Here is an 83,102-nt window from a genome sequence, read left to right as displayed (position 1 = left end):
AAACAAAGCACGATAACGCATCATGGCAACCGCACTGTCACAGAAATTATCGTGTCTCGTTCCAGGGGTGCAGTCCAGTATCCTACTGGTTGAGACGTTACGATGCTGCCCGGAACGGGGGCGACATGAGACGCCGAGATTTGCTGATATTGGGCGGCGCCGTTGCCGCTTGGCCGCGCGCTGGCCGCGCGCAACAAGGCGCGACGCCGGTGATCGGATATTTGAGCACCCGCTCGTCCGAGGCAGAGGCGCCCATCCACACGCCGTTCTTACAGTCTTTGGAGACATCGGGTTTCGTGGTCGGGCGAAACGTCGCGATAGAGTATCGCTTCGCAGATGGGCAAGAGGCTCGCTTGCCGGCGCTTGTAGCTGAACTCTTGCGTTTGCCGGTCACCTTATTGACCGCATTTGGTCGGCCAACGGCACTGGCGGCAAAGGCGGCAACCGCGACGGTTCCTATCGTCTTCGCCAGTGGATTGGACCCAGTTGCGGATGGCCTCGTAGCCAGCTTTAACCGGCCCGGTGGCAATGCCACTGGCGTGAGCCTGTTCACGACTCAACTTGGCCCAAAGCGGTTGGCGCTCTTGCGCGAGCTCCAGCCGAAACCCGGCACGATAGCCTTCGTCGTCGATCCGAAGAATGGAGCGACGCCGTTTCAGATCAAGGAGATGCAAACGGCAGCGCAGACCGTCGGGCAACCGCTGCTCATCGCTGAGGCTGGCACCGAGGATCAAGTCGACAAAATGTTTGCAACTCTCGCGGAACGTAACATCGTCGCGGTTCTCTTTGCTGCGTCACAGTACTTTCAAGTTATCACTAATCGACTTGTGACGCTCGCGGCGCGCTACCGCATTCCCGCACTTTACGAATGGCGTGAATTCGTCACGGCCGGTGGTCTGGTGAGTTACAGTACAGATCGCACCGAGTTTGCGCGGCTGGCAGGAGGATATGTTGGGCGCATTCTCAAGGGCGAGAAGCCGGGGGAGTTGCCGGTCGTGCAGTCGACGCGTTTCGAGTTAGTCATCAATCTCAAGACCGCCAAGGCAATCGGGCTTGACGTGCCAGCATCTATCCTGTCGCGCGCCGACGAAGTGATCGAGTAAGCGGTGCAGTGTCCGGTAGTGGCACGAAGCTGACATGACGGCAGCGTCGCGAAAGGTCCGCTGTAGAGGGAATAGCGGACATTGCGAGCGATCCGCGGGCGATCGTCTGCCGCGCGCAAGCTAGCGCAATCGCGTCGGACAAGGCTGGCCGGATAAGCCAAAGGGCGTTTTGCGGAATGGGGGGATGATGGATCTGTGCCGGTGATTTGCCCGACGTGTCAAAAGGTTTTCGCGGCCATGCCGGCGACCGCGGGCTGCTTTCGGGCGGCCTCGGCGTCATGCTGCGCCGAAAATTCAGCAGCGACTGCAAGAGGTTCCTTTCTTTGCATGGGGTTATTTTCGCGGTTTTTGTTTCCCGCCGTCTACTTCAGCACGATCCACGCTGGCGCATGATCGCTGGCGCCTTCCTCGCCGCGGATCTTGCGGTCGACGCCGGCTTTCATCAAGCGCGGCGCCAGCACGGGGCTCAGCAGCAGATGATCGAGCCGCAGCCCGGCGTCGCGCGGCCAGCGGTTGCGCTTGTAGTCCCAGAACGTGAACATCGGCTTTGACGGGTGCAGGGTGCGGATCGCGTCGGTCCAGCCTTGCGCCGTCAGCGTCTTGAACGCCGCGCGGCTTTTCGGCTGGATCAGCGCATCCTTGTCCCAGGATTTGGTCGGATAGATATCCAGTTCGGTCGGCGCGACATTGTAGTCGCCGGCCAGTACCACGGGGATGTCCTGCTTGATGAATTTCGCGGCATGCGAGCGCAACCGTTTGAACCAGTCGAGCTTGTAGTCGAATTTCGGCCCGGGCTGCGGATTGCCGTTCGGCAGATAGAGACTGGTGACGATGATGCCGTTGACGGCGGCTTCGATGTAGCGCGCCTCGTTATCCCCGGGGCCGCCGGGCAGAGCGGTCCGCGTCAGCACGGGCTCGGCGTTGCGCGCCAGGATCGCGACGCCGTTCCAGGTCTTCTGGCCGCGCCACACCGCGCCATAGCCGGCCTTCTCGATTGCAACAGCCGGAAAATCGGCGTCGGCCGATTTCAACTCCTGCAACGCCACGACATCGGGTTTTGACGCACGCAGCCAGCGCAGCAAGTTGGGCAGGCGGCGATTGACATTGTTGATGTTGAAAGTCGCGATCTTCATGCCTGACAGGAATTGTCAGGTCGGCAGTGGAGGCGGGATCTGAGCTGGCGCCGCGGCGGGTTCAGCGGTCGCGGGCACTGGTTCGATTGCCGGTGGTGTTGACGCCGTTACCGACGGCGGCTCGGCCTTTGCGTCGCCGCCCTTGTAAATCCGCGCGTAACGCTTGCCGAGGCTAGTCAGCACTTCATAGCCGATGGTGCCGAAATGATGGGCGAGCTCGTCGACCGTGATGCCTTCGCCGATCAGCGTCACCATGTGGCCGCGCCGCACGGCGTTCTTTTCCAGATCGGTGACATCGACCGCCATCAGGTCCATCGAGACGCGACCCGCGATCGGGCAGCGCTTGCCGGCGACCACCACCTCGGCGCCCCGGCTGCCGTCATTCGAACTGGCGGCGCGGAAATATCCGTCGGCATAGCCTGCGGAGACGATCGCGACCCGCGTCGGCCGCCGCGCGGTCCAGGTGCCGCCATAACCGACGGTCTCGCCCTTTTCCAGATTGCGGATCTGCACGATGCGCGCCTTCAATTCGACGACCGGCTGCATCGGATTGTCGGCTTCCGGTGTCGGGTTGATGCCGTAGACGGCGGCGCCCGGCCGCACCAATTCGAACTGGAACTGCGGCCCTAGGAAAACGCCGGACGAATTCGCAAGCGACGCCGGCACGCCCGCGAACAGGCTCGCGATTTCGCGGAAGGTCGTGAGCTGCTTGGCGTTGAGCGGGTTGTTGAGGAGTTCGGCGGAGGCGAGGTGGCTCATCACAAGCGTGATGCCGTGATCGCCGGCATTGATGCGCGGAATGATACCTAGCGCCTCGGTCACGGTCAGGCCGAGCCGGTTCATGCCGGTGTCGATGTGAATGGCCGCGCCCCCGGACCAGCCGGAGCGGCGGCAGAACACGTCCCATTCGGCGAGTTCGTTGAGATCGCCGATCACGGGCTTGCAATCGATCTTGGCGTAGGCGTCGCCGGTGTTCTGGAAGAAGCCGTCGAGCGTATAGATTGTTGCCGTCGGCAGAGCCTCACGGAGCACGCGCGCTTCCTCGAGGGTTGCGACGAAGAAGGTCTTGCAGCCGGCGTTGGCCAGTGCGCGCGCGACCTGTTCGGCGCCGCAGCCATAGGCGTCCGCTTTCACCACGCCGGCGCATTCGGCCGGCACGGCGGTCTTTTCGAGCTTGCGCCAGTTGGCGACGATGGCGTCGAGATCGACGGTCAGCACGCCGGTGGCGCTTGCCAGCGCGGCGGCCTGGTTCGCCTCGGGCGAGAGCAGGGTGCTGGTCGGGATGGATTTGGGGTCGGATGCGATGTTCATGCCGCATTTTACGCGGGCGAACGCCATGGTTCAACCGCGCAGAAGGCAGGACTGGGGCACGATCGGTCCTGATTGATCAGAACCGATCGCGCTCTACATTCTTGTTTTGACGTGTTTTCTTCACGCGAACCTAGCACCACCCCGGATCAAGTCCGATGCTTCGCTGGAAACCGCGCTAGGGCGCGCGGTAGGGTAGATTATCCCCTTCGGCGAAATCGCTAAACCGCGTGAACTGGCCTTCGAATTGCAGTTGGACCGTACCCGTCGGTCCGTGGCGCTGCTTGGCGATGATGACCTCGGCCTTGCCGTGCGCGAGCTCCATGTCGAGCTTCCATTTCTCGTGCTCGGGCGTACCGATTTTGGGTTCCTTGTTCTGCAAATAGTATTCCTCGCGGTACACGAACAGCACCACGTCGGCGTCCTGTTCGATCGAGCCGGATTCGCGCAAGTCAGCCAATTGCGGGTGCTTGTCGTCGCGGCTTTCAACCTGTCGCGACAGCTGCGAGAGCGCGACCACGGGAATATTGAGTTCCTTGGCGAGCGCTTTCAGGCTGGTGGTGATTTCGGTGACTTCCTGCACGCGATTGTCGTTGCCGCGCTTGCCGGAGCCCTGCAGCAGCTGGATGTAGTCGACCACGATGATGTCGAGGCCCTTCTGCCGCTTCAGCCGCCGCGCGCGCGCCGTCAATTGAGAGATCGAAAGGCCGCCCGTTTCGTCGACGAACAGCGGCAAGTGCTCGAGCTTGATGGTGTAGTCGCGGATCCTGTCGAACTCGTCCTGTTTGATCCCGCCGCGTCGGATCATACTGGACGCAATGCCGGTTTGCTCGGCCAGAATACGCGTGGCGAGCTGTTCGGCGGACATTTCGCAGGAGAAGAAGCCGACAACGCCGCCATTGACCGACTTCATGGTGCCGTCGGCTTGAACTTCCGCCTGGTGCGCTTCGGCGATGTTATAGGCGATATTGGTGGCAAGCGCGGTCTTGCCCATGCCGGGACGTCCGGCGACGATGATCAAGTCCGACCGCTGCAGGCCGCCCATCTTGGAGTCGAGATCGCGGAGGCCAGTTGAAATGCCAGACAATTTTCCGTCGCGCTGATAGGCGTTGGCCGCCATATCGAGCGCGGTCTTCATCGCCTGCGCGAAACGCTGAAAGCCGCCGTCGTAACGGCCGGACTCAGCCAGCTCGTAGAGTTGGCGTTCGGCGTCCTCGATCTGCGCGCGCGGGGCAAAATCCACCGGCGCGTCGAACGCGACATTGACCATGTCCTCGCCGATCCGGATCAGATCGCGGCGCAACGCCATGTCATAGATCGTCCGGCCGTAATCCTGCGCGTTGATGATGGTGGTGGCCTCGGCCGCGACACGGGCGAGGTACTGGCCAACCGTCATGCCGCCAATATCGGTCTCGGCGGGCAGGAAGGTTTTCAACGTGACAGGCGTCGCCACCTTGCCCATCCGGATCAGGCTGCCGGCGGTCTCGTAGATCGCCTGATGAATCGGTTCGAAGAAGTGTTTTGGTTCGAGGAAGTCCGAAACCCGATAGAACGCGTCGTTGTTCACCAGAATCGCGCCCAGCAGACTCTGTTCGGCTTCGATATTGTGCGGCGCACTCCGATAGGCCGGAGTTCCCGCGTCGGGGGCAAGCTTCAGGATGTTCGAATCAGTCAGCGCCATGCTCGGAATTGTTCTTCGGATTTGGGTCGGTATTTGGGATGCCGGATTGGGGCGGCGATAAAGCGCTCCCCTCGTGCCGAGCGGAAGTACCTACATGCCTTATGCCCGATTCACACAAGCGAGATGTGAATCCCCGTCGGTCGTTGCGGCATTGCACTTGACGGGTTTTGGCCAAAACCGCGCGGCGGCCGGGCGGTGCCACCGAATTCACGAAAATGTTGGGAAAGCTGTTAGGGCCAACTGAACTTTATCGCCAGTTGGACAGACCTATCCCAGGCTGCGGAGGTCATCCGGGCCGCGATGTTAGCGATTGATCAAGCCAGGATGAGAAAGATCAACGCGATCAGGGCCGAACCGATGCCGGTCGCGATCAAGGCGTAATCGGTGATGAGATCGGCTCGAGGGACGAGCGAGGTTGAGTAGGTTTTCTGGTCCATTCAGTAGTTTTACGGCAACCAGCCGACGAACTCTGTGAACCAGATCACATCCGCGAGGCTTTCTGGCCGGCATCCTGGTCGAGGAATTCGGGAACGGGTTTTAGGCTTTCGGGTTGGTTAAGACACGGATCAAGGACAAGACGATGGGTCAACAGCTCGGTACATGGCGATCAGGAGGCGACCAGCGCGCTTGGTTGTCGATGCTGATCGACACCATGGAACTCGTCTCGCGCCCGGAATCGCGTGCCGTGCCCTGCGATATCGACGTATTGGATGCTCTGCGCGCGCAACTCGCTCGCCCGGCAACTGCCGGAATAGCCTACGGCTCGGGCTACAGCTTCCGAAATTAAGACATTCAGCTCAAAATCGGCCTACTCGCCCGCGATTTGCAGCCGCGGCGTCTTTCCCGTTTCGATCCCGCGCAGCCGCGCCTCTTCACGCGCGATGTAGTCGCGCGTCATCGGTACGACGCCCTGGCGCTTGGTGAGTTGGATCTGGAAATTCATCAGGTTCTGCTTGCGGAACGACATCTCCGACGCGGCCAGATAGAATTCCCACATTCGGGCGAAGCGTTCGTCGTAAAGCCGCACGGCCTCTTCGCGCCGCGCCATGAAGCGCTCGCGCCAGGCTTTCAGCGTCTCCGCATAATGAAGCCTCAGAATCTCGATGTCGCAGACCAGAAGCCCGGCGCTCTCGATCGCCGGCGTCACTTCGGACATCGCGGGGATGTAGCCACCCGGGAAAATATACTTGGTGATCCAGGGGCTGGTCACGTCGGGGCCGGTCGAGCGGCCGATCGAGTGCAGCACGAGGATCCCGTCGTCGCTGAGTAGCTCGGCGCATCGCTTGAAGAAGGTTTCGTAAAACCCGACGCCGACATGCTCGAACATTCCGACCGACACGATCCGGTCGAAAGGACCGGGAATATCGCGGTAGTCGCTGAGCAGGAATTTCGCCTGATGGTCCAGCTTTTTCTCGCCGGCGCGGGCGTTCGCGACCTGCAATTGCTCGGTCGAGAGCGTAATGCCGGTAACATCGGCGCCGGTCATCTCGGCCAGATAGAGCCCAAGGCCACCCCAGCCCGAGCCGATGTCGAGCACGCGGTCGCCGCGCCCGATCAAGAGCTTGGCGGCGAGGTGGCGCTTCTTGGCCAACTGAGCATCATCGAGCGTGGCATCCGGCGTCTCGAAATAGGCGCAGCTATATTGCTTGTCGGCGTCCAGGAAGAGCGAATAGAGCCGCCCGTCGAGATCATAATGATGTGCGACATTGTTTCGTGACCGGCCGCGCCAGTTGAACTGACTGATGTGCCGGGCGAGATAGCGCATCCACCATTGCAGCCGAGCCCATTGCGGCACCATGGCCGGCTGATCGAGCAGGATCGCCAGCGCGTCTGCGATCGAGCCATTTTCGACCACGAACGTGCCGTCCATATAGGCTTCACCCAACGCCAGCTCGGGATTGAGGAGGATCCGCCGCTCGGTGCGCGGGCTCAGGAAGCGGGCCGATACCGGCCGCCCGGTGCCGTCGCCGCAGGTAAATGTGGTCCCGCTCGCGGCCGTGAATGTCATCGTGCCGCGGCGGATGAACTGTCCCAGGAAATAACGCAACAAACGATCCATCAAAGCACCAATGGAACGACCGGCCCGTTACAAACCGACGCACGGCGGGAACGAAGGTTCCAATGTGCGTCAACAAGATCATAATCGTGATCAGCCCGACGGGCTAGGGCGTTGTAGTCAAAGCGGATATTCCCAAATGTGGAGATCACGCAGTTGCGTCACAAGTGAGCTTCCATTCGTAGGATAATCGGCTAAAAGGTGACCGCCGTCGGCCGTGTTGCGCGACGCTGGAAGCGATTCCAATTGGAGAAGCAGGGAATGTTGAGCCGAGCGCTCAGTCTGGCGACGGTGATGCTTCTGGTTGGCTGTCTCACGGCGCGGGCTGAAAACCTGGAGGCCGGCAAGACCCCTTCCCAGATCTTCGCGGGTACCTGCAACGCCTGCCACAAGAGCCCCCGCGGCCTGTTGAAGAACGTTTCGGCGTCGTCGCTTCCCGGCTTCCTGCGCCAGCACTACACCACCAGCAGCGACATGGCCGGGGTGCTCGCCTCGTTCCTGATATCGAACGGCGCGGCCGACACGCGCTTTCAGAGCAAGGATCAGCCGAAGACCGATGCGGCAAAGGGCGCCAAGCAAGAGGCTGCCAGGCCGGATCAGCTAGACCGGTTCGGCCGCCGCCAACATCCCGCCGCGACGCAAGAAGCGTCCCGGCCCGACGCCGACGGGCTCACGCCGCAAGGTCCCGGACGCGACGGCAAGCGACGGCCGGGCCAGCCGCCCGATGCCGCCAGGCCCGCCGATGGCCAGGCGCCGCAGGCCACGACAGACAGCAAAACGGGCGCCAAGCAGAAGCTCGGCAAGCGTGGCAAGCCTGCCGAAGAGCCGCCGAAAACCGACGAGGCGGCCAAGGAAGATGCCAAGCACGAAACCGCCAAGGTGGATGCCGGCGAAAAGCCTGAAGCCGCCAAGCCGGCGGGCGAGGGCATGTCTGACTCGAGCAAGTCTGACTCGAGCAAACCTGAAACAGGCAAACCTGAGACGGGCAAGTCTGAAGCAGGCAAATCTGAAGCAGGGAAGCCTGAATCAGCCAAGTCAGAGACCGCCAAGGTCGATGCGCCCAGGGAAACCGGCGGCAGCGAACCAACGCCGCTGCGGCCTGATCCAGTCCCGCCGGTCACGCCCGCGCCGGCGGCCGCCGCACCGACCCCCAGCGGTACATCAGAACCAGCCGCGATCCCGAGAGAGCCAGCCGCGATCCCGAGCCCGTCGGCGCCCGCCGCAGCACCTGCGCCGGCCACTCCGCCCGAGGTGACGGCATCTGCGCCGCCTCCACCGCCGGTTGCGCCGGCGGGGCCGCCCGCACCGCCCATTTCCGAGTAACGCCGCGTTCCACAACGCACGCCGATAACGTTCGCGACGGAAACTCGCACGACGGACTTGCTCAATCATTCCTAGAGCAATACTCTAGAGCAATGATCTAAAAGGAGCGCGAGGGTTGGCGTGTGGTGACCACGGCGCGAGATGATTTGCTGGCAGCGGGATTGGCGGTGTTCGACCGCGACGGCTTTGAGGGTGCAACCGTGGCCGCGATTCGAACCCGTGCGGGCGCGTCCAACGGCAGCTTCTTCCACTTCTTCGGATCAAAGAAGGAACTGGCCGGCACGCTGTTCCTGGAAATCCTCGGCCGCTATCACGCCGCGGTGCTCGCTGCGATCGACGAATCCTGCGGCGCCAGGCAAGGCGTGGCTCGGCTGATCCATGCGCATCTTGACTGGGTCGTGAACAACCGGCGCGAGGCGCGCTATCTGTTCGAGATTTCGCGCAGCGAATGGACCGAAGAGATCCGCGGCGCGCAGCGTGCGCAGAATTCGCGTCTCACCGAGGCCGTCGAGCGATGGCGCGCGCCGCTGATCGCGCGCGGCGAATTGCTGCCGATGACGGCGGCCTTGTTCTTCAGCCAGATCATCGGACCTGCGCAGATTTTCTGTCGCGCCTGGCTGTCGGGCCGCGACCGCGCCGATCCCAGGGACCAGACCGACATCCTGATCGCCTGCGCCACCCGTGCGGTGGTTGCTCCCGAGGCGGGCCACAGCACTGGAGAAACCGCATGATCGCAAATACCGACCCGGATTTCGCGCCGATCGCCAGCCGCATCCGCGACAATGTCGGACGTCAGGGCTTTATGACCCATATCGGCGCGGAGCTGTCCGAACTGACGCGCGGGTCGTGCACGCTCGCGGTCGACCGCAGACCGGAGCTGTTGCAACAGCACGGCCTGTTCCATGGCGGCGTCACCGCCTTCCTGGTCGACAATGCGACCACCATCGCGGCTGCGACCTCACGCGGCCAGGCGGCGCTCACGGCGGAATATAAATTGAATCTGTTGTCGCCGGCGGTGGGCGAGCGCCTGATCTGCCGGGCGCGGGTGATCAAGCCCGGACGTCAGGTCGCGGTGGTCGCGGCCGATGTCTATTGCCTCACCGACGGCGTCGAGAAGCACACCGCAACGGCGCTCGCCTCGATCGCGATGCTCGACGAGAAAGCGGCGGCACGAATCCCAAGCCCGGCCTGATCGGCCGGGCTTGGTTCTCAACACATAAAGAGAGGCGCGCGTTACTTCTCGGTCGCAGCCGGTGCCGGCGCTTCGTCGTCGTGCTGGGCTTCCGGATCGAAGAACTCGCCGGCGGCGGCCAGCGCCTCGGCGGCGGCGTCCTGATCTTCCTGACGGCTCGAGATGTCCTCGCCGCGGTTGATGCGCTCGGCTTCATCGGCGCTGCGTGCAACCGTGACGCTGACGCTGACTTCGACTTCGGGGTGCACGGCGATGGCGATCGAGTGCTTGCCGATGGTCTTGATCGGCGCGTCCAGCATGACCTGGCTGCGGCTGATGGTGACGCCGTCGGCCTCGAAGGAAGCGATGATGTCGCGCACGCTGACCGAACCGAACAATTGGCCGGTTTCGGAGGCCTGGCGCAGCACGACCACGTTGCGGTCGTTGATCTTCTCCGCGACCTTGGTGGCCTCGCCCTTGGCCTTGAGGTTGTTGGCCTCGAGCTCGGCCTTCATGCCGTCGAACTTGGCGCGATTGTCAGACGTTGCGCGCAACGCCTTGCCGCGCTTGAGCAGAAAGTTACGGGCAAATCCGTCCCTGACTTTGACGACTTCGCCCATCTGACCGAGCTTGGCGACGCGTTCCAGCAAAATGACTTCCATATTCGTTCTCCTTTTGAAGTGGTGATGATCCGGTTCGAGTGGATGGGTGGAATGGTTACGCTGCAGGCACCGGCGGCGGTCTGCCGCGCATAAAGCGTTGGCGAAATCCGAAGACGGCGTCGGCGAGGCCAAGCACCACCAGCGCCAGTACCGGCCAGCCGAACACCACGACGACGGCGTAGGCGCAGGACAGCCAGAACGCGCGGCCCTTCAGCGCCAGTGTCAACGTGTGCAGCACGGCAAAGCCGGTGATGGCGTAGGCCATCAACAAGGCGGTGGCCGTGATCTGCGCGAACAATGCTATGAGCCCGCCGACGAAACAGAACGCCAGTGCGACCGACAACGCGACCAGCGTCATCGGCGGCAGCTCCGCGCTCTTCAAGTCCGGCCACGGCCGGTGCAGGCGGCCGGAGGTCGCGGTGATCTTGCCGGCGAGCCAGAGATTGAGGGTCAGCGTCATCATGGCGACGATCGCGGCTGCCGGCGGCGCGATGATTGCGAGCGCGCTAACCCACCGCTCCGTGTCGCCTGATGGCGCGGCATTGCGGGGCGTCAGAATTCGCAGCAGGCCGCGTTTCAGTGACGCCGTAATCGCCTCGGCGTCGCTGCCGAGCGTCAGCATGGCGGTGATCGTGGTCAGCATCGCAAAGCCTGCAATCCACAGCAGGATGCGGCCGACCGGATACCATTCCATGGCAGGCGCGGCAGGCGGGGCGCCATTGCCTGCTTCCTCGGCGGGCAGCGGCCGTCCGAGTAGCGCAAGATGGCCGAGCCACCAGGCGGGCAGGGCGACGGTGACGACAAAGGCGATGCAGTAGGGCAGGCCGAACATCAGCCCGAGGCCCGAGGCCGCGGCGATGCCGCCGATCGTCGCCGCAAGCGGTCCCCATCCAAGGGCGGCCACCATCAGCGGCAGCGGGGCCAGATAGAACAACAGCAATGAGATCAGCGCGCCCGAGATGATCGAGGCGAACATCAGCGCCGACGCAGAGCCGGCCGCAAGCGCAATGAGTATGATCACGATCATCAGCTGTCCCGCCCCTTTCGAGCGGTTAGAGGTCTTCGACCCCAACCATCGGCGACCGGACGACCCGGAAGCCTTATGAAAAGTCGCGATCGGCGGCACGGATGCCGCCGATCGAAATCGTCTTAACGAATAACGTAGGGCAAGAGGCCGAGGAACCGCGAGCGCTTGATGGCGCGGGCGAGTTCACGCTGCTTCTTGGCGGAGACGGCGGTGATGCGGCTCGGCACGATCTTGCCGCGCTCGGAAACGTAACGCATCAGCAGCTTGGAATCCTTGTAGTCGATCTTCGGCGCATTCGGACCCGTGAACGGGCAGGTCTTGCGGCGGCGGAAAAACGGACGGCGTGCACCAGCTTCAGCCATGATTCTTACTCCTCAACCGCTGCGGTTGCTTCGTCGTCACGCGGCCGACGCGGACCACGGTCGCCCCGGAAGCCGCCGCCGTCGCCACCACGGAAGCCACCGCCTTCACGATCGCCACGGAAGCCGCCTTCGCGGTCACCACGGAAACCACCGCCGCGGTCGTCGCGTTCGCGATCACGATCGGCCTTGCGCATCATGGCAGAGGGACCTTCCTCGTGCTCTTCGACGCGGACGGTGAGATAGCGGATGACGTCTTCGCTGATCCGCTCCTGCCGCTCGATCTCGGTGACCGCAGCGGAGGGCGCATCGATGTTCATCAGCACGAAATGTGCTTTGCGATTCTTGTCCATGCGATAGGTGAGGGAGCGCACGCCCCAGTTCTCGGTCTTGGTGATCTTGCCGCCGAGCCCTTCGACGATGCCCGTCATCTGGGTGGTCAGCTCTTCGACCTGCTGGGTGCTCGCATCCTGACGCGCGAGAAAAACATGCTCATAAAGAGGCATGGGTGTCCTTTCCTGTGTTGGCGCGGTTCCCGGCGGCAAGCCCTTCGAGACCTTCGGAAAGGACTCGATAATGCTCAGAAGGCGGAAGCACGGGACGACGGGCCAACTGGCCCTGCCACATCAACATCGCCGAAAGGTGAGATTGCTGAGACCGTCCGTTCAGCTCCCGGCCGGGATCCACGGATGCGCGGTTTATAGAGATTTTGAGCCCGCTGGCAAGCGTTGATGCGGGGATTTGGCCCGGTTGATGCCATGGCCGATCGCCGCCTCCAAGGGTTGGATTGACATATTTGTTTGTATATCATACAAATATTGGACGAGAGGGCAAAATGGCTTCCGAGTCCGTCGAAACCGCTCAAATGCCGTCCGGCGACCCCAAACACGCCGTCCGCGCCACGCGTTCGGCCGGACGCCAGATGCGTTCCCGCCTGCTGGATGGCGCCAGCCGCCTGTTCAAAGAGCGTGGCCTTTCCGGCACCTCGATCTCGGATATCGCCGCCGCTGCCGACGCGTTTCCGAGCCAGATCACCTATTATTTCCGCACCAAGGAAGCGCTGTTCGTCGAGGCCGCCTGCCGCGACATGCTCTATGTTGCCCGTGCAGCCGAGCAGGCGGCGTTGTCGGCGCACACGCCGCGCGACTACACGCGCGCGCTGGTCGAGAGCGTGACATCAACCGATTCGGTCGCCTTCTTTGCCGAGGCGCTGACGCTGACGCGCCGCCGCCAGGATCTCGCGCCATTGGTCGAGCGCACCATCGAGCGGCTGCACGGCGAGGGGCTGCGTGCCTATTCGAACCAGATCGACCGGCACGGCTGGGGCACGCTGCGCGATCCCGACGCGACCTCGCGGCGATTTTGGGCGGTCGCGATCGGCGTGATGGTCGAGGGCTATGCCATGGGCCGTTCGGCCGAAGAATTATCCGCCGAGATGCTGCGCGTGCTGGGTGAGCAGGCGACGACGAAATCGGCCGGCGACGGCGGCCGCCTGCGGCTCGTCGGCAACCCCGCACCAGCTTCAGATTCACCCGAAGGGGAGACCTCGTCATGACCGCGCTTCGGATGCGTGCCCGTGATTTCCTGTCCGAGGATGAATTGATCGCCGTGCGCCGGCGTTCGACCTGGAAAGGCGTTGCCCTGATCGTTCATGCCTGGGTATTGATCATTGGCTCGATCGCGCTGGTGGCCTGGTGGCCCAATCCGCTGACGTTTCTGCTGGCCGTCGGCATCATCGGCTCGCGCCAGCTCGGGCTCGCGATCCTGATGCATGACGGCGCGCATGGCTGCCTGTCGGCCGACGAGAAAACCAATCTGACCCTGAGCCAGTGGTTCTGCGCCTATCCGGTTTTTGCCGAGACCCGCGCCTATCGCCGCTATCATCTGCAGCATCATGCGCGCACCCAGCAGGAGGATGATCCCGATCTCATTCTGTCGGCGCCGTTTCCGATCACGAAGATGAGCTATCGCCGCAAATTCCTGCGCGATATCACCGGGCAGACCGGCTATCAGCAGCGCAAGGCGCAATTGCTCAACGCGCTGGGCCCGGCAGAATGGCCGCTGTCGAAGCGCGCCGTCCATTTCTGGGAAAAGCTCGGCCCGCAATTCGCGGTCAACGCGGTGATGTTCGCAGGCCTTGCCGCCGCCGGCGTGTGGTGGGCCTATCCGCTGTTATGGCTGCTGCCGCTCTTCACCTGGCAGATGGTGATCACCCGCATCCGCAACATCGCCGAGCATGCCGTGGTGCCCGACAGCAGCGACCCCTTGCGCAACACCCGCACCACGCATGCCGGTTTCCTCGAGCGGCTGTTCATCGCGCCCTATTACGTGAACTATCACCTCGAGCATCATCTGCTGTTCTACGTGCCCTGCTACAACCTGCCGCGCGTCCACCGCATTCTCAGTCAAAGCCGGCATGCCGATCGCATGGAGGTGCAGCCAAACTATGCTGCGGTGCTGCGCCTTGCGACCGCAAAGCCGGACCAGCAGGATCGCCCGGGCCAGCTCGTGAGCAGCGCGCGCCGCGCACGCGCCGGGGCCGAGGTCGGCGGCGATCAGAAGGCCGGCGGTTTCTAGCCGCCGCTAACGCGTGTTCGGCCGGCTTGCGCATTGGCGCGGCGAAGCAGCACGAACAGAAACGCCAACAGCACCGCGGCCGACAGGGCGAGCGACCAGTGAATGCCGATCGCCGCGCCGAACAGGCCCACGGTGATGCCGCTGAAGGCGCGCATGCCGAGCCCGGCCATGTTGAACAGGCCGACGACGCGGCCGCGAATGTCGGCGGCGGCATTCAGCTGGACCATGGTCTGTGCCATGGTGTTGAACGACAGCTCGAAGAATCCTGCGGCGAACAGCAGCGCGATCGCAAGCGAGTAGATCCTGACCGATGCGAACGCGAGCAGCGACAGCGCCCATAGAATTGCAAGAACGATGGCCGTCTGGGGCGTCGCTCTGAGCCGCCCCCACGCTTCCAGTGCGATGCCCGCAAGCAGCGCGCCGGCGGCGTCGGCGGCCAGCAGCACGCTGTAGGCCACGCCGGGGTCGCCGTGGCCGAGATCGACGGCAAAGCCCGGCATCTGGGCGTGGTAGGCGTTGCCGATCATGAACGAGGTCAGCCCGGCGAGCAGCGTCATCGAGATCAGGACAGGGTAGGGGCCGATGACGCGGATGGTCTGCACGATGTCGGAAAGGCCGCGGACGGCGAGGCGCTTTGCCACTGCGCCCTGGGCGCTGATGGGCGCCCAGAACAGCCAGAGCAGCATCGGGAGGTAGAACAGCGTGTTGAGAATGATGCCGTGGGATGGGCCGAGTGCCAGCATGATCACGCCGCCCGCGGCCGGACCGACCAGGATTCCCAAATAGCGCGCCATCGCGTTCAGCCGCACAGCGCTCGGCAGATCGGCGGGGCCGACGATGTCGTAAAGCAGCAGCTGGTTCGGCGTCTGCCACAGCACGCCGGCGCAGCCGTGGATGACCAGGAGCAGCATCGCGTGCCACATCTGAAGCGTGTCGGTAATGAAGAAAATTCCCCATCCCGCCGACGCCACGATGAAAAGCAGCATTCCGCACTGAATGATGCGGCGTGGATCGAACCGGTCGGCGAGCCCGCCGACGGCGACGGAAAACAGCAGAAATGGCAGCCAGTGCGACAGCACCGCAAAGCCCGCCAGCGCTGGTGAATGGAATTTCTGGAACACCACCCAATAGCTGATCACATGCTCGACATTGTCGGCCATCATGGCCAGCACGTAGGCGATGAACTGGGCCCTATAGGGCCGCGACTTCATGGCCGCGAACGAGCTGGACGCCACGGGTTTCGCAGAAGGTTCAGGACTCACGAGATCACCTGGGTAAGACTTGACCGGGCTCGGCGATTGCAGGGCTGGCGCGGCATTCGTTTCCGCTCGCGCCGTTACACGCTTGTTGCAGGGCGCTCAAGACAGCAGGAGCGGCTCCGGTGCCGAAATAGCTGGGTTGATTGATATCTGCGATGATCCCGGCAAGCGCCGCGGCGAGGTTCCAGGCGGCGTAACCAATTTTGCACCGCGATTGCTTGTGCGATGCACGCTCCGTCCGGCTTGACAGGGCGGCGAAAGCCGGTGTCTTACGGCTGCACTTGAAGGAGTTTTCAGTCAAAATGACCGCAGCATTCACCTTTCCGGGTCAGGGGTCGCAGGCCGTGGGCATGGGCAAGGCCCTGGCGGACGCCTTTCCGGCCGCGCGGGCGGTATTCGACGAGGTCGATGCGGCGCTCGGCGAAAAGCTGACCGCGATCATCTGGGAGGGGCCTGCCGAAACCCTCCAGCTCACCGAAAATGCTCAGCCGGCGCTGATGGCAGTGTCTATCGCGACCTTGCGCGTGCTGGAGACCGAGGCCGGATTCTCGGTCGGGCGGGACGCGGCCTTCGTGGCCGGTCACTCGCTCGGCGAATATTCGGCGCTGGCCGCGGCCGGCAGCCTCAGCCTCAGCGATACCGCGCGCCTGTTGCGCACCCGCGGCCTTGCGATGCAAAAGGCCGTGCCGGTCGGCGTCGGCGCGATGGCGGCATTGCTCGGCCTCGATTATGAGGCGGCGACGGCGGTGGCCGCCGAAGCAGCGCAGGGTCAGGTCTGCCAGGCCGCCAATGACAATGGCGGCGGGCAGGTGGTGGTCTCCGGCGACAAGGCCGCGGTCGAACGCGCGCTTGAAATTGCAAAGACCAAGGGCGCCAAGCGCGCGATGCTGCTGCCGGTGTCCGCGCCGTTCCATTGCAAGCTGATGCAGCCCGCGGCCGACGCGATGGCGAAGGCGCTGGCCGATGTGACGATCAAGGCGCCGGCTTCGCCGCTGGTGTCGAACGTGCTGGCCGCGCCGATCACCGATCCCGATGAGATCAGGCGCCGCCTGATCGAGCAGGTCACCGGCACCGTGCGCTGGCGCGAGTCGGTCGCCTACATGGCGGGCCACGGTGTCACGCGATTTTTCGAGATCGGCGCCGGCAAGGTGCTGAGCGGGCTGGTCAAGCGCATCGCCGACGGTGCCGTTGGCGTATCCGTCGGCGGCCCCGGGGACATTGCCGCCGCCAAGGACGCATTGGCGGCTTCAGCGTAAGCGCGCCGAAAGGAGATTTTGATGTTCGATTTGACGGGCAGGACGGCGCTGGTGACCGGCGCGACCGGCGGCATTGGCAACGCCATTGCGCAGGCACTGCATGCGCAGGGCGCGACGGTGGCGATCTCGGGCACGCGCCGCGAAGTGCTGGATGCCTTCGCCACCAAGCTCGGCGAGCGCGTTCACGTGCTGCCGTGCAATCTTTCCGACAGCGCGGAAGTCGAGGCCCTGGTGCCCGCGGCGGAAGCGGCGATGGGGCAGGTCGATATCCTGATCGCCAATGCCGGCATCACCCGCGACAACCTGTTCGTGCAATTGCGCGACGAGGATTGGGACGACGTCATCAACGTCAACCTGACGGCGACCTTCCGCCTGGCGCGCGCCGCGACCAAGTTGATGATGCGCAAGCGCTTCGGCCGCATCATTGCCATCACCTCGATCGTCGGTGTGACCGGCAATCCCGGACAGGCCAATTACACCGCGTCGAAGGCGGGAATCATCGGCCTGATCAAGACGCTGGGCGCCGAATACGCCAAGCGCAACGTGACCGCCAATTGCATCGCGCCCGGATTCATCAAGACGCCGATGACGGATGCGCTCAACGACAAGCAGCGCGAGACCATCCTGTCGAAGGTTCCTGCAGCACGGCTGGGAACGCCCGAGGACATCGCCGCGGCGGCGGTTTATCTCAGTTCGAACGAGGCGGCTTACGTCACCGGGCAAACCATCCACGTCAACGGCGGAATGGCCATGATTTGAGCCGGTTAACGGCCCGATCGATGCGGCCAAAGGCGGTTTCGGGGGGCCGGGCGAGGGCTTGTAGTCAACGGTAGGGAAGTATGATAACCGAACCACCGACGGATGGGCAAACAAGGCCATTGCAGGATTTTGAAACCCTGTATATTGGCGTGGCGACGCCTGCCGTTCGCCGGGCCTTTGTCGGCTACCACCGTGCCGAATCAAGACTATGCGCGATTGCGAAGGAAGTTTAACGACCACGATGGCTCGTATCGTCTTGCGGTATCTTGGGGTCGGGTCCAATGGAACAAGCACGAGGTTGAACGATGAGTGAGATTGGCGAGCGGGTTAAGAAGATTGTGGTCGAGCACCTCGGTGTTGAACCCGAGAAGGTGGTCGATGCGGCAAGTTTCATCGATGACCTTGGCGCTGACAGCCTCGACACCGTCGAGCTTGTGATGGCATTTGAAGAAGAGTTCGGTTGCGAGATTCCTGATGACGCTGCGGAAACGATTTTGACCGTCGGCGACGCGACAAAATTTCTCGAAAAGAACGCGAAAAGCTGACGCCCCCGCGCGGTGCGCATAGAGCCGGACGGGCCGTTGTCGAACGGTCCCCCGGTTTCTTGTTATGGACCGCCAGTTTCGGGCCGGAGTTTTTGATATGAGGCGGGTTGTCGTCACGGGGCTGGGCATGGTTACGCCACTCGGCTGCGGCGTTGACGCAACGTGGACGCGTATCCTCGCCGGCCGGAGCGGCGCCAGGCGAATCGAGACCTTCGAAGTTGCCGATCTCTCCAGCCAGATCGCCTGCGTGATTCCACGCGGCGACGGCAGCGCCGGCACCTTCAATCCGGACCAGTGGATGGAGCCAAAGGACCAGCGCAAGGTCGATGATTTCATCATCTTTGCGATGGCCGCCGCGCGCCAGGCGCTCGACGACGCCGATTGGCACCCCGAGAGCGAAGAAGACAAATGCGCGACCGGCACCCTGATCGGGTCCGGTATCGGCGGCCTGTCCGGCATCGCCGATACCGCGCTACTGCTCAAGGAGCGCGGGCCGCGCAAGGTCTCGCCGTTCTTTATTCCAGGGCGGCTGATCAATCTCGCTTCCGGCTACGTCTCGATCGAGCATGGCCTCAAGGGACCCAACCATTCCGTCGTCACCGCGTGTTCGACCGGCGCGCACGCGATCGGCGACGCCAGCCGCCTGATCGCGCTCGGCGATGCCGAGGTGATGGTGGCGGGCGGAACCGAATCGCCGATCTGCCGGCTGGCGATGGCGGGCTTCTGCGCGGCGCGTGCGCTCTCGAGCGCCTTCAACGACACGCCGGAACGGGCTTCGCGTCCCTACGACAAGGATCGCGACGGCTTCGTGATGGGCGAGGGCGCCGGCATCGTGGTGCTCGAGGAATATGAGCACGCCAAAAAGCGCGGCGCGAAAATCTACGCCGAGGTGATCGGCTACGGCCTGTCCGGGGACGCCTATCACATCACCTCGCCGGCGCCGGACGGCGATGGTGCCTTCCGCAGCATGAGTGCGGCGTTGAAGCGCGCCGGAATCAGCGCATCCGATATCGACTACATCAACGCGCACGGCACCTCGACGCAGATCGGCGACGAGATCGAACTCGGCGCGGTGGAGCGGTTGCTCGGCAATGCAACTTCCAAGGTGTCGATGTCGTCGACCAAGTCGTCGACCGGGCATCTGCTCGGCGCGGCCGGCGCGATCGAGGCGATTTTCAGCATCCTTGCGATTCGCGACAACATCGCCCCGCCCACCATCAATCTGGAAAATCCGTCGGTGGAGACGGCGATCGATCTCGTGCCTCAAACGGCGCGCCAACGCGAGATCAACGTCGCGCTGTCGAATTCTTTCGGTTTCGGGGGCACCAACGCCTCCGTCATCGTTCGGCGCGTAGTTAGTTAGCAAGTGTTTAGAGCGACTCCACCGTTTTGCCGTATTCGGCGATGACTCCTAGACGTGGGCGTATGCTATTGGCCGGGCAGGGGTTTGTCAGGCCACGATTGAACCGGCAGGATTCAGGTTGCATCGATGAGTGAAAGGCCGCCCATTTCCCCCCGGAGCCCGCGCGCTGCGCTGGAGCCCGAGCAGGTACCGCCGCCGCCGAAGCGGTCCGAGCGTGCCCGCAATCCGTTTGTCGTGATCGGCAATGCCATCATCACCATTCTGATCATTTTGATGATCGGCGCGGGGACCGCGTATTATTACGGCCGCCAGCTTTTGGAGACGCCGGGTCCGCTGCAGGAAGACAAGATCGTCAACATTCCGGCACGCGCCGGCAAAAGGGACATCGCCGACGCGCTGCAGCGCGAGGGCGTGATCAACGTCAATCCGTGGCTGTTCATCGGCAGCGTGTTTGCGCTGAAGGCGAGTTCCGATCTCAAGCCCGGCGAATATTCGTTCCAGAAGCGCGCCAGCCTGCGCGATGTCATCGCCACCATCGTCGAAGGCAAGGTGGTGCAGCACGGCGTCACGATTCCCGAAGGCCTGACCTCCGAGCAGATCGTGGCGCGCCTCATCGACAACGATCTGTTCTCGGGCTCGCTGAAGGAAATGCCCCGCGAGGGCACGCTGTTGCCGGAAACCTATAAATTCCCGCGCGGCACCAGCCGCGAACAGGTGGTCCAGCGCATGCAGCAGACCCAGAAGCGGGTGCTTGCGGAAATCTGGGAACGCCGCAATCCGGACATTCCGGTCAGGTCGCCGGAGGCGTTGATTACGCTTGCCTCGATCGTCGAGAAGGAAACCGGCCGGGCCGACGAGCGCAGCCGGGTCGCCGCTGTCTTCACCAACCGGCTGCGACAGAAGATGAAGCTGCAGTCCGATCCGACCATCATCTACGGGCTGGTGGGCAGCAAGGGTACGCTGGGCCGGCCGATCAAGCGCTCCGAGATCACCCAGCCGTCGCCCTACAACACCTATGTGATCGAGGGCTTGCCGCCGGGCCCGATCGCCAATCCCGGCCGCGCCTCGCTCGAGGCGGTCGCCAACCCGGCGCGGACCCGCGACCTGTTCTTCGTCGCCGATGGTAGTGGCGGACATACCTTTACCGAAACCTACGACCAGCATCAGAAGAACGTCGCCAAGCTGCGGGTGCTGGAAAAGCAGATCCAGAACGACACGGTCGAACCGGCCGAAGAGACCGCACCTCCTGCGGCGGCTGGGGCACCGGCGGCCGACACCAACCCGACGGCGACGACGCCGAAACCGACGGGGACGAAGAGGCAGCCCGCACGTCCGGCGCCGCCTGCGGCCGCCCCCGGCGCCCGCCAGGGCGCGGCGCAATCGACCACCACGGCGCCGGTGGTTCAGCGCTAACTCAATTCCATCGGGCGTGAATTCGTTTTAAGCTGCGCGCCACACCCCGAGTCTCGCATCTCCCTGTTTCGGAAAGTTTTACGCGATGGCGCTATCGAGCATGACCGGTTTTGCCCGGAGCAACGGCGCCAGCGGTCCGTACACGTTCGAATGGGAACTGAAGTCGGTCAACGCCAAGGGCTTTGACCTGCGGTTGCGGCTGCCGCCCGGATGGGACGAACTCGAGGCTTTCGCCAAGAAGCGCGCCGGCGAGGTGCTGTCGCGGGGCACGGTCTACGCCAATCTCAACGTCAAGCGGGCCAACGCGGTCTCGACCATCCGCATCAATGAGGACGTACTCAACTCGATCGTAAAGGTGGCGGGCGTGCTCGCCGGCAAGATCGACGCGGTGGCGCCCAGCATCGATGGTCTGCTCGGCATCAAGGGCGTCATCGAGGTGGTCGAACCCGAAAGCGATGAGGCCGAAGACAAGGCGGCCAAAGACGCCGCGGCCCTGGCCTTCGAGCAGGCGCTGGCCAATCTGGTCGAGATGCGCCGCCGCGAGGGTGTCACGCTCGGGCAGATTCTCAACCAGCGCATGGATGAGATCGAGAAGCTCGCGAAGAGGGCCGAGGCCGCGCCCGGCCGCAAGCCCGAGGCGATCAGGGCGCGTTTGGCCGAACAGGTCGCAGCGCTGCTGGAAACGTCCGATCGTTTCGACCCTGACCGGCTCAATCAGGAAGCGATCATGATCGCGGCCAGGGCCGACATCCGCGAGGAACTCGACCGCATCGCCTCCCACATCGCCCAGGCCCGCGAGATGATCGGCAAGGGCGGCCCGGTGGGGCGCCGGCTGGATTTTCTCGCCCAGGAGTTCAACCGCGAGGTCAACACCTGCTGCTCGAAATCGAACGATCTGGAGTTGACCAATACCGGGCTCGAGATGAAAAACGTGGTGGAGCAGTTCCGCGAACAGGTCCAGAATCTGGAGTGAGCGATGACGGCTGGTGGTTTCGACGGGGTTGAGCGGCGCGGACTGATGTTCGTGCTGTCCTCGCCATCCGGCGCGGGCAAGACCACGCTGTCGCGGATGCTGATCGACAAGATGCCTGGTCTAAAGATGTCGGTGTCGGCGACCACGCGGCCGATGCGGCCGGGAGAGGTCGACGGGCGCGACTATTTCTTCGTCGACAAACCGAAATTCGAAGCAATGGCCAAGAAGGGCGAATTGCTCGAATGGGCCACCGTGTTCGACAATCGCTATGGAACGCCGCGCGCGCCGGTCGAGGCCGCGCTGTCGGCCGGGCAGGACGTGCTGTTCGATATCGACTGGCAGGGCACGCAACAATTGCGCGAGAAAGCCCGCGCCGACGTGGTCAGCGTGTTCATCCTGCCGCCGTCGGCTGCCGACCTCGAAAAGCGCCTGCACACCCGCGCCCAGGATTCAGACGAGGTCATTCGCGGAAGGATGGACCGCGCCACCCACGAACTGAGCCATTGGGCGGAATACGACTACATCGTCATCAACCAGGACGTCGACCATGCCTTCGCCGAGGTGCAGTCGATCCTCAAGGCCGAACGGCTCAAGCGCGAGCGCCGTACCGGACTGACGGAGTTCGTTCGTGGCCTGCAGCGCCAGCTCGAAAAATAATCCCGGCTGCGGTCGCAGGCCTGGTCCGTGCCGGGGTTACGCGACGCCCGGCCTTACGTATGCGCACTGCGCGCCAATCGCGCCAGCATCTCCGTTACCCGCCGCTCCGGATCGTCAGGGGCGCGCGGATCGCGGGGAACGTCGCGCGGAGTATTGCTGCGCCAGATCGGCGTCTCGTCCGGGAACATCGATGGCGACGTCCGTTCGGTCGGGATCGAGTCCCAGATCGCTCGGCGATCACCGCGCGGTTCCAGCGGGATCGCCTGCGCGCGGCCGAACCGGTAAACCAGACTTGCGGTGACGCCTGCCAGCGCCAGCGCACCGGCCATCACCAGCAGCAGCATCTGCATCGATGCCGACCGTCTTTCCTGCGATGAATCCGCGGCAGCGAGCGCGACCGGCGCGATGGCGGGCTGCGGCGCCGCTGTGGGATTGGTTTGAAGGCTCTGGGTTTGAAGGTTCTGGGTCTGGAGGCTTTGGGTCGGCGGGTTTTGAGTCTGCAGGTTCTGCGATGGCTCGGCCGCGGCAAGGCGCGCACCGCTCGAGGGGCTGACGCCCGAAGATTCCGGCCAGCGCGATGCGATGGATGATGGCGGCGGCGAGTCCGGAGCGGCCGCAATTTGGCTATTTGCGATGCCGGCAACGGGCACGGTACCCGTGCTCTGCGGCTCGATCAAATCCTCGACGCGCGCTTGCGGCGCGGTCAGTTCGGCGCGCGCGTTGGCGATCGATTTGCGCGCATTGATGCTCTGCTGCGGCGAAACGGCATTGACCGCCTCCGCCGATGCGGAATCCGATGCTGCAGGCGTGGATGAAGATTCCTTCGGCGCGGCGCGCGCGGTCTTGTTCTTCTCTTCGCCGATGTACCAGCAATTGCGTTTGGTGGCGTGATCGGTCCGGTAATACCAATGACCGCCTGCCGGCAAAGGCCCTTTTGGACGCGTCAGGCAGGTGTCCGCCGTTTTCGCGCTGTTGTCCTTGTTCGCGCTGTTCTCCTTGGCGGCATCCTGCGCAACGGCGGCAAAACTGGTTCCCGCCAAAATGCCGGCGAAGATCGCCGAGATGAATTTCGCTGAACGGTGTGACATGGTCTTCCCCGGTGGTGATACGCGACGCTTACGATTCAAGTTTTCGTTAAAGACTTGGGTCGTAATGGGCCGCAATTCCGGAGCGGGTAGGGCATAATTGGGGCTCGCCGGCCGCATCTGAGAGGCGGGCGGAGCCTAGAAAACAGGCACGAAAGCTACTGTTTGCTGGCCGTCCACGTTCCACCGCAACCGGTCGATTGCCGGAACGTTCCGGAACCGCTGCGGCCGGAGAGACGGCCGGAACTGGTGACCGTGATGCCGTTGAAATTGCCGACCGTGCGGGCGGAACCGTTGCCGCTGACGCTGCCACTGACGCCCTGGGCGATGATCCTGCCGCTGGTCACGACCACCGCGCCAGTCGTGGTGCCGCCGCAGCCGACGGATGTAACCATCCATGCACCGTCGAAATTGCCGCCGCCACCACCGCCACCACTGCGCGAGGCGCGGCGTGGGCTCTCGGCTTCAGGCTTGCTGCGCCGTGTGGGCTTCTCCGTCTCAATTGCGCGCGGCGTGGCGCGAGATCCGGACAGTGATTTCTCGTCATTGCCGATACTGCCGCCGGCGCTGCCGGATTGCGCGATGCCGGCGTTTACTCCGAATGCGGCTGACATCAACAGGGAGAACAGAGCAATCCTGATCGAGCGTTGACCAGCGGCGTTTTGCATAAACAGGTGCCTTCAATTTCTCGAATGTAGAGTCGGCTTCATCTGAGACGAGCGGGAGCCAAGTGCGCTGTTACTGTTTCGACGCTGTCCACGTTCCGGAACAGCCGTCCGATCGCCTGAACGTTCCGGAGCCGCTGCGGCCCGAGAAGCGGCCATAGCTATTCCAACTCAAACCCGAGACGGATCCGCCTGACGTCGTCGAGCCGTTGGACTGACTTGACCGGTGCTCAGCTCTCCCGCGATCCTGCCGCTACTGATCACGAACCGCTCGGTGCTGTTGCCGCAGCCCACGGATCGGGCAACCCACGTGCCATCGAAATTGCCGCCACCTCCACCGCCGCTCTTCCGCGAAGCGCGGCGCAGTTCGTCGGGCTCGGGCCTGGGCTTGCTGCGTCGTGCGGGCTTCTCGGTCTCAACCGCGCGCGGCGTCGTGCGCGATCCCGACAGCGATTTCTCGTCATTGCCGATGCTGCCGCCGGCGCTGCCGGATTGCGCGAAGCTGGTCGTCTCGAACCCGACGGACATCAAAAGGCAGAGCAGACCAACCTTGATCGAACGTTGAACAGCGTTTTGCATAAACCGGTGCTTTCAATGTCTCGACTGTAAAATCTAGCGGCCGGATCCGTCGGCACAGACCGCACCGATGACGCGGCAAGACTTGCCAGCCTTGTTGCACTCGTCAAGCGCGGCCTCCTTGGCGCGCTGGACCGTGTCGCGCTGAACCAGCGAGTAAGAATTCCCCGAGATCGCAAACGCGCCGCAGCGCGATCCATAGAAGCTCAGCTCGAGCGGACATTTGCTCGATCCGCAATTTTTGAGCGCATCGTCGACCGCCGCGCGCCGCGACGCGTGATTCCAGGAGATGCCCCATTTGTTGCTGTCGGGGCCGTAGACGATCGACCCCCAGGGCTTGAGATCGTCCATCTTGCGCAGCCGCGTCAGCACGCCCTCGGTGGCCTCGCCGGTCGGCGTCATGCTGCTCTTGGCCTGGAACTGGCTGATCGCCAGCCGCATGCCGTTCTTGCTGTCGAGCGGCTCCGGATCGAAATTGTGCTCGTAGAGCCGGTCGCTCAATTCCCTGAGCAGCGCGACGTCCTTGATCGGGATCCGGTCGGGATCAGGGCGCAGCGTGCTGGAGAGTTGCGGCGCCGGTTGCGGTGCGACCGCGACCTGCGGCGAGGCGGGCGAACTGGGCGCGACAAAGTAGAACGTGCCGTCGATCGGTGAAGACGACACCCAGGGTTGCTGCGCGCCGCCGGTCTCGCGCTTCACCGCGAGGCCGACCTGGTTGAAGGTCTGGAAAATATCGAGCCCGGATTGCTTGATGGTCGCCGCCAGCGCCTTGGTGTAGGGGCTGTTGCCGCCGGTGCCGTCCTGCGCGACGTTGCCAGGCTGCGTCGCGTAGGAAATCAGCGTGCCTTCCGGCGCGCGCATCTGGGCGAGGCCGCCGACGGAGGCGCGCAGGCCGCGCGCGCCGAACGGATTGTTACGGCAGGCATCGAGGATCACCATGTTGAGCCGCGTGCCCGAGCCGTGCATCTGACGCAGCACGAGGTTGACGTCCACCATCTGGAAATCGACATCGGCCTCGCGCGTCGGATTGGCGCCGACCGGGACCAGATAGTTCGAACCCGCGACCTGAACGCCGTGGCCGGCGTAGTAGAACAGCGCGACATCGGCACCCTGGACCTGGCGGCCGAAATTCTGCACGGCGGTGTCCATGGCCGATTTGTCGAGGTCGAGCTGGGCTCGGCCGCCGACCAGGGTAAAACCGAGGCCGGCGAGCGTGTTGGCCATCAGCGCCGCGTCGTTGCGGGGATTGTCGAGCCGGGGAACGTTTTGATAGGCGGAGTTGCCCACGACCAGCGCGATACGTTTCTCGGCGGCGGCGGGCGCGGCTGACATCAGCGACAGCAGAAGCGCCAACGCTACAAACGTCCAGACTTTGCCGTCGAAAGCCCCGCGCATTTCCAACAATTCCCCGCAATATGCCGGCAGGATACCAGCCTGCGCGGCTCGCGAAAAGCGGGCCGGATGTCCGATCGGTGCGGCCTAATGCTTCGACAGCGTCGCTGCGCGGTGCGGTGCGTCGCTGCATGGCCGAGGCGTGACGCCGGTCAGGCTTTGTGGCAGTTTCGCCTGACAGGACCCAAAAAAGCGAGGTCCGCGGGGAGGATCGCATGAGCACGAAGTTTGCCGTATCGCGGGCAATCACGACAACGGTATTTCTATGCGGCCTCATCGCACTGCCAGCCTTGGCCGTTGCGGCCGAGCGGCCTCTCGGCGCCGACCCGGTCGCGGCGTGCGCCGCATTGTCGGGTGCAGGCAGCGGCGCGATCAAGATCGACGCGGCCGCGCTGACCGAGCCGAAGCCGCTGACCGTCGCCGCGGGCGGACCGACCCCCGCCGCCCGCATCAGTCCCGCGACCCCGCAATTCTGCCGTGTGCTGGGTCATATCGATCCGACCGATCCGAAGGCGCCGCCGATCCGTTTTCAGCTCAATCTGCCGCTGATATGGAACGGCCGCTCGGTGCAATATGGCGGCGGCGGATTCAACGGCGTGTTAATCACCGGGCTCAGCCTGCCGCCGGCCGCCCCCTTCGACAGCGCTTCGCCACTGGCGCGGGGGTTTGCGACCTACGGCACTGACTCCGGTCACGAGACCAAGCCGGGCGAACCACCTCAGCTGTTTGCCGCGAACGACGAGGCCTTCGTCAATTTTGCGCATGCCTCCTACAAGAAAGTGCGCGACGCTGCCGCCATGCTGATGGAGCGCGCTTACGGCGCAAAGCCCGAGCGGATGTATTTCGTCGGCAGTTCGGAAGGCGGACGCGAGGGCCTGACCATGGCGCAGCGCTACCCGAACGACTTCGACGGCATCTTCGCCCGCGTTCCCGTGATCAACTGGGTCGGCCTGCAGCATGCCGGCACCCGCGCGGGCCTTGCGACCATGGGCGAGGGGTGGATTCGCCCGGCGCAGGTCAAGCTCGTGCACGACGCGGTGCTCGCGGCCTGCGATGCGCAGGACGGCGTCGCCGACGCGCTGGTGGAAGATGCGGTAGGCTGCAAGGCGCGCTTCGATCCGGCGAAACTGCTCTGTGCCAGCGGGGCTGGCGGCGACGCGTGCCTCAGCGAAGCGCAGGTCAACGCCATTCGCACGCTGCTCTCCCCCTATAAATTCCCGTTCGCGCTCGCCAACGGCGTCACCGAATATCCGGGCTGGGGCGTTTCCGGCGAGGGAACGAAATCCTTTGGCCCGACCGGCGGATGGAGCGCGTGGTGGCTGGGCTCCGCACCTCCGGCGCTGCCGCCGGTGCCCGCCAACGGTATCGCCTGGGTGTACGGTGCAGGCGGCATCGCGCATATCTTCGCGCGCGATCCGAATTTCGACGTCCGCAAATACCGGGTGGAGGATTTTGCCGAGCGGGTGAGGGAGGTTTCCGCGCTGATGGATTCGACCAATCCTGACCTCAGCGCGTTCAAGGCCCGTGGCGGCAAGCTCATCATGCTTGAATACATGGCCGACTATGCGCAGAGCCCCTACGCGGGGATCGGTTATTTCGAACAGGTGCAGAAGCGGATGGGTGAGGCGGCGACCGCCGAATTCGCCCGCCTCTATGCCGCGCCCGGTGTCGACCATGTCGGCAGCGGCGCACCGTCGAGTGTCGACATGCTGTCGGTCCTCGTCGATTGGGTGGAGCAGGGCCGTGCTCCGGGAGATCTTACCGTCGTCGAACAGCAGCCGGTGCAGCCGATCACCGTCGATCGCTCGCTGCCGCTTTGCCGGTGGCCCGCCTGGCCGCAATACAAGGCGGGCGATTCCAAGAGCGCCGCCAGCTTCGTCTGCGCGCGCTGATGTGCGAGGGAAATCTCGATCCGATCTGAAGGCGGGGTGCTGGAGTTAGCCGGACTGCTCTGCCGTCAGCTCGCTGTTCCCGCGGCGAAAGCCGCAAACAATGCCTTTCCCTGCGGCCAGTTCTCAAGCTTGCTGGTCTCGTTGATGTGTCCGAGTTCTCCAACTTCGACGATACCGCCTCCCCACTGGTTCGCTCTCTCTCGGGCATATTCGACCGTGCCATAGGGATCGTTCATGCTCGCGACGATGAGTGAGGGAAACCTGAATTCCGTCCGCGGCGGATTGGGAAAACTGGCGGCCTCGACGGGGAAGGCCTGAGCTTCCGGGTTCGGAACCGCCACGAGGAATGCGCCAGCCACCGGCGCCGTTGAAACTTGCTGCCAGTGCGCCACCAAAAGGCACCCCAGGCTGTGAGCGACGAGGAGCGGCGGGTGCCGGGCTGCACCAACCGCGCGATCAAGCGCCGCGATCCAGTCATCCAGTTCAGGCCGATTCCAGTCCGTGGGTTGAAGGCGGTGCCATTGCGGGTTTGCATCTTCCCAGCGGGTTTGCCAGTGCAACTCACCCGATCCTCCGATCCCCGGCACAATAATGATTTCAACCATGTTCGCTCCGTTATCCCTTGTGACGGGACAAAGTTGACGTCTTCCGTTGCGATCGGGAATGGGAAATGATCGGAAAAGAAGCGTGCGCACCGATGGATTTAAGGTTCACCCCATGTCATCCCGAGAACACAACGTCGTCCCCCTGGATCCCACAGACATCGCGATCATCGAAGCCATGCAGGAGGATGGACGTATCGCGATGTCAGAGCTTGGCCGGAGGATCGGACTGTCTCAGCCCGCGACGTCCGAACGGGTCAAGCGACTGGAGGAGCGCGGCGTCATTACCGGCTATGGCGCTCGAATTAACCCTGCCGCGCTGGGCTTGAGAATGATGGCCGTGATCCGCGTGCGCACGACCCACGAACACATTCAATCCTGCCTGAAGCAGTTCTCCGAAATGCCTCACGTCCTGGAGGTGCTGCGACTGACCGGAGAGGATTGTTTCATCCTCAAGGTTTTCGTGCCGTCCCCCCAACAACTGGAAACGATCGTGGACGCTGTGGCGAGGCACGGCGCTGTGACGACGTCGCTGGTCTTGCGCAGCGAGCAGTCCAAGCCGATCGGTCGCAAGTTGATAAAGCTCGCCGGTGCGTGACGACTTCTCCGTCAGTCGTCATTTCGCACCGTATTTTGTTGAGCAGACTCGCTTCAGTTCTTCAGAACGATGCGCCCGACCACCTTGCCGTCGCGCGCCACCACCGGGGAATTACGGCGACAGTGCACTCAATGGACGCATCGCAGCATTCGCAAGATCATGCGCTCATCGTGCACGACCGGACGATTTCATCCGCGGCCGATAGTCTCGAGCGGAGTGCGGTAGAGCTCGTTGCTGTCCCCGTCAGTAACGCGCACGGCACATCCTGTCGAACACAGCTCGGGGCGAACGATGCAAAGCTCGTTCGCGAGGCTATCAGCTTTATCGATCGCGTAATCTGTGTTCTCGAGGATCATGCCGCCCTGGTTTTTAAACTCAGCGCCGACGACGAGATCAAAATTGAAGTATGGCATTAGAGCCCCCTGCCAAATTCCAACTGCATGGAATCTAACCTGAGTCTGTTTGGTTCCTTCATTACAATTCCGCGCGCGACATCTGATTGCGGTCGCCTGTTGCGTTTCGGTATCGCGACCGCATCATCGCGTGCATATCGACGAGGCACCTGCGGGTCGCTCGGCTGCAGCATGCTGCCTATGAAGATCGATCTCGATTCGAAAAACGCGCAGCACCTTCAAGCGATGGCAAGCGCAAGCGGCCTAGGATACCTTGCTTGACCCCAAGCCTGTTATTCAACGACCGGACAAGATTCGCTTTGGCTGGTTGAATAGAGGAAGAAAGATCAGGAGCAACACCGCCAACGATTCCGTGGAACTACGGTGACGGTGCATCTAACTTATCGGTAATGCCTCGGAAGACGCGACAGCGTCGCTGTTGCCGCAATTCATGGCAACGCTGCGCGCCTGCATCGCCTCAGTTCTTCAAAACGATGCGCCCGACCACCTTGCCGGCGCGCAGCTCGTCGATCCATTTCTGGACGTCGGCCATCGGTTCTTCCTTCATCGGCGTCGGCTTGATCTTGCCGGCGCGCGCCAGCGCCATCAGTTCTTTGGCCTCGGCCAGCGTGCCCACCATGAATCCTTCGATGGTCATGCGCTTGTAGACCCATTGCACCATCGGCAGGCTGAAATTGCCGCCCATCAGGCCGGAGACCACGATCTTGCCGCCGCGCGCCACCACCGAGACCGCAAAGGCCATCGATTTTTCGTTGCCGGCAAAGTCGACGATCTCGTCGAAGCCGCCTTCGGTCTCCTTGATCATGCGCTTGACCACGTCGGGCTCCGACGGGTCGTAAGCGACCGCGGCGCCGTTCTTCAAGGCACTCTCGCGCGCAGCCGGGCTTAAGTCCGCCACCGCGATCTTCTGCGTGAACATCGCCTGTGCGAATGACAGTCCCATCATGCCGACGCCGCCGAGCCCGATCAGCAGCAGATTACGCTGCCGCGGACGATCGACCAGGCGTTTGAGCGCGCCATAGGCGGTGACCGCCGGAGCACATCAGCGTCGCGGCCTGGTTGACCGGCAGCGGATCGTAATCCAGCAAATATTTCGCGTCGGGCACCAGCACGTGGCTGGCAAAGCCGCCGTCGATGGAAACACCGAGGAAACGCTGCTTGACGCAGAGATTCTCGTCGCCGTTCGCGCAGTCGCGACACTGGCCGCAACCGATCCAGGGGAATACCGCCTGCTTCTTTCCGATCAGGTCCTTCGGCGCATCGGGACCGACTTCCTCGACCACACCCGCGATCTCATGGCCGAGCGTGAACGGCAGCGTCATGCCGCGCGTGGTATCGAGCTTCTTGCCGCCGCCGAGATCGGCGTAGCCGTCCTGGATGTGCAGGTCGGAGTGGCACAGCCCGCAACGTTCGATGCGGACCAGGACTTCGTTGCCTTGAGGTTTGGGCGTGTCGACAATGGTTTCGCACAGCGGCGCATCGAATTTGACCAGCGATTGGCGACGCATCAGCGCCATGGCATTTTCTCCTCAGGGAACGTTTGATTTTGTGGTTCGTATATTGGTCAATTCACGGGCCATGGCAACAAATCCGGAAACCGGGATCGTCTCGGCGCGCCGGGTCGCATCGACGCCTGCGGCGGCGGACAGCCGGGCCGGATCGACCGACAGCGATTTGAGGCTCTGGCGCAGCATTTTCCGGCGCTGGCCGAAGGCTGCAGCCGCGACCTGCTCGAGCGCGCGGCGGTCGCACGGCTCCGGCGCGCTGCGCGGCACCAGCCGCACCACCGACGACGTAACCTTGGGCTGCGGCACGAAGGCGGCCGGCGATATGTCGAACAGGATCTTGGTCTCGGCGCGCCAGTTGGCGAGCACGGCGAGCCGTCCATAGGCCTCGTCGTCTTCTTTCGCGACGATCCGCTCGGCGACCTCGCGCTGAAACATCAGCACCATCATATCGTACCAGGGCGGCCACGGTTCGATCGAGAGCCAGTCCACCAATAATGGCGTGGCGATGTTGTAGGGCAGGTTGGCGACGATCTTGGCAGGCTCGCTGCCGAGCAGGGGGCGGGGATCGAAATGCTGCGCGTCGGCGTGCACGATCTCCAGCCGACCCGGATAGCGCTTGGCGATATAGTCGAGCGGCGCCAGCGCGCGTTCGTCGCGCTCAACGGCGATGACGCGCCGCGCGCCCAGCGCCAGCAACGCGCGCGTCAGCCCGCCGGGGCCGGGGCCGACCTCGATGATGGTGGCGCCCTCGAGCGGTCCTGCGGCGCGCGCGATCCGTGCCGTGAGGTTGAGGTCGAGCAGAAAATTCTGGCCGAGCGATTTGCGGGCCGACAGGGAATGTTCGCGGATGACGTCGCGCAGCGGCGGCAGATCGTCGATCGCGCTCATTCAGGCGTGGCCGCGGCCATGCGCGCGGCGAGCCGCAACGCCGCGACGAGGCTCGACGGGTTGGCGCGGCCGGTGCCGGCGATGTCGAACGCGGTGCCGTGATCGGGCGAGGTGCGGATGAACGGCAATCCCAGCGTGACGTTGACGGCGTCCTCGAACGCGATGGTCTTGATCGGGATCAGCGCCTGATCGTGATACATGCAGATCGCGCAGTCGTAGGTTTTTCGCGCGGCTTCGTGAAACATGGTGTCGGCGGGCAACGGCCCCCGGACCTCGATGCCGTCGCGCCGCAGGATGTCGACGGCCGGCGCCACCACCTCGATGTCTTCCATGCCGAGCGAGCCGTCTTCGCCGGCATGCGGATTGAGGCCTGATACGGCCAGACGCGGCCTGGCGAGGCCAAAGCGGGCTTTGAGGTCGGCCACCGCGATGCGGGCCGTCGTGACGATCAGATCGGTCGAAAGCTGCGCGAGCGCGTCGCGCACCGATAGATGGATCGTCACCGGCACCACCGCGAGCGCCGGCGACCACAGCATCATCACCGGCTGCGGTGCCGCCCCGCCATTGGCGGCGAGTTCGGCGAGAAATTCGGTATGGCCGGGATGACGGAAGCCGGCGCGGTACAGCACGCTCTTGGCGATCGGGTTGGTGACCACAGCGCTGGCCCGTCCGGCCCGGACATGGTCGACCGCCTGACGGATGGAAGCGAGTGCGGCGCTTGCGCTGGTGGTGTCCGGCTGGCCTGGCGGCGCGGTTGCTGCTTTGCCCGTCGCCACGACAGGCAATGCGCGCGCAAAAGCTGTGGCCGCATCCTCCGGACTGGTGTCCGCGAGTTCGATTTTCAATCCGAGAATCTTCGCCCGCTCGGCGAAGCAGTTGCGATCGCCGAGCAGATAGAACGGCGGGAGGCCCAGTTCGTTACGCCGGAGCCACGCTGCGATGGCGATGTCGGGACCGATGCCCGCAGGCTCGCCGGATGTCAGCGCGAGGGGCTTTGCCATGCATCAACGACATTCGATCATTGCGGCTTTGCGGATCTCGGCCAGATAGGCTTTCTGCTTCGCCTCGTATTTCTCGGTATACATCTTTTCGCGGATTTCCCGCTTCTTCGGCGAATCGACGGTGGTGGGCTTCCTGCTGCACAGGGCGACCATTTCGACACCCTGTTTGGTGATCTCGGGCGCGGTCAAATGACCGATCGGAGTCTTGTCAAGCAACTCGCGCAACGGGGGAGGAAGATCGGCCGATGTCTTTGTGACGGGATCGCGGATCGTACCGTTCTGCATCGCCTTGAAAAAGGAATTGGCCGCCTCGCAGCTCTGGACGCGCTCGCGCAGGACTTCGGCTTCCTTTTTCCGCGCTTCGATCGCGGCCGGCGGGGCACCCCGCGGCACGAGCAGAACGATCGGCTGCATCTTGTATTCGAAGGCTTCGACCTTCGTCGCCTCGCCGCCTTCCTGGGCGGCGGCGTTGACTTCCTTTTCGCCGACCTGGAGGCTCTCCTTGTAGCGGCCGCGCACCAGGCTGGTCCAAACCATCTCGGCCTTGAGGCGGGCCTTCAGGGTCTCCGGCCGGACGCCCTGGCTTTCCAGCGATTTTGTCAGCTGCTCGGTCGAGAGCCGCATCCGCGAACCCATCTGGGCGAAGGATTGATCGATATCGCTGGCGGTGGGGTCGACGCCGAATTTTCTGGCTTCCCGGATCTTCACCTTTTCGTCGATCAGCTGGTCGATCACTTCCTGGCGGGGCATCTGCTTGCGGGTCGTCAGGAAGTTCAGCTTGGTGCGCTGCTCGATATCCAGATTGGTGATGGGTTCGCCGGTGACCATGCAGGCGATCGATTGCGCGTGCAGGTGAGTGCCGCTGCTGGTGAGCATGGCCAGCGCAACCGAGCAGCCTGCGATCCGGGACCGGAGGCGATGATGTCGAGGCTTGATGGTCGTCATGCTCATGTCAGGCGCATCAACCAATTCGATCCGCAATACGCCGGGAACTGTTTGGCAAGGCTTCGCCCACGCTACTGAATGCCGCCGGCGCCGGAGGCCGACGTGGACGAATTCGCAATGGTCCGCAGGCCGATCTGAAGCATGAACCCGTGACTGAGGACCGGCGGCGTGGTGCCGGCGGAATAGGTATAGGACGTCACATAATTGGCAGCCAGCACGAAGCAGTCGTCCACATAGCCTGCGCCGATGATGTACTGATTGAGCTTGTTGGCTTCAAGATCCCACCGCGCGGAACCCGACACCACCCAGTTCGTCGCCAGCTTGACCGATGCGGTGCCGAGCAGGCCCTCGCGCCGGGTCAGGTATCCGAGGGCCGGCTGCTCCGCATAATTGCCGTACAGCAGGCTGACCGACCAGCGGTCGAATGACGCGCGGCCCTCGGCCTCGAAACGATTGAGGTTGAGCGTTGCTTCGTCCATGCGCCCACGCACGCTGAACGTATAGGTCCGGTTGGGCGAATAATTGACGCGGGCGACATAGTCGGAGCGCGTGTTCTGCAGGCCGGAGTCGACACCGGTATTGGTCAGGTCGGCGACCGCGAACGAGTTCATGCCGAACAGCTGATAGGATTGTCCGAACAGCACGTTGATGCTGCCGCCGCGGTCGAATTGCGTGGTCGCCTGCACGCCGACATTGGCGCGGCCGCCGCCCTCGATGCGGTCGTAGCCCGAGAACTTGTCGACCGCGAACAAATTGCTGGCGTCGAACACCATGCTCTGCGCGTCTTCGTTGGGCAGCCTGCCGGCATAGGTCTCGTTGGGGCGGATGATGACCTGCGCGATCGGCTCGATCGTGGTGGTGCCCCAGGGCTGAACGTTGATGAAGGGATAGCGATATTCGAGGCCGACGGTCGGCATCACGCGCAGCGCGGTGGTATCGCCGACAGGCAGGAAATTCGAGACGCCCGGCTGATTCGAAATCGAGGCATCGATGGCGTCGACGCGGGCGATCGCGAACGGCGTCCAGATTTGGCCGTAGGGGTCGGTGTACGACCGCCGCCACTGCGCTTCCGCGGTGAACCTTGTGTAGGTGCCGGGGATGCCCCGCAGCAGACATTGCGAGGGTACCCGCGCGAGCGGATCGGCGGACGCGGTGGTGCAGAGCGCGTTGGTGTTAGCCATCGTCGTGATCGGGTCGAACGCCGCGGTCGAGCGCGACAGGCTGGTGAGGTTGGTCTTGTAGCTGACCTCACCGCCGAAGATCGGACTGTTGATCACGTTGGAATAGTCGACCACCGGATGGATGACCGGAACCTTCTCCTGGCTGCCGGAGAAGCTGAGGTAGTAGATCGTGCGCGCGTCGAAGAAGCTGCGATTGCCGACGCCGGTCAGATAGAGCTGCGAGATCGCTTCGGTCGGCAGGCTCAGGAACGATCCCAGCGCATCCCTGTACTGGGCAAGCCGGTAGTCGGACATGAAGAAGTAGTCGGACAGCAGCACGCCGTCCCAACCCCAGGTCCATTTGTCGTTGATGGCGAACTGGCCCTTGGTTTCTACGCCGCCGCGGAAGTCGCGGTCGCCGGGCTGGCCGGCGAAGGCGCTGGGCTCGAGCTGGTTGATGCCATAGGCGCGGATCGCGTACGAGCCGTTGATCAGGCGCTGGCGGAATTCGCCCTGAAACAGCACGCCTTGCCGGGTCGTGATACGCGGATTGAAGGTCGCGTCGTAGTCCGGTGCAATCGCCCAATAGAACGGCGTTTCCACGCCGTAGCCGTAAGGCGTGTACGAGCTGAGGAACGGCATCAGGAAGCCGGTCTTGCGCTTCACGGTGGGATCGGGCGTCGAAAAATACGGCAGATACGCCATCGGCACACCGAAGAATTCGAGCTGGGCGTTCTCGAAATACAGCATCTTCTCGGTCTGGTCGTGGATGATGCGCGCGCCCTTGACCTGCCACAAAGGCGGTTTCTTCGGATCGTCCTTGCAGGGCGCGCAGGCGGTATACACGCCGTTTTCGAACACGGTGTAATTGCCGCTGGTCCGGTCGGCGCGGGTTGCCGCCATCCGCGTCGCATCCTCGGTGTCGACGCGCAGCGAATCGACGAAACCGTCACGGTAGTCGTCGCTCAGATCCATGATGTTGGCGTAGGTGACTTTGCCTTCGGCGTCCGTCAGGCGGATGTTGCCCTCGGCATGCAGGCGCTTGGTCTTCTGGTCGTAGATGACCTTGTCGGCCTCGACGCTGGTGCCGTTGTAGAACATCTGCACGTTGCCGACCGCCGACACACGCTGGTTGTTGTAGTCGTAGTCGACCTCGACGGCCTGCACGAGCATCTGGCCGTTGTTGCTGGCGGGCCGGGGCGGCGCTTTGGGCGGCCGCGGATTGTAGGTGAAGCCTTGCGCCGAGGCGGGGGCCGTCCAGGCAAGCCCGATCACGCCTGCGAGCGCAAAGCCGGCGAGCAGGGCGATCATCGGAACGCCAACGGTGGCCAAGCGGCTCCGCTGGCGGCGCAGCGGGCTGCACCGCCTGAACGCAGGCGACCTCAACTGGCGGGCGGCGACAACGGCCACTACCCGTCCTCCTGGTACAGCAAGGCCAAAAAACCGGTGAGGCCGCCCACGCATACGGGCAACCACGCCGCAGCGATGGGATGCATCAACTCAGCCTTGCTCAAATCCTCAGTTACTTTCGACAGAACGTAGAGCAGAAAGCCCGCACCCACGCCACTCAAAACCATCTTTTGCACGCCGCCCATCCGGAAGAAGCGAAGGCTGACCGACGCCGCCAACATCACCATTGCAGCCAGCAAAAACGGCTGTGCGATGAGCTTGTGATACTGCAAACGGTAGCCGGCGGTCGCAAATCCCGAGCTCTCCGAAGATCGGATATAGCCGGGGAGTTGCCAAAAAGACACAGTTTCCGGGGTCGAGAAACTGTTGCGAATCTGGGCCGGCGTCAGGGTGGTTGTGATGTACAGGTTTTCCTGGTCGATCGGCGGCTTGTCGAGGGAGTATCGGCGCACCGATTTGAACACCCAGCGGCCTTCTTCCAGCGACGCCTCGCGGGCCTCGATTCGTTCCTTGAACTGCAGGTTTGTATCAAACCGGAACACGGTGAGACCGGTCAGCCGCACGCCCTGCCGCTCGCTGCGGGCGGCGTTGATGATGGTCTGGCCCTCGCTGTTGATCTGGTTGAGCCAGAATCCGGCAGCGTCCTGAATGCCGCCGCCGGGTGCCGAGCCGAACAGCTCCGCTTCCATCCGTTTGGAGAGTTCGCGCAGGTTCGCCGACATTGGATTGTAGGCGACGGTCGCCGCGGTGCCGAGGATGATCGCGCTGGCGAGCGCGGGCGCAATGAACTGCCAGGCGGAGACGCCGGCGGCGCGCGCCACCACGAGTTCGAGCCGCCGCGACAGCGCGAGGTAGCAGGTCATCGCGCCGATCAGGACGCAGAACGGCATCAGCTTTTCGAGCAGCTGCGGCACGCGGTACAGCGACGTCTGCGCGACCGTGATCGCCGACGCCGACGCCAGCCCCGAGGTCTTGCGCACCATTTCGATGTAGTCGACCAGCACCAGCAGCACGAAGATGCTCGCAAACACGCCCACCGCCGCGACCAGGAAGCGGCCGGCGAAATATCGCCCGAGCGTATTGGTCAACATGCTCATGCTGTGGCCGGCCGTCCAAAGAGCCGCGCCAGGCGCGCATTTGATTTGTTGATCGCCTCGATCAGTGCGGCCGGCGGTTCCACCACCACGCCGCCGACAATCATCCACAAGCCGACGCCGATCGAGGCGAACAGCATCACGTACTGGACCAGCGCGGCGGCGGGATTTTTCACCGCCATGACGGAGCAGGCGAATCCGGCCATGCGCAGCCCGAACACCGCGACAATCGAACCGCCGATCGAAAAGTTGCGGCTCTGCCGCGTGGTGCGCGGCGTGCCCAGAAACGCGAACGTCAGGACCGCAAACGCGAACGGATACACCGGCGCCATGAGGCGGTCGTGCAATTCGGCGCGAAACTGGCCGCCCAATTTCTTGAACACCGGATCGTTTTCATCGGGTGAAACCAGTTCCCAGATGTAGCGTTCGCGAATCCCCAGCACCGCGTCGCGCTGATTGGAGAATTTCGACATGTCGAATGCGTAGCGGCCGAACGCCACCAGCGCGGGGTCGCGTTTTCCCGCCTCGAAACGTTCGAGATTGCCGTCTTCCAGCACCAGGTACGAGCCGTTCTCGTTCTTCAGCACCGTGCCGTGATCGGCGATGATGGTGACGCGTTCTTTCGGATCGCGGCGATCGTCGACGAAGATGCCGGCGAGCACACCGCCCGGCAGGCGTTCGCGGATGCGAATCGTCAGGTTCTGGTCGAGCTGGGCGAAGCGACCGGGCTGCAGGATGTTGGTCAGCACGTCGGCGGTGATCTCGGCGTCCCATTGCTTGATCCGGCGCATGCCGTCGGGGGCGAGATAGGCGCCGATGAAGGCGACCATCAGCGCCACCACGCAGGTGGCGTAGAAGAAGGGACGGAACAGCCGGAACGGCGAGAAGCCGGCGGCGTTCATCACGATGATCTCGGAATCGGTGGCGAGCTTGTTCAGCGTGTGCGAGACCGCGATCATCAGCGCGATCGGCGCGATGATCAGAACCAGCGCGGGAATCACCAGGCTGGTGATGCCGAGGAAGGTAATGATGGTCTGACCCTGGCTCGTCATCAGGTCGATGCCGCGCAACGCCTGCGTAATCCAGATCACGCCCGTCAGGCTGACCAGGACCAGCGCAAACGACGCAAGCGTCGTGCGGAAGATATACTTGTCGATCGACCCCATCGTTTACCGCACGATCCCACCTAGCGTGCCAAAAGAGCGGCTTGCGACCAATCCCGAAACCGGGATCCCCAAGGTCGCGCCGCCAGCCTTTCAGCCGTCTCCATTCTCACTACCATCCCTTTGATCCGTCAACAAAATGGCCGGGCCGTGGCACCCTTAGGATATGGTTAATTATTCGGCCCCTGTGGCCTGGGGGCCACGCAGGCGCCTTGGCAGCGCCGCGGCTGACAGGCCATAGTGTGGCAAATCAAGGTCCCGGCCGATCGGGACCGCCACCAAGAGACCATTCTGAATACCGCTCCGCATATCCTTGGGACCGCTTCCGGTCCCGAAGTCAGCCCCTGAATTCTGGAGGAATTGCCTATGTCCGACGCCGTCAAGGTCGGCTTTGTCCCGTTTTCCGCGGCGTCCCGCGGCATTCTCGTGGTGTTTTGCGACGATGCGCTGAAGTTCGGCGCGGCGACCCGCAAGGCGCTGGGATCAGCGGCCGACACCGTCAAGCGGGCGGCGGCGGCCAACCAGTTCAAGGGCAAAAGCGGCGCGGCGCTGGACATTCTGGCGCCAGAGGGAATCAAGGCGCCGCGGCTGATCGTCGTCGGTCTCGGCAAACCGTCGGCGCTGAAGGAGAAGGATTTTCTCAAATTCGGCGGCGTCACCGCCGGCAAGCTCAATGCCGCCAGCGACGCCGTCACCATCATCGCCGAACTGCCTGATGGCGCGATGCAGCCTGATCAGGCCGCCGCCGTCGCGGTGGGCGTCCGGCTGCGCGCCTATAAATTCGACCGCTACAAGACCAAGAAAAAGGACGACAACGGCGCCTTGCGATCAGATCTTTCGATTGCCGTCGCTGACGTTGCCGCCGCTCGCAAAGCCTTCGCGCCGGAATCCCACGTCGTCGACGGCGTGATCATCGCGCGCGAGCTCGTCAACGAGCCGCCGAACGTGCTTTTCCCGATCGAGTTCGCGCGCCGCGCCAGTCAGCTCAAGAAGGTCGGCGTCAATGTCGAGGTGCTCGACGTCAAGGCGATGACCAAGCTCGGCATGGGTGCGCTGCTCGGCGTCGGCCAGGGCTCGACCCGTCCCAGCCGCACCGTGATCATGCGCTGGAACGGCGGCAAGAAGGGCGAGCAGCCGGTTGCCTTCATCGGCAAGGGCGTCTGTTTCGACACCGGCGGCATTTCCATCAAGGGCGCCGCCAGCATGGAAGACATGAAAGGCGACATGGGGGGAGCTGCCTGCGTGGTCGGCCTGATGCATGCGCTGGCGGCGCGCAAGGCCAAGATCAACGTCGTCGGCGCCATCGGCCTCGTCGAGAACATGCCTGACGGCAACGCCCAGCGTCCCGGCGACATCGTGACCTCGATGTCGGGGCAGACCATCGAGATCATCAACACCGATGCCGAAGGCCGGCTCGTGCTGGCCGACGTGCTCTGGCACGTCAACAAGAAGTTCAAGCCGAAATTCATGGTCGATCTGGCCACGCTGACCGGCGCGATCATGGTCGCGCTCGGCACCGAACATGCCGGCCTGTTCTCCAACAATGACGAGTTGTCCGAACGGCTGAGCAAGGTCGGCCTTGAGACCGGCGAGAAAGTCTGGCGTCTGCCGCTCGGTCCGGAATACGACAAGCTGATGGATTCGCAATTTGCCGACATGAAGAATGCCGGTGCACGGTACGGCGGCTCGATCACCGCCGCCCAGTTCCTGCAGCGTTTCGTCGACGATACGCCGTGGGCGCATCTCGACATCGCGGGAACCGCGATGGGCGCGCCGAAAACCGAGATCAATCACAGCTGGGGTTCCGGCTACGGCGTTCGTCTGCTCGACCGGCTGGTCGCGGAATATTACGAAGCCAAAAAATAGCAGCGCAATAGTAGCGGAAGAGCAGAAACCTGCATGACGGAAGTCCTGTTCTACCATTTGCAGAACATGTCGCTCGAAAGCGTGCTGCCGCCGCTCCTGGAAAAGTCGCTGGAGCGGGGCTGGCGCGTGGTCGTGCAATCGACCTCGCCGGAACGCACCGATGCGCTCGATGCGCATTTGTGGACCTACAGCGACGATTCGTTCCTGCCGCACGCCACCTGGCGCGCCGCAGATGCGCCGGATCAGCCCATCATCCTCTCGACCGAGGAGGGCAACCCGAATCGCGCCAATGTCAGGTTCCTGATCGACAATGCCGCGCTGCCCGCCGATTCCGACAGCTACGAGCGCCTGGTGCTGGTTTTCAACGGCGACGATTCCGACGCGCTGACCGCGGCGCGTGGCGTTTGGACCGATTGCAAGGCCCGCGGCTTCGAGGTGACCTACTGGCAAGCCGACGAGCGGGGCCGCTGGCAGCGCCGGCAATAGCGATATAAGGCAATTAATGATAATTTGAAGTTTCTTCCGGCGGGCTTGTGGCTAGCCATGGTCGTGCCGCAAAGTGATGTTGGGACAAGTAGTTACATTCGGGGCGGAGCCTGGGCCTAGCGTGCGAGACGGAACGTTCAATCGAAAGCCATTGCTGGCGTTGCTTCTGCTCGGTCCCGTGATCGCGGGCTGCAGCGGCGCGCCCGACCTGCTTTCGAAGGATGCCGATTGGTTTTCGCGTCCCGGCCGCATCTTCATCAAAAACATTTCGATCGAGACGCCGCCGCTGACGCCGGACAAGCCGGTCACGGCGGAAGATCTCGTCTCCGCCGATGGCGCCTGTCCGGGAATGGCGCCGCCGCCCGGTGCGGCCGACGCCAATGCGCAGGCCGGTACGCCGCCCTCGACGACCGGTACCGTCGCGCTTGGCCATACCGAATGCGACGTGGTGCGCGGCATCGGCACGCCCGACAGCGTCAACTTCTCGAATAATCCCCGCGGCGATCGCGTTGCGATCGTCACCTATTCGCGCGGCCAGCGCGCCGGCATCTACACCTTCACCGCCGGACGTCTGTCGTCGATCGAACGCGGGCCCGAGCCGGTGCAACAGCCGAGGGGCGCCAAGCCGAAGCGAAAGCCGGCGGCGACGTAGCCGGACTGGTGGAAGTTTGGATCACCAACCCGCTCGGGGAGGTGGCAGCATCCGCTCAGCGTTGAGCGACCACCAACAACATCATTGGCCGCTCCAGTTCTTCAGCCAGATCAGGGTTGCTGGCAATCTCATCGTCTGCGGGACCCCACTCCTGAACATGTCGGATAGTGAAGTTGGCACCGATCAGGATGTTTAGCGTTGTCCCGATCGTCCGGTGATATTTCAGCACGTCTTTCGCGAGCCAATCTGTCCTTCGGGGACCCTCGACGGAATACTGATTGACCGGCCACGTCCTGCGGCCATCACTATCAACCGACCAGCCCGGACGGGTCGGCGCCATGTATATTGGATGCTCGATAGTGAAGACGAGGTGCGCGCCTGACGTGAGCGAGCGATGCACCATCCGAACCAGCCTTTCGAAATCCTGTACGTAGTGAAACGCAAGCGAACTATAAGCCAGATCGAAAGAGGCTTCGGGTAGATCGAGATGATCGAGATCTGCGATCGCATATTCGATATCCGGATCGCTTGTATCGGCTGTGGCTCGAGCAATCATGTTCTCGGAAATATCCAGCGCGAGGATATGCGCTGCGCCATGCATCTTCGCCCACCGGGCGAACCAGCCGAAGCCGCAGCCGAGATCGACGATCCGCTTGCCGTTGAAATTCGGAAGCAGCGCGCGTATCGCGGGCCATTCCGGGGCGCCGTCGAGCCCGTGCACTGAGCGGCGCAACTTGCTGTAGCCGGCAAAAAACTCGGGATTGTCGTAGATATTCTGCGCCATTCTCGGCTCCGCAGGTGCGAGGCGCTTTGCTCAAGATTGCTCTCAGCCGGTCGCCTCGTCATATTGCGAACTTGCTTCCAGCCAGTCTTCCTCAGCGCGCTGCAGGGCGCTTGCGGCACCGGCGCGGGCCTTGCTGAGCTGGGCGGCCTGCTTCGGATCGCGCGTGAACAGATCCGGCAGCGCGAGCGCGGTGTCGATCTTGGCGATGATGCCGTTGATGCGCGCGATCTCGGCCTCGGCCTCGGCGATTTTCTGCCGCAACGGCGTGCGCTTTTCGCTTTTGCCGCGCTCGGGCTTTGCGTTTTCCTTCGCGCGCTCATTGCCACGGTCGCGCGAAGCGGGTCTGACGTCGCGGATCGACAGCACCATCCGCCGATAATCGTCGAGATCGCCGTCATAGGTCGTTACCGTCTGGTTGGCGACCACCCACAATTGATCGGCGCAGGCTTCGATCAGATAGCGGTCATGCGAGACCATGATGACGGCGCCGGGAAATTCATTGATCGCTTCGGCCAGGGCGGCGCGGCTGTCGATGTCCAGATGGTTGGTCGGCTCGTCCAGGATGATCATGTTGGGGCCGTAGAACGTGGCGAGGCCGAGCAGCAGCCGCGCCTTCTCGCCGCCCGACAGGCTTTTCACCAGGGTGTCGCCGGCCTTGCCGGAAAATCCGATGGCGCCGACGCGCGCGCGCACCTTGCTCTCGGGCGTGTCGGGCATCAGCTTGCGGACATGGTCGTAAGGCGAGCCGTCCAGGTTGAGTTCGTCGACCTGATGCTGCGCGAAATAGCCGACCGACAGTTTTTCCGCGCGCGTGATCCGTCCCGAGAACGGTGGCAACTTGTTCGCCAGCAGTTTTACAAGTGTCGATTTGCCGTTGCCGTTCGATCCCAATAGCGCGATGCGATCCTCGGTGTCGATGCGCAGGGTGACGCGGTTGAGCACGGGTTTTTTGGGATCGTAGCCGACCGAGACGTCATCGACCGCGATGATCGGCGGCGACAGCATCCTTTCAGGCGTCGGGAACGAAATCTCGCGCACGTCCTGTGTCACCAGCGCCGTGACCGGCTTCATCCGCTCCAGCATTTTCACGCGCGACTGGGCTTGGCGCGCCTTGGATGCTTTCGCCTTGAAACGGTCGACGAACGCCTGCAGCCGCTTGCGCTCGTCCATCTGCCGCTTGGCGTGCTTGGCGTCGAGCATCTCGCGCGTGGCGCGCTGCTCCTCGAACGACGAATAGGTGCCTTTGTAGAGCGTCAGCTTGCCGCGATCGAGATGCAGGATCTGGTCGACCGACGTGTCGAGCAGATCGCGATCATGGCTGATCACGATCACCGTGCGCGGATAATTCGCCAGATGGTCTTCCAGCCAGAGCGTGCCTTCGAGGTCGAGATAGTTGGTGGGCTCGTCGAGCAGCAGCAAATCGGGCGCCGCGAACAGCGTCGCGGCAAGTGCGACGCGCATGCGCCAGCCGCCGGAGAATTCCGAACAAGGGCGGGCCTGATCCGCGGTCGAGAAGCCGAGGCCCGAGAGGATCGCCGCGGCGCGGGCGGGCGCCGAATGCGCATCGATATCGACCAGCCGGGTCTGGATCTCGGCGATCCGGTGCGGATCGTCGGCGGTCTCGGCTTCCTGCAACAACGCGTCGCGTTCGAGGTCGGCCTTCAGCACGACGTTGATGAGGCTTTCCGGCCCGTCGGGTGCTTCCTGCGCAAGGCTGCCGATCCGCCAGCGCGGAGGTATGGAGATGCTGCCGGATTCGGTCGGCAGATCACCGCGAATCGCGTGAAACAGCGTCGATTTCCCGACGCCATTGCGGCCGACAAAGCCGACACGGGCGCCGGGCACGATCTGCACCGAGCTGTCCTCGATCAAAAGCCGTCCGGCAATCCGGATCGAGATATCTGTGATTGAAAGCATGCGGCCTTGTCACCGGACACGCCGCCAAACGCAACCGATTTATCTGGCAAATCGGCTCTCCTGAAGCTCCCGATACAGGTTAATGCCGCTCGTTCTCACGCCGGCGGAGCTCGTTGATCAATTGCTGCAAGCGGGGCGAGAGTTCGGTTTCCGGACGCATGTACTGCTGCAACCGTTCGCCGACGGCATCGCAGATCGATCGCGAAGTCCGGTGATCGATCTGCTCGAAAACGGTATTGATTCGGCTATCCATGGCGAGTTCCAGCGTCGCTTTGAGTAAATCTGAGTAAGTTGCTGCAGGATCAAGTCACGAGGCTGCGATTTGTTTCCGGTTGCAGAACTCCTATGCATGCATCTGAAGCGAGCCGGAAAAGCGCAGTCCCACTGGTTCCCTGAATGGCCGGGGGCCATAGCCGGCCCGCCGAAGCGGATGCGGGCCCAATCCCAGCGAAGCCCCGGCAATGCAAGGCGATCGATTGCGAAACACGATCATCCGATCGCGAAGCGTGATCGTCTCCGCGAGGTTTCGGCGCGGAAAACGCGCCATCCGTGAGATCGCTTCTGGTCGGCCCACAAGACCGTCCGACTACCTGAAAGCCTAACGTGCTGAACGCCTTCGGGCCGGCGTGATATGGCTGCAATCAAGGGCCCGAAGCGTTTTCGGCCGAAAGCCCGGCCCGGACACGATCCGGGGCGGACTGGGGCTTGGCCAACCAAAACGCGTCAAAACTGCGCGATAGCGCGGCATTGGGTCGCTTGCCGTCGCAGGACTGCGCCGATATAAGCCCCCAACTCTCAATCAGCGTGTTGTAAGGACGTAATCATGGCGATGGAACGCACTTTCTCGATCATCAAACCCGACGCGACCGAGCGCAATCTGACCGGCGCCGTCAACGCGTTGATCGAGAAGGCGGGTCTTCGGATCGTGGCCCAGAAGCGCATTCGCATGACGCGCGACCAGGCTGAAACCTTTTACGCGGTCCACAAGGCGCGTCCGTTCTTCGGCGAACTGGTCGACTTCATGACGTCGGGCCCGGTCGTGGTGCAGGTGTTGCAGGGCGAGGGCGCGGTGGTGAAATATCGCGACGTGATGGGGGCCACCGATCCGTCGAAGGCCGCCGAGGGCACGATCCGCAAGGTTCACGCCAAGTCGATCGGCGAGAATTCGGTGCATGGTTCGGACGCGACGGAGACGGCCGCGATTGAAATCGCGCAGTTCTTTTCCGGCAACGAAATCGTCGGTTAATTCAAAACGAGCGGCGCGCGAGCGTCGCCCAGGACGGCCAAGCGCCGGGGGGAGCATGCTGTGAACTGGGTGCTGCAAATTTTCGATCCGGCGACGATCTCGACCTTCTTCACGCAGTTCCAGGCCGAGATGCAGCAGCCCACCTTCTGGGTCGCGCTCGGCAAGATCATGTGGATCAACATCCTGCTGTCGGGCGACAATGCGCTCGTCATCGCGATGGCGTGCCGCGGGCTGCCGCCGCGCCAGCGGTTCTGGGGCATGATCCTCGGCGCCGGCGTCGCCGTTGGGCTGCGCATCATCTTCACCGGCATCGTCGTGTCGCTGATGGCGCTGCCGTTCCTCAAGCTGGTCGGCGGCCTGGCACTGCTCTACATCGCGGCCAAGCTGTTGGTGCCCGAAGATGAAGGTGAGGGCGACGTGCACGCGGCGGCGCATCTGTGGGCTGCCGTGCGGATCGTGGCGATCGCCGACATCGTGATGAGCCTCGACAACGTGATCGCGGTTGCGGCGGCCGCCAATGGCAGCATTCCGCTGCTGGTGATCGGCCTTGCGATCAGCGTTCCCCTGATCGTTGCCGGTGCGGCGCTGATCATGGCGCTGCTGACGCGCATGCCGGCTCTGGTATGGGCCGGTGCAGGCCTGCTCGGCTGGGTCGCCGGCGAGGTGATGGCCACCGATCCTGCCGTCGTTCCGCATTTGCGGGCGCTTTCCGATGGGCCGATCGGCGTTTCGCTCGACCGCGTTTTAGGCCCGATCGGCTTGCACTTCGCCAATGGCGGTCATGGTGCCGAAGTGGTGTGCGGCCTGATCGGCATCGCGATCGTGCTGGTGGTGGGGTCGATGTGGCGCAAAAGCGCGCAGCAAAAACACGCCGCCGAGCACGCTGCCAAGGCGGCGTGAACCACCGGATCCAGAGCCGCCGTCGGCTCCTGCCCTAGTGGATGATCTGGCTCAGGAAGCTCTTCGCACGTTCCGTGCGGGGAGCGCGGAAGAATGAGTCCGGATCGCCTTCTTCCACGATCGAACCACGATCCATGAAGACCACCCGATCAGCGACCTCGCGCGCGAACCCCATTTCGTGCGTGACGCAGACCATCGTCATTCCCTCTTGCGCGAGCTCGACCATCGTTTCGAGCACCTCTTTGACCATCTCCGGATCGAGCGCGGAAGTCGGCTCGTCGAACAGCATGATCTTTGGCTGCATGCACAGGGCACGCGCGATGGCGACACGCTGCTGCTGCCCGCCCGAGAGCTGTGCCGGGTATTTGCTTGCCTGGTCATGGATACGCACCTTCCTGAGCAGGCCGATCGCGCGATCATGAGCATCCAGCCGGGAAAGCCCGCGAACCTTGATCGGAGCCAGCATGCAGTTCTCGACGACCGAGAGATGCGGGAACAGGTTGAAGCTTTGAAACACCATCCCGACCTCGCAACGCACGCTGTTGATGTCGGTCATGCGATCGGTCAGCTCGACGCCGTCGATGACGATCCGGCCGCCATCATGCTTTTCGATATGGTTGATGCAGCGGATCAGCGTCGACTTGCCAGACCCCGAGGGTCCGCAGATAACGATCTTTTCCCCTCTTGCGACCTCGAGATTGACGTCGTTCAGCGCCGCGAAACGGCCGAACCGCTTCACCAGATTTTCCACGACGACGATCGAGGAGGGCGGGGCCGGGCGACCAGCGCTTTCCTGCAGCATTTTCGTCTCCCAAATTTAAGTCCGGACTGGTGGCTTTTGCTTTTCAGACCGCTGATCGACTATCGATGCGACCCGGTGAATGCGTAACGCTTTCGGAGCGAGGCAACGCACTGGGATGCCGCCGAACTGATGACGAGGTAGACCAGCGCCACGGCCAGATACATCTCGACAAGACGTCCGTTGAGTTGCGCAAGCTTCGAAGCTGCGCCGAGGAGGTCTGTGAGCGAGAGAACATAGACGAGCGAGGTGTCCTGAAACAGGATGATGGTCTGGCTCAGGATGATCGGACTGGCCACGCGGATCACCTGCGGCAGGATCACGGACCGGTAGGTGTCGAAAGTGGATAATGCGAGCGCCTGGCACGCTTCGAACTGGCCCTTGTTTACCGCGCGCAACCCGACGCGAATGATCTCCGAGTAGTAGGCCGCCTCGAACAGACCGAAGGTGATGAAGGCGGTGTAGGTGGCGCCGATCGGAATCGGACGGCCGTTTCCGCTCAGGTGCCCAAGCACGATCGGCACGAGGAAGAAGAACCAGAACAAGACCAGGATGAGAGGGATCGATCGCATCAGCGCGATGTAACCACGCACGATCTGGCTGACGACCGGAATCTCGAAATGCTGCACCAGGGCAAAGCAGGTCCCCAGAACCAAGCCGATGAGAGAAGCCACAGCCGTCAGCGCAAGGGAGAACAGCAGCCCCGACCAGAGATAGGGCCACGCCTGCAGGATTATCGAGAAATCGAGGCTGTTCATTTCACGACCTCCATGGTGGCAGGCAGTTGCACGTCTTCCGTCAGTTCCGGTTCGGTGATGTCCTTGACGGGGACGGTGCCCGGGATGTGCAGGGCCTTGTCGATGAGCATCATCGACTGATAGGCGATCAGGGCGAGCGCGAGATAGATGAGCGTCGCGGCACCGAAAGCCGTGAAGGTTTGAAACGTGGCTTCGCTGATTTGACGCGCCTGAGCGGTCAGCTCCATGAGGCCGATCGTCAGCGCAACCGACGTATTCTTGTAGATGCCCATCACCTCGCTGGTCAGGCTCGGCACGATGAGGCGCAGGGCTTGCGGGACGATGACGTATCGATAGGTCAGGTACCCGCCAAGGCCAAGCGCGTTGGCTGCTTCGGCTTGCCCCTTCGGCAAGGCCTCGATCCCGGCGCGGACCTGTTCGGCGATGCGGGCGGCGGTATAGAGACCGAGGCAGAGCAGCGCCGGAAGGAACGAGCCCCAGGGCGGTGGTATTTGCTTGACCGCGTTGCCGAGTGATCCCGGCAAAACCTCGGGTAGGACGAAGTACCAGAGGAACATCTGCACCAGAACGGGGATGTTCCGGAATATTTCGACGTATAGCCGGGCCAGTGCCGCAACGAGCCGGTTTTGGACGGTTCGGCCGATTCCAACCACGACGCCGATGGCAAACGCGATCCACCAGCCGAAGAACGCCAGCGCCAACGTCCAACCGAGACCCGAGAGGAGCCAGTCGATGTAGCGCTGACCATCCGCCGTCTGTTCAAAAAGCACTTCGAACATCGCGAGCCTCACGATTACAGGTGCGTGCGACGATCATCTTGCGTGAGATCATCGCGCCTATCGCGCCAAGACCAGTCTACGGCATCTAGTCTACGGCATCGCTTGGATGCGCGATCCTCTGCTTGAGGGCATCCGTCAACGGGAACGCGAGATTCTCGTTCTTCGGCGGGATCGGGCCGGTGAACCACTTCGCGTAGGTCTTCTCGAACTGGCCTGATGCCATCTGCCTGGAGAGAACGTCGTCGACGAGCGCCTTGAACCCGCTATCCCCCTTCGTGAACATCAACCCATAATAGATCTTTGCGTAGCCTTCGGGGAGGAATGCCAGCGCGTTCGGATTGGGCGCGGCGGCCTTGAGGCCGGCGAGCAGGATGTCGTCCTCCATGAAAGCCGCGGCGCGGCCGGTGCTCAGCATCAGGAACGACTCGGCATGATCCTTCGCCTGCACAATGCTGAAGCCAAGCTGTTCCTTGGTGTTTACCGCCTGGGCGAATCCGACCGCGTTGGAGCCCTGGGTCACGACGATGGTCTTTCCCTTCAGGTCGGCGGCGCTCTTTAGTCCGCCATCGGCCTTTACGAGCCATCGCGGCTGGCTGACGAACGTTGCAACCGAAAACGACACCTGCTCCTGTCGCTTCTTGTCGTTCGCCGTTCCCCCGCATTCGATGTCGACCGTGCCGTTCTGGATCAGAGGAATTCGGTTCGACGAATTTACCGGCGTGTACTTGACGGAGAGATTGGGCAGCGTGAGGTCGGTCTTGATGCGCTCGACGATTGCCGCGCAGAGATCCAGCGAGAACCCGACAGGCTTTTGATCGGCCCCGAGATAGGAAAAGGGAATGGAGGCCTCGCGGTAACCTATCGTAACAGCGCCGCTGGACTTGATCTTGGTGAGTGTCGGGCTGTCCGCTGCGGCAGACGGCTCGACCATGGCGCCAGCCGCCAGTAGGCTCGGCAGAAGTCCCAGTACCCGCGCAAAATTCCTCATGTCCTGCATCCTCCTCAGTGATCGAAGGTCTAAGCTGCTTTGCTTGATGTCTTTCGGCCGCGCCGGCGGATAAGCTCGATCAAGCGATCGACGTCGGTGGTCGTGTTGAACATGCCGAACGACACGCGGATGCCGTCACGTTCGGGCGAAACGCGTACGCCGCTCTCTTCGAAGTAACCGAGCCATTCGGCCGCTGGCAGATCGACGACGTAGATGTGCGGCGCGCGGTGCTGCCGGTCTCGTGGACCGACAAGGCGGATGTCGAGTTCATCCAGTTGGGCGATGAGATGGTCGCCGAGATCGAAGCAATGGTTCTGAATGTTCTGCACGCCGATTTGCTCGATCATGTCGAGCGAAGCCCCGAGCGCGTGGATTGCCGGAAGGTTGAAGTTGCCGAGTTCGAAACGCCGGGCGCTCGAGGCCGGCATCAGATTTTCCGGACGAGCTATCAGATCAGTGGGAATAGCTGCCAGGCTGGCGGCTGCCAGATAAGTTGGCTCCAGCTCGTTCACGGCCTTGTCCCAGTAGAGCAGTCCGAGCCCCTGGGGAACCAGCAAGCCCTTGTGACTTCCCGACCCGACGAAGCTCGCGCGGATCGCCTTGGCATCGATCGGGACGACGCCGATCGCCTGCATGACGTCGACGATGAAATAGAGCTTCTTTTCCGCACACAACGCGCCGATGCTTTCGATGTCGAAGCGGTGCCCGGCGTGGAAAGTCACATGCGACATCGAGATCGCGCGGGTGTTCTCGTCGATGTGGGGCAGAAAGCTCTCTGCATTCACGACTTCCGTCATCGGCAGGAAGTCAACCTGGACGCCCTTCTTTTGCAGATTGAGGAAGGCGTACGCGTTGTTGGGGTGATCGCCGTGGATCATCAGGACGTTGTCACCCGCGCGTAGAGGCAGGGCGTTTGCCGCAATGTTCATGCTCTCTGAGGTGTTCTTCGTGAAAGCGATCTCGTCGGCGGACACGCCCAGGAAGCGCGCGACCTTGGCGCGTGTCTGCTCGACGCGATCGAGCCACACGCTTTTCGGTCCGGCCGTCTCCAGGCCCTCGCGCAGAAAGAGCTCGATCGCTGCCTTTACGGGACGTGCGAGCGGTGCCTGGAATCCCGAGTCGAGATAAACCATCCTCTCGGCGGCCGGGAATTCCTTCCGCACGGCATCGACGTCGTAGTGACGAGACATCCTTCTCTCCCGTTGAGCGCCCCGCCGGCCTGGCACGTGGCCCATCGACGAAGCGAAAATCCGCGGCGGGCGGGAATGGCGGTCGCAAATCACGATGTGCCCTGCACAAATCCTACTCACCTGCCGGCACAGCCAACGTTATGGGCATTCCAGGCGTGCGTACAATATAATTTTCATATTTAAGTGGTTTTCATTCCGAAAAATGATAATTTATGTCATGAACAATAACCGGATTGGAGGCCGACATGGCTGAACAAGCCAGAAGCGATGGACCACTCGACCGCGCATTTGCTGTCGTTGGTCATGTCGCGGGGCAAACCAAAGCCGTTTCGGTAGCGGAGATCGCCCAAGCGCTTTCACTCCCACTTCCGACCGCGCATCGGCTGATCGGAAATTTGGAGGAGCGCGGTCTGCTTCAGAAGGCACTGGGAACCAAGCGATACGTGGTCGGCAATCAGCTGGTCACGTTGTCCGCGAAGGTCATTGGCGCCGCCTTTCGTACGGCGCGCCGGCACGCGGTGTTGCGAGCGGTTGCAGGTGAAATTGGCGAGCAATGCGAGATCGGAGTGGTGCGCGATAACGTGGTCGCCTACGTGGACAGCGTGCGCGTATCGCAACCGCAAGGCCTCCAATTCAATCCGGGCGAGGCCGCTCCAATACACTGTACGTCGACGGGAAAGATCTACATGAGCCGTTTGCCGGAGAGGGCGCGCGAGAAGCTGTGCCGGGCGCTTGCGCTGACGAAATATACGGAAACCACCGTCGTGGATTGCGACGCGTTACTGAGGGTTCTGGAGGAGACCCGGCGCCGCGGCTGGGCCAAAACCAATGAGGAGTATGTGAAGGGAGTGGTTGGATGCGCGGTCCCCATCGTCTCGCCGGACCGTGAATTGATCGCGTGCCTCGGCGTCTCCGTCCCGGTGGCGCGCGTGAGCTTCGCCGAACTGGATCGCTTTATCGCTCCGCTCCAGAAAGCGGCCGCCCGTCTTTCGGAAACGATCCTGCAAGTCGACGAAGATGATGCAAGCGTGGATCAGGCGGAAGCCTGACGCCTGGATTCACGCGCTAGCGCCGCACGATCGAGCCGGAGCGTCCGACCAGCCGCGCCAATTGCTTGAAGCGGCTGCCGACGCGGTCGGCGACCAGATCGACCATCCGGTGCTCGAACACCAGCATCAGCTTGCGGCCCTGGCTGCGGAAATGCGTCGCGGGCAGCACACCGGTTCGCGCCGCCGAGATCAGATGCGCAACGCGGAACGCCGCGCCCAGCATTCTGGCGCGTTCGTCCATCGCCGGAGGCACCAGCTCGCGGATTCGCGCCGGCGGTTCGTTTTCCTCGCTGAGACCGGCGTAGCGATAAAACACCGACAGCGCGACAAAGGCGCGGCCCTGGTGGCTGATCGAGCCGAAATTGCCGTTGGTGATCAGGCTCAGCGTCTCTTCGCCGCGATGGTCCGGATGCACCCGCCAGCCGATGTCGGACAGCAGGCATGCGGCGTGGCGCAGCCGGCGTTCCTCGACGGTTTCGCGCAGCTTCACGACCCTGACCAGACGATCGGTCCACGAGACCAGTTCTTCGGCATGACGGGCGGACCGCGACAACAGCTGGTTCAGCGTTCGCGCGGCGCAGATAAATCCATCGAGGGCGCGCTCGGATGGCGGCAGCTTTTCATACAGCAGCCCCTCGCGCACGCCGAAGGTCGAGAACACGATGGTCTTGGGCTTGGCAACGCGAATGATGTGTTCGAGCACCAGCGCCGCGTAGGTCAGCAGCGGCCGCCGCGCGTCGGAGATCATCTCGATATTGGCCAGCATGTTGGCCGCAACCAGCCGCCTCAGCCGCTGCGCGAAGTCGAGCGCATCCGCCGCCGGGATCGAATAGCCGTGCATCACCCGCAGCGGGTAGTCGCTCTGGATGATGTGGATGCGCGCCAGCGCGCGCCAGGTGCCGCCGACCGCATAGAAGGTGCGGCCGCGGCCGGCCTTGAGCTGGGCGACGTCGGACAGTTCGTCCCGGACGATCCGGTCGGCGCGTTTCAGCGATTTGTCCGACAGATCCTGCAGCGCCAGGCTGCCGAGCGGCAGCGTGACGCCACTGCGGACGCGGTTGCGGTGCACGTCGATCAGTTCGAGCGAACCGCCGCCGAGATCGCCAACGATGCCATCGGGATCATGCACGCCGGAGACGACGCCGAGCGCCGACAATTTGGCCTCGCGCGGTCCCGACAGGATCTGAATGCGGGCGCCGCAGATGCGCTCGGCCTTGGCGATGAAATCGGGGCCGTTGGAGGCGTCGCGGCAGGCCGCCGTGGCGATCGCATAGACGCGGCCGACCTTCTGGATTTTGCACAACGCGCGAAACCGCCGCAGCGCGGTCAATGCCTTGGCGACGGCGTCGGTCGCCAGCAGCCCGGTGGTCTGGACCTCGCGGCCGAGCCCGCACAGCGCCTTCTCGTTGAAGATCGTGACGAGGCTGCGCGCCATCGTTTCATAGACGACGAGACGAACCGAGTTCGAACCGATATCGATGACGGCGACGCTGGTAGCGCGCTTGCGCGGCCGCTTCACCGCCAATCCCCCATATGACGCAACCCGCTAGGACGAATGCTGACGCTCATTACGGCGCGTGAGGCGGCGCGGCGAAGATTCCTTGAGAGACTTTCCACGGCCTGACAGACTCGGATTCGTCATGAAGTAGTTGTGCAGATTGAACGGCTCTTCGCCTTTCGCGGCCTTCATACGCGTTGAAGACCCGTCCGGCAACAATTGCCAGCTTTGCTCGGTATCCTTCAGGTTCGCGACCATGATCTGTTCGAGAACCTGCTGATGAACCGTAGGATTTTGCAGCGGACAGAGCACCTCGACGCGGCGGTCCAGGTTGCGCGGCATCATGTCGGCGGACGAGATATACACAGCAGCTTTTGTGCTCGGCAGGCCTTGACCCATGCCGAAGCAGTAGATTCGGCCGTGTTCGAGGAACCGGCCGATGATGGATTTGACGCGGATGTTCTCGGAAAGTCCGGGCAGCCCGGGCCGCAGGCAGCAGATGCCGCGCACCACGAGCTCGATCGCGACGCCGGCCTGCGAGGCCTCATACAGCGCGTCGATGATGTCGGGATCGACGAGCGAGTTCATCTTCATCCAGATCGCGCCGGGCTTGCCGTGGCGGGCGTAATTGGATTCACCCTTGATGTGTTCGATGATGCGGTTGCGCAGCGTCAGCGGCGACACCGCCATGCGCTCGATGTCGCTGGGCTCGGCATAGCCGGTGATGTAGTTGAACACCCGCGCCGCATCGCGTCCGATGATCGGGTCCGAGGTGAAGTAGGACAGGTCCGTATAGATGCGCGCGGTGACCGGGTGATAATTGCCGGTGCCGGTGTGGACATAGGTGGTGAGGTTGCCGCCCTCGCGGCGCACCACCATCGACAATTTGGCGTGGGTCTTCAGTTCGATGAACCCGTACACCACCTGCACGCCGGCGCGTTCGAGGTCGCGCGCCCAGCGGATATTGGCTTCCTCGTCGAACCGCGCCTTCAGTTCGATCAAGGCGGTCACCGACTTGCCGGCTTCGGCGGCTTCGGCCAGCGCGCGCACGATCGGCGAGTTGTTCGAGGTGCGGTAGAGCGTCTGCTTGATGGCGACCACGTCGGGGTCGCGGGCGGCCTGTTGCAGGAATTGCACGACGACGTCGAAGGATTCGTAGGGGTGATGGACCACCAGATCCTTCTGCCGGATCGCGGCGAAGATATCGCCGCCATGGTCGCGCACGCGCTCGGGATGGCGCGGCACATAGGGCACGAATTCGAGGTCGGGCCGGTCGAGCCGCGTCAGCTGCGACAGTTCGTTCATCGCCAGCACGCCATCGACCAGGAACACCTCGTCGTCGGTGGTGGAAAGCGCCCGTTGCACGAAGGCGCGAAGCTCTTCCGGCATCTTGGCTTCGATCTCGAGCCGGATCACCGATCCGCGCCGCCGCCGCTTCAGCGCGGTCTCGAACAGGCGGACCAGATCCTCGGCCTCTTCCTCGATTTCCAGTTCGGAGTCGCGGATGATGCGGAAGGCGCCCTGGCCTTTGACGGTGTAGCCGGGGAACAGCCGGCCGATGAACAGGCCGGTGGCCTGTTCCAGCGTGATCAGGCGCACCGCGCCGTCCTTGCCGGCGGGCATGCGGATGAAGCGGTCGATCTTGCCGGGCATGCGGATCAGCGCGTTCATCGGCTTGCCGTCGGCGACCCGCGACAAATGCAGCGCGATCGTGAAACCAAGGCTCGGGATGAACGGGAAGGGGTGCGCCGGATCGATCGCCAGCGGCGTCAGCAGCGGGAAGATGTTGTGGAGGAAGTGATCCTCGATCCAGCTCCGCTCGGCCTTGGTGACGTCGTGGCTGTCGACCAGAATGATGCCGGTCTGGGACAGAATGGTGCGCAGATCGCTCCAGATCGCCTGCTGGTCGGAGGCGAGTTCCGAAACCGTCTGGTTGATGCGGACAAGCTGCTCGGAGGGGGTCAGGCCATCCGGGCTGCGTTCGGCAATCCCTTCGCGGACCTGCGCCTTGATACCGGCGACACGGACCATGAAGAATTCATCAAGGTTATTGGCTGAAATCGACAGGAACCGGACCCGCTCCAGCGTGGGATGGCCGGGATTGACGGCTTCCTCGAGCACCCGGCGATTGAAATGCAGCCAGGACAGCTCGCGATTGATGAATCGCTCCGGGCTGGTGGCGATCGCCAAAGGCGCTTCGGCAACTACGTCTTTTTCTTTTATTTCAATAGCTTGTGCCGAGTCCATGAAGTTTCGATCCATCTCAGTTGGAGCGCAGCGCCAGTCTAGGCGGATGCCGTGCGCACCATGTGATAGTTGGATGACGTTTCGATGACATTGATGTTCCGCCGGCCGCCGCCGTCAAGGCGGCGGGGGCGTGACATGTCGCGCAGCGGCAGCAGCGCCCGTCAGGCGTTGCGGAGCAGTTCGGCCGCCAGCGCCCGGGTCACCGGCCGGCCGAGCCGCAGCGCCTCGCTATCCAGCAGGTCGATGGCCTGGCGCGCGGCCGCATAGGACCGCTCGATCCGGCTGGCGAGATAGCTCACGACAGTCTCGTCGATGCTCAGCTGACGGTCGGCGCAGAATTTGACGATCAGGCTGCGGAACAAGAGATCGTCGGGCGGCAATAGCGGCACCGTCGGCACCGCGCGCAGCCGCGACCGCAGATCGCGCAGTTCGACCTCGAAGGCCGATGGCGCCATCCGCGCCGTCATCAGAATGGAGGCTTCGTCTTCCCGCCCCAGATTCATCAGGTGAAACATCGCGCGCTCGTCGAACCCCCCCGGTTTCAGGTCCTCGACCACCAGCGCCCCCGTCGCAAGCGCGCCGGGTACGGCGGTGGGCGTCAAAGCGTGTGCGGATATCGAGCGGGCGCCGGCTTGCTCGGCCCAGATCGCGGCGAGATGGCTCTTGCCGGAGCCTTCCGGGCCCACCAGCAGCATGATGCGGTTGGGCCAGTCGGGCCAGCTTTCGATCAGCGCCAGGCCCGCTTCATTGGCCGGCCCTTCCAGAAAATTGTCGCGGGTCAGGCTTTCCGCGTGCGGCAGCGCAAAGGCAAGCTGACGGGGTTGAACGCGAACTGCCACGCAAGTCTCCGGAACCATGGCGTTTTCAAGCGAAGTGGGTACCGGTTCGCGTGAGGAAAACGCGTCAAACAAAACGCTTCAAACAAAACGCCTATTTGGCCTCGATCGTACTCATGTGCCGCACCCACTCCACGAGATAGAGGGAGACGGAAACCAAAGTAAAGACCGTAACAAAACCCATCAGGATCAGGTCGTATGGCGCCGGCTTGAAGTTGAAGCCGAGCGACGCCAGCACCAGGGCGGCGAACGCCACCTGCGCCACCGTGTTGAGCTTCGAGACCATCAAGGGTTTCATCGGGATAGGCTTGTCGAACAACCATGACACAATCACGGCGGTGACGATCATGATGTCGCGCGACACCACCAGGATCACGATCCACAGCGGCACCGCGCCCCAGATTCCGAGCGAGACGTAGATCGAGACCAAAAGCGCCTTGTCGGCGAGGGGATCGAGCAGGGCGCCGAGCTCGCTGGTCATATTGAAGCGCTTGGCGAGGAAACCGTCGACGGCGTCGCTGACGCCGGCAATCACGAAGATCGCGAACGCGATCTCCATCTGCCTCGAGGCGATCGCCCAGACGATAATGGGCACCAGGATGATGCGACCCAGTGTAATGATGTTCGGAATATTCAACTCGGTCGCTTCCCGGCTACCGGCCTAATTACCTAACAGATCCGGCCCTTTGCGGGGCGGGTCGGTTGTTATCTACATAGTATATCGACCCCGCGCTTGCGAGCCATTGCAGGATCGCCGAAATCCTCGTAACCAGCCGTCTTCTGACGGGAATTGAGCATGATCGACCGCAAAAACGGGCTCACTTACGCCGATTCGGGCGTCGATATCGATGCGGGCAATCGCCTTGTCGATCTCATCAAGCCGATGGTGCGTGCCACCGCCCGCGCCGGCGCCGACGCCGAAATCGGCGGCTTTGGCGGGCTGTTCGACCTCAAGGCAGCCGGCTTCACGGACCCGGTACTGGTGGCCGCGACGGACGGCGTCGGCACCAAGGTCAAGATCGCGATCGAAACCGGCCTGCATGGCGGAATCGGCATCGACCTGGTGGCGATGTCGGTCAATGACCTCGTGGTGCAGGGCGCCGAACCGCTGTTCTTCCTCGACTATTTCGCCTGCGGCAAGCTCGATCCGGAAGCCACGGCGGCGATCGTGGCTGGGATCGCCGAGGGCTGTCGGGAGTCCGGCTGCGCCCTGATCGGCGGCGAGACCGCGGAAATGCCCGGCCTCTACAAGGACGGCGATTACGACCTCGCGGGCTTTGCGGTCGGGGCTGCCGAGCGCGGCACGCTGCTGCCGAGTTCAGACATTGCGATCGGCGACGCCGTGATCGGTCTTGCCTCCTCGGGCGTGCATTCCAACGGCTTCTCGCTGGTCCGGAAAATCGTCGAAAACGCCGGCCTCTGCTTTGACGCGCCGGCACCGTTCTCGCCCGTCATGACGCTCGGCGGCGCGCTGCTGGCGCCGACGCGGCTCTACGTGAAATCCTGCCTGCGCGCGATCCGCGAAACCGGCGCCATCAAGGGTCTCGCCCACATCACCGGCGGCGGCTTCACCGACAATATTCCGCGCGTGCTGCCCAAGCATCTCGGGGTCGGCATCGATCTGGCGCGGCTGCCGGTATTGCCGGTCTTCAAATGGCTGGCCGAGCAGGGCGGCATCGCCGAACTCGAACTGTTGCGCACCTTCAACTGCGGCATCGGCATGATCGCGATCGTCAAGCCCGATGCGGTCGACAGGGTCACCGAGATCCTCACCGAGGGCGGCGAGACCGTAGCCCTGCTCGGCGAAGTGATCGCGGCGGAAGGCGAGAATCGCGTGGTCTATAACGGTCATCTGGACCTGTCGCGGTGACGCCATGAAGCGCCGCGTCGCCATACTGATCTCCGGGCGCGGATCGAACATGGCGGCGCTGATCGACGCGGCCAAAGCACCGGATTTCCCGGCCGAAATCGTCACCGTGATTTCCAACCGCGCCGATGCCGGTGGCCTGGAAAAAGCTGCTGCGAGCGGCATTCCCGCGACCGTCATCGAGAGCAAGCCGTTCGGCAAGGACCGCGCCGGCTTCGAGGCTGTCCTGCAGCAGGCGCTGGATGAAAAGAATGTCGAGCTGATTTGCCTTGGCGGGTTCATGCGGCTGTTCACCGCCGAATTCGTCAAACGCTGGTACGGCAAAATGCTCAACATCCACCCTTCGCTGCTGCCGTCCTTTCCGGGCCTCGATCCGCACGGCCAGGCGCTCAGGACCGGCGTGAAGATATCAGGCGCCACCGTGCATTTCGTGATCCCGGAAACCGACGCCGGGCCGATTGTGATGCAGGGCGCGGTCGCGGTCGCCGATGACGATACCGCCGAGACGCTGGCGCAGCGCATCCTCGGCATCGAGCACCGAATCTATCCCGAGGCGTTGCGGCTGCTCGCCAGCGGCAAGGTCCGCCTCGAAGGCGACGTCTGCAGGATTTCGGGACAGGCCGCGCCGGACGGAACCCTGATTTGGCCCGTCCAGGACTAGGCCAGTGCCACCCAGTGCAAGGCACTGTGGCCGCCGCACCACAACGGCTTCTATTCAGTCCCTGGTGAGGTCCGCAAGCGATTGACGCTCTGCACGAACTGGGCGCAAATCCGGGCTTGCCGACCGGCTTGTCGCGCATTTTTCGAGCGGGCGCTTTTTTCGGGAATGGAATTGATGCGCTGCGCATCGCGAGCGGAGAGGTTCGGGGGCGGTCGCGCGTTGGCGCGACTGGCGGCGATTGCGTTCGTGCTCGCGTTCGGCGTCTCTTCCGCGCAGGCACAGCTGACGCCGACGCCGACCCCCACGCCAACACCGACGGCCTCGCCAACGCCCACACCATCGCCGTCCCCGACGCCGCAGATGATCAACTCAGCGGTGTCGTCGACATCAACCATCACCAATCTCGGCAGCAATTTCCTGGAACGGTTCGGCACCACCAGCGGCTTCAGCCGCATGATGCGGACCAATCCCGGCGGCGGCGGCGCCTCCGAGGCTGCGGAAACACCGCGCTACCGGACCTGGTTCGAGGGCTATGGCATTTCGGCCAACAACGGTCCGCTCGGGTTTTTCGTCGGCGACACCCGCAAGACCTGGGGCGGCGTCGCCGGCATCGGCGCGCGCATCGCAACCGGCGTCAATGTCGGCTTCTCCGTCGACCAGAGCCGCACCGACATCGACGTGCCGCTGGCGTTGCAGTCGGCCAGGATCGACCTGACCCAGTTCGGCTTCAACGCCTCCGTCGATGCCGGGCCGTGGACCTGGGCCAACGTGATCGTGCACGGTTTTGGCAACATCAATTCGCGCCGCGATACCGGTTTGGGTTTCGCGACCGCCGGCTACAACGCCAGGCTCGACGGCGTGCTGAGCGAGATCAGCTATTACTGGTCCAAGGACCAGTACCGCATCGTGCCCAAGGGTGCGGTCGAATATGTCCGCGCCCAGAGCGGAGCGTTCCAGGAGTTCGGCGGCCTCGATCCGGTGACGGCAACGGGCGCCACCGTGCAGCGCTTCCGCGTGCTTGTCGGTGCCGAGGTCGGGCATTACTGGATCTTCGACCAGAAGATTTTGGACCTGTCGGCCTACGGCAAATTCGTCAACAACGTCGTGCAGAATTTCTCCGACACGACGGTGAGCCTCGGCGCCCAGAGCGTGACCTTCCAGGGCATCGGCGAAAGCCAGTACGGCGCGGATGCCGGCGCCTCGGCCTCGCTCAGCCTGACCAACACCGCGCGCCTCTACATCAACTACGACGCCAAATTCCGCGCCGCGATGCAGTCGCACCAGGGCACGTTCGGCCTTGAGCTGAAGTGGTGAGTTTTCCTTCTCCCTCGCCCCGCGCTAGCGGGGAGAGGTTAGAGTAAGCGAAGCCTAGGCCCGCGCCACAAACTTTACTGCTTCAAACCGCCTTATCCCGATCGACCCTGACCACGCGGCCTTTTTCGATCGCGAGCGCCAGCCTGCCGTGCTTCAGCGATAGCGCCGCCTCGCCGAACAATTCGCGGCGCCAGCCATGCAGTGCGGCGACGTCGGCCTGGTCGTCGGCCGCGATCTGCTCGAGGTCGTCGACGGTTGCGATCACCTTGCTGGCCACCGCATGACGCTCCGAGGTCATTCGCAGCAGCACCTTCAGGAGCTCGACGATCGCAGCGCCATTCGAATTGCCGCGCGGCTTTTCGAGCTTCGGCAAGGTCGCAGGATCGCGCGCGATGCCGCGCTGTACGGCGGCGACGATGTCGCTGCCCCATTTGGAGCGGTCGAAACCCTTCGGCAGCGAGCGCAAATTGGCGAGACGCTCCAGCGAGGTCGGCGCATGGGTGGCGATGTCGCCGACCGCGTCATCCTTCATCACGCGGCTGCGCGGCACGTCGCGGCTCTGCGCTTCCTGTTCGCGCCAGGCTGCGACTTCCATCAGCACGGCCAATTCCCTGGGCTTGCGCACCCGCGTCTTCAGCCGCTCCCAGGCGCGCTCGGGGTGGAAATCATAGGTCTTCGGCGAGGTCAGGACTTCCATCTCCTCGCTGACCCATTCGCTGCGACCGCGCTTCTTTAAATCGGCGTCCAGCGCCGCGAACACGTCGCGCAAATGGGTGACGTCGGAGACCGCGTAATGCATCTGGTCTGATGTCAGGGGTCGGCGCGACCAGTCGGTGAAGCGGTGCGTTTTGTCCGGCCGGTGGCCGGTGATGCGCTCGACCAGCGCGTCATAGGCGATGCTGTCGCCATAGCCGAGCACCATCGCCGCGACCTGGGTGTCGAAGATCGGGTGCGGAATGGTGCCGGACTGGTGCCAGACGATCTCGATGTCCTGGCGCGCGGCGTGGAACACCTTCAGCACCGCCTCATTGCCCATCAGCTCGAAGAACGGCTTGAGGTCGATGCCCTCGGCCAGCGTGTCGATCACGACGGCTTCGTCCGCGCTCGCCATTTGCACGACGCAGAGCAGGGGATAATAGGTCGTCTCGCGGAGGAACTCCGTGTCGACGGTGATGACCGGGTGCTTGGAGAGGCGATCGCAGGCAGCCGCAAGGTCGGAAGTGGTGGTAATCAGATCCATGAACAGTCCATGACGCTTACGACAGGCGTTCGGCCGAAAGCGCTGGTATGTCAAGGGTCTTTGGGCAAAATTTGGCCCGGAATAGGAGGCAAAGCACCGCTTTCTGCGTGCGCTTTGCGGCAGGACGCGCTTGGGGCGTGCCCTGCAAACTTGGTTCCGGCCAAGGATCCAGGTCGAAGCCAGGCAGAAGCCAGGCTGGCCGGAAAGAATTACTCGTAGCGGGCGTGCTTCGACGGCCGGCGCCCCGAGGGCAGCGCGAGCACGACGAGGCAGAGCGCTACCATCATCAGCCCGATGAATTCGATGGCAAAGAGGTTCAGCGAAAACCCGTCCACGGCAATCTCTCCCCAGTACGGTCGCTAGATTTGTCGGGAGTGGATTGAGGGGATGTTAATCGAAATGGTTAAGCGCCGGGTCCGTCCGGCAATGGTGGATGGGCGCTTAAGAAGTGGGGTTAACGGGGCGGGGGCGAATGCAACTTTGGGGCGAAGCGATTTGTCAATGAAGCTGCGCCATGTATGGGCGATGGAAAGCAGAGGCTCGCTCACATCGCATGGGCTATTTGCATGAAGCGGCTCATCATCGCGAGCCTGCTGATCGCCGGCGTGGTCGTGCTCTGGATGACGGCCTTTCCGAGCGTCACAGTGCGATATCGCTTGACGCTTGACGCGCGGGTGGACGGCGAACTGAAGACCGCATCTAGCGTCCGTGAAGTGACCTACAGCAAGCAGTCGGGCTTTGCCTCTCAGCAAGAACTCCGCGTCCGTTACAGAGGTGAAGCGATTGCCCTCGATCTCGGTTCTCGCGGCACGTTGTTCGCGCTGCTGACAAAGGATACCGATGATCGGTCAGGGGCGGAATGGATTGTGCTTCGCGCGTTCGGGTTTTCCGGGGGCAGTCTTCCGAGACCGGTCGAAGAGGGCTTGAAGGAGGTGTCTCGACTGTCTGGCAAGCGCGAGCTGCCGCTGGACGGCCTTCCCATGCTGGTTCGGTTTCGCGACATGAACGATCCGAAGACGGTAGTGAAAGTGGATCCCATCGACATCGGAAGGAGCTTTGGCGATGGGACCAAACTGGTGCGCGCGACGCTCGAAATCGTCCCCGTTGGAATCTGGCCGTTGAACTCTGTCGGCATTGCGGGCGAGCCGATAACGACGGGCATTGAGAAAAGACTGAGTTGGCTCGCCAAACACTACGACATCAAATTCGATGGTCAGCGATTTGAAACAATTTCAGCGTCGCTGCGGCTCGCAAATTCACTTGCGTCAGGTGCCTTCAAGGCCGGGTTCTGATGACGGCTATCTCGAGCGAGCAGCTCGCACGAGCGCAACGGTATGCGGAATGAGACTCGGTAAGGAAGTGGCGAGGGAACGCGCCGCTCGAATTCCGCTAACGCCCGCGATCAGGCGCATTCGCGACCGCGGCTTGCTCCCCGAACCAGCATTTCATACCGCCTGCATTGGGCCGGCGTGTTCGGCAGGAGCGATCTCTTCCCGTTGCAAGGGCAGGGTGAAATGAAAGGCGGCGCCGCGCGGTTCATTGGCGTCGGCCCAGATCCGTCCGCCCTGCGCTTCGATGATCGAACGGCAGATGCTTAGTCCCATGCCGAGGCCACTGGACTTTGTCGTGTAGAATGCGTCGAAGAGGTGCTCGAGGCTCGCCGGATCCAGTCCCGGACCGGTATCCCGCAAGCTGACGAGCACGCCGTTCGAGGCCTCTGCGGCAGTGCTGATCAGCAACTCCCGCGTTCCCTCGCTGGTGCCGTTCATCGCTTCGATCGCGTTCATGATCAGATTGAGGATCACCTGTTGCAGCTGGACCCGATCCGCATGAATGAGCGGCAGGCCCTCTGCGAGTTGCGTCCGCACCCAGACGCCGTTCTGCACCGCTTCGCCGCGGGTCAGAGCTATGACCTCGAGGATCGCCTGGTTGATTTCCAGGCTCTCCTTCCGAGGCGGGGCTTTCTTGATGAGGGCCCGGATCCAGCCGATGACGTCGCCGGCACGCTTGCCGTCATCCGTGATCTGACCGAGGATCTGCCGAACCTCGCCGAGGTTCGGAGGCTGAGCGCCCAGCCAGCGCAAGGCCGCCTGGGCGTTGAGCACGGTCGCGGCGATTGGCTGGCTGACTTCATGGGCGACCGAGGCCGTCAGCTGCCCCATCGTGGCGACGCGATTGGCGTGGGCGAGTTCCGCCTGCGCGGAGCGCAGGGCCTCTTCGGCCCGCTTGCGTTCGGTGATGTGCCGCCCGACGCCGCGGTAGCCGACGAAGCGCCCAGACTCGTCAAACATCGGCAGCCCCGAGACGGACACGTAACGCTTGCTGCCGTCAGGACCCGGCCGCGCGAGCTCAAAATCACGGAACGGCAGGTGGGCATCGAGCATCTCCCGGTGCTTGCGCCAGGCCTCTGCGTCGGGCTCCAGGTAGGGCACCTCCCAGCGCGTCTTTCCGATCTCGGAGCCCCACGCCGGCGCGTCGGCAAGGTTCTCGGCGAACTCCTGGTGAGTAAAGCGATGCTGCGCGTCGGTCTCCCAGTACACGTCGAAGGAGAATTGCACGAGGGTGCGAAAGCGCTCCTCGCTTTGCCGCAGCGCCTCTTCCGCCCGCTTGCGCTCGGTCAGATCGAGGACAAAGCCAACACCTTGATTTGTACCTTCTTCGAACATCGCCCCGCCGATCAGCACGTGGACGCGGCTTCCGTCCTTCCGCAAGTACTCTTTCTCGAACGGTTGGGCCGTCCCGATCCGCTTCAGCTCTGCCACGGTACGCGCGTCGCGGTCGCGCCATTCCGGCGGGGTCAGGGATGTCCGGTGCAGGTGACCCGCGGTGAGGTCCTCCCGGGAATATCCCACCATGCGGAGAAACTCGTCATTGGCCTCAAGAATGCGCCCGTCGACTTCCCAGATGATGATCCCGATGATGTTGGCGTCGACCAGGCGCCGGATCTTCCTGTCACGCTCTTCGATATCGCTCTGGAGCTGAACGTTCTCCTCGGTCGCTTTTCGCCGCCGTCTCGCTTCGAACCGTGCGAGCGCCAGCGCTGCCACTGCCAGGACCGCGACAACGACGACAGCCGTAGCGATCAGCCCGGCTTTGCGTTGTTCGAGTGCCTTGGCGCGCCTCTCCTGATCCACGCGCAGGAAGCGCTCGTGGTCCACCATCTGGTCGATTTGCGACCGGATCTCGTCCAGGCTGCGGATCATCGCCAGCGCTGCCGGCCCAGAGCTGGTTCGGGCGGTATTGACGATGTCATCGATCTCGCGCAGCTTTGCCGCAACGGTCAGCGCCAGATGTCCCGCACGATGGTTCTGCAATGGATCGCTCGCTACCAGAGCCTGGAGCGCCTGGGCGTCGCGGCGCACGCTTTCGTCGGAGACGCCGTAGGCCTTGAGATATGAGGGGTCCAGAGTCAGCAGATACCCGCGCCTTTGGGCCTCCACGTCGGCGATGACAGTCCGCAGCCGATCCAGCGTCTCAAGCACCTGGCGACCACGCTCGAACAAGAGATCTGCCGCTTGTCGCTCCTGCCAATATCTGAAGCCGAGAAACCCGGTTGCGACAACCACAGTTAGAAGAACCGCGACCACCAGCGCCAGCGGACGAGCAAACCACCGAGAGGACTGGCTCAGAGTGACTGACATTGGCCTGGTCTTCGATGCTCGCGTGAGCGATTATTTTCTGATGCCGACGCAGAACATTGCTAGTATAATGAAAATATAGCCGCGGTCCGCGGGATGCGACGGGAACCGGCAAGCTCCACCGTGTAGATTACACGCAAGGGGCCAGCACGTCACGGGTAAGGCCCGCCCGCTTGTTGTGAAGGCCGATCCCCCGGCAGGAGCAACCTCATGGCTCCAAACCACATGGGTCCAGGCGAAAAGTTTCCGAGGAGTCCAAGCTCGGCCAGCCGGCGGAGCTTCGTCAAAGGATTGGGCGCGGCGGGGGCGACATTGCCGGCCCTCGCCATGCTGCCGCGGTGGGGTTTTGCGGAGGATGCCGCCGCGAGCTATGCCAAGGCTGCGATTGATTGGAAGCAATTTGCGGGGCAGACGATCACGCTCGCGGGCGCAATCCATCCCTGGTCGAACGCGATCACTCCGCTTTTGTGGGACTTCACCAAGCTCACCGGTATCATCGTCGCTACCGACTTCCGGTTGGAGACCGCCTATCTGGGCGCGCTGCCGATACAGCTCAACCGTGGCAGCAGCACCCCCGACGTTTTCATGTGGACGACCTATGGCCAGGGCATCGCGGCAGGATGGCTCGAGCCGCTGAACGCCTATTATTCCGACAGGTCGCTGACCGATCTCGGCTGGTACGACGAGAGCGACCTTCTCAAGACGGCCCGCGCCTTTCCGCTGTGGTCGGACCGCGAACGCTACGCCGTCCCGATCACCTCCGAGGCGGTGACCTTGTTCATCAACAGCGATGCGCGGGCAGCCAGGAACCTAGCGGTTCCCCAGACTTTCGAAGAACTGCTTGCCACCGCCAAGGCAATCAAGACCAACGGGATGTCCGGGATTGCCATGCGGGCGCAGGCCGGCGGCAATTCGTCCGTGCCGGCCATGAGCTTTGTGTTCTCTTACGGTGGGCACATGGTCAAGGACAAGAAGGCCGCGTTCGCGAGCCCCGAGGCGATCGCGGCCGTCGAGATGTTTGGACAGCTGCTCAGCCAGGCAGGGCCGGTCGGCGTCGGCAGCTATGAATGGTACCACGTATTGGACGACTTCCTGCAGGGAAGGACGGCAATGGCCATCGACAGCAGCAACTTCGCGACCGACATCTCCAATCCAGCCAAGAGTCGCGTGACGAAGCAGGCCGAGTTTGCAGCCTTTCCGCATGCCGCCGGGCACGCATCCGTCCCCTTCATGTCGCACTGGCAGGCGTGCATCAATTCCAAATCGCGAAACAAGCGGGCAGCTTTCCTGTTCCTGCTGTGGGCGACAAGCAAGGCGACCTCGCTGCAGACCGCAGCGGCGGGGCTCGCGACGACACGCCTGTCGGCCTGGTCGAGCGAGGGCTTCAAGAAGGCGTTCGGCCCGCAGGCCGCCGCGGCGGCGTTGACCAATCTGCAAAATGCCGACGTCGACCGCGCGAAGGCGATACTTTTCCATCCGCAATCGAGACCCATCATGGACGCCTTCATGATCGGCGTGAATGAAGTCGTCTCGGGAGCGAAATCGGCGAAGATTGCCATGACCGCCGCCGCCGAGAAGGCCAATGCTGTGATGCGCGGATAGTTAGCAAAACCCGGGCGCAACGCGCGTTCGGCGAACGCTTGTCGCTCAATCCGTCCTACGGACTGCAGCATGGGTGGAAGCCCCTGGCGCAAACGCTGGCCGGAAAAAAATATAGTGCCGCTCGGCGTCAATCCGTTCCGCCGTGAAAGCTGTCCATCCAATACCGCGTCTGTGCGTCGGTCCAGCCGGGTACAGCATAGCCCTTGGTGGCAGCAACGGGTTGAGCCGAGCGTGACTGGCCCGCATGCGGTTTGGAGTGCTGCACCTTTGCGGCGTTGGCAGAAGCACAGAGGGCGATCAAAAGGCCCAAGGCCAAAACAGAGCGCATTACATTTGCTCCAGGCAAACCCGTAGTGTGCGAGGTAATGCGCGGGCCGCACCGCCGCAATCCGTAGCGGCTTCACGATTCTGTGGCGTTTGCGCCAAAACAGGTTGCGCGACAGAATCACGGATTCCGGTTTGTTCGGGCTGCGCGCTACACCCGTTCCACGCACCGAGTTGAGTGTGATGTCCGACACAGCGGCCTGGCGCGCCGCGGATTATCAATCTCTTACGAGTGGCGGGGACAGTCCTTCCACCGATAACGGGAGAGACTGATATGACCAAGCTGAACACTGAAGCGCGCGAACTGAATGCTGTCGAACTCGACTCCGTCTCGGGCGGATTCATCTGGATCCCGGTCGTCGTGGTTGCCTTCGCCACCGGCACCGCGATCCGCATGGGCATCGATGCGGTGGTCGAGAAGGTCACCAAGTAAAAGTCCTGCAGCGCCTTTCGGAGACCTTGGTTTCTTCGGAAGGCGCGCGCAGCGAGCAGCCTGCATCAGCGCAGCGACATACGGGATCCGTGTTTGCTGACTGTTTCTCTCGCGCCCTCGATGGGAATCGCCGGCATCTCCGGCACGACGTGACGCCACGGTCCCGGAAGCCGTCACACCATCAGGTCGTGCGGCGCATGAAAAGCGACGGCGCTCGCCAACGGTTCGAGAGCGAAACTGAAATTGTCATCAGCGGGTTGTCCTGACAGCGATTGAGCAAGCGTTTGTGCTCCCGCTGACGTCGCCAGTTGTCCGCTGATTCCTCCAACATCTTCGCTTTGGCTGATTGCCGCTTGGGCAAAATCCACATCGAGGGGATCGATGACGTTTGAACCGTCAAAGCCGGAAATCTCGTCCTTGAACTGGAACGAGTCGCCGGCGGCCGACGCCATGAAATCGTATCCGTCGCTGGTGCCGTAAATAGTGATCTTCACCACCTGGGCGGTGCCGTCGATGGTTGTGACCGTGAAGCTGTCGCAAAGGGTGTCGCAGCTATTGAGCGCCTCCACGGTGCAGTTGGCGTTGTCGAGCGTGTAGGTCCACACGCCGGCCGCCGTCATGGTGAAGCTGCCATAACCGCCCGCGCTCGCCTCCGGCCAGCAAACCGGCGTGAAGGTATTGGGCGTGTTGTCGACGTCGGTGTCGGTGAGCCTGCCGCACGCGACCGGATTACCATGATCATCACAACCAGCCTCGACCACGCAGCCGGCTGTGGTGCCGGAGATGACGGCCGGGTCGTTGGCGCCCTGGATGGTGACCTTCACCACCTGGGCGGTACCGTCGATGGTTGTGACCGTGAAGCTGTCGCAAAGGGTGTCGCAGCTATTGAGCGCCTGCACGGTGCAGTTGTTGTTGTCGAGTGTGTAGGTCCACACGCCGGCCGCCGTCATGGTGAAGGTGCCGTAGCCGCCCGTGCTCGCCTCCGGCCAGCAAACAGGCGTGAAGGTACTGGGCGTATTGTCGACGTCGGTGTTGGTGAGCGTGCCGCACGCAGTCGGCTGGCCGTATTCATGACAGGCAGCCTCGATCACGTTTCCGGCTGTGGTACCGGAAATGACGGCCGGGTCGTTGGCGCCCTGGATGGTGACCTTCACCACCTGGGGGGTACCGTCGATGGTGGTGACCGTGAAGCTGTCGCAGAGCGTGTCGCAGCTATTGAGCGCCTGCACCGCGCCGTTGTTGTCGTCGACCGTGTAGGTCCACTTGCCATCCGCCGTCATGGTGAAGGTGCCATAGCCGCCCGCGCTCACCGTCGGCGCGCTGACGGCCGTAAAGGTATTGGGCGTATTGTCGATGTCGGTGTTGGTGAGCGTACCGCACGCGGTCGGCTTGCCGTGTTCATGGTGCCCAGCCTCGGTCACCGACCCGGTGGTGGTGCCGTAGATGATGGCCGCGTCGTTCGCTCCCTGGATCTCGACCGTCACCACCTGCGGCGTGCCGTCGATGGTGGTCACGGTGAAGGTGTCGATCAGCGTGTCCCCGATGTTGAGCGCCTGCACCGCGTGGTCGCAATCGTCGACTGCGTAGGTCCACACGCCGTCCGCGGTCAATGTGTAGGTGCCATGGCCGCCCGCGCTCACGTTAGGCGAGTCAACCGACGTAAAACTGTTCGGCGTGTTGTCGACATCGGTGTCCGTCAGCGTGCCGGTCGCGCTCGCCGTGCCGTGCTCGGCGCTGCCCGCCTCGATCACCGCGCCGGCCGTGGCGCCGGAAATGACGGCCGCGTCGTTGGCGCCCTGGATGGTGACCGTAATCGATTTGGCGGTGCCGTCGACGGTGGTCACGGTGAAGGTGTCGGTCAGTGTGCCGCCGACATTGAGCGCCTGCACCGCGCTGTTGGTCTCGTCGAGCGTGTAGGTCCACACGCCATTCGCCGTTATGGCGAAGCTGCCGTAGCCGCCCGCGCTCGCAGTGGGCGTCTCGATCGCCGTGAAGGTATCGTGTGGATTGTCGACGTCGGTGTTGGTGAGCGTGCCGGTCACGGTCGGCATGCCCAGCGCGCGGTTGGCGACGCCACTGGCCTCGACCGTTGAACCCGTCGCGGCACCGGAAATGACGGCCGCGTCGTTGGTGCCGTTGATGGAGATCGTGAAGGCCTGGTTGGCTGCGAGCGCGCCGTCAGACACCGTGACGGTGAAGCTCGTGGTCGTGGGATCAGTCAGCGCATTGATCGCGTGACTGTCCGGAACGAAAGTGTAATCGCCGGTCGTGCTGTTGACGTAAAGCGTGCCGTAGGGGCCCGTCTGCGAGACATCGAATGTCTCCCCATCCAGTACCGTGCTGCCGGCGGTCCCGCCGCTGATGCCGTAAGTCAGTGTGGCGCCGTTGGAACTGCTGGCAACGAAAGTGCCGCTCGTCGCGGTGAAGGTGTCAAACGCCGAGGTGTCGATTTCGGTCGGCCCTGTCACGGCATTCAGCGTCGGCGGGACAGGCGGCAGGGCTGCGATAATAATTTCGGTGACCGGGAAGTTGGGCACCGGCAGCGGCAGGAGCGAATCCCCCGCCGGGGAGGGGACGTCAGTCTCGATAAAATTGATCGGTTGCACCGGCAGCCGATCGACCAAAGGAGGTGTGCTCGACCCGGTTGACTCCATGCCTTTCGCAAGGGTGGCGAGCGCTTCCTGCTGGGCTGCCTGCAACTCCGCCATTCGCGAGGAGGAATTTGTGACCCGGCTGATATTGATCGAGGATCCTTCGACGCGCAGGACGACTGTTTCGCCGGGATCCTCAACGAAGAAGTGCCGCGGGATAGGCTCCTTGGTCACAAGCTCGAAGCTTCCGTGCTCCAGATCCTTGTAGGTTATGCTGCCGTCGTCCAGGAAAACGACATTGGGGTCCGCGGCTCCGGCTTCCTTCATCATGGAGAAGGTCAGCGCCGTGAGCCACAGGATGCCGAAACGGGCGTGAGTGCGGCCCGAAATGCCAGGAAACGGCCTGTCGGCATGCGGGCAATCGCTCTTTGCCCCCTGGCCGGGGAGGCGGCCATGGGCTTCCGTCTGAACATTGCCGATGACGCGGGGAAGCCGCTCCGCTGCCGCGTTACGATCGTCCCCGGTTTTGGCGTGGGACCCTGCGAGCATGAGTTCCGCCCCGGTCTGCCGCAACCAGTTGCGCAATCAGATCAAAACATTTGGCGGCGGTCAGCCAAAGACCGACCGTCGAAATCTCCTGTGCCAAAATAGCGCAATCCAGCGGGAGAGATTGTGAAAGTCTTCACAAAGCCCGCGGCGCAAAAGGAGTACTCCTTTTGGGGGAGGTGGCGCGGAGCGGCCGGTCCGGCATAATATCCAAGCGCATCCATTGTTGCCCTGGCCGGCGGTTCAAGGAACCGGTGCGGCCGCACGAACGAGATTTGCTCGGGAAGGGCCGATCATGTGCAACCATAAGATTGCCGTTTTGCTGACAGGCTTGGCTCTGGCGATCGCCGGATCTTTCCCGGGCTCGGCTCAGGCGCAACGCGGTTCTGCGACGCCCGCGGTTCATGATGTCGTGTCCAAACCGATTGGAAAAGTCGTTGTCGCGACAGGTTCGGTCACCATCGAACGTGCCGGTGCGACCGTCATTCAGGTTCGTGCCGACGCTCAAGCCGGGCAGGCGAAGGTCGGTGATGTCGTCTATGAGGGCGACGTGGTCGCGACCGGCGCCGACGGCCGGGTCGGCATCAGTTTTACGGATGGCACCGCGTTCAATCTGTCGAGCAACGCTCGCATGGCCTTGAGCGAGTTCGTCTATGACCCAAACGGGAAGTCCAACAAAACCTTGCTCAGTCTGACCAAGGGAACCTTCACGTTTGTTGCCGGCCAGGTCGCCAAGACCGGCGATATGAAGGTCGATACCCCCGCCGCGACAATGGGGATTCGAGGCACCACGCCACACGTCGAAATTTCGGACGATGGGACATTCAGGTTTTCCACCCTCATTGAAGAGGGCAAGAGCAAGGTCATGCGAAAGCCCGAGAGACCGGCGTCGGCGCCATCCGAACCAACGCCTCCCGGATCAAATCTGAAAATTTGTCGGGGGTGCTAGGGCGGTCGACCGCCGATCTCTCGTTCCAAGATCGGAAGCCTGACATGAAATCCAGCGCAAGCGGGCGCATTGTCCTCGGCCTGGCGCCGATCCTCGCCTTGCTGCTGTTCGGATCACCGGCGGCGGCACAGAACCCGAAGCCGGATGGCTATCTCGGGAATCTCGAGTTGTGCAACGGTTCGCATCGCGCGTCGCTCGAGCGTCGGATCAATGCTTGCACGGCGCTTATCGGATCGGGTCAACTCACGACGGCCGCCTTGGCGGTTGCCCATAACATCCGTGGCAATGCCTATGCCTCTAGGGGCGACTACGACCGCGCCATCCCTGATTTCGATGCAGCGATCAAGCTCAATCCAGGCGATGCCAAGCCGTTCAACAACCGTGGTGCAATGTACTTGAAAAAGGGCGAATACGACCTCGCCATCCAATCTCTCGATCAGGCGATCAAGCTCAATCCCAACTACGGCAGAGCCTTCGCCAACCGTGCGGGAATCTACCTGAAGAAGCACGAGTACGATCGCGCGGCGCGGGACTATGACGAGGCGGTTCGACTTCAGCCCGATCTGGCAGCCGGATGGAGCGGGCGGTGCTGGACACGTGCTGTCCTCGGGCCGTTGGAAACCGCGCTGGCGGACTGCAACAGGGCGCTTCAGGCGGGACCGAACAATGCCGAAACGTACGACTCGCGTGGGCTGGTTCATCTGAAGATGGGCCAGCTCGACGCGGCGATCGATGATTATGATTCTGCGCTGCGAACCGAGCCGAAGCTGGCGAGCGCGCTCTATGGGCGCGGGCTTGCCAAGCTCAGGAAAGGCGACAAGGCCGGCAGCGATAGCGATATCTCGGCGGCCAGGACAATCCAGGCCGGCATCGGCGATCACTTCACGCGCTACGGGGTGGAGTAGGGACGACGCCGATGGAACCTCGGGCCGAGGACGCATCCCGGCCCCCGAGCCGCCCAAAAAAGGGAAAAATCAAGATTATCTGCAGCTCATCTGAATGCCGGCTCGAAGCTTGGAAAGCCGGTTTGGGCCATGGTGGCCAGCATGAAACGAAGGGATTTCATAACGCTTGTCGGTGCTGCGATGGCTTGGCCGGTCGCCGCACTGGCTCATGATCCGACAAGGGTCTATCGGATTTTCTGGGTTTCCACCGGGTCCCAGCCCGACCCGTTCCTCGACGGGTTCCGCGAAGGATTGCGCGCGCGGGGCTATGTCGAGGGCAAGAACGTTGCCCTGGAATTGCACTATGCGCCCGGCAATCCGCAGGCGCTGCGCGAGGTGGTATCGAACGTCCGGCGCGGCAACGTCGACCTTGCCGTGTCGAGCGGCCCTGCGACCCGCGCGCTGACGGAGGTAACGGATGTTCCGGTCCTGTTTGCCCTGAGCGGCGACCCGGTGGCGCTCGGCCTCGTCAAGAGCCTCGGGGAACCGGGCGGCAATTTCACCGGCTCGACCTTCCTGTCGCTTGATGTGGCGGGAAAGCGGGTGGAGCTGCTCAAGGAAATCTTTCCGAGCCTGCGCACCCTGGCGGTACTTTCGAACAGTCTTCATCCGGGAGAACAGTCGGAGTGGCGCGCGACGCAGGACGCCGCCCGGCAGCTTGGCATCACGCTGCTCTATATTCCCTTTGCAGGGGCAAGCGAGCTGGACCACGCGCTTGGACTGGTGGGCGACGCGCATCCGGACGGGTTGCTCGTCTTTCCCGATGTTCTCACGCTGGTGCACCGGGCCAAGATCGCCCAGCTCGCCATCAAGCATCGGCTGCCGTCGATGTTCGGATGGAGCGAGTATTGCGACGCAGGCGGGCTTATCAGCTATGGCGCGAACCAGCGCGCGACCTATTTCGCGCTTGCGACCTACGCCGACCGGATCCTGCGCGGCGAAAGCCCCGCCACGCTTCCCGTTGTGCAACCCACCAAATTCGAGCTGGTCGTCAATCTCAGGACGGCTGAACTGCTCGGCATCGACCTGGACAAATCCTACATCCTGTTTCGCGCCAACAAGGTGATCGAATGAGGCCGGCACATCTCATCGTGACGTGGAGCTCCAGTTGCCGGGCGTCATTAGCGTGACCCGGCCGCGGCGCTCCCTGTTCGTCAAATACTTCGTCACACTGTTTGTCGCAGTGGTGGTGCCGCTCACACTTGGCTCCGTGATCGAGGCTTGGTTCGCCTTTCGCGACCATCGTCTTCATCTCAATGAAGTGCTTCAGATCGAGGCCCGCGCTGCAGCCGACCGGATCCAGACCTTTACCGATGGCATACGCGATCAGCTCGGCTGGCTCGTGCAGTTTCCCTGGACCCAGGGCGAGGACGACCGGCGCAGGGTCGACGGGCTGCGTCTGCTGCAGCAGGTGCCGGCGATCGTTTCGGTATCGCTGGTTGACCCGACCGGCACCGAACGCGTGTTCGTATCCAGGATGAGTTTGAACCGGACCGGTCGAGGTGTGGATTTGTCGGCCGATCCCGCGGTGGTGGGGGCGCGCGCGAACCGGGTCTGGTACGGTCCTGTGCGGTATCAGCGCGATTCAGAGCCCTACATGCGGATCGCCGTCGCGGGAAACCGCGCGGCCGCCGGAATTGTCGTTGCCGACATCAATTTGAAACTGATCTGGGATGTCATCGCGGCGATCAAGATCGGCAACACCGGCCATGCCCTTGTCGTCGATGACGCAGGACGCCTGATTGCTCACCCGGACATCAGCCTGGTGTTGCGCAGTGGCGCCGGGTCAGGCGAGTTCAGCCGGCTCAAATCGGTTGTGACCGCTGCGAATGGATCGGCGGTCGTCACCACAGGCGATGACGGGAGAGATTTCGTCGCGCTCTCGGTACCTGCCGCGAATGTGGGTTGGACCGTGATTGCCCAGCAGCCGATCGTAGAGGCGTTTGAATCCATGCGCGCGACGGTGTGGCGTTGCCTCCTGTTCATCGCCATCGGAACCGTTTTTGCGCTTGTGCTCGCCTATTGGCGTGCATCCCGCATGTGGGTGCCGATACGCAAGCTCGAGGAGGGCGCAGAACGGATAGGGATGGGACAGCTCGATCATCGCATCGCGATCGAAAGCCGCGACGAACTGGAGCAATTGGCGGTCCGATTCAACCAGATGGCGGAAGAGCTGGGGGCGTCACAGCAGAAATCCGAGCGCATCAATCGCCTGAAGCAATTCCTTGCCCCGCAGGTCGCCGAACTGGTGGAGCACTCCGATCCGCGGCTGCTGGACGGACAACGGCGTGACGTGGTTGCGATTTTCGGCGATCTGCGCGGCTTCACCGCGTTTACCGCCCGCGCCGAGCCCGAGGCCATTCTGGCCGTGCTGCGAGAATATTATGAAGCCATTGGCGCCGTCACGGCCCGCCATGCCGCCACCCTGATCCGCTTCGCCGGTGACGGCGTGATGGTTCTCGTCAACGCACCGGTCACGTGCGAGGACCCGGCGCATTGCGGCATCAGGCTTGCGATCGACATGCAGGCCGCCGTGCAATCCCTTGCCAACAACTGGTCCGCCGGCGGTTGCACCGTGGGCTTCGGCGTGGGCATCGCGATGGGACCCGCGACTGTCGGTACCCTCGGCTACCACGGCCGCCTCGACTACACGGCGATCGGAAACGTCATCAACCTGGCATCACGGCTGTGCAGTCTGGCTGACGATGCCGAGATACTGGTCGACCCTGTTGTCACCGAACAGGTGAGGGATCGCATCCCGCTGGCCTCGATCGGAAAGCAGCCCATCAAGGGTTACGATCATGCGCTTGAGGTGTTTGCCGTCGTTCGCAGCGACCCATCCGTCCGGCGTCTTGGTTGTCAACGCGAGCCTGCTTGCGTTCCATCGGTCGCGGCGGGATTTGGCAGAACCGTACCGGAGCTTTCTTCGGCGGATGGGAGATTCGACATTGGTTCTGCAAAGACGCGGTCGAGGGCGGGTTCTCTTTAACCCGCCGCTCCACGCTGGCGGGCCAGTGCTCAACCCAATGTCTTCGGCGCCCCACCTCCTAGGGCGCCGAAGCCAGCTTCCCTTGCCGATGCTCCCCGGATTCAGGGCAGCTTCAGCGTCGTCTCGGCGTTGTAAGGCTTGAGCAGCTCGTCGGCGGCTTTCTGGGCGGCGACGAGCGCGTCCTTTGGCTGCTTCTTGCCATTCAGCACCAACTGCACCTCGTCTTCGAGGGTCTTGCGCACCGGCACGGTCTTGTAGGTGGCAAACCAGGGCTTTGCGACGTCGAGCTGCTCGACAGCGGTCTTGGCGTCCGGGTTCTTGTTGAGGAACTCGACCATATCAGGCGTTTTGTAGGCAGCCATGTTCGGGGCGAAGTAGCCGGTGGCACGGCTCCACCAGCCGCTCTTTTCAGGCGATGTCATCCACTTGATCAGCGTCCAGGCGGCCTTCTGCTTGTCCGCTTTGAGACCGGCCGGAACGATCAGCGAAGCCCCGCCGATCGGCACCGCGTTGCGGACGTTGCGCGGAATGAACGCGACCTTGTAGGAGAATTTGGCGTTATCGCGCACGAAGGTCAGCGAGCCCGTGGAGAGCATCATCATCGAGGCGTTGCCGGAGATGAACGAGGTGCTCACCGCCGGACCCGGCTGCGGGCCGGGAGGATGCACCTTATGCTTGGCGACCAGGTCGCTCCACCAGGTCAGCGCGCCGAGCATGGAGGGCGTGTCGTAATAGACCTCGCCGCCGAACTCCTCGTTGTAGTAGCGCCCGCCATTCGACATGGTCAGGGTTTCCATCATCCAGCCGCAATAGTCATAGGCACAGGGGATGGCTATGCCCCACCGGGTCACCTTGTCGCCGTCGCGCTTGGTGAGCTTCTTGGCCCAGTCGGTCACCTCGGCCCAGGTCTGCGGTGGCTTGCTGGGATCGAGGCCGGCTTCCTTGGCGTGTTCGGCGTTGATGTAGAGAAGCGGCGTCGAATTATGGAACGGCACGCCATAGACCGAGCGATCGATTACGGCGTTGCCGTGCAACGCTGGAAAGAACTGGCCGAGAAACTTTTCCTTGGTGGTGCCATCCGCGGCGATCAGAGCGTCGAGATTGGTCAGCTCGCTCTCGATCTGCATGTCGAGCAGGAAATTGGCCGACATGATCACGGCGCTCGGCGGCTTGCCGGCCTTGATTGCGGCGCGCGTCTTGATCAGCGTGTCATCGTACGAGCCGGTATAGACGGCGGTCGCCTTGATGTCGGGATGGGTGTCGTTGAAGTCCTTGATCAGGGTGCTCATGTCGCGGGCGAGCTTCCCATCGACGGGGACGGGGAAGAACAGGTCGATTTCGGTAGGGCCCTCGGCGAAGGCGGGAAGGGCGAGAGCCCCGGCCATGGCGAGGCCGAGCGCGAGCCGGCGGGAAAACAGCATTGGAAATCTCCTATTTGATGCCTGAGGTGACGAAAGAACTGATGAAACGCCGTTGGAAGATCAGGAAGGTGACGAGGAGGGGCGCGATCACCATCAAGGTGCCGGCCGCGATCGTGCCCCAGGCCTGGGTGCCTTCCGCCGTGGCGGTGAAGACCGAAAGCCCGACGGTGAGCGGCCGCTTGTCCGGCGAATTGATCACCATCAGCGGCCAGAGGAAGTCGTTCCAGTGGCTGGTCACGGAGACGATGGCAAAGGCGGAAAAGCTCGGCAGTGAGAGCGGCACATAGATATGGCGGATGCGCTGAAACACCCCGGCCCCGTCGATCAATGCGGCGTCCTCGAGCTCGGCCGGAATGGCCTCGAAGGCCTGCCGCATCAGGAACGTGCCGAAGGCCGAGGCGAAGAACGGCAGCATGACGCCGGTCAGGGTGTCGTAGAGGCCGAGCTTCGCCACCAGTGTCAGGTTCGGCACGATGAGCAGCACCGGCACCAGCATGAGCTGCATCAGGAACAGGTAGAAGATCAGCGTTTTCCCGGCGAACGACAGGCGCGCAAAGGCAAAGCCCGCCAGCGTGACCGTGACGAATTGAACGAGCAGGATGCCGCCACAGATGATCGTCGTGTTGAGGACGTAACGCGGGAAGTCGCCGATCTCCCAGGCGTCCTTGATGTTGTCGAGGGTCGGCGACAGGCTCGGCATCAGGATTGCCATGGCGTTGATGCCATCGGACGGCGGTCGCAGCGCAGCCACCACCATCCAGAGGAAGGGAATGAGCCAGACGAGCGTGAGCAGCACCACGAGCGCGAAGCCGAGTTTCGGGGTGATCTCGCCGCGTGTCGCCAGCGGTGCATCCGCGAACAGTTTCATGCCCCGCCCTCGCGGCTCGCCAGCGAGCGGAAGGACAGCGCGGTGAGCCCCATCAGCACCGCGAGCGAAAGCAGGGTCGCCGCCGAAGCCTTGCCGATGTCGTAGTGCTCCACCGCTTGCTGATAGATGTAGAACAGCACGAGACTGGTTGAGTTCGACGGCCCACCCTTGGTCATGACGAAGACATGGTCGACCTGTGTCACCGCATTGAGGCCGGCGATCACGGTGACGAACAGGAAGGTCGGGCGCAGCTCGGGCAGGATGATATGGCGCAGGCGCTGGTACGGACCGGCCCCGTCGAGATGGGCAGCCTCCATGACGTCTTCCGGCACCGCCTGAAGCCCAGCAAGGAAGAACAGCATGTAATAGCCGGCGTTCTTCCACACGGTGATCACCATGATCGCGGCTAGCGCAATGTCGTGATCGCCGAGCCAGTTGGGCAGCACGGGAAGCAGGCGGCCGATATAGTAATCAAGCAGCCCGACATTCGGCAGGAAGATGAACAGGAACAGTGCGGACGCGGCGACCATCGGGATCAGCACCGGCAGGAACAGGGCGGCCCGCAGCAGGCTGGTCACGGCGTTGGTGCGCGAAAGCGCAAGCGCGAACAAAAGCGCTAGCGCCATGCTGGGGACCACCGTGCCGACTGCGTAGATGAGATTGTTGAGGACCGCGCCGGTGAACGCGGGGTCGGCAAGCACCGCGCTGATGTTGCCAACGCCGACGAACCGGCTCGGCGCCTTGGGCGTGGCGCGCTGGTAGAGGGAATCCAGGATCACCTGTCCCACCGCGCCGTAGGTGAACAGCGCGAGAAAGATCAGCGAAGGCAACAGCAGCAGATACGCCGGGAACGACGCTTTGAAGGCGGCGGCAAACCGTCTTGCGACGTGAAGGCGGGGCGGAGCGGTCGTCGTGACGGGGAGAACCGCGGGCTCGGCCAGGCTCATTTCACCGCGCCGCAAAGCTGAGCGCATAATCGCGGTCGTCCATTCCTTCCGGGGCCGCGAAGGGGAAGCGCGGACTGGCGTCGAGGAAGTCGTGGGCGTGTACGACCAGTGTCTGGCGGTCCATCAGCACCACGCCGTAGGCCGGCGGTTCGTGGCTGGCGAGATGCGCGGCCGTCGCGTCGAGTTCGAACCAGACCTGGTGGTTGGTGCCGCGCAGCGTCGAGAAGTGGATCGTGCCGTAGCTGCCGGAAATCGGTCGGTGAACGTGGCCGAAGAACAGATGGCGGATGCGCGCACGGTAGGGCGCGATCACTTCCGCGAATTCGCGGCTCTGCTTCAGCGCGATGTCGTCCATCGCCTCGATCCCGACCGCGAAGGGCGGATGATGCATGAACACGACGAAGGGCGTCTCGGTGGGTGCGGCGGCGAGCGTTTCCGCGAGCCAGCCGAGGCGCTTTCCGCACATTTCTCCGGCATGACTCGCCTCATCCAGCGTGTCGAGGAAGATGAACAGGCCGTACGGCGTCTCCTGCGCCCCCTGCACGAAGCCGTTAGCATCGCGGGGCGCCGCCGCGAGCGCGTCGAGGCAGGTCCGCCGGCGGTCGTGATTGCCGACCATGGCGACGTAGGGCATGTCGAGCGCGGCCATGGACTCGGCGAAGTCAGCGTAAGCCTCTGGTTCGCCCCAATGGGTGAGATCGCCGGTCACCACCGCGAAGGCGGCATCGGAATGGTGCCTGTTGATATCAGCGACAGCGGCGTCCAGGCGGGCGCGCGGGTCGAGCCCGTAGAGTTTTAGCCCCGGACCCGCAAGATGCGTGTCGGTGAGGTGAATGAATTTGAGAGGCATGGCGTGCTTGTCAGTACTGTCGGAGAACGGTCGTCTCCAGCAAGACGGCCTGGCAGGCGGTTAGAGCACGAATGTTTAAGTTTGATGACAGTGGTGCAGGGTGCCTAAACTCCGTGCGAGGTGCCCGGCAAGCGAGCAGCCCGCATGAGCGTAGCGATATGCGGGAGCCGTGAAACAAAACCCGGATGTCGGCGTGCTCATCCGGGCCGGGTGGCTGATGTTGGTGTGAGGTCGGAAATGAAAGCCTATCTGGTACTCGATTTCTCGGTGAACGACTTCGGTGGTTTCAGAAAGTACATAGCGGAAATCCCTGCGTTTATCGCGAGGCATTCCGGAAAATACCTCGTTCAAGGGGCTCAGCCGACGACCATCGAAGGGGATTGGAAGCCCGAACGCATGGTCATCCTCGAATTTCCGGAACGCGCAAAGGCGGAAGCCTTTCTGGGCGACCCCGACATTCAGGACCTGTTCAAGGTGCGCCACGATACGACCACGAGCAAACTGGTGCTCGTCGATGGCTGCACCTAGCGAGCAGCCCGCATGAGCGCAGCGATATGCGGGATCCGTGCGAGGCAGACCCGGATATCGCTCCGCTCATCCGGGCTACGGGCTCATCCGGGCTCCAAGCCACTACATCTAGCCCGACGGGCAAATCAATTCTGGTTATCAGAATTTCTGTCAAGCCCCAAAATAAAAAATATTTCGCTTTTCCCGAAGGCAAATCAGGTGCATATCTTTGGCCATCCCGTCCTACTCAGAAGGGCGTCGGCCGTCGTCACGGACGTTGGACGGGTTGCGGTGGACGCAACAGTTGCGATTGACGCGCGCGACTGAAGCGTACGGTGAAGTCGTGTGGTCCCGACGCCCCGATGCTGGCGTCAAGTTGTGTCGAGTAATTTCGGCGCAGCGACGGTGACAATGAGCTCGGCCCGACCGAGGAGAGCACGAAGTAAGCCGTAAAGCCATTGCGCAGGGAAGGCTGGGTGTTCTCCGCTGAACCTGTATGCTCGTGTGCGCATTCTTTTGCACATATTGCACACGAGACCGCGGGTGCAGCGCGCACCCGGTCTTCCCTGCGCCCTCTCAATGAGAGGGCGAGAGATGCCAGCAAACCTCGGGCGCAATGCGTCGCGAGAAAGCGAATGCATGTTTGCCAACAACAAATACCGCCGTCGTCCCGGCCTTGAGCTCAGGTGCGCAATTGCGCATCGGGGACCCATACGCCGCGGCCCATCGGTGAGAGGGCTGGCGTTAGAGACCTTTCGCAAAATAAGCGCTGCGGAGTATGGGTCCCGGCGCTCGCCGGGACGACGGCTTAGGAGGCCCAAAACCCGGCCCATTTCCCGCCAAAACCCTATACTTAACAAACCCGTAATGGCCCGGACCGAAACCGCCTTGATCCGACCAAAAAGCCGTTGTTGGTTGGCCGTGCCGGAGCCCGGGACGCCGATTCACCTGAATTTTGGCGGTCGATAGCGAGAAGGATCGCAAATGCGCAGGAATCTCACCTTTCTCCTCGGCACGGTCACGGGCGCCTGTTTGACCTTTCTGGTCGCCGGACCGCAGGGGGCGCATCTGGTTGCGGCCGCCAAGGCTGCGGCCCGCACCGACGGCACCTATTCGCAGCTCAATCTGTTCGGTGACGTGTTCGAGCGCATTCGCAGCAGCTATGTCGAGAAGCCCGACGATTCCAAGCTGATGGAGGGCGCCATCAACGGCATGATCTCCTCGCTCGATCCGCATTCGCGCTACATGAATGCGAAGGGCTGGAGCGACATGCAGGAGACCACGAATGGCGAATTTGGCGGGCTCGGCATCGAGGTGACGATGGATGACGGCCTCGTCAAGGTGGTGGCGCCGATCGACGACACGCCCGCCGCCAAGGCCGGCATCATGTCGGGCGATCTGATCACGCAGATCGACGATGATTCCATTCAGGGCATGACGCTCGATCAGGCCGTCAGCAAGATGAAGGGGCCGGCCAACAGCAAGATCCGCCTGAAGATCGTTCGCAAGGGCGCGGACACGCCGGTCGAGGTCGCGATCGTCCGCGAAATCATCCGGGTGCGGCCGGTGCGCTTCCGCACCGAGGGCGGCGATATCGGCTATATCAGGATTACCAGCTTCAACGAGCAGACCACCGACGGCCTGCGCAAGGCGATCGCGGATATTTCAAAGGCGATCCCGTCCGACAAGCTCGTCGGCTACGTCATCGATCTGCGCAACAATCCGGGCGGCTTGCTCGATCAGGCGGTGTCGGTGTCGAGCGCTTTCATGGGGCGGGGCGAGGTGGTCTCGACCCGTGGCCGGACACCGGAGGAAACCCAGCGTTTCGTCGCGCGCGGCGGCGATCTGACCAAAGGCAAACCGCTGGTCGTGCTGATCAACGGCGGATCGGCATCGGCTTCGGAGATCGTGGCCGGCGCCTTGCACGACCACAAGCGCGCCACCATCATCGGCACGCGTTCGTTCGGCAAGGGCTCGGTGCAGACGATTATTCCGCTCGGCAAGTCTAACGGCGCGCTGGCATTGACGACCGCGCGCTATTTCACGCCGTCCGGAAAATCGATCCAGGCCCAGGGTGTCACGCCTGACATCGAGGTGCTGCAGGACGTGCCGGACGAGTTGAAGAGCCGTGCCGAGCTGAAGGGCGAAGCGTCGATGCGCGGGCACCTGGCGGCCGACGGCGCCGAGCAGACCGGTTCGCAATCCTACGTGCCGCCGTCCGAAAAGGACGACAAGGCGCTCGGTGCCGCCTTCAACCTGCTGCGCGGCGTCACGGTCAACGCCAATGCGCCGGCGGTTGCGGCGAAGCGGTCGGTGCCGAACTAGGTGGCGTGGACACTTATCGCATCCATAAGACGATGGCGGCGACAGTGACGATGGCAAGGTAATTTCGGGCTGTC

The 83,102-nt window shown here is 63.1% G+C and carries 77 protein-coding genes and 1 pseudogene; 36 read left to right on the top strand and 42 right to left on the bottom strand.

Going from position 1 to position 83,102, the window contains the following annotated elements; genetic code table 11:
- Window positions 1-1,103 (top strand): ABC transporter substrate-binding protein (locus JQ567_RS29470; RefSeq protein WP_212442070.1); only part of this gene is annotated, 1,103 nt, incomplete at its 5' end.
- A gap of 362 nt (window positions 1,104-1,465) precedes the next feature.
- On the opposite strand, the gene JQ567_RS29465 is transcribed toward JQ567_RS29470, so the two are convergent.
- From JQ567_RS29465 to JQ567_RS38735, 4 genes are all read right to left on the bottom strand, one after another.
- The gene (locus tag JQ567_RS29465; RefSeq protein ID WP_212442069.1) at window positions 1,466-2,236 is read right to left on the bottom strand and encodes an exodeoxyribonuclease III; all 771 of its coding nucleotides are present in this window, start codon (window positions 2,234-2,236) and stop codon (window positions 1,466-1,468) included.
- Between the two features lie 15 nt (window positions 2,237-2,251).
- A complete protein-coding gene (gene alr, locus JQ567_RS29460; protein ID WP_212442068.1) occupies window positions 2,252-3,547 on the bottom strand; it encodes an alanine racemase in 1,296 nt (431 codons plus the stop codon).
- A gap of 175 nt (window positions 3,548-3,722) precedes the next feature.
- Window positions 3,723-5,225, bottom strand: a complete 1,503-nt coding sequence (locus JQ567_RS29455; RefSeq protein WP_212264810.1) for a replicative DNA helicase — start codon at window positions 5,223-5,225, stop codon at window positions 3,723-3,725.
- A gap of 314 nt (window positions 5,226-5,539) precedes the next feature.
- Window positions 5,540-5,662 carry a hypothetical protein gene (locus JQ567_RS38735; RefSeq protein WP_283816586.1) on the bottom strand — a complete coding sequence of 41 codons (123 nt, stop codon included), beginning with the start codon at window positions 5,660-5,662 and terminating at the stop codon, window positions 5,540-5,542.
- A gap of 143 nt (window positions 5,663-5,805) precedes the next feature.
- On the opposite strand from JQ567_RS38735, the gene JQ567_RS29450 reads away from it, so the two are divergent.
- Entirely contained in the window at window positions 5,806-6,012 is a 207-nt protein-coding gene (locus tag JQ567_RS29450) for a transcriptional regulator (protein ID WP_212442067.1), read from the top strand.
- A gap of 21 nt (window positions 6,013-6,033) precedes the next feature.
- On the opposite strand, the gene JQ567_RS29445 is transcribed toward JQ567_RS29450, so the two are convergent.
- Window positions 6,034-7,284 (bottom strand): cyclopropane-fatty-acyl-phospholipid synthase family protein, encoded by a 1,251-nt coding sequence (locus tag JQ567_RS29445; protein WP_212442066.1) that lies wholly within the window; start codon window positions 7,282-7,284, stop codon window positions 6,034-6,036.
- Window positions 7,285-8,005: 721 nt separating this feature from the next.
- Between JQ567_RS29445 and JQ567_RS39125 the strand changes: the two genes are divergently transcribed.
- The 3 genes from JQ567_RS39125 (at window position 8,006) to JQ567_RS29425 (ending at window position 9,796) form a co-directional block, all read left to right on the top strand.
- The gene (locus JQ567_RS39125) at window positions 8,006-8,536 is read left to right on the top strand and encodes a pentapeptide repeat-containing protein (RefSeq protein ID WP_409363639.1); all 531 of its coding nucleotides are present in this window, start codon (window positions 8,006-8,008) and stop codon (window positions 8,534-8,536) included.
- A 193-nt stretch (window positions 8,537-8,729) separates the two neighbouring features.
- Window positions 8,730-9,335 (top strand): TetR/AcrR family transcriptional regulator, encoded by a 606-nt coding sequence (locus JQ567_RS29430; protein ID WP_212442063.1) that lies wholly within the window; start codon window positions 8,730-8,732, stop codon window positions 9,333-9,335.
- The gene (locus JQ567_RS29425; RefSeq protein ID WP_212442062.1) at window positions 9,332-9,796 is read left to right on the top strand and encodes a PaaI family thioesterase; all 465 of its coding nucleotides are present in this window, start codon (window positions 9,332-9,334) and stop codon (window positions 9,794-9,796) included. Before JQ567_RS29430 ends, JQ567_RS29425 begins: the two co-directional genes overlap by 4 nt.
- Before the next feature lie 41 nt (window positions 9,797-9,837).
- Here JQ567_RS29425 and rplI read toward each other — a convergent pair whose 3' ends face one another.
- The 4 genes from rplI to rpsF all read right to left on the bottom strand — a co-directional run bounded on the left by rplI (window position 9,838) and on the right by rpsF (window position 12,329).
- Window positions 9,838-10,437 carry a 50S ribosomal protein L9 gene (gene rplI / locus JQ567_RS29420; RefSeq protein WP_212264806.1) on the bottom strand — a complete coding sequence of 200 codons (600 nt, stop codon included), beginning with the start codon at window positions 10,435-10,437 and terminating at the stop codon, window positions 9,838-9,840.
- 55 nt (window positions 10,438-10,492) lie between these two features.
- On the bottom strand, window positions 10,493-11,464 hold the full coding sequence (locus JQ567_RS29415; RefSeq protein WP_212442061.1) for a hypothetical protein: 972 nt from the start codon (window positions 11,462-11,464) through the stop codon (window positions 10,493-10,495).
- 122 nt (window positions 11,465-11,586) lie between these two features.
- Complete coding sequence (rpsR, locus tag JQ567_RS29410) at window positions 11,587-11,826, bottom strand: 30S ribosomal protein S18 (RefSeq protein ID WP_002711478.1); 240 nt, start codon at window positions 11,824-11,826, stop codon at window positions 11,587-11,589.
- Window positions 11,827-11,831: 5 nt separating this feature from the next.
- Window positions 11,832-12,329 carry a 30S ribosomal protein S6 gene (rpsF, locus tag JQ567_RS29405; protein ID WP_212442060.1) on the bottom strand — a complete coding sequence of 166 codons (498 nt, stop codon included), beginning with the start codon at window positions 12,327-12,329 and terminating at the stop codon, window positions 11,832-11,834.
- A 329-nt stretch (window positions 12,330-12,658) separates the two neighbouring features.
- On the opposite strand from rpsF, the gene JQ567_RS29400 reads away from it, so the two are divergent.
- Both JQ567_RS29400 and JQ567_RS29395 read left to right on the top strand, forming a co-directional pair.
- Window positions 12,659-13,378, top strand: a complete 720-nt coding sequence (locus JQ567_RS29400) for a TetR/AcrR family transcriptional regulator C-terminal domain-containing protein (protein WP_212442059.1) — start codon at window positions 12,659-12,661, stop codon at window positions 13,376-13,378.
- The gene (locus JQ567_RS29395; RefSeq protein WP_212442058.1) at window positions 13,375-14,400 is read left to right on the top strand and encodes a fatty acid desaturase family protein; all 1,026 of its coding nucleotides are present in this window, start codon (window positions 13,375-13,377) and stop codon (window positions 14,398-14,400) included. The genes JQ567_RS29400 and JQ567_RS29395 overlap by 4 nt, the downstream gene beginning before the upstream one ends.
- Here the strand turns inward: JQ567_RS29395 and JQ567_RS29390 are convergent.
- Entirely contained in the window at window positions 14,397-15,635 is a 1,239-nt protein-coding gene (locus tag JQ567_RS29390; protein WP_312017488.1) for an MFS transporter, read from the bottom strand. The two genes, JQ567_RS29395 and JQ567_RS29390, sit on opposite strands and share 4 nt — an antisense overlap.
- A 326-nt stretch (window positions 15,636-15,961) precedes the next feature.
- Between JQ567_RS29390 and fabD the strand changes: the two genes are divergently transcribed.
- The 7 genes from fabD (at window position 15,962) to gmk (ending at window position 22,625) form a co-directional block, all read left to right on the top strand.
- Window positions 15,962-16,915 carry an ACP S-malonyltransferase gene (gene fabD, locus JQ567_RS29385; RefSeq protein ID WP_212442057.1) on the top strand — a complete coding sequence of 318 codons (954 nt, stop codon included), beginning with the start codon at window positions 15,962-15,964 and terminating at the stop codon, window positions 16,913-16,915.
- A gap of 21 nt (window positions 16,916-16,936) precedes the next feature.
- On the top strand, window positions 16,937-17,674 hold the full coding sequence (fabG, locus tag JQ567_RS29380; protein ID WP_212264801.1) for a 3-oxoacyl-[acyl-carrier-protein] reductase: 738 nt from the start codon (window positions 16,937-16,939) through the stop codon (window positions 17,672-17,674).
- Between the two features lie 305 nt (window positions 17,675-17,979).
- On the top strand, window positions 17,980-18,219 hold the full coding sequence (locus JQ567_RS29375; RefSeq protein ID WP_006020277.1) for an acyl carrier protein: 240 nt from the start codon (window positions 17,980-17,982) through the stop codon (window positions 18,217-18,219).
- Window positions 18,220-18,316: 97 nt separating this feature from the next.
- Window positions 18,317-19,582 (top strand): beta-ketoacyl-ACP synthase II, encoded by a 1,266-nt coding sequence (fabF, locus tag JQ567_RS29370; RefSeq protein WP_212442056.1) that lies wholly within the window; start codon window positions 18,317-18,319, stop codon window positions 19,580-19,582.
- A 126-nt stretch (window positions 19,583-19,708) separates the two neighbouring features.
- Window positions 19,709-20,995: an endolytic transglycosylase MltG gene (mltG, locus tag JQ567_RS29365; protein WP_212442055.1), complete on the top strand. Its 1,287-nt coding sequence runs from the start codon at window positions 19,709-19,711 to the stop codon at window positions 20,993-20,995.
- An 85-nt stretch (window positions 20,996-21,080) separates the two neighbouring features.
- Complete coding sequence (locus JQ567_RS29360; protein ID WP_212442054.1) at window positions 21,081-21,968, top strand: YicC/YloC family endoribonuclease; 888 nt, start codon at window positions 21,081-21,083, stop codon at window positions 21,966-21,968.
- A 3-nt stretch (window positions 21,969-21,971) separates the two neighbouring features.
- The gene (gmk, locus tag JQ567_RS29355) at window positions 21,972-22,625 is read left to right on the top strand and encodes a guanylate kinase (RefSeq protein ID WP_192740726.1); all 654 of its coding nucleotides are present in this window, start codon (window positions 21,972-21,974) and stop codon (window positions 22,623-22,625) included.
- A gap of 53 nt (window positions 22,626-22,678) precedes the next feature.
- Here gmk and JQ567_RS29350 read toward each other — a convergent pair whose 3' ends face one another.
- A complete protein-coding gene (locus tag JQ567_RS29350) occupies window positions 22,679-23,713 on the bottom strand; it encodes a hypothetical protein (RefSeq protein WP_212442053.1) in 1,035 nt (344 codons plus the stop codon).
- 155 nt (window positions 23,714-23,868) lie between these two features.
- Window positions 23,869-24,378, bottom strand: coding sequence for a hypothetical protein (locus JQ567_RS29345; protein WP_212442052.1), 510 nt, complete (start codon window positions 24,376-24,378; stop codon window positions 23,869-23,871).
- Window positions 24,379-24,649: 271 nt separating this feature from the next.
- Between JQ567_RS29345 and JQ567_RS38945 the strand changes: the two genes are divergently transcribed.
- A complete protein-coding gene (locus tag JQ567_RS38945) occupies window positions 24,650-24,940 on the top strand; it encodes a hypothetical protein (protein WP_212442051.1) in 291 nt (96 codons plus the stop codon).
- Window positions 24,941-24,987: 47 nt separating this feature from the next.
- On the opposite strand, the gene JQ567_RS29335 is transcribed toward JQ567_RS38945, so the two are convergent.
- Complete coding sequence (locus JQ567_RS29335; RefSeq protein ID WP_249165811.1) at window positions 24,988-26,283, bottom strand: caspase family protein; 1,296 nt, start codon at window positions 26,281-26,283, stop codon at window positions 24,988-24,990.
- 275 nt (window positions 26,284-26,558) lie between these two features.
- Between JQ567_RS29335 and JQ567_RS29330 the strand changes: the two genes are divergently transcribed.
- Window positions 26,559-28,235, top strand: a complete 1,677-nt coding sequence (locus JQ567_RS29330; protein WP_212442049.1) for a tannase/feruloyl esterase family alpha/beta hydrolase — start codon at window positions 26,559-26,561, stop codon at window positions 28,233-28,235.
- Between the two features lie 65 nt (window positions 28,236-28,300).
- Here JQ567_RS29330 and JQ567_RS29325 read toward each other — a convergent pair whose 3' ends face one another.
- On the bottom strand, window positions 28,301-28,840 hold the full coding sequence (locus tag JQ567_RS29325) for an alpha/beta hydrolase (protein WP_212442048.1): 540 nt from the start codon (window positions 28,838-28,840) through the stop codon (window positions 28,301-28,303).
- 112 nt (window positions 28,841-28,952) lie between these two features.
- Here JQ567_RS29325 and JQ567_RS29320 point away from each other — a divergent pair, with 112 nt between their 5' ends.
- Window positions 28,953-29,435, top strand: a complete 483-nt coding sequence (locus JQ567_RS29320) for an Lrp/AsnC family transcriptional regulator (RefSeq protein ID WP_212442077.1) — start codon at window positions 28,953-28,955, stop codon at window positions 29,433-29,435.
- Between the two features lie 188 nt (window positions 29,436-29,623).
- Here the strand turns inward: JQ567_RS29320 and JQ567_RS29315 are convergent, their stop codons facing one another.
- The 8 genes and pseudogenes from JQ567_RS29315 to lptF all read right to left on the bottom strand — a co-directional run bounded on the left by JQ567_RS29315 (window position 29,624) and on the right by lptF (window position 39,020).
- Window positions 29,624-29,848, bottom strand: coding sequence for a hypothetical protein (locus JQ567_RS29315; RefSeq protein WP_192740718.1), 225 nt, complete (start codon window positions 29,846-29,848; stop codon window positions 29,624-29,626).
- A 457-nt stretch (window positions 29,849-30,305) separates the two neighbouring features.
- A pseudogene (locus JQ567_RS29310) lies at window positions 30,306-31,365 on the bottom strand (alcohol dehydrogenase).
- Between the two features lie 12 nt (window positions 31,366-31,377).
- The gene (rsmA, locus tag JQ567_RS29305; RefSeq protein ID WP_212442047.1) at window positions 31,378-32,244 is read right to left on the bottom strand and encodes a 16S rRNA (adenine(1518)-N(6)/adenine(1519)-N(6))-dimethyltransferase RsmA; all 867 of its coding nucleotides are present in this window, start codon (window positions 32,242-32,244) and stop codon (window positions 31,378-31,380) included.
- Window positions 32,241-33,245, bottom strand: coding sequence for a 4-hydroxythreonine-4-phosphate dehydrogenase PdxA (gene pdxA / locus JQ567_RS29300; RefSeq protein WP_212442046.1), 1,005 nt, complete (start codon window positions 33,243-33,245; stop codon window positions 32,241-32,243). Before pdxA ends, rsmA begins: the two co-directional genes overlap by 4 nt.
- Before the next feature lie 3 nt (window positions 33,246-33,248).
- Window positions 33,249-34,190 (bottom strand): peptidylprolyl isomerase, encoded by a 942-nt coding sequence (locus tag JQ567_RS29295; RefSeq protein WP_212442076.1) that lies wholly within the window; start codon window positions 34,188-34,190, stop codon window positions 33,249-33,251.
- 71 nt (window positions 34,191-34,261) lie between these two features.
- Window positions 34,262-36,661 carry an LPS-assembly protein LptD gene (locus JQ567_RS29290; protein ID WP_212442045.1) on the bottom strand — a complete coding sequence of 800 codons (2,400 nt, stop codon included), beginning with the start codon at window positions 36,659-36,661 and terminating at the stop codon, window positions 34,262-34,264.
- Between the two features lie 98 nt (window positions 36,662-36,759).
- Window positions 36,760-37,857, bottom strand: a complete 1,098-nt coding sequence (gene lptG / locus JQ567_RS29285) for an LPS export ABC transporter permease LptG (protein ID WP_212442044.1) — start codon at window positions 37,855-37,857, stop codon at window positions 36,760-36,762.
- Window positions 37,854-39,020 (bottom strand): LPS export ABC transporter permease LptF, encoded by a 1,167-nt coding sequence (gene lptF, locus JQ567_RS29280; protein WP_212442043.1) that lies wholly within the window; start codon window positions 39,018-39,020, stop codon window positions 37,854-37,856. The genes lptG and lptF overlap by 4 nt, the downstream gene beginning before the upstream one ends.
- 363 nt (window positions 39,021-39,383) lie before the next feature.
- Here lptF and JQ567_RS29275 point away from each other — a divergent pair, with 363 nt between their 5' ends.
- From JQ567_RS29275 to JQ567_RS29265, 3 genes are all read left to right on the top strand, one after another.
- The gene (locus JQ567_RS29275) at window positions 39,384-40,883 is read left to right on the top strand and encodes a leucyl aminopeptidase (protein ID WP_212442042.1); all 1,500 of its coding nucleotides are present in this window, start codon (window positions 39,384-39,386) and stop codon (window positions 40,881-40,883) included.
- A 33-nt stretch (window positions 40,884-40,916) separates the two neighbouring features.
- Window positions 40,917-41,369, top strand: coding sequence for a DNA polymerase III subunit chi (locus JQ567_RS29270; RefSeq protein WP_212442041.1), 453 nt, complete (start codon window positions 40,917-40,919; stop codon window positions 41,367-41,369).
- A 160-nt stretch (window positions 41,370-41,529) separates the two neighbouring features.
- Window positions 41,530-42,021: a hypothetical protein gene (locus JQ567_RS29265; protein ID WP_212442075.1), complete on the top strand. Its 492-nt coding sequence runs from the start codon at window positions 41,530-41,532 to the stop codon at window positions 42,019-42,021.
- A 55-nt stretch (window positions 42,022-42,076) separates the two neighbouring features.
- Here JQ567_RS29265 and JQ567_RS29260 read toward each other — a convergent pair whose 3' ends face one another.
- Together JQ567_RS29260 and abc-f are read right to left on the bottom strand one after the other, a co-directional pair.
- Complete coding sequence (locus tag JQ567_RS29260; protein ID WP_212442040.1) at window positions 42,077-42,805, bottom strand: class I SAM-dependent methyltransferase; 729 nt, start codon at window positions 42,803-42,805, stop codon at window positions 42,077-42,079.
- Between the two features lie 42 nt (window positions 42,806-42,847).
- Window positions 42,848-44,722, bottom strand: coding sequence for a ribosomal protection-like ABC-F family protein (gene abc-f / locus JQ567_RS29255; protein WP_212442039.1), 1,875 nt, complete (start codon window positions 44,720-44,722; stop codon window positions 42,848-42,850).
- Window positions 44,723-44,804: 82 nt separating this feature from the next.
- Here abc-f and JQ567_RS29250 point away from each other — a divergent pair, with 82 nt between their 5' ends.
- The 3 genes from JQ567_RS29250 to JQ567_RS29240 all read left to right on the top strand — a co-directional run bounded on the left by JQ567_RS29250 (window position 44,805) and on the right by JQ567_RS29240 (window position 46,868).
- Window positions 44,805-45,002 (top strand): hypothetical protein, encoded by a 198-nt coding sequence (locus tag JQ567_RS29250; RefSeq protein WP_212442038.1) that lies wholly within the window; start codon window positions 44,805-44,807, stop codon window positions 45,000-45,002.
- Between the two features lie 543 nt (window positions 45,003-45,545).
- The gene (gene ndk, locus JQ567_RS29245; protein ID WP_212442037.1) at window positions 45,546-45,968 is read left to right on the top strand and encodes a nucleoside-diphosphate kinase; all 423 of its coding nucleotides are present in this window, start codon (window positions 45,546-45,548) and stop codon (window positions 45,966-45,968) included.
- A gap of 60 nt (window positions 45,969-46,028) precedes the next feature.
- Entirely contained in the window at window positions 46,029-46,868 is an 840-nt protein-coding gene (locus JQ567_RS29240; RefSeq protein ID WP_212442036.1) for a TerC family protein, read from the top strand.
- 34 nt (window positions 46,869-46,902) lie between these two features.
- Here JQ567_RS29240 and JQ567_RS29235 read toward each other — a convergent pair whose 3' ends face one another.
- The 5 genes from JQ567_RS29235 to JQ567_RS29215 all read right to left on the bottom strand — a co-directional run bounded on the left by JQ567_RS29235 (window position 46,903) and on the right by JQ567_RS29215 (window position 51,382).
- Window positions 46,903-47,670, bottom strand: coding sequence for an amino acid ABC transporter ATP-binding protein (locus JQ567_RS29235; protein WP_249165807.1), 768 nt, complete (start codon window positions 47,668-47,670; stop codon window positions 46,903-46,905).
- Between the two features lie 59 nt (window positions 47,671-47,729).
- Window positions 47,730-48,425 (bottom strand): amino acid ABC transporter permease, encoded by a 696-nt coding sequence (locus JQ567_RS29230; protein WP_212442035.1) that lies wholly within the window; start codon window positions 48,423-48,425, stop codon window positions 47,730-47,732.
- Window positions 48,422-49,204 carry an amino acid ABC transporter permease gene (locus tag JQ567_RS29225; RefSeq protein ID WP_212442034.1) on the bottom strand — a complete coding sequence of 261 codons (783 nt, stop codon included), beginning with the start codon at window positions 49,202-49,204 and terminating at the stop codon, window positions 48,422-48,424. The genes JQ567_RS29230 and JQ567_RS29225 overlap by 4 nt, the downstream gene beginning before the upstream one ends.
- An 85-nt stretch (window positions 49,205-49,289) precedes the next feature.
- Window positions 49,290-50,192 (bottom strand): transporter substrate-binding domain-containing protein, encoded by a 903-nt coding sequence (locus tag JQ567_RS29220; RefSeq protein ID WP_212442033.1) that lies wholly within the window; start codon window positions 50,190-50,192, stop codon window positions 49,290-49,292.
- A gap of 29 nt (window positions 50,193-50,221) precedes the next feature.
- Window positions 50,222-51,382, bottom strand: a complete 1,161-nt coding sequence (locus JQ567_RS29215) for an aminotransferase class V-fold PLP-dependent enzyme (protein WP_212442032.1) — start codon at window positions 51,380-51,382, stop codon at window positions 50,222-50,224.
- A gap of 245 nt (window positions 51,383-51,627) precedes the next feature.
- On the opposite strand from JQ567_RS29215, the gene JQ567_RS29210 reads away from it, so the two are divergent.
- Window positions 51,628-52,431 carry an IclR family transcriptional regulator gene (locus tag JQ567_RS29210; RefSeq protein WP_212442031.1) on the top strand — a complete coding sequence of 268 codons (804 nt, stop codon included), beginning with the start codon at window positions 51,628-51,630 and terminating at the stop codon, window positions 52,429-52,431.
- Window positions 52,432-52,447: 16 nt separating this feature from the next.
- On the opposite strand, the gene ppx is transcribed toward JQ567_RS29210, so the two are convergent.
- From ppx to JQ567_RS29190, 4 genes are all read right to left on the bottom strand, one after another.
- Complete coding sequence (ppx, locus tag JQ567_RS29205) at window positions 52,448-53,950, bottom strand: exopolyphosphatase (protein WP_212442030.1); 1,503 nt, start codon at window positions 53,948-53,950, stop codon at window positions 52,448-52,450.
- 27 nt (window positions 53,951-53,977) lie between these two features.
- The gene (locus JQ567_RS29200) at window positions 53,978-56,176 is read right to left on the bottom strand and encodes an RNA degradosome polyphosphate kinase (RefSeq protein ID WP_212442029.1); all 2,199 of its coding nucleotides are present in this window, start codon (window positions 56,174-56,176) and stop codon (window positions 53,978-53,980) included.
- 161 nt (window positions 56,177-56,337) lie between these two features.
- Window positions 56,338-57,015 (bottom strand): DnaA/Hda family protein, encoded by a 678-nt coding sequence (locus JQ567_RS29195; RefSeq protein WP_212442028.1) that lies wholly within the window; start codon window positions 57,013-57,015, stop codon window positions 56,338-56,340.
- A gap of 91 nt (window positions 57,016-57,106) precedes the next feature.
- Complete coding sequence (locus JQ567_RS29190; RefSeq protein WP_212442027.1) at window positions 57,107-57,649, bottom strand: CDP-alcohol phosphatidyltransferase family protein; 543 nt, start codon at window positions 57,647-57,649, stop codon at window positions 57,107-57,109.
- 159 nt (window positions 57,650-57,808) lie between these two features.
- Here JQ567_RS29190 and purM point away from each other — a divergent pair, with 159 nt between their 5' ends.
- Both purM and purN read left to right on the top strand, forming a co-directional pair.
- Window positions 57,809-58,882 (top strand): phosphoribosylformylglycinamidine cyclo-ligase, encoded by a 1,074-nt coding sequence (purM, locus tag JQ567_RS29185; RefSeq protein ID WP_212442026.1) that lies wholly within the window; start codon window positions 57,809-57,811, stop codon window positions 58,880-58,882.
- Window positions 58,883-58,886: 4 nt separating this feature from the next.
- Complete coding sequence (purN, locus tag JQ567_RS29180) at window positions 58,887-59,540, top strand: phosphoribosylglycinamide formyltransferase (protein WP_212442025.1); 654 nt, start codon at window positions 58,887-58,889, stop codon at window positions 59,538-59,540.
- Between the two features lie 50 nt (window positions 59,541-59,590).
- Here the strand turns inward: purN and JQ567_RS38940 are convergent, their stop codons facing one another.
- Window positions 59,591-59,935, bottom strand: coding sequence for a hypothetical protein (locus JQ567_RS38940; RefSeq protein WP_312017487.1), 345 nt, complete (start codon window positions 59,933-59,935; stop codon window positions 59,591-59,593).
- On the opposite strand from JQ567_RS38940, the gene JQ567_RS29175 reads away from it, so the two are divergent.
- Window positions 59,916-60,854 (top strand): autotransporter outer membrane beta-barrel domain-containing protein, encoded by a 939-nt coding sequence (locus JQ567_RS29175; protein WP_312017486.1) that lies wholly within the window; start codon window positions 59,916-59,918, stop codon window positions 60,852-60,854. The genes JQ567_RS38940 and JQ567_RS29175 overlap by 20 nt on opposite strands.
- 82 nt (window positions 60,855-60,936) lie before the next feature.
- Here JQ567_RS29175 and rnd read toward each other — a convergent pair whose 3' ends face one another.
- Both rnd and JQ567_RS38730 read right to left on the bottom strand, forming a co-directional pair.
- Entirely contained in the window at window positions 60,937-62,094 is a 1,158-nt protein-coding gene (gene rnd, locus JQ567_RS29170; protein WP_212442023.1) for a ribonuclease D, read from the bottom strand.
- A 209-nt stretch (window positions 62,095-62,303) separates the two neighbouring features.
- Window positions 62,304-62,429, bottom strand: coding sequence for a hypothetical protein (locus tag JQ567_RS38730; RefSeq protein WP_283815164.1), 126 nt, complete (start codon window positions 62,427-62,429; stop codon window positions 62,304-62,306).
- 231 nt (window positions 62,430-62,660) lie between these two features.
- On the opposite strand from JQ567_RS38730, the gene JQ567_RS29165 reads away from it, so the two are divergent.
- Entirely contained in the window at window positions 62,661-63,386 is a 726-nt protein-coding gene (locus tag JQ567_RS29165) for a hypothetical protein (protein ID WP_212442022.1), read from the top strand.
- A 153-nt stretch (window positions 63,387-63,539) separates the two neighbouring features.
- Here JQ567_RS29165 and JQ567_RS29160 read toward each other — a convergent pair whose 3' ends face one another.
- The gene (locus JQ567_RS29160; RefSeq protein WP_212442021.1) at window positions 63,540-65,735 is read right to left on the bottom strand and encodes a PAS domain S-box protein; all 2,196 of its coding nucleotides are present in this window, start codon (window positions 65,733-65,735) and stop codon (window positions 63,540-63,542) included.
- Between the two features lie 309 nt (window positions 65,736-66,044).
- On the opposite strand from JQ567_RS29160, the gene JQ567_RS29155 reads away from it, so the two are divergent.
- Together JQ567_RS29155 and JQ567_RS29150 are read left to right on the top strand one after the other, a co-directional pair.
- Window positions 66,045-67,334 (top strand): ABC transporter substrate-binding protein, encoded by a 1,290-nt coding sequence (locus tag JQ567_RS29155; RefSeq protein WP_249165804.1) that lies wholly within the window; start codon window positions 66,045-66,047, stop codon window positions 67,332-67,334.
- A 598-nt stretch (window positions 67,335-67,932) separates the two neighbouring features.
- Window positions 67,933-68,091 (top strand): hypothetical protein, encoded by a 159-nt coding sequence (locus JQ567_RS29150; RefSeq protein ID WP_212442020.1) that lies wholly within the window; start codon window positions 67,933-67,935, stop codon window positions 68,089-68,091.
- A gap of 173 nt (window positions 68,092-68,264) precedes the next feature.
- Here the strand turns inward: JQ567_RS29150 and JQ567_RS29145 are convergent, their stop codons facing one another.
- Entirely contained in the window at window positions 68,265-71,231 is a 2,967-nt protein-coding gene (locus JQ567_RS29145; RefSeq protein ID WP_212442019.1) for a VCBS domain-containing protein, read from the bottom strand.
- A gap of 328 nt (window positions 71,232-71,559) precedes the next feature.
- Between JQ567_RS29145 and JQ567_RS29140 the strand changes: the two genes are divergently transcribed.
- The 4 genes from JQ567_RS29140 (at window position 71,560) to JQ567_RS29125 (ending at window position 76,110) form a co-directional block, all read left to right on the top strand.
- On the top strand, window positions 71,560-72,177 hold the full coding sequence (locus tag JQ567_RS29140; RefSeq protein WP_312017485.1) for a FecR family protein: 618 nt from the start codon (window positions 71,560-71,562) through the stop codon (window positions 72,175-72,177).
- A gap of 98 nt (window positions 72,178-72,275) precedes the next feature.
- A complete protein-coding gene (locus JQ567_RS29135) occupies window positions 72,276-73,082 on the top strand; it encodes a tetratricopeptide repeat protein (RefSeq protein WP_249165803.1) in 807 nt (268 codons plus the stop codon).
- A 141-nt stretch (window positions 73,083-73,223) separates the two neighbouring features.
- Window positions 73,224-74,195, top strand: coding sequence for an ABC transporter substrate-binding protein (locus JQ567_RS29130; RefSeq protein WP_212442017.1), 972 nt, complete (start codon window positions 73,224-73,226; stop codon window positions 74,193-74,195).
- A 34-nt stretch (window positions 74,196-74,229) separates the two neighbouring features.
- Window positions 74,230-76,110, top strand: a complete 1,881-nt coding sequence (locus tag JQ567_RS29125; protein WP_249165802.1) for an adenylate/guanylate cyclase domain-containing protein — start codon at window positions 74,230-74,232, stop codon at window positions 76,108-76,110.
- Window positions 76,111-76,211: 101 nt separating this feature from the next.
- Here the strand turns inward: JQ567_RS29125 and JQ567_RS29120 are convergent, their stop codons facing one another.
- Genes JQ567_RS29120 through JQ567_RS29105 form a run of 4 tightly spaced genes read right to left on the bottom strand, consistent with a single transcriptional unit; the run spans window position 76,212 to window position 80,196 of the window.
- On the bottom strand, window positions 76,212-77,531 hold the full coding sequence (locus JQ567_RS29120; RefSeq protein ID WP_212442016.1) for an ABC transporter substrate-binding protein: 1,320 nt from the start codon (window positions 77,529-77,531) through the stop codon (window positions 76,212-76,214).
- Between the two features lie 10 nt (window positions 77,532-77,541).
- Entirely contained in the window at window positions 77,542-78,399 is an 858-nt protein-coding gene (locus tag JQ567_RS29115) for a carbohydrate ABC transporter permease (protein ID WP_212442015.1), read from the bottom strand.
- Window positions 78,396-79,346 carry a carbohydrate ABC transporter permease gene (locus JQ567_RS29110; RefSeq protein ID WP_212442014.1) on the bottom strand — a complete coding sequence of 317 codons (951 nt, stop codon included), beginning with the start codon at window positions 79,344-79,346 and terminating at the stop codon, window positions 78,396-78,398. The genes JQ567_RS29115 and JQ567_RS29110 overlap by 4 nt, the downstream gene beginning before the upstream one ends.
- Before the next feature lies 1 nt (window position 79,347).
- Entirely contained in the window at window positions 79,348-80,196 is an 849-nt protein-coding gene (locus JQ567_RS29105) for a phosphodiesterase (RefSeq protein WP_212442013.1), read from the bottom strand.
- 237 nt (window positions 80,197-80,433) lie between these two features.
- Here JQ567_RS29105 and JQ567_RS29100 point away from each other — a divergent pair, with 237 nt between their 5' ends.
- The gene (locus JQ567_RS29100) at window positions 80,434-80,724 is read left to right on the top strand and encodes a DUF1330 domain-containing protein (RefSeq protein WP_212442012.1); all 291 of its coding nucleotides are present in this window, start codon (window positions 80,434-80,436) and stop codon (window positions 80,722-80,724) included.
- Between the two features lie 963 nt (window positions 80,725-81,687).
- Window positions 81,688-83,028, top strand: coding sequence for a S41 family peptidase (locus tag JQ567_RS29095; protein WP_212442011.1), 1,341 nt, complete (start codon window positions 81,688-81,690; stop codon window positions 83,026-83,028).
- Window positions 83,029-83,102 lie beyond the last annotated feature (74 nt).

It is taken from the genome of Bradyrhizobium sp. AUGA SZCCT0431, assembly GCF_018131065.1.
Lineage (GTDB): Bacteria > Pseudomonadota > Alphaproteobacteria > Rhizobiales > Xanthobacteraceae > Bradyrhizobium.
Note: the sequence above shows the minus strand (reverse complement) of the source record. Positions and strands in the feature narration are given on the sequence as shown.

Bases quoted from the DNA above. Each gene is read 5' to 3' on its own strand.
- gmk (WP_192740726.1), top strand. From the start codon at position 21,972: ATGACGGCTGGTGGTTTCGACGGGGTTGAGCGGCGCGGACTGATGTTC.
- JQ567_RS29100 (WP_212442012.1), top strand. From the start codon at position 80,434: ATGAAAGCCTATCTGGTACTCGATTTCTCGGTGAACGACTTCGGTGGT.
- JQ567_RS29450 (WP_212442067.1), top strand. From the start codon at position 5,806: ATGGGTCAACAGCTCGGTACATGGCGATCAGGAGGCGACCAGCGCGCT.
- JQ567_RS29220 (WP_212442033.1), bottom strand. From the start codon at position 50,192: ATGAGGAATTTTGCGCGGGTACTGGGACTTCTGCCGAGCCTACTGGCG.
- JQ567_RS29230 (WP_212442035.1), bottom strand. From the start codon at position 48,425: ATGAACAGCCTCGATTTCTCGATAATCCTGCAGGCGTGGCCCTATCTC.
- fabG (WP_212264801.1), top strand. From the start codon at position 16,937: ATGTTCGATTTGACGGGCAGGACGGCGCTGGTGACCGGCGCGACCGGC.
- JQ567_RS29160 (WP_212442021.1), bottom strand. From the start codon at position 65,735: ATGTCAGTCACTCTGAGCCAGTCCTCTCGGTGGTTTGCTCGTCCGCTG.
- rpsR (WP_002711478.1), bottom strand. From the start codon at position 11,826: ATGGCTGAAGCTGGTGCACGCCGTCCGTTTTTCCGCCGCCGCAAGACC.
- JQ567_RS29335 (WP_249165811.1), bottom strand. From the start codon at position 26,283: ATGTCAGCCGCGCCCGCCGCCGCCGAGAAACGTATCGCGCTGGTCGTG.
- JQ567_RS29465 (WP_212442069.1), bottom strand. From the start codon at position 2,236: ATGAAGATCGCGACTTTCAACATCAACAATGTCAATCGCCGCCTGCCC.
- JQ567_RS29415 (WP_212442061.1), bottom strand. From the start codon at position 11,464: ATGATCGTGATCATACTCATTGCGCTTGCGGCCGGCTCTGCGTCGGCG.
- JQ567_RS29250 (WP_212442038.1), top strand. From the start codon at position 44,805: ATGCCGCTCGTTCTCACGCCGGCGGAGCTCGTTGATCAATTGCTGCAA.
- JQ567_RS29120 (WP_212442016.1), bottom strand. From the start codon at position 77,531: ATGCTGTTTTCCCGCCGGCTCGCGCTCGGCCTCGCCATGGCCGGGGCT.
- JQ567_RS38940 (WP_312017487.1), bottom strand. From the start codon at position 59,935: ATGGTTGATGTCGACGACACCGCTGAGTTGATCATCTGCGGCGTCGGG.
- JQ567_RS29375 (WP_006020277.1), top strand. From the start codon at position 17,980: ATGAGTGAGATTGGCGAGCGGGTTAAGAAGATTGTGGTCGAGCACCTC.
- rpsF (WP_212442060.1), bottom strand. From the start codon at position 12,329: ATGCCTCTTTATGAGCATGTTTTTCTCGCGCGTCAGGATGCGAGCACC.
- JQ567_RS29275 (WP_212442042.1), top strand. From the start codon at position 39,384: ATGTCCGACGCCGTCAAGGTCGGCTTTGTCCCGTTTTCCGCGGCGTCC.
- ndk (WP_212442037.1), top strand. From the start codon at position 45,546: ATGGCGATGGAACGCACTTTCTCGATCATCAAACCCGACGCGACCGAG.
- JQ567_RS29200 (WP_212442029.1), bottom strand. From the start codon at position 56,176: ATGGACTCGGCACAAGCTATTGAAATAAAAGAAAAAGACGTAGTTGCC.
- JQ567_RS29350 (WP_212442053.1), bottom strand. From the start codon at position 23,713: ATGTCACACCGTTCAGCGAAATTCATCTCGGCGATCTTCGCCGGCATT.
- JQ567_RS29395 (WP_212442058.1), top strand. From the start codon at position 13,375: ATGACCGCGCTTCGGATGCGTGCCCGTGATTTCCTGTCCGAGGATGAA.
- fabF (WP_212442056.1), top strand. From the start codon at position 18,317: ATGAGGCGGGTTGTCGTCACGGGGCTGGGCATGGTTACGCCACTCGGC.
- JQ567_RS29210 (WP_212442031.1), top strand. From the start codon at position 51,628: ATGGCTGAACAAGCCAGAAGCGATGGACCACTCGACCGCGCATTTGCT.
- JQ567_RS29445 (WP_212442066.1), bottom strand. From the start codon at position 7,284: ATGGATCGTTTGTTGCGTTATTTCCTGGGACAGTTCATCCGCCGCGGC.
- JQ567_RS29455 (WP_212264810.1), bottom strand. From the start codon at position 5,225: ATGGCGCTGACTGATTCGAACATCCTGAAGCTTGCCCCCGACGCGGGA.
- JQ567_RS29130 (WP_212442017.1), top strand. From the start codon at position 73,224: ATGAAACGAAGGGATTTCATAACGCTTGTCGGTGCTGCGATGGCTTGG.
- JQ567_RS29215 (WP_212442032.1), bottom strand. From the start codon at position 51,382: ATGTCTCGTCACTACGACGTCGATGCCGTGCGGAAGGAATTCCCGGCC.
- rplI (WP_212264806.1), bottom strand. From the start codon at position 10,437: ATGGAAGTCATTTTGCTGGAACGCGTCGCCAAGCTCGGTCAGATGGGC.
- JQ567_RS29320 (WP_212442077.1), top strand. From the start codon at position 28,953: ATGTCATCCCGAGAACACAACGTCGTCCCCCTGGATCCCACAGACATC.
- JQ567_RS29095 (WP_212442011.1), top strand. From the start codon at position 81,688: ATGCGCAGGAATCTCACCTTTCTCCTCGGCACGGTCACGGGCGCCTGT.
- JQ567_RS29315 (WP_192740718.1), bottom strand. From the start codon at position 29,848: ATGCCATACTTCAATTTTGATCTCGTCGTCGGCGCTGAGTTTAAAAAC.
- JQ567_RS39125 (WP_409363639.1), top strand. From the start codon at position 8,006: ATGCCGCCAGGCCCGCCGATGGCCAGGCGCCGCAGGCCACGACAGACA.
- rnd (WP_212442023.1), bottom strand. From the start codon at position 62,094: ATGGATCTGATTACCACCACTTCCGACCTTGCGGCTGCCTGCGATCGC.
- JQ567_RS29270 (WP_212442041.1), top strand. From the start codon at position 40,917: ATGACGGAAGTCCTGTTCTACCATTTGCAGAACATGTCGCTCGAAAGC.
- purN (WP_212442025.1), top strand. From the start codon at position 58,887: ATGAAGCGCCGCGTCGCCATACTGATCTCCGGGCGCGGATCGAACATG.
- lptG (WP_212442044.1), bottom strand. From the start codon at position 37,857: ATGAGCATGTTGACCAATACGCTCGGGCGATATTTCGCCGGCCGCTTC.
- JQ567_RS29345 (WP_212442052.1), bottom strand. From the start codon at position 24,378: ATGCAAAACGCCGCTGGTCAACGCTCGATCAGGATTGCTCTGTTCTCC.
- lptF (WP_212442043.1), bottom strand. From the start codon at position 39,020: ATGGGGTCGATCGACAAGTATATCTTCCGCACGACGCTTGCGTCGTTT.
- JQ567_RS29425 (WP_212442062.1), top strand. From the start codon at position 9,332: ATGATCGCAAATACCGACCCGGATTTCGCGCCGATCGCCAGCCGCATC.
- JQ567_RS38735 (WP_283816586.1), bottom strand. From the start codon at position 5,662: ATGGACCAGAAAACCTACTCAACCTCGCTCGTCCCTCGAGCCGATCTC.
- mltG (WP_212442055.1), top strand. From the start codon at position 19,709: ATGAGTGAAAGGCCGCCCATTTCCCCCCGGAGCCCGCGCGCTGCGCTG.
- JQ567_RS29400 (WP_212442059.1), top strand. From the start codon at position 12,659: ATGGCTTCCGAGTCCGTCGAAACCGCTCAAATGCCGTCCGGCGACCCC.
- JQ567_RS29150 (WP_212442020.1), top strand. From the start codon at position 67,933: ATGACCAAGCTGAACACTGAAGCGCGCGAACTGAATGCTGTCGAACTC.
- JQ567_RS29145 (WP_212442019.1), bottom strand. From the start codon at position 71,231: ATGCTCGCAGGGTCCCACGCCAAAACCGGGGACGATCGTAACGCGGCA.
- fabD (WP_212442057.1), top strand. From the start codon at position 15,962: ATGACCGCAGCATTCACCTTTCCGGGTCAGGGGTCGCAGGCCGTGGGC.
- purM (WP_212442026.1), top strand. From the start codon at position 57,809: ATGATCGACCGCAAAAACGGGCTCACTTACGCCGATTCGGGCGTCGAT.
- JQ567_RS29290 (WP_212442045.1), bottom strand. From the start codon at position 36,661: ATGATCGCCCTGCTCGCCGGCTTTGCGCTCGCAGGCGTGATCGGGCTT.
- JQ567_RS29260 (WP_212442040.1), bottom strand. From the start codon at position 42,805: ATGGCGCAGAATATCTACGACAATCCCGAGTTTTTTGCCGGCTACAGC.
- abc-f (WP_212442039.1), bottom strand. From the start codon at position 44,722: ATGCTTTCAATCACAGATATCTCGATCCGGATTGCCGGACGGCTTTTG.
- JQ567_RS29165 (WP_212442022.1), top strand. From the start codon at position 62,661: ATGAAGCGGCTCATCATCGCGAGCCTGCTGATCGCCGGCGTGGTCGTG.
- JQ567_RS29105 (WP_212442013.1), bottom strand. From the start codon at position 80,196: ATGCCTCTCAAATTCATTCACCTCACCGACACGCATCTTGCGGGTCCG.
- JQ567_RS29115 (WP_212442015.1), bottom strand. From the start codon at position 78,399: ATGAAACTGTTCGCGGATGCACCGCTGGCGACACGCGGCGAGATCACC.
- JQ567_RS29325 (WP_212442048.1), bottom strand. From the start codon at position 28,840: ATGGTTGAAATCATTATTGTGCCGGGGATCGGAGGATCGGGTGAGTTG.
- alr (WP_212442068.1), bottom strand. From the start codon at position 3,547: ATGAACATCGCATCCGACCCCAAATCCATCCCGACCAGCACCCTGCTC.
- JQ567_RS29110 (WP_212442014.1), bottom strand. From the start codon at position 79,346: ATGAGCCTGGCCGAGCCCGCGGTTCTCCCCGTCACGACGACCGCTCCG.
- JQ567_RS29295 (WP_212442076.1), bottom strand. From the start codon at position 34,190: ATGACGACCATCAAGCCTCGACATCATCGCCTCCGGTCCCGGATCGCA.
- JQ567_RS29235 (WP_249165807.1), bottom strand. From the start codon at position 47,670: ATGCTGCAGGAAAGCGCTGGTCGCCCGGCCCCGCCCTCCTCGATCGTC.
- JQ567_RS29330 (WP_212442049.1), top strand. From the start codon at position 26,559: ATGAGCACGAAGTTTGCCGTATCGCGGGCAATCACGACAACGGTATTT.
- JQ567_RS29360 (WP_212442054.1), top strand. From the start codon at position 21,081: ATGGCGCTATCGAGCATGACCGGTTTTGCCCGGAGCAACGGCGCCAGC.
- rsmA (WP_212442047.1), bottom strand. From the start codon at position 32,244: ATGAGCGCGATCGACGATCTGCCGCCGCTGCGCGACGTCATCCGCGAA.
- pdxA (WP_212442046.1), bottom strand. From the start codon at position 33,245: ATGGCAAAGCCCCTCGCGCTGACATCCGGCGAGCCTGCGGGCATCGGT.
- JQ567_RS29225 (WP_212442034.1), bottom strand. From the start codon at position 49,204: ATGTTCGAAGTGCTTTTTGAACAGACGGCGGATGGTCAGCGCTACATC.